The organism is Pseudomonas sp. MPC6 (genome assembly GCF_006094435.1).
Lineage (GTDB): Bacteria > Pseudomonadota > Gammaproteobacteria > Pseudomonadales > Pseudomonadaceae > Aquipseudomonas.
Window position 1 is genome coordinate 3649201 of record NZ_CP034783.1, and the last position, 115343, is coordinate 3764543.

Here is a 115343-nt window from a genome sequence, read left to right on the forward strand (position 1 = left end):
CATGGTGGGCCTCTGTCTGGGTCGATGCCTGTTGGACAAACAGGCGATAGAGCGATAGTAGAGAGCCCCGCGTGCCAGACGAATGCGCCGTTGGCAGGGGGATTCTCGTTATTTGGTCGTAGGAGCCGGCTTGCTGGCGAAGGGAGCGGCTCGGTGGGTCAGATACACCGCCTTCGCTGGCAAGCCAGCTCCTACAGGGTTGTGCGGTGGATTCGGGGTTAGTGTTTGGCCACGACCAGGTCTTTAGGCAACTTGAAGGTCCAGAGCATGCCGCCCTGGTTGAAATCCTTGATCCGCTTGGCCACTTCGCCACCCCACAACGGTACCGCACCGCCCCAGCCCGAGAGCACCGAGACGTACTGTTCGCCGTCCATTTCCCAGGTCACAGGCGAGCCGAGTACACCGGAACCGGTCTGGAACTCCCAGACTTTTTCGCCGGTCTTGGCATTGAACGCCTGCAGGAAACCTTCCGGCGTGCCGGTGAACACCAGGTTGCCCTTGGTGGTCAGTACCCCGCCCCACAGCGGCGCGAAGTTCTTGTGGCGCCAGACTTCCTTGCCGGTTTTCGGGTCAATGGCGCGCAGCACGCCGATGTAGTCTTCATTCAACGGCTTGATGGTGAACCCGGCACCGAGGAACGCCGCGCCTTTCTTGTAGGCGATGCCTTCGTTCCAGATGTCCATGCCCCACTCGTTGGACGGCACATAGAAAAGACCGGTGTCCTTGTTGTACGCCATCGGCATCCAGTTTTTCGCGCCAAGGAACGCCGGGGCGACGAATACCGAACTGCCTTTGGCTTCAGTGCCGGGCGCGCCCGGGCGGCTGGCTTCGTTGTAGATCGGCCGGCCATCCTTATCCAGGCCGGTGGCCCAGGTGATCTTGTCCACGAACGGGAAGCCGCGGATGAATTTGCCGTTGGTGCGGTCCAGCACGTAGAAGAACCCGTTACGGTCGGCAGTGGCGGCGGCCTTGATCTCTTTGCCGCCTTCGGTGTAGTTGAACGACACCAGCTCATTCACGCCGTCATAGTCCCAGCCATCGTGGGGCGTGCTCTGGAAGTGCCACTTGATGGTGCCGTCGTCCGGGTTGAGCGCCAGGCGCGACGAGGAGTAAAGGTTGTCGCCAGGGCGCAGGTGCGAGTTCCACGGCGCCGGGTTGCCGGTGCCGAACAGCAGCAGATTGGTTTCCGGGTCGTAGTAGCCGCCGAGCCAGGGCGCGGCACCGCCGGTTTTCCACAGGTCGCCGGGCCAGGTCTTGCCCGCTTCGCCACCGGAAATACCATTTTCGATGGCCTTGCCGTCCTTGTAGACGTAGCCCATGTGGCCTTCGACAGTCGGACGTGTCCACAGCAGGTCGCCGTTTTTCGGGTCGTAGGCTTCGATCTTGCCGACCACGCCGAACTCGCCACCGGCCACGCCGGTAATCAGTTTGCCGTTGATCACCATGGGGGCGGCGCTGATGGAGTAGCCTTCTTTGTGATCGGCGACCTTCTTGCTCCAGACCACCTTGCCGGTGTCCTTGTTCAGCGCCACCAGCTTGGCGTCGAGGGTGCCGAAGAACACCAGGTCGCCGTACAGCGCGACGCCACGGTTGATCACGTCGCAGCACGGACGGATGTCATCGGGCAGGCGCGCATCGTATTGCCAGAGTTTCTTGCCGGTGCGCGCATCCACCGCGAACACCCGCGAATAGGAGCCGGTCATGTACATCACGCCGTCCTTGATCATCGGCTGTGCTTGCTGACCGCGTTGCTTTTCGCCACCGAAGGAGAACGCCCAGACGGGTCGCAGGTCCTTCACGTTGCTGACGTTGAGGGTGTCGAGCGGACTGTAGCGCTGACCCTGGACGCCCAGACCGTTGGTCACGATCTGCTCAGGGTTCTTGGGGTCCTGAAGGATTTCCTGATCGGTGACGCCGGCCAGGGCACTGCCGGACAACAGCATGGCACTGAGCAACAGGCTCAAGACGAAGGGTTGGCGACGTAAGGGTTGGGTCATGACGGCTGCCTCTGCGGTTTTTGTTATACCCGGGAAATTTTCCCGGTCTGGTGCAGATTCTTGGGCGCCGCCGCCCTGGTAACAATTGCCCGCAGTGTCTAGATTGCTAATCCCTTAGTACCGGGTCGCAGGGCATGAACACCGGATTTTGCGATCAACACCGCCCCCTGTAGGAGCGAGCTTGCTCGCGAAGAACCTGAGAGCGCCGCATTCCTCCAGCCAACCCTCGTCATCGTTGACCTCCTTCGCTGGCAAGCCAGCTCCTACAGGGGGCCGGTGTTGGTCATTTGATTGCGGCGGAATCGACTCGGGTCATCTGCGTGCGTTCATAGCGTGAATACAGATGACTGACACTGCGGATCAGTTCATAGCGGCTCAGGCTGATCCCGGCAAACCGTTCGGGAATCGGGCTGCGGATCATCTCCGCCATGTCGCTGCCATTGGCCGCGCCATCGCGCATCAGTTGATCGAGCCAGGTGAGGTAGTCGCGCATTTGCTCGAACGGCTTTGCATCCGTGGCCACCGGGCCATGCCCCGGCACGATCAGCGTCCAGGGCAAGCCTTGCAGGGTCGCAATGTCCGCCAGCCATACCGCCAGCCCCGGACTGTTGGGCGTGGTCAGCGCCCGTTGGTAAAACACCAGATCCCCGGCAAACAGCACGCCGGTTTTCCGGTCGAGAATAGCCAGATCCGCGCCGGTGTGCCCACCCAGGCTCAGCAGGCGCAAATCGTGATTCCCAAAACTCGATAGGCCAGGCGTCAGCGCCTGAGTGGGCAACACCACCTCGGTGCCGCGCATCCAGTCGCCCACCAGTCGATACATATTCTCGGCCATCGCATCGCCCTGCTGCCGCAACAGCTCGGTGGTGCCGGCCAACGCGCCGATCGGCACGTCGCCGAAGGCCTGGTTGCCCAGCACATGGTCGGGATGATGATGGGTCAGCAGCACCTGGATCACCGGTTTATCGGTGATCGCGGCAATGGCCTTGCGCATCGCTTCGCCATAACGCTTCGATGGCCCGGTATCGATCACCACCACCCCGGTTTCGGTGACGATGAACGCGGTGTTGACGATGTTGCCGCCGTTGGCCTTGGCGAAATTGTCGGTGCTGCCTTCGAGCAGCCAGGTGTCTTCGGCAATCTGCCGGGGCTTGAGTGAGTAGTCGAGGTCGGCCAGGGCCGGCAGGCTCAGGCTCATGAACAACAGCAACATCCAGCGCATGACGCGCTCCTTGGGTCAGGGTATGGCCGCATCGAATTGATTGCCGCTGTTGTCGCGCAGCAACAGGCGCGTCTGCCCTGCCCCTTCGATATCAAAGGCCAGGTTGGGGTTTTCGCTGACGGCGGGAAACAGCTCAAGACGGGCCAGCAACTGGTCGTTGCGGTCGCGCAGTTCGGCATGGTTGATGAAGAACTCCGGGATGCCGCTGACCATGCCATTGTCCATCGGGTGCGCCACTTGCAAGCGCAAACGACTGAATTCGCCGCGGGGATAACGCCCGCCGAGCACTTCGCCGATGTGCTCCTCCCAGCCCGGCTGGGTGCGCACCACGCTTGGCGCCGTGCACCCGCCGCCCGCGGCATCGATCAGGGTCGAGCCGACATGCCACAGTCCATCACGGGTCAGCACCGCCGCGCGCAGGGGTGTGGCTTGCTCGATACGGATGCGCAGCGACAGCCACGGCAGCACCCGGTCCAGCGGTTGGAAATCGACGATTTTCGGCAACGGATTAAGCTCGGCCCAGGCGAGGATTTTCACCACCTCGCCCTTGAAGGCCCTGGCGTCGATCTCCAGCGGCACTTGCCGGGCGTCTTCAGCGAACGGCGGCGCGAGCAGCTTGACCCGCTCATCGAACACGAACGGCGCATCACCGAGCATCTGCTTGTGATAGAAGGCCCACATCACCGAGGGCACCGGGTCCTTGCCCGGGTCGATGGCCACCGCGTGCGCGGCCATCGGCAGCCAGCAGGCCAGCAGACAACTCGCTCGCCAGTTCACTGCTGATACATCTCGGGTACGTCATAGCGCAGGCCGTAATGGCCATAAATGGCGTTGACCGAGCCGTCGCGAATCAACGCCTCCAGCGCCTCTTCCACGGCATAGGCCAACTGCCGGTTGCTTTCATGCACCGCCATGCCGATCTCCCAGAGTTGCTTGCCCATGTTCGGGTAGGCGTTTTCCGCCAGTGCCACTTGCGGGTCCGCCGCCAGGTGAACCTGCCAGTCGATCTCGCCGCGCATGGCCATCACCGCGTCGACTTCACCGGCCTTCATGGCCGCGAACGCCTGGGACACGCCAGGGTAATGATGAGTCTTGCCGGCGAGCATGCCGCTGAACACTGAAGTCAGGTAGAACGACGGCACGCTGTCGACCTCGACGCCGATCGGGTGGTGCTCGAACACCGCGACGCTGCCGACCTTGTCCAGGCGGCGGCGGTCGAAGGCGACTTGCCAATGTTCGTTCTGGTACGGCCCGAACATCACCACATGGCCGTTTTCCAGCTCGCCCAATTCGTTGCGTTTACGCGCGTAGTCCTGGTCATAAGGCACCCGCATCATCAGGTCGGCCAGTTGCAGGTCGTGCAACTGGCTGGCCCGCCAGATGTAATCGCGCAGGTCGTCGTCGAGCTTCTCGCCGGCCGGCGCCCAGATCAGTGCCAGGCGCACGCCAAGCGCCTTGGCCAAGGCCTGGGCAAGTTCGACGTCGACACCCCGTGGCTGGCCGGCGTCTTCGAAACTGTAGGGGGCGAAGTCCTTGTAGACCGCCACTTTCAGCTCCCCGGCGGAGATCATTTCGTCATAGGTGCGGACCTGCGCCTGCGCCACCTGGCAGCACAGCAACACAGCGCTGATCAACACAGCGAGCAGGCGCATGGGTCATTCCTCGACGTGGACGCTATCCAGGTACGTGCGCACCGCCCACAAGGCTTCCTGGCTCAGGTAGTCGGCCATCTTCGGCATGTACACCCGGCCATCGCGCACGGCGCCGTGGCGGACCCGCTCGACGAACCATTCATCACCGGCCTCAGCGACATCGAGCATGCGCAAATCGGGGGCAATGCCACCGGACTTGGCTTCCAGGCCATGACACGCCGCGCAGTTCTGGTTGTAGGCGGACGAACCGATTTCCACGGCTTTATCATGTTCCGGTGAGGTGCGGTAAGGGTTCACCGACGCCCATCCATCGGCATCGACCGGCACCCCGGCGTCCTTGATCGGGGTCAGGCCCGGCGTGGCGATGGCCTGCGGTACCACGTTGCCGTGGGCCCAGACGGAACCTGCGCTGATAAAACCGGCCAGCAGTCCGGCAACAAGCAAGGCGTTGCGTTTTGTTGTCATTGTTATGCCCTCGAGATTGCACGCAAAACCTCTTTGAAGAGGCTATGGCACCCATCTTAAGAACGGCTTCGCGCCAGCCCCATGCTGCTTTGGTGTCCGCCACCCGGTACCTTGGTAGTAGGGCTTGTGGCGCACGCCCAAATCAGGTGCCCCATGGGAAGTTTTCCCGGCACCAGCGGGACTTTTTCCGTATCCGGCGACCCGCCCGGCGCACCACCCTGTGCAGGCCAAAACCTCCACTGGGAACTGCAACCATGACAATAAGATCGCTACCCGCCCTTTCCCCGCTGACCCTTGCCTTGCAGGCATTTTTGCTGGTGGGCACTTTGTCCCTGGGCGCTGCCAGCTACGCCGCAACCGCCCCTGCGACCCCCACTCGCAACGTGACCTGGGAAGACATCGCCAACGATCACCTGACTACCAAGGACGTGCTGCAATATGGCATGGGCACCAATGCCCAGCGCTGGAGCCCGCTGGCCCAGGTCAACGACAAGAACGTGTTCAAGCTGACCCCGGCCTGGTCCTACTCGTTCGGCGATGAGAAGCAGCGCGGCCAGGAATCCCAGGCCATCGTCAGCGACGGCGTGGTGTACGTCACCGGTTCCTATTCCCGGGTTTTTGCCCTGGACGCCAAGACCGGCAAGCGCCTGTGGACCTACAACCATCGCCTGCCGGACAACATTCGCCCGTGCTGCGACGTGGTCAATCGCGGTGCCGCCATTTATGGCGACAAGATCTATTTCGGCACCCTCGACGCGCGGCTGGTCGCCCTCGACAAGAACACCGGCAAAGTGGTGTGGAACAAGAAGTTCGGCGACCACGCCGCCGGCTACACCATGACCGGCGCCCCGGTGCTGATCAAGGACAAGACCAGCGGCAAGGTGCTGCTGATCCATGGCAGCTCCGGCGACGAGTTCGGGGTGGTCGGGCAGCTCTTTGCGCGCGATCCGGACACCGGTGAAGAAGTCTGGATGCGGCCCTTTGTCGAAGGGCACATGGGCCGCTTGAACGGCAAGGACAGCACCACCACCGGTGACGTCAAGGCGCCGTCCTGGCCGGATGACCCGACCACCGAAACCGGCAAGGTCGAAGCCTGGAGCCATGGCGGCGGTGCCCCTTGGCAGAGCGCCAGTTTCGATCCGGAAAGCAACACCATCATCGTCGGCGCCGGCAACCCCGGCCCTTGGAATACCTGGGCCCGTACTTCCAAGGACGGCAATCCGCACGACTACGACAGCCTCTACACCTCCGGCCAGGTCGGCGTCGACCCGAGCAGTGGCGAGGTGAAGTGGTTCTACCAGCACACGCCGAACGACGCCTGGGATTTCTCCGGCAACAACGAACTGGTGCTGTTCGACTACAAGGACAAGGACGGCAAGACGGTCAAGGCCACCGGCCATGCCGACCGCAACGGCTTCTTCTACGTGGTCGATCGCAACAACGGCAAATTGCAGAACGCCTTCCCCTTCGTCGACAACATCACCTGGGCCAGCCACATCGACCTCAAGACCGGCAAACCGGTGGAGAATCCGGGCCAGCGTCCGGCCAAACCGTTGCCGGGCGAAACCAAGGGCAAATCCGTGGAAGTGTCGCCGCCGTTCCTCGGCGGCAAGAACTGGAACCCGATGGCGTACAGCCAGGACACCGGGCTGTTCTACATTCCCGGCAATCATTGGAAAGAGGAGTACTGGACCGAGGAAGTCAACTACAAGAAAGGATCGGCCTACCTGGGCATGGGTTTTCGCATCAAGCGCATGTACGACGATCACGTCGGCAGCCTGCGGGCGATGAACCCGACCACGGGCAAAGTGGTCTGGGAGCACAAGGAAGCGCTGCCACTGTGGGCCGGGGTACTCGCGACCAAGGGCAACCTGGTGTTCACCGGCACCGGCGACGGTTTCCTCAAGGCCTTCGACGCGAAAACCGGTGCTGAGCTGTGGAAGTTCCAGACCGGCAGCGGCATCGTCTCGCCGCCGATCACTTGGGAACAGGATGGCGAACAGTACGTCGGCGTGACCGTCGGTTACGGCGGCGCGGTGCCGTTGTGGGGTGGTGACATGGCCGAACTGACCAAGCCGGTGGCTCAGGGCGGGTCGTTCTGGGTGTTCAAGATTCCGAGTTGGGATAACCAGACCGCGAAACGTTGAACCCCCCTTCGCTGTAGGAGCCAGGCTTGCCGGCGAACGGGACGCCGCGGTGTATCTGTTGCACCGCGTTACCGTTCTTCGCCGGCAAGCCTGGCTCCTACAGCGAAAGCGCCCACCCACACGACGAGAACCCACCATGAAATACTTGCCTCTTGTGCTTTTGCTGACCACCCTCCCGGCATTCGCCGACGACGCCGGCGAAGACACCCCGCTGGTCATCAACGGCTGCACCATCGCCGACCACAGCCAATGCCCCGGCGCCAATCTCAAAGGCGCCAACCTGAGCAATCAGGACCTGCGCAACATGAACCTCAGTGGCGCCGACCTGCGCGGTGCCGACCTGCGTCACGCCCGCCTCGACCTTGCCAACCTTGAAAAAGCCCAACTGCAGGGCGCCAACCTGACCCGCGCCAGCCTGCAACAAAGCAACCTGCGCCTGGCCGATTTCAGCGGTGCGACGCTGATGGCGATTCAAGGCTGGGGGATGTTTGCCCAGGGTGCGCAATTCCAGGACGCCAACCTCAGTGGCGCCTACCTGCAATTCGCCCGCCTCTCCGGGGCTAAATTGCACAACGCCGATTTGCGGGCGGCGGATCTGGAAATGACCTGGTTGAGCAAGGCCGATCTCAAGGGCGCCAACCTCGGCGATGCCAACCTGCAGGAAGCCAAGTTCGGTGAGAGCAATCTGCAGCAGGCCAACCTCAGCGGCTCGCGCCAGCATTATGCGAATTTCCAGGATGCGAATATGGAGGGGTGTACGGGGTGCCCGACGACCTGGAACAAGTGAGCCAGGGCAAAATGCATTCATGTAGGAGCTGGCTTGCCAGCGATGAACCTGAGAACGCCACGGGTTGTCAGGTTACCCGCGTTATCGTTGGCGACCATCGCGAGCAAGCTCGCTCCTACAGGGTCTTGCGGTGGATTGATTGAATAAATTCGCCACCCGCACCACCCCCATATCAATCCCCAGATGCACCAGCTCGGCATGGGAGGTCACCTGCAATTTGCTCTTGAGCAACGTCAGGTGGTTTGAAACCGTCTTGCTGCTGATGCTCAACTGCTCGGCAATCACCCGCGCTGGCGTCCCCTTGGCGAGCATCACGAAAATCTCCAGTTCGCGCTGGGTCATGCTCTGCAACCGCGGATCACTGGCGTCCTGTTGCGGATGACAGGCCAGTTGGGTGGCCAGGGGCTGTTCGATATAGGCATGGCCCGCGAGGATGCGGCGCACGGCCTCGATCAGCACTTCGGGCGCCGAATTTTTCGTCAGGTAACCCGAAGCCCCCGCATCCAGCGCCTGACGCACCAGCGGCAACTCATCGTGCATGCTGAAAAACAGCACCCGCAATTGCGGCAGGCGCTGACGCAATCGGCGGGTGGTCTCCAGGCCACTGATCCCCGGCAAGCCGAAATCCATGATCACCAGGTTCGGCACGGCCTCTTGAACCCGCGTCAGCGCTTCTTCACCGGTGGCCGCCTCACGCACCTCCATCGCTGGCAGCAGCGCCCGCAACAGACTGGCATAGCCCTGACGGACCACCGCATGGTCATCGACCAGCAAAATATTCATGACGCCTCCAAAGGCATGCTCAAGGCCAGTGCCCAACCGGCACCGGGATGGCTGATGATCCGCAGCTCGCCGCCCAGGCTGCGGGCGCGCTCGAACATCGAATACAGACCGACGCCCGGCCGCTGGGGCTGTTGTGCGCCGCAACCGTTGTCGCGAATCAGCAAGCGCAAATGCCCGCCGCGATGTTGCAGGCGCACCCGCACCTGGCTGGCGCCGGCATGACGGGCGATGTTGGTCAGCGCCTCCTGCAACAGGCGGTAGAGATGGGTCTTGTCCGGCCCGGACAACGGCGGCAAGTGTGGGCTGACACGCAACTGGCAATCGATCCCCTGCCGCCCTTTCCATTGCTCCACCAGCAAGCCGAACGCTTCGGCCAGGGGCAGGTGCTGCAACACCACCGGATAGAGGTCGTGCACCAGCGCCCGAAAGCCCTGTTGCAGGTGTTCGCAATTGTGCTCAAGCTCGCGCACCGTGCGCTCCACCACCACCGGTTGATCCGCCACCAGTCGCAACAGACAGGCCTGGGCGCGAATGCCTGCCAGGTATTGACCGAGGTCATCGTGCAGGGTTTGCGCCAGATGAGTGCGTTCCTGCTCCTGTACCGCCAGCAAGGTCCGGGTCAGTCGGGTGTTGTCGACACGCGCCTGCTCCAGCGCCTGGGTCATGCGGTTGAAATGCCGCGCCAGTTGCCGCGCCTCGGGCATGCCTTCGGCGCGTAAACGCACGTTCAGTCGGCCTGCGGACACCTGTTGCAACGCCCGCAGCAAGTCGTCGAGCAGCCCCATGCCCCGGCGCACGGCCCAGCGAATGGTCAACAGACTCAACACCAATGCCAGCCCGCACAGGCTCAGCAGTTGTTGCAGCGAGTCCCAGACTTCATCGATTTCATCCCGTGGATCGACGCCGATCTGCACCCGCCGCCCATCCTGCAAATCCAGCACCCGCGGACTGTGGCGAGCCTCGGCAAACAACAGGCGTCCAAGCCAGGCATCAAGTCCATCCTGCACCGGCAATCGTGCCTGTTCGCCGGCTTCCAGCCAACGCACCCGCACATGACGCAAGCTGCCGGTCAGCCTTGGCTGCAGGCTGGCGGGATCGCGCTCGGCGGTTTCGCTCAAGTATTCCACCACCGCTTCGGCCGATTGCAACTCACGCTCCACGTCCGCCAGCGCCTGGTGCACCAGCAAGCCCATGCACGCCAGGGTCACCAGGGCGAAAAATCCGCACACCCACAGGTTGATCCGCCACAGGGCCGACACGCCTAGCGCCCCGGCGCCGCGGGCGTCACCAGCAACGGTGCCGGGCGCGGGCCGTGAAGCTTGTCGACACCGATCAGGGTGAGAATCAGCAGCAACGGCAAAAGCAGCGCTTTGAGAATTCGCATGATCGATCGCCTCCCAGGTGATGGCCGTTGTTGCCATGCTAAAACCGCGCCGCCCGGGGCGAGTTACTACCTTGGTACTGGCTGACTGGTACTTTCTGCATATTTCATCCCCGTCCCAGGGTTCCTATGCTGGCGCTACCTGTAAAGGAGTGCCCTATGCGCCAGCTTGCCCCGTACGCCCTGATCTACCTGCTGGCGATTGCCTGCGCAGCCGGGCTGGCCACGCAAAGCCAGGCCGCGGACGCGCCGTTGCAGGTGCAGATCGGCTACCTGGGCTATCGCCCCGACCCGGGCCCGCTGCTGTCGAACATCATTCCCGAGCCGGTCGATGCCGGGTTGCGTGGCGCCGAGCTGGCGATCACCGACAGCAACAGCACCGGGCGTTTTCTCAACCACGGCTACACCTTGGTCAGTATCAACGCCGACAGCCCCGCGGCCTTGCTCGATGCCGCAAAAGCCCAACATGAGCAAGGCCTGCGGTTGTTCGTGGTGAACGCGCCGGCCACCAGCCTGCGCGAACTCAGCGCCGCCCTGCCCGATAGCCTGCTGTTCAACGCCGGCAGTCCTGACGACAGTTTGCGCAGCACCGACTGCTTGCCCAACGTACTGCACAGCCTGCCGAGCCGGGCGATGCTCGCCGACGCCCTGGCGCAATTTCTGGTGGTGCGCAAATGGCAACGGGCGCTGCTGATCGTCGGCCCGACCGCGGACGATCAGGCCTATGCCGCGGCCCTGCGCCGCGCCGCCAAGCGCTTCGGCCTGCAACTGGTGGCGGAGAAAGCCTGGAGCTTCGATAACGATCAGCGCCGCAGCGCCCAGGCCGACATGCCGCTGTTCACCCAGACCGCCGAGTACGACGTGGTGCTGGTGGCCGATGAGCGTGGCGATTTCGGCGAATACGTGCCGTACCAGACCTGGTACCCGCGACCGGTTGCCGGTACCCAGGGCCTGACCCCGGTGGGTTGGCACAAGACCGTGGAAACCTACGGTGCCGCTCAGTTGCAGAAACGCTTCGAAGCCCTGGCCGGACGCTGGATGAACGACCGCGATTTCGCCGCGTGGATCGCCGTGCGCAGCATCGCCAGCGCGGTGAGCAAACTGCGCCAGGTCGATCCGCTGGCGATCCGAACGCTTGAGACCGGCGATCAGTTGCCGCTGGACGGCTTCAAGGGGCGCAAGCTCAGTTATCGCCCATGGAACGGTCAGTTGCGCCAGCCGATCCCCATCGTGCAACCCCGGGCGCTGGTCAGCACGTCGCCGCAAGACGGTTTCCTGCACCCCTTCAACGAAATGGACAGCCTTGGGTATGACAAGCCCGAGGTCAGTTGCCGCTTTCCCTGATTCGACTTTCCACAAAAACCACAACAATAAGGAATCCGCCATGCGCCGCACCCTGCTCTGCCGCTCTCTGCTTTACCGTTCCCTGCTTTCTTGCGCCTTGCTGCTCGCCGCCGGGCATGCCGCTGCCAGCACCGCCTGGGTGTCCAACGAAAAGGACAACAGCCTGAGCCTGATTGACCTGCAGACCCTGCAAGTCACCGACACCCTGCCCGTCGGCCAACGCCCGCGCGGCCTGCTGCTGTCCCACGACAACAAGCTGCTGTACATCTGCGCCAGTGATTCTGACCGGGTCCAGGTGATGGATGTCGCCACGCGCAAGATCATCAAGGAACTGCCCTCCGGCAAGGACCCCGAGCAGTTCGCCCTGCACCCGAACAATCGCTGGCTGTATGTCTCCAATGAAGACGACGCGCTGGTGACAGTGATCGACACCGAAACCTCCAAGGTGCTGAGCCAGATCAGCGTCGGCGTCGAACCCGAAGGCATGGCCGTCAGCCCCGACGGCAAGTGGGCGGTGAACACCAGCGAAACCACTAACATGCTGCACTGGATCGACACCGCGACCCAGACGCTGGCCGACAGCACCCTGGTGGATCAGCGTCCGCGGTTCGTCGAGTTCACGCCGGATGGCTCCAGGCTCTGGGCCTCGGCGGAGATCGGCGGCACGGTGACGATTCTCGATGTTGCGAGCCGCCAGGTTCTCAAGACCCTGACCTTCAAGATCAAGGGCGTGCACCCGGATAAAGTGCAACCGGTGGGGATCAAGCTCAGCGCTGACGGCAAGTACGGTTTCGTCGCGCTCGGCCCGGCCAATCATGTCGCGGTGATCGATGCCAAGACCTTTGAAATTCTCGATTATCTGTTGGTCGGACGACGGGTCTGGCAGATGGCGTTTACCCCGGATCAAAAGCAACTGCTGGCCACCAATGGCGTCAGCGGCGATGTGTCGGTGATCGATGTCGACAGCCTCAAGGTGGTCAAATCGGTCAAGGTCGGCCGTTATCCGTGGGGCGTGGTGGTGACCCCATGAGCGCCCTGGAAGTCAGCGACCTGAGTTTCGCCTATGGGGTGCGGGAAGCATTGCGCCAGGTGAGCTTCAATCTGGCACCGGGGCGTTTCGCGGCGTTGCTGGGGCCGAACGGCGCGGGCAAATCGACGCTGATCGCCCTGCTGACCCGGCTCTATGATTTGCAGCGCGGTGATATTCGGGTTGGCGGTTGTTCGTTGCGCAACGCGCCGCGGCCGGCACTCAAGCAAGTGGGCGTGGTGTTCCAGCAAAGCACGCTGGATCTTGATCTCAGCGTCGAACAGAACCTGCGTTATCACGCCGCGTTGCATGGAATGTCGCGGCGCCAGACCGGCCTGCGAGTCGAGGCCGAACTGGCCCGGCAGACCCTAACCGAACGCCGTCGCGAGCGGGTGCGCGAACTCAATGGCGGCCATCGGCGCCGGGTGGAAATCGCCCGGGCCTTGCTGCATGAGCCACGCCTGTTATTGCTCGACGAGGCCAGTGTCGGCCTCGACCCGGCCAGCCGCCTGGCCCTTAACCAACACATCCGCAGCCTGTGCCGCGAGCGCAACATCAGCGTACTCTGGACCACCCATTTGCTCGATGAAGTGCAAGCCAGCGACGACTTGCTGATTCTCCATCAAGGCCGCCTGGTGGCCAGCGGACAAGCCCACGCCCTGAGCCTGGAACACGGCGGCGACCTCGGTTCGGCCTTCGCCCGCCTGACTACCGCTGCCCCTGCAGGAGCCGTCCGATGAATGCTTACTGGCAGTGTTTCAGCGGCATCGTGTTGCGCGAATGGCTGCGATTTGTGTTGCAGCGCACGCGGTTTCTCAGCGCCCTGGTGCGGCCGCTACTGTGGCTGCTGGTGTTCGCTGCAGGCTTTCGCGCGGCACTTGGCATTGCGATCATCGAGCCCTACGACACCTACATTCCCTATGAGGTCTACATCATCCCCGGCCTCGCCTGCATGATCCTGCTGTTCAACGGTATGCAGGGATCACTGTCAATGGTCTACGACCGGGAAATGGGCAGTATGCGCGTGCTGCTTACCAGCCCCCTGCCCCGGACCTTCCTGTTGTGCAGCAAATTGTTGGCGACTTCGTTGATTTCGTTGATGCAGGTGTACGCCTTTCTGGCGATCGCCTGGGTGTACGGCGTGCAGCCGCCGGCCATGGGGCTGTTGATCGCCTTGCCGGCGCTGTTGCTGGTGGCGTTGATGCTCAGCGCGCTGGGTTTGCTGCTGTCCAATGCGATCCGCCAGCTGGAGAACTTTGCCGGGGTGATGAACTTCGTGATCTTCCCGCTGTTTTTCCTGTCGTCGGCACTGTATCCGCTGTGGAAGATGCGCGAGTCCAGCGAGTGGTTGTACTGGTTGTGTGCGTTGAACCCGTTTACCCATGCGGTGGAACTGGTGCGGTTTGCGTTGTATGAGCGCTTCAATCCGTTGGCGCTGGCGGTGTGCGTGGGGCTGACGCTGGTGTTCGCCCTGCTCGCCGTGCTCACCTTCAACCCGCAACACGCCGCCCTGCGCAAAGCCACCTGACCCCACAAATCCCCTGTGTAGGAGCTGGCTTGCCAGCGAAGGCGGTGTGTCAGCCAACAAAGATGTTGAATGTTAAGCCGCCTTCGCTGGCAAGCCAGCTCCTACAGGGGTACGTTGAGCACAGCAGTGAAAATTACTACTTTAGTACTGCTTTACCTGTCTATCGTCGCATTCCAATCGCACCGCGACTGGCATGTAATGGGTTCATAATTATAAGGATTGAACCCCATGCCGCGTGCCCGACGTGTTCTGCTGCGCCCTTCTCTCGCCGTGCTGTCCCTGAGCCTGTTGCTGGGCGTCGCCCAGGCCGACACCCCGCTGTTCTCCGCCGACGGCTATCGCATCGGTCTCTACCGCAGCCCGACCCCGAATCAACTGCCGGGCGCGTCCATCATCGATACGCCGGCCCTGCAAACCCTGCTCAGCCAAACGCCGCGTCCGCTACTGATCGACGTCTACCGCCGCCAATGGCTGCAAGGCCGTTTCATCGAAGACCAGCCGCACGAGAACCTGCCCGGCAGCCATTGGCTGGCCAATACCGGTGACGGTGATCTGCCACCCGCCTGGCAGGACTATTTTGCGCGTAACCTGAATACATTGACCGCAGGCGATTCTGCGCGACCGCTGGTCTTCTACTGCCGCTCCGATTGCTGGCTGAGCTGGAACGCGGTCAGGCGCGCCGCCGCCATGGGCTATAAGACACTGTATTGGTACCGCGATGGCCTGGACGCCTGGCAAGCGGCGAACCTGCCCGTGACACCGGCCCAACCCGAGCCTTTTCCCTGATCTTTACGCTTGCGTGTTGTTGCCCCACCCTAATCAAAATAACGAGGTGAAAGGCTATGTACAAAATTCTGATTGCCGACGATCACCCGCTGTTTCGCGAAGCCATTCATAACGTCATCAGCGATGGTTTCCCGGGCACCGAGGTGATGGAAACCGCCGACCTCGACAGCGCCCTGGCGCTGACCCAGGACCACGACGACCTGGACCTGATCCTGCTCGACCTGAACATGCCCGGCATGCACGGGCTCAACGGCCTGATCAACCTGCGCAACGAGGCGCCGACCATTCCGGTGGTGATCGTCTCCGCCGAGCAGGACAAACAGATCGTGCTGCAGGCCATCACCTATGGCGCGGTGGGGTTCATCACCAAGTCCTCGCCACGGGTGCAGATGACCGAGGCCATCCAGCAGATCCTCAACGGCAACGTGTACCTGCCGCCGGACATCATCCGCACGCAAAAAAGCGCTACCCATCGCCGGATGAACGATACCCCGAGCTTTCCTCCGGAACTGCTCCAGGCCCTGACCCGCAAGCAACTGCTGGTGCTGGAGCGCATGACCAAGGGTGAGTCGAACAAGCAGATCGCCTACACCCTGGAAATCGCCGAAACCACGGTCAAGGCGCATGTCTCGGCGATTCTGCGCAAACTCAATGTGCATAATCGGGTGCAGGCGATTTTGAGTGCCGGGGATATTGATTTCGGGTCGTATCTGCGGCGCTGATTCCGGGGACAACTGTTAGACCGGGTCGCCCCCATCGCTGGCAAGCCCGCTCCCACAGGGTGATCTTTTGCCACAGATTCTGTGTCCACTGAAGATCCCCTGTAGGAGCTGGCTTGCCAGCGAAAGCGGTCTGTCAGTCAACACCTCTGCTGAATGTGCCGCCGTCTTCGCCGGCAAGCCGGCTCCTACACGGGATCGCTGCCGCTCTCCGACTTGGCGTTCACTGAAGATCCCCTGTAGGAGCTGGCTTGCCAGCGAAAGCGGTCTGTCAGTCGACACCTCTACTGAATGTGCCGCCGTCTTCGCCGGCAAGCCGGCTCCTACACGGGATCGCTGCCGCTCTCCGACTTGGCGTTCACTGAAGATCCCCTGTAGGAGCTGGCTTGCCAGCGAAGAGGCCGGCAAACACGCCGCAACACTCAAGGCCTGCCGAGCAAATGACTCATCGCCGTCTTGAGCTTCATCGGCCGCACCGGCTTGTGCATCAGGGTATGCCCCAGTTCACGGATCTGCTGCTTGAGTTCGTTGCTGTAGTTGGCGGTGATCATCATCGCCGGAATCGCTGAAGCACGCCGGGCGTTGATCCGGGCCACGGCATCGACACCGTTCTTGTCGTCATCCAGGTGATAGTCGGCAATCAGCAGATCCGCTTCGGCATGATAGTTGTCCACCTGCCGCGCCAGATCCTGTTCCGACAGCGCCGTCACCACCAGGCACCCCCAGCCTTCCAGCAAGGTGCGCATGCCGGCGCAAATGGCCGCGTCGTTGTCCAGCACCCACACCCGCGCCCCGCGCAATCGTTCCAGCATCGGCTCGCTCATCAGCAGGCTCGGCAACGCCTTGGGCGCCGTGGCGCTCAACGGCACTTCCACGGAGAACATCGAGCCCTTGCCCGGCCAAGAACGCACGTGAATCCGGTGCCCGAGAATCCCGGCAATCTTCTCGACAATTGCCAGCCCCAGGCCCAGGCCGCGATCCTGGTCCGGACGCTGCACATCGCCGCGCTTGAACTCCTGGAAAATCTCCTCCAGTCGATTCTCCGCAATGCCCATGCCGCTGTCCCAGACCTCGATCGACAACCGTTGATGATGACGCCGGCAACCGAGCACCACCCGACCACTGTAGGTGTAGCGAATCGCATTGCTCAGCAGATTGCGCAGGATCCGCGCCAGCAGTTGGATGTCGCTGCGCACCAGCGCCGAACACCCGATGAAATGCAGCTCCAGGCCTTCACTAAGGGCAACCTGGGTGTACTCGGCCGCGAGGGTGTCCAGCAGCTCGCTCAGGGCGAACGGCGCAATGTCGGCCTTGATGACCCCGGCATCCAGCTTGGAAATGTCCACCAGGGTACACAACAGGTTTTCCACGTCTTCCAGGGAATTGCTGACATTGCGCACCAGCACCGCATTGGCTACCGGATCACGGCGTTCCAGCAGCGCACTGGTAAACAGCCGGGCGGCATTCAACGGTTGCAACAGGTCGTGGCTGACGGCAGCGAGAAACTTGGTCTTCGACAGATTGGCCTGCTCGGCGTCGAGCTTGGCCTCGCGCAGGCGTGATTCCACCCGCCGACGCTCGTCGATTTCCCGCAGCAACTGATCATTGAGGGTGGTCAATTCCGCCGTGCGTTCGCGCACCCGCAACTCAAGGTTCTGATAAGCCTGGTGCAAGGCCTCGGCCGTGCGCCGGCGTTCGGTGATGTCGCGGATCAGCACGAAGATCCCCACCACTTCGCCGCTGGCCAGGCGATTGGGCACGTAGGAGCGCAGCATGTAGCGCTCCTGATTGTTGATGTTGATTTCGGCAAATTCGAAGGTCACGCTCTCGCCGGCCAGCGCCCGGGCCACGTAGGCTTCCAGGCGTTGGTAATGCTGCTCGCTGTGCACTTCGCGCAGGCTCTGGCCGAGCATCACGCCCCGGGGCCAGCAGTACCATTCTTCGTAGACCTTGTTGGTGAACTCGTACACCAGGTCGGCATTGAGGTAAGCGATCAACGCCGGTACATGGTCGGTGATCAGGCGGATCCAGCGCTCGCTTTCACTGAGGGCCTCGGCGTGCTGGTAGCGCTCGGTGATGTCGGTGAAGGTGTTGACGAAGCCACCGGTGGGCAACGGATGGGTGCGGATTTCCAGGACCCGGCCATCATCAAGGCGCTGCTCGCATTCCTGCACCGGCCGCCCGTTGCCATCGCGGCTGGCCGGGGTCAGCAGGTTCAGCTCGCTGTCGGCAATCACTTCGGCGAACGGCCGATGGGCCGCCACCGGGGCCAGGCCGCTCAGTTCGAGGAAGCGCCGGTTCCACAGTTCGAGGATGCCCTCGGCGTTGACCATGGCCACGCCCTGGGACAGGTTGTCGACCGCCCGTTGCAGCAAATGGGATTTCTGCGCCACGGCTTGTTCGCGGCGCACGGTCTCGCTGAGTTTGACGTCGGTAATGTCGGTGAACAGGATCACCCGTCCGCCTTCCTGGGTCGGCCGTTCGCTGACTTGCAGCCAACGGCCGTCCTGCAGGCGATAGAGCAGGTTCTCGTCGGCATGCCCCCGGGGCTCTTCGGTGAACAGCCCGGTGGCGGACATCAGCCGCTTGACCTCGGCCAGGCGCATGCCGGCGTTGATCCGCACCCGGCTGTGGCCCCAGAACGCCTTGAAGCGGCTGTTGAACAGGACGATCCGCTGCTCGGCATCGAACAGCACGAAGGCGTCGGAGATACTCTCGATGGCATCGATCAGATGCCGATGCGCGGTTTCCGCCCGCAGGCGCGCTTCGCTGAGCAAGTGATTGCCCGACTTGAGTTCGGCCATGGCCTGGTTCAGGGCGTCGGTGCGCTCGCGCACCTGTTCGGCCAGCACCACCGAATGCTGGAACGCCGCGTACGGGTCGTTGCCGCGGGTGATGCCGGACTCGATCCGTTCGATCAGCGCACTGTTGATCCGCTGCAGTTTGTGATTGTCGTGGCGCAGGCTGGCGAGTTCGGCCTGCAGCTCAGCGCTGTCCAGGGGACCGGCCTCGGGCAATGGCAACCCCGGTGAAGGTCTGGTTGATGTGCATGCCATTGAACTGTTCTCCGTAGGTGTTGAAACCCATCACCCGCTGGTCACGCAAAAAACCACCGATCTGCTCCAGGTGCCCGCCGTCTTCCAGCTCCAGGCGCCTGAGAAAACAGTCGCAGCCGATGGTCAGCAACAGCTCGCCGAGACGTTCCTGCAAGCCCTCGAACAGGTGTTGCAGATTGGGCAGCATCGGGCCCGGGGTCATGACCGTGAGGACGATGCCGTTTTCCACCGCGCAGTAGAAACTCAGGCTCAGGTCCGGATGCACCTGCTGGATCGCCCGCACGTAATACTGATCGTTGATCCGCACCGCCAGCGGGTGCGCGGCGAAAATCCGGTGATCGAGGTCGGCCACCGGCACGCCAATGTGCCGGGCGTACTCCTCGGCGGCGGGTTCGGCATTGAGTTCGAACACCCGGCGCGAGCCGCTGTCGGCCCCGGTGACCACCAGTTTTTCCGCCCGGGGCAGGATGTGGTGGGTCGTGAAGACCTCGAAATCGAGCCAGGTGTTGACCAGCACCACCACCGCCGCGCCGCTGTGAAACTCGCCATTGAAATAGACGTGGGTGTGGGTCAGGTAGTTGTCATCACCGGCCGAACCACCGAAATGCGGGATGTCGCCCAACGCCGCGCTCAAGGCGGCGAGGACCATTTCTTCGCGGCTGGACAGGCCATCGAGCAGGGTCAGGGCAAAGCTGTTGCCCTTGATCGGCGCCAGGGTATTGCTGCGACAGCCACTGACCAGGCGCTCGACCATCTGCTGGGCGTCGATCAGGCTGAAGCGTTCCATCTCGCAGATCAGTTCGGCGTCGATGGAAAAATGCCGATGATCGAAGCCCACCGCGGTCACGCAATTGCGACCATAACCCAGGGGGGTGATTTCCCCGGCGCTGGTGCAGCCCACCAGGCGGATGCCGCCGAAGCTTTGCTGCAAGGCCTGGCCCAGCGCCTGCAAGTCGTACTCGGCGGAGCAGAAGAACAACACGAAGCCCAGGTGCGGATGCAACAACTGCCGCGCCAACTCTTGCGCCACCTGCCCCGCATCGGTGGCCTGGGACATGGCACTGACCACACCTTCACTCTGGACCTGCTGCATCGTCGCCTCCCGCAGGTGCGTGTGTATGAGGGATGAGTGTACGAAGGCTATGGGGGGCGACCTATGCTACTTGGGTAGCGGTCTGGGGGTTCGATGGGATGAGAGAAGTGTTCGGGATATCCAAGGCAACGCAAATCCCCTGTAGGAGCTGGCTTGCCAGCGAAGGCGGCTTAACATTCAACATCTTCGTTGACTGACACACCGTCTTCGCTGGCAAGCCAGCTCCTACAGGGGACCTGCGTGATGCCGGTTCCGGCGTTACCAGGTCAACACCGCCCCCACCGCAAAGGTGTCGGTGTCTTCATTCTGCGCACTGGTGTCATGCCCGTTGATCTCGAACTGGTTGTACTCGGCCACCAATTTCAGGTTGTCATTGACGTCATGGAACAGCGCAACCCCGCGGGTCTCGTAATCCGCGCCGCTGCCGACCACGCCATTGCCGTCATCGTTGGTCTTGCCATACGACAAGGCCAGGCGATTCTTGCCCAGTTTGTACGAACCCTGCAGCAGGTAGCCGTCGCTGTCGACATTGCGCAGGGTCGGTTCGCCGGCGTTGTTGGTGAAGAACGGGTTGATGCCCTTGGCCTGGAAACCGGACCCGGTCAGCGACAAGCCGCCCATTTTCGCCTGTACGCCGTAGCCGACGCCTTTGGAAGTGATCGATTCGACGCTGGAATCGGTGTTGTCCGAAGTCTGGTAGCTGCCGTTGACCCAGCTGTAGATCTTCGCCCCCGCGAGGTCGAACTGATAAGTGATCTCGCTCTCGGTGCGCGGGTTCTCCTGGTACGCCTTGCCCGTCGGGCTGCTGTCGTTGGTGTCCACCGGGTCCATGATCCCGACCGCCACCCGCAGGCCGTCCATCACCGGCGTGCGGTAGGTGATCTGCGAAGTGGGGAACGGATACGGGTAACCGGTGCCGATGTTGCCGAACGACACGCCGCCACCGTCCACCAATCCCAGGGTATCGCTGACCTGGCCATAACCGGCGAGCAATTCATCGAGCAGGATGTTGGAACGGGCAAACAGGCCGAAGTCCTTGCCGATCAGCACTTCGCCCCATTGCGGGTTGGCCACCGTGCCGTAGAACTGCCGCACATCGATGGCGGTGTCGGTGCCGTTGGTTTCGCTGTCGTTGATGGTGACCCAGAACGAGGCGCGGGCGCCGAGCTTGAGGTCATCGACCTGCTTGCCCATGTTGAAGCCCAGGTAGTTGGGCAGAAACCCCATCTTGACCCGCGACTGCCGACGGTCGTACTGCTCGCCGGCACGGTCGACATCGCTGTTGACGTAGAAGGCGTTGACGTAGCCATCGGTGGAAAACGTGGTCTGGTCCTTGTCGTACAGCATGATCTCGGCCTCGGCCATGCCACTCAAACCGAGGGTCGACAGGCTGGCGAAAAAGGCAGGCAAATAACGATGCTTGAAGTTCTTATTGTTGTGCATGGCGCGCTCCGCAACGGGGGACTTGATGTCGGAGGCGATTATCGAAAGCGGACCGGCGGCGGCATACGCTGCCTTGGCGCTGGTTTTCAGCTGCTTTGGAGTGGCGGGTAGCGCGCGGCGAATACGATGTAAGACCACCCGCGGGCAAGGCTCGCCACTTAGGGTGTACGCCTGTGGATGCGACTGGCATCCACAGGCACCGGTACCCGCTAGGCGCCCGCTCTGTAGAGCATGTAGGCGGCGACCACCACGCAGATGCTGGCGAAGCCGATCTGCAAGACCCGGGCCGGTACGCGCGCGCACAGCTTGCGGCCGATGACCATGCCGACGATGCTCGCGACAATGAACACCACGCCCACACCGTCGATGCGCACCCCGGCGTGAAACGCGCCGATGACGCCGATCGCCGAGATCAGGCTGATCACCATCAGGGAGGTGGCGACGATCCCGCGCATCTGCACGTCGGTCAGTTGCTTGAAGGCCGGGACGATCAGGAAACCGCCGCCCACCCCGAGCAGCCCGGAGACTACCCCGGTCACCGCACCGAGTGCCGCCAGGGTCGCGGTGCATTTGGCGGTCCATGAAAAGCGCCCGGTCTGCTGATCGAGCATGCAGTTCTTCTGGCCCCAGTTGGCGTGGCCATGGTCGCTCGGTCCTGGCTCCCGGCGCTCACGGCGCAGCATGCGCCAGGCGACCATCACCATCAGCAGGCTGAACAGGATCATCAGGATCTTTTCCGGCAACTGATGGGCGAAGAAGATGCCCACCGGCGAAAAAATCGCCCCCAACAAGGCGATCAACAGCGCCGCGCGGTAGCGCACCAGACCGTGACGCAAACCATCGATGGCCCCGACCGCCGCCGCGCTGCCCACCGCAAACAGAGCGATCGGTGCCGCCTGGGTCATGGTCAGCCCCAACCCCAGCACCAGGGCCGGCACCGCAAGAATCCCGCCACCGGCACCGGTCAATCCAAGGACCAGGCCCATCACCACGCCAAAAAAACCTGCCAGCAACATAAAACACTCATGATCCGCGAAAAAAAGCCGGGAACGCCCGGTATCGATTGAGTGACAGGATAGAGCCCGTACAGGTTTTTTCATTAACAGAATTGATAGGGGGGTGGTCAACCCGGGGAAAATGAAACTACCCTCATGGTCTGTCCCCCCGAAAATAAGCCACCATGTCCGCCTTGATTGAAGCTTTCCTCGACCCCGCTTCGTCCACTTACAGCTACGTCATCTACGAAGCCGATGGCAGTCAATGCGCGATCGTCGATCCAGTGCTCGACTACGACCCCGCCGCCGGGCGCACCGCGACCACTCAGGCTGACCGGCTCATCGCTTTTGTCCGCCAGCATCGCTTGCAGGTGCAATGGTTGCTGGAAACCCACGCCCACGCCGATCATCTGTCCGCCGCGCCCTATCTGCGCCGGCAACTGGGCGGCAAGATCGCGATCGGTCAGTCCATCGGCAAGGTTCAGGACGTGTTCAAGACCCTGTTCAACCTTGAGCCCGAATTTGCCGTCGACGGTTCGCAGTTCGATCACCTGTTCGCGCCGGACGAGTCGTTCATGATCGGCAACCTCAAGGCCACGGCCCTGCATGTGCCCGGCCACACCCCGGCGGACATGGCCTATCTGGTCGATGGCGAGCAGATCCTGGTGGGCGATACGCTGTTCATGCCGGACGTCGGTACCGCCCGTTGCGACTTCCCCGGTGGCAATGCCAGCCAGATGTTCACATCGATCCACAAACTGCTGGCCTTCCCCGCTGGCGTCAGTCTTTACGTTTGCCACGATTACCCTACCGGGGGGCGTGAACCGCGGTGCATGACGACGGTGGGCGAGCAACGTAAAAGCAATATCCACGTCCACGACGGCGTCGACGAACCCGCGTTCGTCGCCATGCGCAACCGGCGCGACGCCGGGTTGGGCATGCCGACGCTGTTGCTGCCGGCGATCCAGGTGAATGTGCGTGCGGGGAATTTGCCGCCGGCAGAAGACAACGGCATCACCTACCTGAAAATCCCCCTGAACACACTCTGACCCTGTGTAGGAGCCGGCTTGCTGGCGAAGGCGTCGTCATGGGCGCTGCAAGACTTGAGGGCGCGTTCGCTGGCAAGCCAGCCCCTACAGGGTTGCGGTGTTGCATAAACCGGCGGTTTACAGGTCAATTGCCGAGGGTCAGGCCGTTGGCCGGCAACGGCAGCGCCGTCTTGTACCTCACCTGCTTGAGCGCGAAGCTCGACCGGATATTCGCCACCCCCGGCACCTTGGTCAAAAAGTCCATCATGAAGCGCTCCAGCGACTGAATGGTTGGCACCAGCACCCGGATCAGGTAGTCCGGGTCGCCGGCCATCAGGTAGCACTCCATGACTTCCGGGCGATCCGAGATCGCCTCTTCGAAATGCTGCAGCGCCTCCTCCACCTGTTTCTCCAGGCTGACATGAATGAACACATTCACGTGCAGCCCCAACAGATCGGCATCCAGCAGGGTGACCTGTTCGCGAATCAGCCCCAGTTCCTCCATGGCCTTGACCCGGTTGAAACAGGGGGTCGGCGACAGGTTGACCGAGCGTGCGAGGTCGGCGTTGGTGATCCGCGCATTCTCCTGAAGGCTGTTCAAAATGCCGATATCGGTACGGTCCAGTTTGCGCATGAGACAAAAACACCTGTGATTTTATGTTTATGCAGATTTTTTATCCTCAAATGGCTTCCAGCGCAATGAAACACAGAGAAATATTCTCCTGGGTCCGGCCTATGATTGTTGTAGGACAAGAATTCTCCGACAGAAGAATGACTGTCAGCTCACTACAAGAAAATCCACAAGATCGAGCGTAGAAGCCATGAACCAAGCGTACGAACCGCTGCGCCTGCACGTTCCGGAACCTTCGGGCCGTCCAGGGTGCAAAACCGACTTCTCCTACCTGCGTCTGACCGACGCCGGTCTGGCGCGCAAACCCCCAATCGATGTTGAACCCGCCGAAACCGCGGACCTGGCCAAGGGCCTGATCCGGGTGCTCGACGACCAGGGCAATGCCCTTGGCGAGTGGGCCGAAGGCGTGCCGGTGGAGATCCTGCGTAAAGGCATGCGCGCCATGCTCAAGACGCGGATCTATGACAACCGCATGGTCGTCGCCCAGCGCCAGAAAAAAATGTCGTTCTACATGCAGAGCCTCGGCGAAGAAGCCATCGGCAGCGGCCAGGCCCTGGCCTTGAACATCGACGACATGTGCTTTCCGACCTACCGCCAGCAAAGCATCCTGATGGCGCGGGATGTGCCGCTGGTGGACCTGATCTGCCAACTGTTGTCCAACGAGCGCGATCCGCTCAAGGGCCGTCAGTTACCGATCATGTACTCGGTCAAGGACGCGGGGTTCTTCACCATTTCCGGCAACCTCGCCACCCAGTTCATCCAAGGCGTGGGTTGGGGCATGGCCTCGGCGATCAAGGGCGACACCAAAATCGCCTCGGCCTGGATCGGCGACGGCGCCACCGCCGAATCGGACTTCCACACCGCCCTCACCTTTGCCCACGTCTACCGGGCGCCGGTGATCCTCAACGTGGTCAACAACCAGTGGGCGATTTCCACGTTCCAGGCGATTGCCGGTGGTGAAGCCACCACCTTCGCCGGTCGTGGCGTCGGCTGCGGCATCGCCTCCCTGCGAGTCGACGGCAACGACTTCTACGCCGTGTACGCCGCCTCCGCGTGGGCCGCCGAACGTGCGCGCCGCAACCTCGGCCCGACCATGATCGAATGGGTCACCTACCGCGCCGGCCCGCACTCGACCTCCGATGATCCGTCCAAATACCGGCCTGCCGACGACTGGAGCTATTTCCCGTTGGGCGACCCGATTGCGCGCCTCAAGCAGCACCTGGTGAAAATCGGCCAGTGGTCCGAAGAGGAACACCTCGCCGTCAGCGCCGAACTGGAAGCCGAAGTGATCGCCGCGCAGAAACAGGCCGAGCAGTACGGCACCCTCGCCGGCGGCCAGATCCCGAGCGCCGCGACCATGTTCGAAGACGTCTATAAAGAGATGCCGGAGCACTTGAAGCGCCAGCGTCAAGAGTTGGGGATCTGACATGAACGATCACAACAGCAATATTCAGTTGGATACCGCCATGACCACGACCACCATGACCATGATCCAGGCCCTGCGCTCGGCCATGGATGTGATGCTTGAGCGTGATGACAACGTCGTCGTATTCGGCCAGGACGTGGGCTACTTCGGCGGCGTGTTCCGTTGCACCGAAGGCCTGCAGACCAAGTACGGCACCTCCCGGGTGTTCGACGCGCCGATCTCTGAAAGCGGCATCGTCGGCGTCGCCGTGGGCATGGGCGCCTACGGTTTGCGGCCGGTGGCCGAGATCCAGTTCGCCGACTACGTCTACCCGGCCTCGGACCAGATCATTTCCGAAGCCGCCCGCCTGCGTTATCGCTCGGCCGGCGAGTTCACCGCGCCGATGACCCTGCGCATGCCTTGCGGCGGCGGCATCTATGGCGGCCAGACCCACAGCCAGAGCATCGAGGCGATGTTCACCCAGGTCTGCGGCCTGCGCACGGTCATGCCGTCAAACCCTTACGACGCCAAGGGCCTGCTGATCGCCTCCATCGAAAACGATGACCCGGTGATCTTTCTCGAGCCAAAGCGCCTGTACAACGGCCCGTTCGACGGTCACCACGATCGCCCTGTGACCCCGTGGTCGAAACACCCGGCCGCCCAAGTGCCGGACGGTTACTACACCGTGCCGCTGGACGTCGCCGCCATCACCCGTCCGGGCAAGGAAGTGACCATCCTGACCTACGGCACCACCGTCTACGTCTCGCAAGTCGCCGCCGAAGAAACCGGCATCGACGCGGAAGTCATCGACCTGCGCAGCCTGTGGCCGCTGGACCTGGACACCATCGTCAAGTCGGTGAAGAAAACCGGACGTTGCGTCATCGTTCACGAAGCGACCCGCACCTGCGGTTTCGGTGCCGAACTGGTGGCCCTGGTGCAGGAGCACTGCTTCCACTACCTGGAAGCGCCGATCGAGCGCGTCACCGGCTGGGACACCCCCTACCCGCACGCGCAAGAGTGGGCGTATTTCCCAGGTCCGTCCCGAGTGGGCGCGGCGTTGAAACGGGTCATGGAGGTCTGAATGGGCACGCACGTTATTAAAATGCCGGACATTGGCGAAGGCATTGCAGAAGTTGAATTGTCGGTGTGGCACGTCAAGGTCGGCGACATGGTCGTCGAAGATCAGGTGTTGGCCGATGTCATGACCGACAAGGCGATGGTCGACATCCCGTCCCCGGTGCATGGCAAGGTGATTGCGCTGGGCGGACAGCCTGGCGAAGTCATGGCGGTGGGCAGCATCTTGATCAGCATTGAAGTCGAAGGCGCGGGCAACGTTAAAGAGTCGGCCCAGCCTGCACCAGTTAAAGAAGCTACGGTTGCGGCTCCGAAAGCTGAAGCCGTGGTGGCCAGCAAACCAGTCGAGGCTGCAGCGCCACGAGCCGCCGTTTGCCAAGGCCCGATGGTGGCCCGCGAAGCCGGCGAACGCCCGCTGGCCTCCCCGGCCGTGCGCAAACATGCACTGGACCTGGGCATCCAGCTGCGTCTGGTGCGGGGCACCGGCCCAGCCGGTCGCGTGTTGCACGAAGACCTCGAGACCTATCTGGCCCAAGGTCAGCAAGCCCAGTCATCGGCGACTGCCGCTTACGCCCAGCGTAACGACGAAGAACAGATCCCGGTGATCGGCATGCGCCGCAAGATCGCCCAGCGCATGCAGGACGCCACCCAGCGCGCCGCCCATTTCAGCTATGTGGAAGAAATCGACGTTACCGCCGTGGAAGAGTTGCGCGCGCACCTCAATGAAAAGCACGGTGCGACCCGTGGCAAGCTGACGCTGTTGCCATTTCTGGTCCGCGCCCTGGTTGTCGCCCTGCGCGATTTCCCGCAGATCAACGCCCGTTACGACGACGAAGCCCAGGTCATCACTCGCCTCGGCGCGGTGCACGTAGGCATCGCCACCCAGGCCGACATCGGTTTGATGGTGCCAGTGGTGCGTCACGCCGAAGCGCGCAGCCTGTGGGACAGCGCCACGGAAATCTCCCGTCTGGCCACCGCCGCACGCATTGGCAAGGCCAGCCGCGACGAGCTGTCCGGCTCCAGCATCACCCTGACCAGCCTCGGCGCGTTGGGCGGCATCGTCAGTACCCCGGTGTTGAACCTGCCGGAAGTGGCGATCGTCGGCGTGAACAAAATCGTCGAACGGCCGATGGTGGTCAAAGGCCAGATCGTGATTCGCAAGATGATGAACCTCTCCAGCTCTTTCGATCACCGCGTGGTCGACGGCATGGACGCGGCGCAATTCATCCAGGCGGTTCGTGGCTTGCTCGAACAACCCGCCACCTTGTTCGTGGAGTAAGACATGCAGAATTTGAACACCACGCTGCTGATCATCGGCGGCGGCCCTGGCGGTTATGTGACGGCGATTCGTGCCGGCCAGCTGGGCATTCCGACCATTCTGGTGGAAGGCGCTTCGTTGGGCGGCACCTGCCTGAACATCGGCTGCATTCCTTCAAAGGCGCTGATCCATGTCGCCGAACAGTTTCATCAGACGCAGCACCACAGCCAGCATTCGGCGTTGGGCATCAGCGTTTCGGCGCCGACCCTCGACATCGGCAAGAGCGTCGAGTGGAAGGACGGCATCGTCGATCGCCTGACCACCGGCGTCTCGGCGCTGATGAAGAAGCACAAGATCCAGGTCATTCAGGGCTGGGCCAAGGTCATCGACGGCAAGACGGTCGACGTCGGCGACACGCGCATTCAGTGCGAGCACCTGGTGCTGGCCACCGGCTCAAACAGTGTGAACCTGCCGATGCTGCCGATTGGCGGGCCGATCATCTCTTCCACCGAAGCCCTGGCGCCGACGTCCGTGCCGAAACGGCTGGTCGTGGTCGGTGGCGGTTACATCGGTCTGGAGCTGGGAATCGCCTATCGCAAGCTCGGCGCCGAAGTCAGCGTGGTCGAAGCGCAAGACCGCATCCTGCCAGCCTACGATGCCGAGCTGACGCAGCCAGTGCATGATGAACTGAAAAAACTCGGAGTCAGGCTTTACTTGAAGCATAGCGTTCAAGGCTTTGATTCTATTAATAATACACTGCAAGTACTTGCGCCGGGCGGCGACACCCTGAACCTGGAAACCGATCAGGTATTGGTGGCTGTCGGGCGCAAACCCAATACCCAGGGCTGGAACCTCGAAGCGCTGAACCTGGACATGAACGGGTCGGCGATCAAGATCGACAACCGCTGCCAGACCAGCATGCGCAACGTGTACGCCATCGGCGACCTGAGCGGCGAACCGATGCTCGCGCACCGGGCCATGGCCCAGGGCGATATGGTGGCCGAGCTGATCAGCGGTAAATCCCGCGAGTTCAACCCCACCGCCATCGCTGCCGTGTGCTTTACCGACCCGGAACTGGTGGTGGTCGGCAAGACGCCGGACGAGGCCAAGGCTGCAGGGCTGGACTGCATCGTGTCGAGCTTCCCGTTTGCGGCCAATGGCCGGGCGATGACCCTGGAGTCGAAAAGCGGCTTCGTGCGGGTCGTGGCGCGGCGTGACAATCATGTGATTGTCGGCTGGCAGGCGGTGGGTGTGGGTGTTTCGGAATTGTCGACGGCGTTTGGCCAGAGCCTGGAAATGGGCGCACGGCTGGAAGACATCGCCGGGACGATCCATGCGCATCCGACACTCGGCGAAGCGGTGCAGGAAGCGGCGTTGCGGGCCCTCGGCCACGCGTTGCATCTCTAGCCGAACCCCTGTAGGAGCGAGCTTGCTCGCGATGGTCGTCAACGATAACGCGGCAGGCCTGATACCCCGCAGTGTTCTCGAGTTCATCGCGAGCAAGCTCGCGCCTACAAAGGATCGCATTCCGGGCTGCGAAAAGGGCCCGGAATGAAGTATTGTTGTCCCCATCCAGAAAAAACGTCAGAAGCCTTGAACCGTTTCGGCGGTTGTTAAGCGATAGAGGGTGTCATGGGTAACGAAAGCATCAATTGGGACAAGTTGGGTTTTGACTACATCAAGACAGACAAGCGCTATTTGTCGCACTGGCGTAATGGCGAGTGGGACGCAGGCACCCTGACCGAAGACAATGTGCTGCACATCAGCGAAGGCTCCACTGCCCTTCACTATGGCCAGCAATGCTTCGAAGGCCTGAAGGCCTATCGGTGCAAGGACGGCTCGATCAACCTGTTCCGCCCGGACCAGAACGCCGCCCGCATGCAACGCAGCTGCGCGCGCCTGCTGATGCCGCAGGTGTCCACCGAGCAGTTCATCGAAGCCTGCAAGGACGTGGTCCGCGCCAACGAGCGTTTCATCCCGCCTTACGGCACCGGCGGCGCGCTGTACCTGCGTCCGTTCGTGATCGGCGTGGGTGACAACATCGGCGTGCGTACCGCCCCCGAGTTCATCTTCTCGATCTTCTGCATCCCGGTCGGCGCCTACTTCAAGGGCGGCCTGACCCCGCACAATTTCCTGATCTCCAGCTACGACCGCGCAGCTCCACAAGGCACCGGTGCGGCCAAGGTCGGTGGCAACTACGCCGCCAGCCTGATGCCGAACTCCCTGGCCAAAAAGGCGCACTTTGCCGACTGCATCTACCTGGACCCGATGACCCACACCAAAATCGAGGAAGTCGGTTCGGCCAACTTCTTCGGGATCACCCACGACGACAAGTTCGTCACCCCGAACTCGCCGTCGGTGCTGCCGGGCATCACCCGCCTGTCGTTGATCGAACTGGCCAAGTCCCGTCTGGGCCTGGAAGTGATCGAAGGCGACGTGTTCATCGACAAGCTGTCCGACTTCAAGGAAGCCGGCGCCTGCGGCACTGCCGCGGTGATCACGCCGATCGGCGGCATCAGCTATAACGACAAGCTGCACGTGTTCCACAGCGAAACCGACGTCGGCCCGATCACCCAGAAGCTCTACAAAGAGCTGACGGGCGTGCAGACCGGTGACGTCGAAGCTCCAGCAGGCTGGATCGTCAAGGTTTGATCTGACGACACAGTTCCTTTTGCGCAAAAAAAGCCCGGCCATCGTTTTGATGGCCGGGCTTTTTTATGGTTGCCGAGCGCAGATCAAAAGATCGCAGCGAGTACTAGCCAAATTCTATGCTTCGGGGTTCCCCCCAAAAAATAGAATTTCCCACATTGGATCGACTGTGTTCATGAAATTCATGACACACAGGAAGTCCAATGTGGGAGCGGGCTTGCTCCGGGCGGCGATCCGACGAAGGCGGTGTGTCAGGCGACATCAATATTGACTGGGCCGCCGTCTTCGCGAGCAAGCCCGCTCCCACAGGGTCCAGGGATCAGCCAGGCATCGGCAACCACAACCTGAACCGCGCTCCGCCCAGCGGCGATGCCTCGACGGTCAGCGTGCCACCCTGAGCCTCCAGCGCCCGACGACTGATCGCCAACCCCAGGCCAAACCCGCCCGTGGCTCGATCCCGGCTGCGATCCAGGCGATAGAACGGCTCGAATATCCGCTCACGCTCATCATCGGGAATGCCGATGCCATCGTCGTCGACCCAGATCTCACAACCCTTCGGGCCAACCTGTACGCCGATCTGAATCCTTTTTTCGCAGTAGCGCATGGCGTTGCGCAGCAGGTTCTGAATGGCGCGGGCGGTCAGGCGCGGGTCGAGGCTGAAGCGTTCGAGCTGGCCGTGGAGCAACACGTCGATGACGATGTCGGGGGATTCAAGTTCTTCGTCGACGCTGCCGAGGATGCTGTCGATGAATTCATCCAGCGAGACTTCGACCTGTTCGGGCAGCTGCGCCGGGTTTTGCAGGCGGCTGTAGGACAGTAACTCCAGCACCAGTTCATCGAGTTCGCGGATGTGTGCCACCAGACCTTGCAGGCGCTCGCGGCTGGCGGCCGGCAGGTCATCCGACAGCGCCAGGGCCAGGCCGAAATCCAGGCGCGTCAGGGGCGTGCGCAATTCGTGGGAGACGGCATTGAGCAGGTCCCGCTGCTGGTTGAGCAGGTTCTCGATGTCGCCGGCCATGGTGTCGAACACGTTGGCCAGGCTGCCGATGTTGGAGCTGGCGGAGATTCGCGTGCGCTCGCCCAACTGGCCCTTGCCGAAGCGCTCCGCCGTGCCCTTGAGGCGCTCCAGATCACGCCAGTGCGGGCGCAGCCACAGCAACAGGCAGGCGAGCATGGTCGCGCCGATCAGCACGTTGATGCTCCAGTACAGCAAACTGACGTCCGTCGGGTCCGGCGGCACCACCATTTGCACCACCGTGCGTTCGTTCAGCGGCGACGCCGCCAGGGTGCGCCAGCCCCAGTCGCCAATGCGCACGATGTTCTCGCCGCGCTGCAGACGTTGCCGTTCATCGAGGGTGAAGTCGGCATCGTCGTTGCCGCTCAGCACGATGTGCAGCGGCTGGAACTCTTTATCCATCTCAGCCGCCAGGGCCGGCCATTGCGCCGGGGGCACAGAATGGAACTGTTTGACGATGAGGGTCTGCAGGCCGCGGGAATAGTCGAGGTTATAGGTGAGAAAACGCTCGTGAAAGACCTTGATCACCAGGTCCGGCACCAGGTAGATCGCCGCGCTGAACGAGACGATGGTCACCAGGTACAGGCGAAACAGGATTCTGAACATCGGCTCAGCATTCCCACTCGGAACGGCTGAACAGGTAGCCCTTGCCCCAGACCGTCTTGATCTTGCGCGCCTCGCCGGCGCAATCGCCGAACTTGCGCCGCAACTTGGAAATCGCCACGTCCACCGAGCGGTCGGTGCCGTTGAACTCGATGCCGCGCAAGCGCTGCAGGATCTGGTCGCGGCTGAGCACTTCGCCGGCATGCCGGGCCAGCACCACCAGCAGGTTGTATTCGCCGCTGGACAGTTCGACAGGTTGTCCGCGCCAGGTCACGGTGCGTTCGGACAGGTCGATGCACAGGTTGCCCATGAGGATGCGGTCGTTGGCGGTCTGCGGCTCGCCGAGGCTGCTGCGCCGCAGCAAGGTCCGCACCCGGGCCAGCAGCACCCGCGGCTCGCAGGGTTTGGTGACGTAGTCGTCGGCCCCCATCTCCAGGCCCAGCACCTGGTCGTGGCTGTCGTCGCGGGCGGTGAGCATCAGGATCGGCAACGTGGCCGAATCGGCGCGCAGCAACCGACAGACTTGCAGGCCGTCCAGCCCCGGCAGCATCAGGTCGAGGATCACCAGGTCCGGCGGATCGACCCGCGCCCGTTCGCGCACGTGGTCGCCGCGGCCGATCACGCTGACGCAATAGCCGTTGCGTTCCAGGTAGCTGGCGATCAGTTCGGCGAGGGCGGTGTCGTCTTCGACCAGGAGGATGTTGGGCATGGGGTGTTTCCAGAAGTTGCTGTGGCGTCTGTTCCGGCCTCTTCGCGGGCAAGCCCGCTCCCACAGGGATCTGATGGGAACACAGATTTTGTGAACTCCGCCGACGACTGTGGGAGCGGGCTTGCCCGCGAAGAGGCCGGAACAGGCGCAAAAAGAATCAAGCTGCAAAGGATATACGCCCTCACCCACCCCCGTGCAAAACCCTTACACAATTTCACACAGCACCTACAAAGCTTAACCGATACCTTCCCCGCCTCCCCGTAGGATGCCGGGGTCATTATTGGGGTTATTACATGTCAAACAACCTGCTTGCCAAGCTCAGCCTGATCGCACTGGCGTTGACGCTGAGCGCTTGCGACAAGGCCCCGACTGCCGAAGAGCAGGCGCCGCTGGCCACGGTTCGCATCGAGACCCTGTCAGCCCGGCCGCTGTCGATCAGCAGCGAACTGAGCGGTCGCATCGCCGCGCCGCGCATCGCCGAAGTCCGCGCCCGGGTGGCCGGCGTGGTGCTGCAACGGACCTTCCGTGAAGGCAGCGACGTGAAACAGGGCGATGTGCTGTTTCGCATCGACCCGGCACCGTTCAAGGCCGACCTGGACAGCGCCGAGGCTGCGTTACGCAAAGCCGAGGCCAATGCCTTCCAGGCGCGCTTGCAGGAGCACCGTTACGCCCAGTTGATCGAAGGCAATGCGATCAGCGGCCAGGACTACGACAACGCCCGGGCGGCCGTACGCCAGACCGCGGCCGACGTCGCCGCCAACCAGGCCGCGGTGCAGCGGGCGAAACTGAACCTGGGCTACGCCACCGTCACCGCGCCGATTTCCGGGCGCATCGGCCGCGCGCTAGTGACCGAAGGCGCCCTGGTCGGGCAGAACGAAACCACGCCACTGGCCTTGATCCAACAGCTCAACCCGATTCACGCCGACCTCACCCAGTCGACCCGCGAACTCAACGACCTGCGCCGCGCCTTTCGCTCCGGGCAGTTGCAGCAGGTCGGCCAGGACCAGGCCAAGGCCACGTTGATCCAGGACGACGGCAGCCTCTACCCGTTGCCGGGCAAGCTGCTGTTCACCGACATCACTGTCGACCCGGGCACCGGCCAGATCATCCTGCGCAGCGAGTTCCCCAACCCGGACCTCGACCTGTTGCCCGGCAGTTTCGTGCGCGTGCGCCTGGAACAAGCGGTCAACCAACAGGGCATCAGCGTGCCGCAACGGGCCATCCAGCGCGACAGCGCCGGCATCGCCCAGGTGCTGTTGCTCGACGCCGAACAACGGGTCGGCCAACAGCCGGTGGAGCTGGGCCCGGTGCAGAACGATCGCTGGATCGTCACCGGCGGCCTCAAGGCCGGCGACCGCATCGTCATCGAAGGCCTGCAACACGCCAAGCCCGGCGAGAAAGTGCAGATCGACGACACCCCTCTTCCCCTTGCCCAGGCTTCTGGTCAGTAAGCAGGACGCTTTTTTATGCCGCAGTTCTTTATCGATCGCCCGGTGTTCGCCTGGGTGGTCGCCCTGTTTATCCTGCTGGCCGGGGCCCTGGCCATTCCGCAGCTGCCGGTGGCGCAGTACCCCGACGTCGCCCCGCCGCAGATCGAGATCTACGCCGTGTACCCCGGCGCTTCGGCGCAGACCGTGGACGAAAGCGTGGTCAGCCTGATCGAGGAAGAGCTCAACGGCGCCGATCATCTGCTGTATTTCGAATCGCAAAGCAGCCTCGGCAGTGCGACGATCAAAGCCACCTTCCAGCCGGGCACCAACCCGGAAATGGCCCAGGTCGATGTGCAGAACCGCCTGAAAGTCATCGAGTCGCGCCTGCCGCAAGCGGTCAACCAGCAGGGTTTGCAAGTGGAGAAAGTCTCCGCCGGTTTCCTGCTGCTGATCACCCTGACCTCCAGCGACGGCAAGCTCGACGACGTGGCGCTCAGCGATTACCTGGCGCGCAATGTGATGAACGAGATCAAGCGCCTGGACGGGGTTGGCAAGGCCCAGCTGTACGGCGCGGAACGGGCGATGCGCATCTGGATCGACCCGCGCAAGCTCATCGGATTCAACCTGACCCCGGCCGACGTCAACGCCGCCATCGTCGCGCAGAACGCCCAGATTTCAGCTGGCAGCATCGGCGACTTGCCGACCCGCGGCACCCAGGAAATCACCGCGACCATTCTGGTCAAGGGTCAGTTGTCGACCCCGGAAGAATTCGCCGACATCGTGCTCAAGGCCAACCCCGACGGCTCCACTGTGCGCATCGGCGATGTGGCGCGGGTCGAGATCGGCAGTCAGGAATACCAGTTCGGCACCCGCCTGAACGGCAAGCCATCGACCGCGGTCGGCGTGCAATTGTCCCCCGGCGCCAATGCCCTGAGCACCGCGACCCTGGTGCGGGCGAAGATGGACGAACTGGCGCGCTACTTCCCCGCCAATGTCGAATACAAGATCCCGTACGACACCTCGCCTTTCGTCAAGGTCTCGATCACCAAGGTGGTCTACACCCTCGTCGAGGCGATGGTGCTGGTGTTCGCGGTGATGTTTCTGTTCCTGCAAAACATCCGCTACACGCTGATTCCGACCCTGGTGGTGCCGGTGGCGCTGATGGGCACCTTCGCGACCATGTTGGCCCTGGGCTTTTCAATCAACGTGCTGACCATGTTCGGCATGGTCCTGGCCATCGGCATCCTGGTCGACGACGCGATTGTGGTGGTGGAAAACGTCGAACGGATCATGGTCAGCGAAGGCCTGTCGCCCAAGGAGGCGACGCGCAAGGCGATGCAGCAGATCACCGGTGCGATCATCGGCATCACCCTGGTGCTGGTGGCGGTGTTCATTCCCATGGCATTCATGCAGGGCTCGGTCGGGGTGATCTACCGACAGTTCTCCTTGTCGATGGCGACCTCGATCCTGTTCTCGGCGTTGCTCGCCCTGACCTTGACCCCGGCACTCTGCGCGACGTTGCTCAAGCCGATCGCCAAAGGCGAGCATCATGAGAAACGCGGGTTCTTTGGCTGGTTCAACCGCCGCTTCGAGCAACTGACCGTAAGTTATCAGGGCTGGGTCGCCTACGCGTTGAAGCGCACCGGTCGCTACCTGTTGATCTACGGCGTGCTGTTGATCGGCCTGGGGATTTGCTTCAGTCGCCTGCCCTCCTCGTTCCTGCCGGTGGAAGACCAGGGCTATACCATCACCGACGTGCAACTGCCGCCGGGTGCGAGCAAGCACCGCACAGTGCAGGTGGTCGAACAGATCGAAGCGCACAACGCCACTGAACCCGGGGTGGGCGACAGCACAGTGATTCTCGGTTTCAGCTTTTCCGGCAGCGGCCAGAACGCGGCATTGGCATTCACCACGCTCAAGGACTGGTCCGATCGCGGCAGCGAGGACTCCGCCAGTTCAATTGCCGACCGCGCCAATATCGCATTGAGCCAGATCAAGGACGCGGTGGCCTTCGCCATCCTGCCGCCGCCCGTGGACGGCCTCGGCACCTCCAGCGGTTTCGAGTTCCGCCTGCAGGATCGTGGTGGCCTCGGCCATGCCACGCTGATGCAGGCGCGCACCGAACTGCTCGAGGCCGCCGAAAAAAGCCCGATCCTGATGAACGTCCGCGAAAGCGCCCTGGCTGAAGCGCCGCAGGTGCAGCTGGAAGTCGACCGCAAACAGGCCAACGCGCTGGGGGTGTCCTTTGCCGACATCGGCAGCGTGCTGTCCACCGCGGTCGGTTCGGCCTACATCAACGACTTCCCCAACCAGGGGCGGATGCAGCGGGTGGTGGTGCAGGCCGAAGGCGATCAGCGCAGCCAGGTCGCCGATCTGTTGCACATGCATGTGCGCAACAGCGCTGGAAACATGGTGCCGCTGTCGGCCTTCGTCCAGGCCAAATGGACCCAGGGCCCGGCGCAGCTGACCCGTTACAACGGTTACCCGGCGATCAGTATTTCCGGCGAACCGAAACCGGGTTACAGCACCGGTGAAGCCATGGCGGAAATCGAGCGGCTGGTGGCGCTTGGTCCGGCGGGACTGGGCCAGGAATGGACCGGCTTGTCGCTGCAGGAACGCCTGTCGGGCAGCCAGGCGCCGATCCTGCTCGGGTTGTCGTTGCTGATCGTGTTCCTGTGCCTGGCGGCGTTGTATGAAAGCTGGTCGATCCCGACTTCGGTGTTGCTGGTGGTGCCGCTCGGCGTACTCGGCGCGGTGTTGGCCGTGACCCTGCGCGGGATGCCCAACGACGTGTTCTTCAAGGTCGGGCTGATCACCATCATCGGCCTGTCGGCGAAGAATGCGATCCTGATCATCGAATTCGCCAAGAGCCTGGTCGACGAAGGTCACGACCTGATCGACGCCACCCTGCAAGCCGCACGCCTGCGATTGCGGCCGATTGTCATGACCTCACTGGCGTTCATCCTCGGCGTGGTGCCGCTGGCGATTGCCACGGGCGCCAGTTCGGCGAGCCAGCAAGCCATCGGCACCGGGGTGATCGGCGGGATGATCACCGCGACCCTGGCGGTGCTGTTCGTGCCGGTGTTTTTCGTGGTGGTGATGAAGCTGGTGCGCACGCGCCCTGACGATATCTAGCCAACAACACATCCCCCTGTAGGCGCTGGCAAGCCAGTTCCTACAGGGTGCTATGGTGTTTGCACACCCTGGCCCTTCGAGTACACATGCCCCTCCTCGCCCGCACCCACCCGCGCCTGTCCGCCGCCGCCACGCTCGGCATTGCCGTGGGCATCCTGGCTCCGGCCGATTCGATCATCAGCAAAATCCTCTTCGGCTGGAATGCCGGTGTCTGGACTTACCTGGTACTGATGTTCTGGCTCACCGTGCGCGCCAAGGCGCCGGACGTGAAACGCATCGCCGAGATCGAGGATGAAAACGCCGGGCTGGTGCTGTTCGTCGTGTGCATCGCCGCGATCGCCAGCCTGGCGACCATCGCTTTCGAGCTGGCCGGCAGCCGGGACCTGGAAACCACCCGCAAGCTGCTGCACTACGGCTTCACTGCCCTGACCGTGATTGGCTCCTGGCTGCTGATCGGGGTAATCTTCAGCGTGCACTACGCACGACTGTTCTACACCTGGCACGGCAAGGACCCGGCACTGCGTTTTGCCGAAGGTTTGACGAACCCCGATTACTGGGACTTCCTGTACTTCTCGTTCACCATCGGCGTGGCGGTGCAGACCTCGGATGTCGGGGTGGCGACCCGGGAGTTGCGCAAGATCGTGCTGGCACAGTCGCTGATCGGCTTTGTGTTCAATACGGCCATTCTCGGCTTCTCGATCAACATCGCGGCAGGCCTGTTCAACTGATCCGTGCACAAACGTTCTAGTCGCCACCCTCGACACCGGCGTTCAATAGCTCGGCAACCCGTTTCGCAGGTGCAGCATGACCACTCACAACTGGATCGACCTGGCCCAGGATGCCGACACCGGCATCGAGACGCTGCGCGCGCATTTCAGGGGCCACGCCTACGACCCGCATTGGCATGACAGCTATCTGGTGGGCGTTACCGAGCAAGGGGTTCAGCAGTTCCACTGTCGGCGGGCGAAACATCAAAGCACGCCGGGCAAGGTGTTCCTGCTCGAACCCGGTGATATCCATGACGGCGAAGCACCGACCGAGGATGGCTTCACCTATCGCATGCTGTACCTCGATCCGCAGTGGTTGCAGCGTGAACTCAGTGCGGTGTTCGACAACGCTGCGCAAAACAGTCAATTGAGTTTCGCCAATACCCTGGCCACTGACGTGCGGCTGGCCCACGCCACAAGCCTGGCATTTCAGGCCCTGCATCAGGGCGAGCTGAAGATCGTGCGCCAGACCGCACTCGACGGCTTGCTCGAGCGCCTTACCGGCCATCTGCACTGGCGGGCGCGTTATGGCGAGGATCCACGTCTGCCGCTGGTGGCGAAGCAGGCGCGGGAGTATCTGCACGCCAACGCTCGATACGACATCGGCCTCGATCAACTGGCCAGCGCAACGGGCGTCGATCGCTTCCGCCTGACCCGCGCGTTCAAGGCGGCTTTTGGTATCGCACCCCACGCCTATCTGGTGCAACTGCGCCTGGCGACAGCTCGTCGAATGCTGGCCCGCGGTGAGCAACCGGCGACGGTGGCCATGGAGCTGGGGTTTGCCGATCAGAGCCATCTGGGCCGTTGGTTCGTGCGCGCCTACGGCCTGACGCCCGCACTGTATCGCAAGCGCTGCTCAAATCTTCCAGACAGGTAACCCGGCAATTGTGAAGATCGTATTCAACGATTTTCAACGGAGTTGCCTGCCATGTTGTCTTCTTTCCCGACGTTCTTGCCCTTCCTGTTATTTGCGTTCGTGGCCTCGATCACCCCCGGCCCGACCAATATCCTGGTGTTGAGCAACAGTGCCCGATATGGCTTGGCGGCTGCGGTCCCGATCATCTTCGGCGCCTGTGCCAGCGCCGCGACCATTGTGCTGCTGGTCGGCACCGGGGCCGGTTCGTCGTTGACCGCGCTGCCCATGGTGCAATCCACCATGCAGTGGGTAGGCGTGACCTGGTTGAGTTACCTGGCGTGGCAGATATTCAGCGCACCCGCTGCAGGCCTCAAACCCAATGACAGCGACGCTCGCCTCGGATGGGTGGGGGCCGCCAGCCTGCAATTGATCAACCCGAAAACCTGGATGATGGCGCTGGCCGTTGTCAGCGTGTTTGCTGGCGGTGGCGAGCAACGCCTGGGCCAGGTGGTGTATTTGTCGCTGGCCTTTTTCCTGATATCCCTGCCGTGCCTCGGCGTCTGGGCCTTGCTCGGCGCGGGCTCAACGGGCTGGTTGCGCTCGCCGCGGGCGATACAAGGTTTCAATCGCTGCATGGCCCTGTTACTGCTGGGATCGACCTGGTTGGGCGTGTTGACCTGAGCACCACCCGTCGACTTTTTTCGTTGTTCGATCAATCCGGCACTTGACGGCGGATTCGTTTCTGGTGTCTTCTGAAACCGGTTTCAGTGCCAGGCACGCAAACCTAATAAATCCAATAAAAGGTTTCAGACCGTGAACGATTTTTCCGCCGCCCAACGCAGCCGCGTGACCATGCTCGACGTGGCTGAACATGCCAAGGTTTCCAAGGCCAGCGTCTCGCGGTTCATCGGCGAAGACCGCGCCCTGCTCTCCGATGCGATCGCATTGCGCATCGAGCAGGCAATTGCCGAACTGGGCTACCGCCCGAACCAGATGGCCCGCGGCCTGAAGCGCGGCCGCACGCGCCTGATCGGCATGCTGGTGGCCGATATCCGCAACCCTTATTCGATTGCCGTGATGCACGGGGTGGAAACCGCCTGCCGTCAGCATGGCTACAGCCTGGTGGTGTGCAACACCGACCGCGATGACGAGCAGGAACGCCAGCACCTGGCCCTGCTGCGCTCCTACAACATCGAAGGCCTGATCGTGAATACCCTCGGCCACCACCGCGATGAATTGCGCGAGCTGCATCGGGAAATGCCGCTGGTGCTGGTAGACCGTAAAGTCGAGCAACTCGAGAGCGATCTGGTCGGGCTGGACAACCCGGCGGCGGTCGAAATGGCCGTCGCCCACCTTGAAGACCGCGGCTATCGCGACGTGCTGCTGGTCACCGAACCGTTCGACGGCACCAGTTCGCGAATCGAGCGGGTCAGCAGCTTCAGGGCGCAGATTGCCCAGCGTCCGGCCCTTCGCGGCACCCTGATCGAAACCGGCAGCGGACTGACGGCGCAGCTGAAAACTTTCCTCGATAACCCTGGCCCCGGGCCGAAAGCACTGTTCTGCGCGAACGGTATTGCGGCGCTGGCCAGCACCCATTCACTGCGCGAATTGCAGTGCAACCTGTTCGAGGATGTCGGCCTGATCGCCCTTGATGACCTGGATTGGTACCCGCTGGTGGGCAGCGGCATCACCGCCCTCGCCCAGCCGACGGCAGAGATCGGCGCCAGTGCGTTCGAGTGTTTGCTCAAGCGGTTGCGCGGGGATGACGGGCCGGTGCGGACTGTGGATTTTTCGGCGCGGTTGATTGTAAGGGGGTCGACCAGTGTTCCAACGTGACGACGCCTTCGCTGGCAAGCCAGCTCCTACACAGGCACCGCGGTCTCCTGTAGGAGCTGGTTGCCAGCGAAGTCACCCGAACAATCACCACCGAATTCAATTGAACACCCTTTTTTCGAACAAAAATGAAACCGGTTTCAGAGGTCAATAACAATGAATAAACCACCCGTCTCCATCAGCCTCTCCAGCTACGGCGCCGACCTGGTGCGCCAACGTGGCCAAGGCAGCTTCATCGACATCCTGGCCGCCGCCGGCGCCACCCGCATCGAGTGGCGCGAAGAACTGTTGACCGTCGAAGACCCGTTACAGCTGGCCGACGCCACCCGCGCCCAAGGCCTCGAAAGCGTGTATTCCTCGCCGATGGAGCTGTGGCTGGCCGGCCAGTCGAAACCCAATCCCGAACTGGCCGAGGCCCTGCAACGCGCCCAGGCCTTCGGCGCCAAATGGCTGAAGGTTTCCCTGGGCTATTTCACCGACACCTGCGACCTTCAAACCCTGAATCAACTGCTGGGCAAGAGTACCGTGCAGTTGCTGGTGGAAAACGACCAGACCCTGCACGGCGGGCGCATCGAACCCTTCCAGCGCTTTTTCGCCGCCGTCGAGCAACACCACCTGCCGATCAAAATGACCTTCGACATCGGCAACTGGCACTGGCAGGACCAGCCGGCCGCCAACGCCGCGCGGCTGCTCGGTCGCCACGTCGGTTATGTGCACTGCAAGGCCGTGTCGCGCCGCGCCGACGGCAAACTGGTCGCTATCCCACCGACCGCCAGCGACCTGCAACTGTGGGAACAACTGCTGCGGCACATGGCCCAAGGTGTGATGCGGGCGGCGGAATATCCGCTGCAAGGCGAGGATTTGCTGCAACTCACCACCGACCACGTCGCGACGCTTGCCCGCCTCGGCCAACACCGCCTGGAGCGCGCTCATGTCTGAATTCGATATCCTGTCGTTTGGCGAAACCATGGCGATGTTCGTTGCCGAGCAGAGCGGTGAACTGGCCGAGGTCGGTCATTTCCACAAACGCATTGCCGGCGCCGACAGCAACGTCGCCATCGGGTTGTCGCGTCTGGGGTTCAAGGTGGCGTGGCTGAGCCGCGTCGGTGCCGATTCCCTGGGTCGCTTCGTCGTCGACACCCTGGAGAAAGAAGGCCTGGACTGCAGCAACGTCGCCATCGATAGCGCGCACCCGACCGGTTTTCAGCTCAAGTCTCGCACCGATGATGGCGGCGATCCGGTGGTCGAGTACTTCCGGCGCGGATCGGCGGCGAGTCATTTGTCGCCGCAGTCCATCATGCCCGAGTTGCTCAAGGCCCGGCACCTGCACGCCACCGGCATTCCCCCGGCGCTGTCTGCCAGTGCCCGGGAAATGTCCTTTGAATTGATGACCCGCATGCGCGACGCCGGGCGCAGTGTGTCCTTCGACCCGAACCTGCGCCCGAGCCTGTGGGCCAGCACGCAACAGATGATCGGCGAAATCAATCGCCTCGCCGCCCTCGCCCATTGGGTGCTGCCGGGCTTGAGCGAAGGTCGCCTGCTGACCGGTTTCGAAGACCCGGCCGACATCGCGGCGTTTTACCTCGACCAGGGCGCCGAAGCCGTGGCGATCAAGCTGGGGCCGCATGGAGCGTATTACCGCACCCGTCTGGATCAGGGTTTTGTCGCTGGCGTGCCCGTAGCAACGGTGGTCGATACGGTCGGTGCCGGCGACGGGTTTGCCGTCGGCATGATCAGCGCCCTCCTGGAAAACCACAGCTTTGCCGACGCCGTAAAGCGCGCCAACTGGATTGGCAGCCGGGCGGTGCAGAGTCGGGGGGATATGGAGGGGTTGCCTACTCGGTCCGAAATGTCCGTCGAATTCGAGGCCGCCTTCGCGAGCAGGCTCGCTCCCACCGGGGATCTGCAGTGTTCACACAACCCCTGCGGGAGCGGGCTTGCCCGCGAAGAGGCCCGCACAGTCACTGAAAATTTTTAACCCGTTACCTGCTGCGACAAAAACAACAAGCTCAGGAGCACCACCATGAAAACCGCAACCCTCGCCGCCCGCCGCTGGTGGTACATCATGCCCATCGTGTTCATCACCTACAGCCTGGCGTATCTGGACCGCGCCAACTACGGATTCGCCGCCGCCTCCGGCATGGCGGCGGACCTGATGATCACCCCCGGCCTGTCATCCATGCTCGGCGCGCTGTTCTTCCTCGGCTACTTTTTCTTCCAGGTGCCCGGTGCGATCTACGCACAGAAACACAGCGTGAAAAAACTGATTTTCGTCAGCCTGATCCTCTGGGGCAGCCTGGCCACCTTGACCGGGATCGTCTCCAACGCCTACTGGCTGATCGTCATCCGCTTCATGCTCGGCGTGGTCGAAGCCGCGGTCATGCCGGCGATGCTGGTGTACCTGTGCCACTGGTTCACCCGTGCCGAACGCTCGCGCGCCAATACCTTCCTGATCCTCGGCAACCCGGTGACCATGCTCTGGATGTCGGTGGTGTCGGGCTATCTGGTGCAGCATTACAGCTGGCGCTGGATGTTCATCATCGAAGGCTTGCCGGCAGTGCTCTGGGCGTTTATCTGGTGGCGCCTGGCCGATGACCGTCCGGCCCAAGCCAAGTGGCTGACCGATCAGGAAAAACAGGATCTGGAAAGCGCCCTGGCCGCCGAACAGGTGGGCATCAAGGCCGTGAAGAACTACGCTGAAGCCTTCCGCTCGCCCAAAGTGATCATCCTCGCCCTGCAGTTTTTCTGCTGGAGCATCGGCGTCTACGGCTTCGTGCTCTGGTTGCCGTCGATCCTCAAGGCCGGTGCGCAAATGGACATGATCGAGGCCGGCTGGCTCTCGGCGCTGCCATACCTGGCCGCCGTGATCGGCATGCTGCTGGTGTCCTGGGGCTCGGACAAACTGCAAAAACGTAAACGCTTCGTCTGGCCGCCGCTGCTGATCGCCTCGATTGCGTTCTACGGCTCATACGCCCTGGGCGCTGAACATTTCTGGTGGTCCTACACCCTGCTGGTGATTGCCGGCGCGTGCATGTACGCGCCTTACGGGCCGTTTTTTGCCATCGTCCCGGAAATCCTTCCCGCCAACGTCGCCGGTGGCGCCATGGCACTGATCAACAGCATGGGAGCGCTCGGTTCGTTCGGCGGCTCCTATCTGGTCGGTTACCTGAACAGCTCCACCGGTTCGCCCGGCGCGTCCTACCTGTTGATGAGCGGTGCGCTAATGCTGTCGGTGGTGCTGACGCTTTTCCTCAAGCCCGGCGCCAGTGACCGGGAGCGGCCCGGAGTCGCGCTGACACGCCGTACCGCGGCCCACTCCTGAATCTAGATTGAGATGACCACCATGAAAAAGCAGGTTGTTCTATACAAGAAGCTGTCACCGCTGCTGATGGCGCGCCTGCAGGCACAGGCTGAAGTGACCCTGATCGAAAGCCTCGACGCCACCGGCCTGGCGCAATTGCGCGAAGCCCTGCCCCGGGCTCACGGCTTGCTCGGTGCCAGCCTGAAACTGGATGCCGCGCTGTTGGACCTGGCGCCTCACCTTGAAGCGATCGCCAGCGTTTCCGTGGGCGTCGACAACTACGACATCGATTACCTGACCGAGCGGCGAATCCTGCTCAGCAACACCCCGGACGTGCTCACCGAAACCACCGCCGACACCGGTTTCGCACTGATCCTGGCGACGGCCCGGCGTGTCGTGGAACTGGCCAACGTGGTTCGCGCCGGCGAGTGGACGCGCAATGTCGGCCCTGCGCAGTTCGGCACCGACGTGCACGGCAAGGTCCTGGGTATCATCGGCATGGGGCGCATCGGCGAGGCGCTGGCGCAGCGTGGACACTTTGGTTTTGGCATGCCGGTCATCTACCACAGCCATTCGCCGAAACCGGCGGTGGAACAGCGTTTCGATGCGCAATACCGCAGCTTGCCGGCGCTGTTGCAGCAGGCGGATTTCGTCTGCCTGACGCTGCCGCTGACGGCTGAAACCGAGGGGCTGATTGGCGCCGAACAGTTTGCGCTGATGGGGCCCGAGACGATCTTCATCAACATTTCCCGGGGCAAGGTGGTGGATGAAGCGGCGTTGATCGAGGCATTGCGTGAGGGGCAGATTCGCGCGGCGGGGCTTGATGTGTTCGAGCGCGAGCCGTTGAATCCCGACTCGCCGTTGTTGCAATTGAACAATGTGGTGGCGACGCCGCATATTGGTTCGGCGACCCATGAGACGCGCGAGGCCATGGCTCGTTGTGCGGTGGATAATCTGCTGGCGGCGCTGGCTGGGGAGCGGCCGGCTAATTTGGTGAATGTGCAAGCGTGGAAGGCCTGATGGATCTAGCGTTTATGAGATAGTCTTCGCTGGCAAGCCAGCTCCTACAGGGATCTGCACCGAACACAGATATTGTGTACGCCGTGGATCCCTGTGGGAGCGGGCTTGCCAGCGAAGGGGCCGACAAACCCGACACACATCTATCAGGCCCGCCGAGCCTCCAGCAGATCCGCCGCACACAGCGCGATCCGCCGACAAGCATCCGCCAGCTTCAGCCGATCCACCACCAACCCGATCCGGATATGCCCCGCCGCACTCGGCCCGAACGCCTCCCCGGCCAGCACCGACACGCCGTATCCCTCCAGCAGCCGCTCGGCGAAGCCCTGGGCGCATAACCCGGTCTGGCGCACATCGACCATCACGAACATCCCGCCATCGGGGCGGATCGGCCGCAGCCCCGGACACTCGCCCAGGCTCGCGCACACCAGGTCGCGACGCCGGCGATACTCGTCGCGCATCAACGCCACCTCTGGCAAGTCCTTATCCAGCGCCAATTGCGCCGCGTTCTGAATGAAATCCGGAATGCCGAACAGCATGCACAGCGACAGGTGCTCCAGGTGATCGGCCAGGCGTTTCGGCCCGATCACCCAACCCACTCGCCAGCCGCTCATGGCATGGGATTTGGACAGGCTGTTGATCGTCGCCGTGCGCTCGGCCATCCCCGGCAGGCTAGCCGGGCTAATGTGCTCGCCCTCGTACAACAGGTCGCTGTAGACCTCGTCGCTGATCAACCACAGGTCATGACGAACGCAGAGCGCTGCCAGTTTCTGCCAGATCGGCAGCGATAAACTGGCGCCAGAGGGATTGTTCGGGCTGTTGAGCAAAATCGCCCGGGTTTTAGCCGTAATCCGCGCTGCGACATCCGCCGGGTCGACCCTGAAGCCATTCTCGGGACGCACCGCCACCGGCACCACGGTGGCCCCGATGGCACCAAACACGCCTTCATAGGTGACGTACATCGGTTCGGCGACGATCACTTCATCGCCCGGATCAAGCAGGCACTGCGCCACCGAATATACCGCGCACTGGGCGCCGGGCAACACGATCACATGATCGGCCTCCACCGCCTGACCACTGCGCTGGCGATGACGACGGGCGATGCTGTCACGCAAGCCTCGACTGCCGCGCACCTGGGAATAATGGGTATCGCCGGCCAACAGGCTGTCGATGGCCGCATGAACGATGGGTAAAGGTGTATCGAAGTCCGGATCGCCGACTGACAACAGCAGTACATCGACGCCCTGTTCGCGCAATTCCAGCGCGCGGTTATGAATGTGCCAGGCCGCGGCGCCTTCACCGGCGATGCGTTGGGTCAAGCCTGAATAGCGCATGTAGTTCTCCAGTCGCGCGAAATCCTGATTCAACCCTATATCAAATCACCAAACGCGCCACCCTGGCAGCTAATTCGCCAGCGCAGCCAGCAGTTGAGCGAGTACCCAGGATTTTTATCCTTGGCTGGGGGATGGCCGAACCGGTCTTTTTCCAGCGGCATCGCTTGCACTGTGCCTCCTGCTGCCCTCGTTCAAAAAGCCCCGCAAATCAAGAAGTTGATTTCCAAAGCTGCGGGCGATGGAATGAAAGGAAAATTCCTACATGCGGAATAGCATCGGCTGACAGCTCTTTCCTCAAAGCCTCTTTAAAGTCCGCACCTGTAATTTGTGACAGGTTCCAAGACGCGCCAATCGCGCTATAACGAAACCGTGCCTACAGCCCCGCCACCGAGGTCTGAAGGACGGCCGCGCGAACCATGCCTTTTATGAAATAGGAAGATTCTGCCGCGCCCACGCCGTCAATGATGATGAATGGGAGATTCAATTATGTACCGTTCCACTACCGACTCAGTCCGGTCATCACCTGCCCGGGCAAGCTTCCAGCCACCGGAGTGCAACCAACCCCAGGCCATCAAGCTCACCGCCAGGGAAAAGGAAGTCTTGCAATGGAGCGCCATTGGAAAATCGTCCTGGGAAATCGCCCAGATAATCGACTGCACCGAGGCCGGTGTGAATTACCACTTTTGTAACATCCGCCGAAAATTCGGCGTGAGATCGCGCTGGATCGCCATGGTCATGGCGCTGGAACAAGGCTTGATCCAATCGTCTTGAACCAGCCCCTCTGCAGCGGTCAGCGTTACATGCCCCTGTAGAGACAATTCATGAATATGGAACACGCCACACGGTTGACCCCGCTGCGCGAAACAGCCTGTGACGATATGCCGGTATCGCACAGGCAACAGCCGGACAAAACACTGCGCATCATCCTCGCCGACGACCACCCCGTGGTACTGCTGGGGGTTGAAATGGCCCTCGGCAACACATTTTCCATTGTCGCCCGAGCCCACGACGCCGATGAGTTGATCGCTCATCTGCATTGCACGCCCTGCGATCTGTTGATCAGCGATTACTCGATGCCCTACGGGCGCTTGCCGGATGGTTTGGCATTAACGGGTTACCTGAAACGCCATTTCGGACAGATACCCTTGATTGTGATGACCATGCTGCGCAACCCTTCCCTGCTGCAGGCGTTGCTTAATTCAGGGGTTCGCGGTCTGTTCGACAAACGCAGCCCCTTGAGCGAGTTGAAGCAGGCGGTATACACGGTGGCAAGAGGGCGTCGATATCTGTGCCCTGCCTTCAGTAGAATCCTCGATGCCCAGGCGTTGCCCTCGTCAGGCATCGCCGAGCCTTTGGTCAGCCTTTCCCAGCGCGAGCTGGAAGTGGTGCGGTTGTTCGTGCAGGGGCTGTCCGGACGACAGATTGCCGCGCAACTGAACCGCAGCGAGAAAACCATCAGCCGACAAAAACGTACCGCCATGGACAAGTTGGGACTTGGCCATGACGGTGGGTTGGTGGAGTTTGCGCGGGTGAGCGGGTTGAGATAATGAAAGCCCCAATAAGGAGTACCGAAGTCAGCGCGAAGCGCACCGCACTACACCACGGGGATACTTCAAAATGATTGGGTCTACGAATTTTTCATCGTCTTCGTCACCGGTCCCCTTCAAATCTAGGGTTAGGTCTACGCACATCAAGCACGGTCCGTTTCGGTGCGCGATGAATCCGCGTACCTGATGGATCAATACCTCCTCGACTTAGGTAGTCGTACCGCTTGACATGCCCCAGGTTATCAAATTCCTTTTGTGTGAGCGGCTTAGGCGTTTTTGCCGCTCCAGGCAGCTTTGGAGCCGTTTTAGGCACCGCTGCCGGTGGTACCTCAGGATGCACATCCGGCGCAAAACTCACTGAGCGCGGTTCACGTGGTGCAGAAGAACCTACGCCTCCACCGTGTCCAACGGAGATCCCGGATGGTGCTGCAGCCGTGTACTTCACTGTCTGATTTCCCCCGGTCATCGTGTAACCGGCAAGAACATCATCGACTTTCGTGACAATACGAGATGCGCCTTCCATACCAGCACCACCAGACCCTATTGCTCCGCCAGCGTTGCGCCCCAAGTCGACAACAGTGTCCCCTACCCTCGAAACACCCCTGGCAAGTTGGTTGAACGGAACCATATGCCCCGTCTTATCCGTATGTTGAATCGGATCCCCCATTACATACATATACGCATTCAACCCCCCCGCCCCAAACGGACTCCAGCTATCCGGACTGTTAAACCTCATCAACAACGGACTAAACGCCCGATACCCATTCCCCAGTAAATAACCGCCGGTGTGCGCCTCCCGCAATTCACCGTTGTACCCCAGATGAGTACTTGCCGGGTGTTCGCCACTGCGATGACCGTAGGCCGAATAAGCGAAGTCATTGTCCGTGCCGGACCCTGCTTCACGCAGCACGCTGTTCTTGTCATCGCCGGCCAGCATCAGGACTTTGGGCCAGCACCTTCCTGATGCTCGGCGAGCACCCTGCCGTCGGCTTGCATGAATGTGCTGCTGTTGGAGCCCTGCTGCAGTGTGTGAATCTCACCGTCCCGGTAAAAACGGCGCTGTTGATCGGTACCGCTGCTCTGGCTGGCAAGCACATCCAGAGGGTCGTAGGTGTAACCACTCGGCGTTTCACCAGGCAGCCCGCTGACACTGATCAAACGGCCCAGGTCGTCATACCCGAGTGTGCGCCCTGCTTCATCGCTCACCATATCGCCGTCGTCGTTGTAAACCAGCTTGATTTCCTTGGGTAGGTAATCCTCATGATCATTGAGCACAGTACTCAACTGCGTGGGATCCAGCGGGTTGTCATAGGAATATTCGGCAAAGTTGGTGCCATCAGGAGAAGTGGTTTGCACCTGTATCAGGTTATCCAGTTCGTCGAAGATGAAAATCTGCATATCGATAGGTTTGTTGTAAGGGTCCAGAGGTTGTTGCGTGCCCGTGCAGATGTACAATTGAAGACGCCCGCGAGCGTCGTAGTCATAGGTTTCGTCGCGCAAGACTGTCTCGCCTTCGGTCAAGGCGCGGTGGATCAATTGATCGACGACGTTGTAAGCCTGGCTCAGTTGTTGCGTTCTACCCTCGCCAAAATCGAACTCGCGTAATATTTCGCGCCCCTGATCGTCGTACGTCAACTTGATCTTCAGGCTCAGTGGGCCGTCCGTGGTTTCGATACGCTCGGTCTGGCCTTGGGCGTTGTAGGCGAACGTGGCAGCGGTAGTGCCCAATGTCGTGCCCATCAACTGGCCGCTGGATTTTTTGTAGTCATAGACTTGATCCTGTTCAAGTACGTCAACGTACTTCAACAGTCGGGCTTGCCTGCTGTAGTGATATTCCATCGTGGCTGGCTCGTGGCCTGGCTGTTCCCGGGTTTCGCTCCTTATCTCCCCGGTGGAGTAGTACGTGCGAGAAAGTTTCAACCCGCTTTCTTCACTCCAGTCCAGGCGGGCGTTTTGCAGATCGTAGTTGTAGGTTGCAGCAATGCCCGCCGCACTGCCTGCGATACTGGCGGTGCTACGTTTAGTCGGCTCCTCACCCAAGGCCGGCACATATTCGTAGTCGACTTCCACGAGCGATGGGCGCTTGACTTTACAGGGTTGAGTCTCGCCCGGTTTGAAACCATAGACAGTGACACGGCCCCCGGTGATCGATTTGATCATACGATCGAGACCGTCGAACGCTTGCTGGCCCAACTCTTTCGCGTTGACGCCTATCCAGATGGGCAGGTCCTCGCTGCTATGAGGTGCATAACGACGTTCAACCACGGCCCCATCTGGCAAGGTGCTCTCGACCATGCGGTCAAAAACGTCATACACATAGGCTGTCTTGTAGCCCAGGGCATCGAACTCATGGGCCGTACGCCCCAGGCCATCATAGTGATAGCGGTGCTCGCTGTACGGCTCGGCTAGCGGGTCGCTCGGTTCGTCGCCTTGTTTGTAACGCTTGACGTTGTCGGGCTTGTCAAACAGGTTGTTGTGGGTGACGGTCTTGCCCATGCCCTCGATCCAGGTCGTGGTGGTCTGTGTGATCGGGTCGCTGACCTCGTGCTCCTCGACCCCGTCCGGACGCACCACGCTGCGCTGCTCGCCCCAGTCGTCATAACGGTACTGGCTGCGCAGTTGCAGATCGTCCTCTTCGTCGGCGCTGCGCCAGTCCAGCTCGATGTCCTCCACCCGTTGGCCCAGGGCGTCATAGGTGGCGTAATAGGTGTCGCGAAACGCCTGCGCCAGGGCGCCGGTACGGTGGTCGGGGTCCTGGCGCTGTTCCTTGATCACCCGGTTCAAGCCATCGAACAGGGTTAGGGTTCGCACGCCCTTGACGTCGGTGGCCTCCTGGCAGGCCTGTTGGCCATCAGCGTTGGTCAGGACGTAGCGGTAAGTGCGCGACGCCACGTAGTCGGTGTCCGGGGCCACGGTTTCGCAGGTGACCCGCAGCAACGCGTCATAGGTGTAGCGAATTTCCACGTCGCTGTCGTCGCGGGTGAGCAAGGGTTCGCCGTGCAGCAGCGAGTGTTCCAGGGTCACTGTCTTTTTCGTGTCCGTGCCGTCGACTCCGTGGTCGAAACCCTTCAGGATTTCGGTGGTTTGCAGCACGGTTTCGCCGGCAAAGGCACTGGGCAGCTTTCGGTAGGCGTAGTCGGTGGTGGTGGTCCGGCCGTTGAGGGTGATGGCCTGCTGTTCGCGCCGGCCATGCTGCAAGGGGTCGCGCGGTTGGTTGAAGGTGAGGTAGGCGCTGTGTTGCAACGCGTGCTCCTGGTCGCCCTCGACCTGCAACAGGGTCTCTTCGGTCAGCACCAGCCAGGCGTCCTCGGCAGTGCCCTGGACGGGAGGCATCAGGTCGTAGCGGTTGCGCGTGCGCAGCACCGGGGCACCCTTTTCCCGATCGGAGGCAGGGGTCACGGTTTGCTCGTGCAGGTGGCGGACAAAACCGTGCGGGTCAGGCGGGCACTCCCCGGGGATGCCTGCGGCCGGGAAGTAGCTGTAGCGCTCCTTGACGCCATTGGCCTGGGTCTGTTCCGTCAGGTTGCCGTGGGTGTCGTAGGCCGTGAGCACGTTCTCGGGGCGCCACGTCCCCCCTTCGAGGCCCCAGCGGCTTTCGACACGTCTGGGCAGTTGGCACTGCGGAGCCTGGTTGCTGAACGGCTCCTCGAGTTTGTCATCGGCGTAATAGGTGGTGAGGACCTGATGAATGTTTTGGCCCTGGGTGGTTTTTTCTTCGCTGATCAGGTGAAAGCGGTTGAAGGTGCGCTCGATGCGGCGCACCGGCACCTCGTCGGCATAGTGGGTTTCGGTGGTGCCGTACTGATAGCGCCCGGCGGCTTTGTAGAGGTTGTCCAGCCCATTGTCATCCCAGCCGATCGGGGCGTTGTTACCCAGGAAGTTGTTGCTGCTGCCGGGCAGTTCGCTGTTGTCATAGGCGTAATGCACCTCGAGCATCGGCTGCTTGAAACCGGGGCGAATCTGGTGTTTCCAGACCCTGGGCAGGGGGGCGCGCGCATTGCCCGGAAAACTGTGGCCGACGCCGGCGTATACAATGGTTTCATGGCCGCCTACCGGGGTCTTGACCTCGGTGATGCACAGCAGGCCATTGACCTTCTGGTAGGTGAACCGCCAGGACGCGTCTGCGGTGGGCAGGACCACTTCATACACCTCATTGCCCGAGCCGCTGTTGCGCAGTTTCATCTCAAACCGCGCCAGGCCCCCGCCCGGCGTCCCGTCAGGGCGCAACAGGATTTCCACGGCGCTGGTGGGCAGGTTGATCTCCAGCAGGGTGCTGCCCTGGGCATCGGTCACCGTGTGCAGCCGGCTGATGCCGTTGTTGAACGGCAAGTACCGCAGGCTGACCTCGTGGCCTTCGACGCTGTAAATGCTTTGCGGCAGGAAGAGGTCGCCTTCGCGCCCCAGTATTTCAACGACCCCGGATTTGTGCACGATCCGATAGCGGTTCGGCGTATCTCGATGGAAGTGGAAGCTCTCGATTTTCTGCTCGGCCATGAGCAGGCGGGTGGGATCGGTGCTGCTGGAACCGGTGACTTTGAAGGTTTCCCCGGAGGACAGGGCGATCACCTGTTTATCGGCGTCGTATTGCGACAATCGCAGTTCCCAGCCCACGCCAAACCCGCTGTCGCGGGTATTGTACGGGTTGAAACTCAGACTGGCGGGCACGACCGGGCCGCTGAGGTCATTGGCTTTGATTTCCGGCAAGGCGAGGTTGACGGTGTACTGGCCGGTGCGGGGGTCGACACCGGACTGCACGAAACTGAGGAAGTTGAAGGCGTTGGAGTGGACCGCGGTCTTGGCGCTCATGAGGTGTACCTCAACTGGACAACAATAGTTGTTGAAAAATGGCAGTCAGGAAAGTGCGCCGCAATAAAATTGCCACGCACCCTGTTAATGCGTTAATCAGGTCAAAACGTTCAATTCCAACTTGTTTCGATTTCCACGAATCAAATGTATGTTAAGACGATGACGGTTCCCCTCAAGATCCACCAAATCCACGATCATCGCCGTGTTGTCTAACTTTTCGAGATCAGTTGCAGTTGAACGACGCAGATCATCGACACGACTTAATGTGATGAGTAATTCACCCGATACCGGATTCTGGTCGGATTCATACTCCCGCTTCAGCACTGGCGCATTTCGTTTATCAAGAGCATCGTCGAATTTTATAACTCTGTTCTCCGGCTTTCCTTCATCGCCGGCGTTGAACTCGTTAAAAGAATAGCCGGTATAGCTGAACATCGTCTCGTTGCCATAGGTACTCTCCCACTGCACAAGAGAGCGAGGGCCCTCGAAAATGCACCGGGTAAACAAAAGGGGAATACGTCCCTCACGCTGATATCCCACACGCCAGTAATCGGTAGTACGCAGGAAATAATCGAAGTCATTGTCCCCCGGTGGCAGCGGATCCCAGCCAGGCCCCGTCGGCCGACCGACGCCGCCTGCTCCACCGCCTGCCACACGCACATCCTTGAAACTGTAATGATCAGCTATCTTGGTCGGGATTGGCATCGGCGTCAGCGTGACATGGCCCTCGTCCTCTGTTTCGTTCGGGCTCGGATACAAATCCGAGCGAAAATCACCCTTGTCATTGTCAGCGACAAACATGGCGACATATCGTTCGCTACCAGGGGTGTCCGTTGGACCCTGGCCCCGAACATGCACATAGAGGCTTTTATCTACGTGGTTGAACAGGTCGTCGCGGGAAACAGGTTCCTTCTCTTGCTGATGGAATCGATTCGGTTCCAACCTGCACGCCCAACGTAGCGGACTACCGTACTCGATCCCTGCCTCTTCGATAAAGGGCATGTGACTGGGGGTTGCCTTCGAAACCAACCTCAAGCTGGCTTCTTCATCGCCGCTCAATGGGTAAGTCGTACCACCCACGGGCTCGGTCACTACCTCGATTCTGACCTGCATTTGTTGCATACCATTGGCATACGCACGACCGACTACCTTACTGATGTTGAACTTGCTCAAGTTTCTCCAGGTCGGTTCCGTAACGGCATTTGTCAGCTGCACGATGCTGTAGCCGTAATACTGGACTTCTTCCATGTCATCGAGCAGTTCACATACAACAACCGAAACAGGATTGGAAAATATCGCCGGTGCCTTATAAAGTCCACTTTGCAAAACGTCGCCCTCACCCAGAACCGTCCAGCGGCGCTTGAGCTGCGTATTTCTGTGGTTCTCTTTCAACTGCAGATCTGCCCCGCGGTTGACACTTCGAGTAAACCCGGGCGAGACATCAAAATCAGGGACAAACCTGAGCAGCAAGACCGAGGCCTGGACGCTCTCTCCGGTCACGGTGTCCCTGGCTTCAATACATTGCACCACCACATCTTCCGCCAAGGGGTCGGTTGGCGGCGTATAAATGGCCGTATTGCCAGCAGCCACCAGTGAACCGTGCTGCGGGACACTCCAGGACAACGCGGCGCCATTCAACGCCGATGCCACGAAGGTCACAGGTTGCGGTTCACCGCGCACAAAACGCCGCACGGCCGAAGGGGAAATGGCCATTGCCTCGGACGTTACCAGCAGTAAGGCGCAGACCTGATGACCCTGAGCGGTGGCCGGATCGGTATATGAGGCCGTCACCACGATACGAACCGTTTCCCGGCCTGCCTGATCGAACGCCACAGGCGTGTATAAACCACTGGTCAGCCCGATTTCGCCGGCAGACTTATGCGTATTCAGGCTGCGCACACTCCAGCGCACACCCGTCAGAGGCTTGCCGTCTCGCAAGGCCTGGTATTGGAATGGTTTGCTGCCAGCCTGCAGACTATGCAACTGTGGATTGATGGTAATGGCCGTACGCGAAGGATCAATATTGCCAAACACCGCCAGGTCATAAGGTACTTCCCGATCCCGTTCGATAAAAACGTTATCTTCGCCCGGGAACAACAGGCTGTGTATCAGTACCAGTTTGTCCTCATCCGCGTAGGGCACGAATTCCTTTGAAAGGATCAAGGTCGCCGAATACATGTCACCCTGGGCGTCCTGGTCATCCGGAATCAGATAGGGAAAATCCCGGGGGGGGATTCCACCACCATGCTCACTGGCCTTGAGCTGGATAAACACCACCACCGCTCCATCGCGATACGTCGAGGACTTGACGTCATTGCCACCTGGAGCCGGCTGGGTCCGCATCTCGAATCGCTTCGGCGTCAGCGGGTTGTAGCCTCGCAAATCGAGCATGCCCAATTCAAAGACTCGCCGGTGAGGAGGCAGTTCGTCGAAACGTTGCTGGAAGTACTCGCCGAGACATTTGCGAGCCGCCGGGGTACTGGCCAGGTTACATTCGATTTTCTGCACCCGGGACAGATCCAGAATAACCCGTCCAAGATCGTCGATTTCACCGGTTACAATTGCCAGATCGACGTCGATCGTCACGGTAAAACCATGGGCTTCACTGATGGTATAACTGTACAGCACTGAGTCGAACCCATCACCGACACTATACGCGGTATAACTGCCTGACAGGATGTTCAACGTGAGTGTGGCAATGGAATTGGTGAAATCTGCAGTTTCAAACGACAATCGCGGCGAGGCTAAAACAATGTCGCGCAGCTCAGCATATTCGGTGTTTAGATCATTAGTGAATGCTTTACCGGAGAACGGCGGCATGTAGCCAGAGCCATCGTACTTGTCGATCCATTGTTGTAGCAATATCCGATTGAGACGAGTGCGGTTGAACACGGTAATAGCGCCCCACCCTTGCGTAATCGAACCTTGTTTCATCTGCCGCACAATATCGGCACGCGAGTTACCAGCCATGATAATGCTCCCAAGTAGTATAATCAGCGTATATTGAAGACTGTAGCTTGATGTTCAATTCAACTTACAGATTGTCGATTGGTTCCGGTTTATTGGGGAGTTCAAAGAGTGGCCACGGCAAAATAATCCAGCCCTCTTTGCTGGCATCATTGGCCTTGCGTGCGGTGATGAGTACAAATCGTTGCTGCCCGTCCGGATCGCCCGTGTATAAACCGTCGCTGTCGATGCCCTCGTTCCCCGCTGAAACTTCCCAGATGGCAGTCACGGGGTTCTCACGATTATCCCGGGCTATCAATTTCGCCTTACCCTGCGGGAAAGATGAGTTGTCCAAATCGACAGTAATAGTCAAATCCGCTTGATAATGAGTAACAACGACATAGGCCGTTTGGGTTTTACGGGTCGCGAGGTTCATGACCTCGATTTCATCGATGAGGAAAGAACCTTCCAATGTCGGGTCTTTCAGGCCTGCGGTATAAGTGTTTTTACCGTCGCTCCCGCCCCTGGCCGGGATGGTGCCAGTGCCTCGTTTGACCTTCCATTCCAGGATACCCTCGCCCAGAGTATGGGCCGACAATACTCGAGTCACGGACGCTTCGGAGGTGGAGGCGCTGCAAATCTGCACGACCGGGTTGACGGTGATGTCCCGGGCGACCACGGTCACCAGGGCCGAACTGCTGTGATTGGACGCAGTGGCCGTGACCCTGACTCGGGTGAAAGTGCCAGAAATGTCAGCGAGGGCGGGCGACGAGTACAGTCCAGTGTCCTCGTCAATGCTCCCGATCTCGCCAGTGCTGCCGGGAATGGCTGCCACACTCCATTTGACTTTGCCGGCGAAGTCTCCTGAGACGGTGAATGGATGCGTGGCACCGTGGCCCATCAAATGTTCCAGGGGGGCAACAGTAAAAGGGTTGACGACCTTGCCAAAAACAACCATATCGCCGGGAAATTCCGCACTCTTTTGTTTTATAGTTTCATGACCGGCGAACAGAATACTGTTGAGCACAAACGTATTAAACTCAATAGTTTTACCGAAAAGCAGTCCAGTGGTATCGTCAAGTGCTCTTTTTATCGTCGTTGCATACTCTCCTCGAGCGGATTCAAGATAGATTGCCACCTCCGGAATCGGCACATATCGCGCACTGAGTTTCATATCCACCAGTAGATTTTTTACTTTCGCCACTACACCTCCAGCATCCGCATCAACAACAAACTCGATGTCCGCGTTCACCTGCAATGCGATATTCATCGTATACTCGTCTGAATCCTCTTCCCCACCCCTCCTTTTAACCAAACACTTCTGCTGACGATAAACGCTGCTGTCCCCCCAGCCAAATCGAATTGTACGATCATCCTGCACTGTTATAGAGAGTCCATCGCTGTCGTTATTCGCAGCAGGAAAAGCAAATTTCAAAACCTCAACGATATAAGAATCCGTATGCCCCACAAACCCGGGTAAAAAGAATACGCCAATGCTCGGCTGAGCTTTGAGCACATTTAGAAAATTTCTATCATCATAGGTTTCAGAAAACTTTACGCCATGAGAGAACATGCCATTCATGCCTTCAGCAATAATTCTACGCATCAGCAGATAATTACTCAGCAACATGGCCGAGTCATACTCCCCGCCCCCATTATTCGGAATCAAGCTCCTCCAGTCGTCAGTAGGCGGTGTCCCGCCTTCCTGATCACCCTCCATGCAGATAAACAGCTCCACCGCACCGTCACCAAAATTATCTGCCGTATTGAGCTCTGCGCCTTGCGCCGTGATGGTCCGCAGCCTGAAGGATGCCGGCTTCAGGTATTGCTGATCGGTATAGGCAATCTTTCCAAGGTGATAGAGCCTTTTTTCCTTGTCTGCGCCCTTGAAGTATTGCTTGAAGAATTCACCGCCGATACGGCGTTCATATGAAGAGTTGGCAAACGTCAACTGCCACTCCCCTTTTGCTGCCTCGGCGGCGCCGAGATCGAGAACCACTTGTCCGGTGTCCTTACCGACCTGGCCACTGATTTTCGACAACACTACGTTTTCGGCAATGAGGTCGGGATGATCGAGCGCATCGATAGAGTGCACCGCAATCGCGCGCTTGTGACCGACTGTATTGTCGATAGAAACCTGTGTCCCGCCGATGACCGCCATTTTCATATTGGCCTCGCCGCCCGCCGCCTTCGAACTGTCTTCAAAAGACAGTCGTGGCACATCGGTAACCCAGTCGCTGAGGTGCTGCCAGTTGGCATCGCCAACGGCAACTGGCTCATTGATCGGCTCCAGATAACTATTGACGGTGAATTTGTTAATGTAGTCCTGCAGCAACAAGGTATTGCACTTGCTGCGATCATAAGCGACCACTGCGCCCCAACCGGCTGTCCTCGGTTTAAGTGCCAGCCATTCCAGCAGTTCTTTTTTTGAGTTGGCCATGATGCATCCCTTTCAATGAGTTTATTATTTCGATCGCCCGAACGATTCAATACAGAACCGCAGAATTTACAATGCAAGGTTCAACATCAGGTGTCAGGCACGCAATGTCAGCTCGGAAGAGTCCCTGAAGGCAGTATGTGTTCGCCCTTCATCAAAGCTGACTGTGACCGCCACCTTGAACTTGTTACCGATCCCGATTTCAGTCCGAAGAAACGATTCGGGCAGCCACGAAGAAATGTGCGGCGCTAGTGCCTCGGTTTCGGTAAGGGGATGATTCTTGATTAAATAATAATCCGTCCCTACGACCTTGATATTGAGGATTTGGTCTTGCGCCATATACGCCCAACGTCCTAGCTTGAACTCGGCCCCCTTGGGATCGGTGATCCGTTCAAGAGAAAGCTCAGAGGTGCCTGCTGCCGGTACACACTGAATGGTCGGGAAACGATCCAGGGGGAATGGCACGATCTTCAACCAGAAGGGGTCGGAGTCCTGCCAGTTTTCCGGCGGTTCGCCATTGGGAACAACCCGCCAGAACACTTTCAACCGCTCACGCGAATTGACACCCGCCCCCATGTTCATTGCAATGGCATTCTTTGGAATATCGAATGCTCGCCAGTTGCCTGCAACCGGCGTCGTCACCACGCTATGGCCCGCCGTACCAGGTTCACCCCAATACAAATGGATGGTGTCGGCTTCATCGACAATCGCCTCGGGGCGCACATTCGCCCGACTGCCGCTTGTGGTATCTGCCGCGTTCATTCGGCCTTCATTCGGCTCGTCACCTGGCTCCGGTCCAGCGTCCTCGAGGCTCGGCATTGGAATATCCAGCGGCTGGCTTATCAGCAAACGCAGGGGTTCACCGGACAAGACGCTACCTGGGCGCGCATATTGGTAGGTGAGCTCCGCATTCTTGCGATTGTTGGCCACCAGCCAAGAATGCTCCAGCTGCAATGTCAGGGTACCGCTGTCGAATGTCGAGGGGTCGAGGCGCACCGAGACAGCCGCATTGGTGCCGGTGCTCACAGTCGCATTCACCAGTACAGTGTCACCCACCCGAGCCTGGGGGTGTAACGCAACCCGCAACGTCACGCCCTCTGGAAAACGCACGGGATCGATAGGGCCTGCGCCGTGGCCATCGATCGCCAGTTCAGGTAGACGCGGCAGAGCCGGCGCCAAAATCTGCAGGGTTTGCAGCGCAGAAACGCTAGGTTCGCCTCCCCCCGCGTAGTCGATGCGATAACTCAACTCCAACCGGCCGCCTGAAATCAGCAGGACTTGAGTTCTGTCCACCAGTCGCGTCAATGGCCGACCGACCTGCGCGTCTGTCACCTCCCAGACGGGATTCAAGGGCGGCCTTGCGTTACCGTTCCTGTCGAAGCCGCGCCATTGCAGTGTGACTTTATCGCCCTTCGCTATAGCCGCATACGGCGGTACGGCTACCGTGACGCCAATGGCGGGTAATACTCTTATGTCAGGATCCAATGCCAGATCATGGGATTCGCGAACCAGTGGAACAGGCAAGTGCGACGTGAGCGAAGGACGTATTCCGACGTAAAAAAACAATCGTTTTGATTCGGGTCCCGGTGTGGGCGCCATGGGGTCCTTGACTGAGTATGAATAAAACACCCAGCCCTGATCCAATCTTTGTAGCGAGTCATTGGGGAAGCTAATCGGTAGCCCTTCAGGCGTCAGGGTGTCATCAATGGGATAGGCAACACCTGCCACGCTATCAATAGCGTCACCTTGTGCCGTACAACCTCGCCAGTTCACAAGAATGAAATGTCCCACGTATGTTTCTATGTCCGGAAACCAGACATGGGTAACCAGGCTTCCCGTGTCCAACTGTGCAAGGTCTAGCGCATTATCGGCATCCAGAAAAGGGACTTTCGGTGCGGGATACGTAACCGCTGTCATGTTCGGAACTCCATCGTTGATCAGTGGGCAGTCACCCGACCCGTAAAAATAATTGCTTCGACGGAGGTGTTTTTACGCTTTAATTTTCGACTTGCCTACCTAACAGAACTGCTAGGTTTACAGACCTGAAAAATACTCTATGGTTAACTCCAACCGGGCTTCTATTTTATGAGCCAAGTGCATTACTACTTAGGGAGATCAATATATGAACATCATTCGAGTTTGGCATCGCGCATTAATATTTGCGGGGAGCTTATTGATGGCAGGACAAATTTTCGCCGCGCCCGTTGATCCTACGCCAGTTGCATCTGCGACCAGTACTGGATTTTTGGTATTCGAAAATTGTCGCTTGCTAATACAAGAAACCATATATTCGATAGGCAGAGGAGACGCTAGCGGTTGCCGAGGCGTTACCATCGATGACACATTTTCGCTTGAAGGGGTTCGCTCAGCCGTCTCGATTAGAATTACGACAGAGGTTGATTCTCAAAAGTACGGCGCCATCAACCTCAGGACCATCAAAGATAATGTCAACACGCCAAGCATGACGTTTAGATATTTAATGAATGCCCCTGCCGGAAAAGTCTATGTGCCTGGGCTTATTTTCCAGGGCGTAGAAAATCCTCTTTTCGTTAGCCGCCGCCTTAGTCAAATTGGAATACAATTAAACAAATAGCCACGAACGCTCACATTTTTCAACGGCTAGAAATACCAACTTTCGACATCCAAAATTCATGTTGTAATTTACTCGCCGAGCAAACATACCTCACGTTCTTCGGCTTTACGTCTGACTTCACTTCAGCGGGCATTTTATTGCCCGACCTATAAATTTTATGATCGAGGCCTTCCATGAACAATTTAAACTCAGCTGTACTCAATACATTCCTGGCTATTTTTTTCTTGCACGCGACGCCATCGCTGGCAGGTACGGAAAGCACAACCGATACGAACCCTGGAAGAATAACATTCATCTACGAAAACGGCATTGAGCAATGTGGCGTCGACGCATCACCCCAAGTGTTCGAGATTAGTTATTATGCTGGCGGACCTGGAATTCGTCCTTGCGATCATAGCCGGGTTCGCTTTATTAAATTAGATGGCGTGCGCTCAGCCGTCACTATCCGCCTCTGGAGTTACTTACGCGGTGGTAAACCCGGCGGCTGCCAATCCAGCGAGACCCATAATTTTACGCTATATCTAAGAACTATTAAAAATCCAACCAACACCCAGATTATAGATCTGAGAAACCTTGCAGACTACCCATTAAACACCCCTATCCAGCCTGGCGTTACGCTAACAAATAAATATATAAAAGACGCCAACAAGATCGACAAAAACTTAAGTTGCGTCCAAGTGATTTATGACTAACTCAGTCTCGGCTTATTTATACACGACTTCACTGACATCCCAGTGAGCAGCTTTTCGAAACAGACCAGAGACCTATCCATGAGCGCCAAGACCGCGGTCCACTCCAACGCCTTCAACTTCCTCAGTTTCGTGCAGTCCGGTGTCGACCCCCGCACCGGCCAGTACACCGTCAACCTCGCCTTGCCGGAAATCAAAGCCAATGACCTCAGCGGCCCGGTCGTGCCCGCCAGTCTGAGTTTCAACCCGTACAATACCCGCGACAGCGGGTTTGGCGTGGGCTGGGAACTGCGATTGTCGCAATACGACGCCGATAAACAGGTGATCGCCCTGTCCTCCGGGGAAACCTTCAAAGTCACCGGTTCCAGCAGCACCGATCCCACCCGCCTGCTCATGGCCGAGCAGAAAATCGAGAGCTTCCACTTCCATCGAGATACGCCGAACCGCTATCGGATCGTGCACAAATCCGGGGTCGTTGAAATACTGGGGCGCGAAGGCGACCTCTTCCTGCCGCAAAGCATTTACAGCGTCGAAGGCCACGAGGTCAGCCTGCGGTACTTGCCGTTCAACAACGGCATCAGCCGGCTGCACACGGTGACCGATGCCCAGGGCAGCACCCTGCTGGAGATCAACCTGCCCACCAGCGCCGTGGAAATCCTGTTGCGCCCTGACGGGACGCCGGGCGGGGGCCTGGCGCGGTTTGAGATGAAACTGCGCAACAGCGGCTCGGGCAATGAGGTGTATGAAGTGGTCCTGCCCACCGCAGACGCGTCCTGGCGGTTCACCTACCAGAAGGTCAATGGCCTGCTGTGCATCACCGAGGTCAAGACCCCGGTAGGCGGCCATGAAACCATTGTATACGCCGGCGTCGGCCACAGTTTTCCGGGCAATGCGCGCGCCCCCCTGCCCAGGGTCTGGAAACACCAGATTCGCCCCGGTTTCAAGCAGCCGATGCTCGAGGTGCATTACGCCTATGACAACAGCGAACTGCCCGGCAGCAGCAACAACTTCCTGGGTAACAACGCCCCGATCGGCTGGGATGACAATGGGCTGGACAACCTCTACAAAGCCGCCGGGCGCTATCAGTACGGCACCACCGAAACCCACTATGCCGACGAGGTGCCGGTGCGCCGCATCGAGCGCACCTTCAACCGCTTTCACCTGATCAGCGAAGAAAAAACCACCCAGGGCCAAAACATTCATCAGGTCCTCACCACCTATTACGCCGATGACAAACTCGAGGAGCCGTTCAGCAACCAGGCTCCGCAGTGCCAACTGCCCAGACGTGTCGAAAGCCGCTGGGGCCTCGAAGGGGGGACGTGGCGCCCCGAGAACGTGCTCACGGCCTACGACACCCACGGCAACCTGACGGAACAGACCCAGGCCAATGGCGTCAAGGAGCGCTACAGCTACTTCCCGGCCGCAGGCATCCCCGGGGAGTGCCCGCCTGACCCGCACGGTTTTGTCCGCCACCTGCACGAGCAAACCGTGACCCCTGCCTCCGATCGGGAAAAGGGTGCCCCGGTGCTGCGCACGCGCAACCGCTACGACCTGATGCCTCCCGTCCAGGGCACTGCCGAGGACGCCTGGCTGGTGCTGACCGAAGAGACCCTGTTGCAGGTCGAGGGCGACCAGGAGCACGCGTTGCAACACAGCGCCTACCTCACCTTCAACCAACCGCGCGACCCCTTGCAGCATGGCCGGCGCGAACAGCAGGCCATCACCCTCAACGGCCGGACCACCACCACCGACTACGCCTACCGAAAGCTGCCCAGTGCCTTTGCCGGCGAAACCGTGCTGCAAACCACCGAAATCCTGAAGGGTTTCGACCACGGAGTCGACGGCACGGACACGAAAAAGACAGTGACCCTGGAACACTCGCTGCTGCACGGCGAACCCTTGCTCACCCGCGACGACAGCGACGTGGAAATTCGCTACACCTATGACGCGTTGCTGCGGGTCACCTGCGAAACCGTGGCCCCGGACACCGACTACGTGGCGTCGCGCACTTACCGCTACGTCCTGACCAACGCTGATGGCCAACAGGCCTGCCAGGAGGCCACCGACGTCAAGGGCGTGCGAACCCTAACCCTGTTCGATGGCTTGAACCGGGTGATCAAGGAACAGCGCCAGGACCCCGACCACCGTACCGGCGCCCTGGCGCAGGCGTTTCGCGACACCTATTACGCCACCTATGACGCCCTGGGCCAACGGGTGGAGGACATCGAGCTGGACTGGCGCAGCGCCGACGAAGAGGACGATCTGCAACTGCGCAGCCAGTACCGTTATGACGACTGGGGCGAGCAGCGCAGCGTGGTGCGTCCGGACGGGGTCGAGGAGCACGAGGTCAGCGACCCGATCACACAGACCACCACGACCTGGATCGAGGGCATGGGCAAGACCGTCACCCACAACAACCTGTTTGACAAGCCCGACAACGTCAAGCGTTACAAACAAGGCGACGAACCGAGCGACCCGCTAGCCGAGCCGTACAGCGAGCACCGCTATCACTATGATGGCCTGGGGCGTACGGCCCATGAGTTCGATGCCCTGGGCTACAAGACAGCCTATGTGTATGACATGTTTAACCGCATGATCAAGACAACGTTACCCAATGACGATGTGATCGAGCGGACCTATGCGCCGCATAGCAGCGGGGAACTCCCCATCACGTTGAAGGTGACACCCGTCGACTCGCAGCAACTTCCCGTGCTCGCTGGCGTCCAGGCGTTCGATGGCCTCGAACGGCTGACCCGACTCATCGTCGGCCCGCGTATCGAGGAATATGAATACAACGCCAGTCAGCGGCGGGTCAGTAGACGCATTACTCCCGCGAAACAGGCTATCGAGTACGTCTATACACCAGGGCTGCCAGATCAACCCATCGCAGTCAACTCCCATGAGGGTGAACAATCGCTATTTGACTATGACGTCAAGACCGCCCGCCTGGATGCTTCGCAAAACAGCGAGGGTAGCCATGGGTTCGATTACGACAGTGCGGCCAATTTAACTGAACATCGCTGGAAGCTGGATGGCAAAACCTGGACTACCGGGTACAGCCACTCATTGAAGGGGCGACAATTGGCACGCTCGGATGTCAACAATATCCAGTGTCAATATACCTATGGGAAGTTTACGGCGCGACTTGAAAATATCTGTCAGGAGAGCTTGCTGGCCGAATTCGAGTACGACCCTTGCGGCCGTCTGTGCCGCACCCTCTGCACCGATACCCTAGCCAACACAACACTGACCACAGAACTTGAATTCGACGATCAAGGTCGCGAAATCCTGCGTACCTTGAAGGTGAGCGACAAGCCGACCCGAACCATCAGCCAGACTTGGCAAACCGACGATCGACTGTCCACTCGCCATCTGAAAACAGACAGTCAAAGCCTGCTCCTCGAAGAGTTCTTCTATGACGCGCGGGGCCGCCTGAATATTCATATTTATTCAGGAGATGAATTGCCCCAGGACCGTTACGGTCATGAGATCACCCAACAAATATTCATCTTTGATGCCTTGGACAATATCCTGGAATGCCAGACCGTTTTTAAAGACGGCACCCTTGACCACGCCGAATTCACTTATGGGCCTGACGATTCCTGCCAGTTGAAAAGCGTAAGCCACAGCCACCCCTCCTACGTCCCACAGTGTATTGAATTCAAATACGATCTGAACGGCAACATGCTCAACGACGAACAAGGCCGTCACCTGCACTATGACAGCCAGGGGCGCTTACTTGACGTCAGCCCTGCGCTGGGAGTTGCCGAGACGACCTATCGCTACGACAGCCACAACCACCTCTTCGGCGTTACGCGTTCGGGTGAAGAAACCCTGCGCTTTTATCAGAACGATCGCCTGAGCAATACCGTAACAGGTGATATCCACCGGCAATATCTCTACAACCAGGATCATCCGCTGGCTCAACAACAATCAGGTGATGCCGGGCAGACCTTGCTGTTAATGACCGACGGTAAACACAGTGTAGTGGGTGAAAGCCAGGGAACCGAACTGCGCACCGCTACCTATAATGCCTATGGCGAACGCAGCGGCGACAGTTCGCTGCAGAGCCTGCTGGCTTTCAATGGTGAAGTCTGCGAAGAAACCGGCGGCTGGTACATGCTCGGCCGTGGCTATAGAGCCTATAACCCGGTCCTGATGCGTTTTCACAGCCCGGACAACGAAAGCCCATTTGGTGCTGGCGGGATCAATCCGTATCAGTACTGCCTGGGCGATCCGATTAATTTCAGTGATCCGACCGGACATAGTGTCGCTTGGGATATTGCTGGAATTGGCTTTTCCGCGATGTCCCTGTTCAGCGGTAACCCACTGCTGGTGTTTTTTGGCGTTATTGGCATGTTAGCAGGGCAAACGGCGTTGACCGCAGGCATCATAGGCGATCAAAAAACTGCGAATGACGCGAGAACCGTAGCGTTGATTGCCGGGTTTGCCGAGATGGGGGTCGGAATGTTGACCAGGGGGGTGGGACAGAAGGCTTCCCGGCATCTGTTGCAAAGAGCCGAAGACGCCACTAATCCTTTGGCTGGCAGTCCTTTTTCACAAAGGACGATGGACGCGCTTAAAAATGCCGACATTAGTTTGCCGCGATTCAAGGCTAAGCCTTATTCGAAAAACACAATGAGCGCGCTTCAAAATTCCGACATTAGTTTGCCGCGAGCCACGGTTGCGCCTTTTTCGCCAAACACGATGAACGCGCTTCCACAAACCGATTTTAATTTGCCGAGAGCTACGGCGAGGCCGTTTTCTGAAAATACGATAAATGCACTTGAACGCAACATTCCAGACCTGCGCGTTCCAAAAGAACTTTTAACCAGCCAACCCAACGACAACTGGACAATGAGTTCTAAACGGTTCTGGCCTGACGGAATGTACCTTCCAGAGTACAATAAAGCGGCATTAACGATTCGCACAGTCTAACTTTGACGAACACACGCAATTTAACTTTGACGCCAAGTGCTATTCATTTGAATAGCACTTGGCGCTCGCATTTGCGCCTTCCATTCATGTGCAAATAATATTGAGAGTTCTCTCATATACCGCCCCCGCCCTGCCCCCTAACATCCCTCCCGCCGAGACACCTGACACTTTACCCCTACCCTCTACACACTACCCGGTCATGTCTCGCGCTTCAAACTACGACCGCTGTCATAACAGGATTTATTGACATGAAAAAAGCGCTTCTCGCTATCTCCATCGGCCTGGCCGCCGGCCTCGCCGGCACTTCGGCACTCGCCAACACTGGCACGATCAACTTCGAAGGCATGATTACCAGCAGCACCTGCTCGATCGAGGTGATCAACCCTGGTGACGGTAGCCCCGGCAACCTGGTCAAAATGGTCGGGGTCGATGCCAGCCGCTTCACTGCCATCGGTCAAGAATACGGTGGGAAAATCTTCGACTTGCGTGTCCATGGGGGCTCCGGTTGTGCTCTGGATCCAGATAACCCTAACGTCGCCACGGTGACTTTCTCCGGCCTTCCGGATGATAGCGACACTTATTTTGCAGTCTCGGAAGCCCAAGGCGTTGCAATCGCACTGAGGGATGCTAACAACAAGCTGCTGGCTCCCGGCTCGGAAAGCGACGAATACTCGATAAACGCTGACCGTCCGACCGACCTGCGATTCTACGCCACCTATCGCTCCATTGCGACTGCAGTGACTCCAGGCGCAGCCTCCGCAGACATCCAGTTCAGCGTCGCCGTGAACTGATACACCCCTGGCCCCCGTCGACATACAGCCTGTAACCGCTGGCGGGGGCACTCTGACAATCGCTCGGATACGTGCTCCACGTCCAGGCAAAAGGTATTTCCCATGTTCGGCTTGATCAAACAGGTTGCCGCTTGCCGGCCAGCCATGGGCGCCTGCATGACCTTGTTCATGTTGGCGGCCCATATTCCCGCCAGCCAGGCGGCTCTGACCATCAGCAGTACCCGAGTGGTATTCGAGAGCGACAAGCGCAGCGTTTCATTAATCGTCGCCAACCCAAGCGACAGGCCTTTCGCCGTGCAAACCTGGGTCAATACCGCGGCCGACGATACGACTACCGCTGTGCCGTTCATACCCTCGCCACCCTTGTTCCGGCTCAATCCCGGCAAACAGCAACAGGTGCAAATCAACGGGCTGCCCAACAGCTTGCCGTCGGATCGGGAGTCGGTCTTCTACTTCAATGTCCAGGAAATTCCGCAGGTCACAGCCAACGAAGGCAACGTACTCAATATCGCCCTGCGCACCCGGATCAAACTGTTTTATCGACCCGCTCAACTAAAAGGCCATTCCATCATCCACCTCAAAGACCTGCAATGGTCTATCCGCCAGGTTGATGGTCAAGCGCAACTACAGGTCCACAACCCTTCCCCGTTCCATGTTTCCTTCAGCCGTATCGATGTAAGCGGCGCCGGTCAGAGCCAAAAGCTTACGAGCGCCGAGATGGTCGGGCCATTCGCCAGCCAGCGTTATGCCCTGGACGGAATCAAGGCGGCTTCAGGCCTGCAAGTGGAGTTTGCGGCGATCAACGACTACGGCGGCTACAGCACACCGCTGCTGCAGCCAATCCAGTTGAGCCCTTGAGGGCTGCCCACGGCCTTTTTCCGTCAGGATAACGTTTATGACCCTATTCCCCGGACATCGACTGGCGCTCACTCGCCTGCGGTTTATCCAGCTATTTGTTCTCGGCAGCAGCACCGCCTTATTGGAAATCAAGCCCGCGCACGCCGTTCCGGGCACCGGGTTTCAAGCCGGGTTCATGCACCAGAGCCCAAGCCACGCCAGCGATGCGGGTGCGCTGGCCTTGGATGCACTGGCTAACGGCGCAGACCTTGGACCGGGGCAGTATGCGGTCGACATCCAGGTCAATTTTCGCTATTTCGGCCGCCGCGATATAGATTTCGAACTCAGCCCCGAAGGCGATCGACTCCTGCCCTGCCTGTCGGCGGAACTGTTGGAGGCGTTCGGCGTGCGGCTGGAGAGCCTGGCCGATCCGGCGCTGATGCAAAACGCCTGCGTCGATTTGAAGACGCTTATCCCGAGTGCCACCACCGAATTCCATGGCAACGACTTGCGCCTCGATGTTTCAATCCCGCAAATCGCCATGCGGCGAGACATGATCGGCCAGGTTGACCCCGAACTGTGGGACTACGGCATCAATGCCGCCTTCGTCAATTACCAGACCTCGGCCCAACAAGGCAGGAGCAGCTACGCAGGCAATTCCAGCAGCCAGGACCTGTACCTCAACAGCGGCGTGAACCTGGGACCCTGGCGCTTGCGCACCAACCAGAGCCTGCGCCAGGATGACCAAGGGCAGCGCAGCTGGAGTAGAGCCTACGCCTACGCACAACGGGATCTGCCGGGGATGAACGCCAACCTGACCCTGGGCGAAACATCCACCCCGGGTGACGCATTCAAGTCTTTGCCGCTCAAGGGCGTGATTATCCGCTCGGACCAAAGCATGCTGCCCGATGTGCTGCAAAGCTATGCGCCGATCATCCGTGGCGTCGCGCTAAGCCGGGCCAAAGTCGAGGTGCTGCAGAACGGCTATCCGATCTACTCCACCTATGTCAGCGCCGGCCCTTACGAAATCGATGACCTGAGTACGGCCGGCGGCAGCGGCGAACTCGAGATCGTCGTGACGGAGGCCGACGGGCAGGTCCGCCGTTTCACCCAACCCTACGCCACCCTCGGCAACCTCCTGCGCGAAGGGACCTGGCGATACAGCGCCAGTGTCGGACGCTACAACGCGTCAACCAAGCTCGAAGACCCTCTGCTTTGGCAGGGAACCTTGGCCATGGGGACCGGTTGGGGCTCGACCCTGTACGGTGGCCTGATGGCCAGCGAGTTTTACCGGGCCGGCAACGCCGGCGTCGCCAAGGATATCGGCGCCTTGGGGGCTCTGTCCTTCGACGTCACTCACTCCAGTGCAGAGGTTGATACTTCGGACACCGATTCGACGCAGGGCATGAGCTACGCGATCAAGTACGGAAAGTCGTTTCAGAGCCGGACCAACCTGCGTTTCGCCGGGTATCGCTACTCGACGGAAGGTTACCGCGACTTCGACGAAGCCGTGCGCCAGCGCAGTCGCGATTCCGCTTTTCACGGCAGCCGACGCAGTCGCCTGGAGGCAACGGTTTACCAGAATATCGGCAAGCAGAGCTCTCTCGGCCTGACACTGTCTCAGGAAGATTACTGGCGCAGCGATTATGAGCGCAGGCAATTTCAGTTCAACTTCAACACCCTTCATCGGGGCGTCAGCTATAACCTGTTTGCCAGCCAATCGCTCACAGACCGCGACAATGTCAGTGATCGACAATTAGGTCTGAGCGTTTCGATGCCTCTGGACTTCGGCAGTGCGAGTACCGCAACCTTTGATTTGCTCAAAAGCGGCGATACATACAGTCAGCGAGCCAGTCTCAGTGGCAACACCGATGACAGCCGCCTCAGCTATCAGGCCTCCGTGGCCCGCGATAATCTGCAACAGCAATCCGCCACGCTCGCCGCTGGTTACCAGACACCCCACGGGAATCTGGGTGCAGGCCTGACCCAGGGCCGCGACCATCGCAGCCTCTCACTCAATGCCAGTGGTGCGATTCTGCTCCACGCCGACGGCCTCGAACTGGGTCCGTACCTGGGCGAAACGGCCGGACTGATCGAAGTTCCGGATATCGCCGGAGTCGGCGTCGCCAATGCCGCCGGAGTGCGCACCAATGCCCGCGGTTATGCGCTTGTGCCTTACCTGCGGCCCTATCGGGCGAATCAGATTGCACTGGAGACTGACCAAATGGGTCCCGAAGTGGAAATCGACAATGGCGCGACCCAGGTTGTGCCCCGGCGCGGCGCGATAGTGAAAGCCAGTTTTACCGCGCGCAAGATCAGTCGACTGATCATCACCGGACGCACGGCGACCGGTCTTCCACTGCCGTTCGGCGCACAAATCAGCAACGTTCAGGGCGAGACCATCGGCGTCGTCGGTCAGGCAGGACAAGTCATGCTGGCGACCAGCGCCGAACCGCAACGACTTGAGGTGCGTTGGGGCGAAGAAGGCGAGCAGCGCTGCCAAATGAGCATCGACCCTCAAACGATGGAGCAGGCTCAGGGTTATCGCCTGCAAGAAGTGTCGTGCCTCTAGATCAGAGCAATATTCTCCTCATACCCAGGAAAAAAAACATGAACGCGACGATACGACATCTGACCGTCCTGACGGCCCTTGCTGTCGGCCCCATGGCGCAGTCGGCTGTAGCGGCGTCGGACGAAGCCAATGGTTGCCACTGGGGAACCGCACCCGGCCCCATGACATTCAACGTTGATGTGGGCACAGTCTATGTGCCACGTGATGCGCGGTCCGGGAGTCTGATCGGTACATTCGACAGATATGCCTTTACCAGAAATGCGGAAGGCTTGAGCCTAGAGTGCTTCAACGACGGCAACCACCGGCTGAGATTCGAGGCAAGCTCCATCGCGCCGGTTTTTTCGGGTACCTTGCCGCCGATAAATGGCGAAGATGTTAATGGAAAGGTCCTGGAAACGGGCATCAACAATGGCATCGGCGCCCGCATCCGGTTAGGGTTCCCTTACTCGGGCGATTACGAAAACGAATTCAGGCCAATTGGGCCGCCTGTCGTGCCTTTTGCGGCTGAAGTCAACCACAGCGTTCCTAGCTCGATCCCCCTGAATTCATTGACCAGCCACGTGACGCTGATCAAAATCGGGCCTATTGCCCCGGGGACGCAGGTGTTCAACAGCAGATTATTCAGCGGCAGTGTGACGGGCCTCAACACCATCTTCAATTACCAGATCCGGGGTACCGTCATACAGTCGCAATGTACCGTGCTGGGCAATCCGGTGAGTGCAAACCCTGTAGATCTGGGCACCTGGCCCGCATCGGACTTCACTCACAAAAACTACGGCACCACCCCAATACCCTTTGACATCACCCTCAGCGACTGCGAGTCGGACCCCAACGGCGGTAACGTCGCCACCGCACACATTCGTCTGGACGGGGCAAAAGGTTCGGTGCACGTGGACGACGGCAGTAACGGGGTGTTCACATTGGGCAATGGCTCCACGGCAAGCGGCATGGGCATTCAAATAATGCTCGAGGACGGCATAACCCCGGTTCCACTGGGCACCCAAGTATCGTTAAAGAGAATCGAACCTACTGGGGCCACAAAACTGCCATTTACCGCGCGGTTCTTTCAAACCGAAAACAGTGTCGATATTCGGGGGGGTGTAGCCAAGGGTGCCCTGAGCTTTACTGTCACCTATCAATAACCCTGCGCAAGCCCTGCCAAGGGCTTGCGTCAACGGGATTTCAGGCAACCAGCGTCACTTTGAGCCAAGGCAAATGCGCTGATGCCGGATTGGGCGCGGCTTGCCCATTCCAGGTCTGGCCGTTGTCGAAACTGATATAGGCTTTTACCGTCAGTTGCGATCCAAGCCTGATGCGGGACAGGAAGTCTGCTTTCGCCATCAGTGCCTCACCCCGGGCGATACCCGCAATCGCCTGGGCTGGCGTGACCTCATGCTTATCCAGCGCAGCATACCGGATAGTCTTCCCGCTTGAGTCTTCGATGCCCTCGACAAAAATCGAGATACGCTGCTGGCCCGCACTGAATGGCCAACGCCTGAGAACGATACTGGCACCTTCCGGTGGGACCTTGTCCAGACTCAAAGGCAAACCATCCGCGCTTTCAGGCGCCGGCAGCCTGTTAGCCGGATAGTTAAGAACGGTCAAGGTGTAGGGGACTGATTCATGGGGTTTGCCGAACTTATCCTTAAAGTGATAAACAACCGGTATAGCCTTGCCAAAATGCGGTGCCATGTACTCTTTCGGGATTTTGTACTTCCATTCGTCGACACTGATCGGGTCTGCAAGGTAAGCACCCAGTTGACGTGCCACCCCCCATTGCACCTGGGGTATTTCGCCCGGGTAGAGCTCCGACGCCGGATTCAAGATGACGTTAACGCCGCCTGTTGCATCGGTGGGTTCGAGCGTGCCCCTCACTGGCCAGCCAGTGCCCGAGGCTTCAACGACTTTCGCGGGAGGTAGACTGCGCGGGTGAGGTTGAGCCTTGACGATCAGCATTTGCACCTGTGACAGGCCACTGGGGGGATTGCCTGCACGATCGGTAATCGTGTACCAGACGTATCGTTCACCGTCATCCTGACTGCGAATCCAGTCACCACCGATATCAATGAACAGTGGCTGATCATAGTCCTGGGCATTCAACTCTTTGGTGCCGCCGAGAGTTGTTCCGGACAGGCTCCGGTCCCAGTACCAGGCAATGACGTCGCCCACCTTGGGTGTCGTGTAAGCAGGGAGATGAGCCCTTACCTTGTCTTCATCTTCAAGGTAGTAAGCGGTGAGTTGCTGGGGAGGGAGAATGTCAGGGGGAAATTGCAACTTGCTGGTCGCCGCCAAAATCGGTGGGCGGGTGTCGATGGTAATGGTCACAGGGTACGATTGCGTCGGATTATCCGGATCGCCGGACCAGTTCTTTGCGTCGTAACGCAAGACCAGCGGGCCTTGTCTGTTCGCCCACTTATCGCTGGGAATATTGACGAACAGATCCTCAGGCTGGATGGGGTGTACCGTCCAATGTTTGGCGGCAACCTCGTCATCGTCCAGAAAGATACGGACACGCTCTGGAAACGCTACAGAGGGCAGCGAGTTCTGCCAGAGGGGAAAGGTGACCTTCAACGGTTGAACCAGAGCGCTGGCGGGTATGAGGTTGATGTCGCCACCGGGGACATCGGGTAGTGCAGCCGGCACATGGGGCGCGACGAGTTCTCTGGCGTTTTCAGGGGATGTTTCGGGTGCGGATCCAGGCATCGGTGTTCTCCCTCACGTGGCAGCGAAGAGGCAGAATGAACCAGCAACGCTGGCCTCTTCACGCAGTTGGCATGAATGGCCATTAAACGCTTGGGTGTCGATTTTCGATACTGACAGAACTGACAGTTGGACGATAAAAACCGGGGTTTTCCCGGGGTTCGATTGCAACGTGAAGTCGCAATTGAGCCCCCGGTGTGATCGTCCCGTTACCAGCTGTAGCGAACGCCGACGTTGGCCCCCCACGGCTGCTCGATCTTGTCGCCGTTGCTGTAATCGAGGTCGACATGGATCGATACCTTGTCGGTGACTGTCATCGCCACACCCGCACCCAACTCGCCACGGCTACCGGACAGGTCATTGTTGAACGAGTTCTGGTTGACTTTGACCTGGTTGTTTTTTGCAAACTCATGAGCATAGGCGGCACGGATATACGGCTGCACCACGGTGTCGGCGCTGAGATTGAAATTGCGCCCGACCGTCGCACCGACCTTGCCCAATAATGAGCGAGTGCGGTCGCCTTCGGCAGACAGGCCATTATCCAGGTCGTAGTCCTTACCCTCGACGATCAGGCCCGACAGTTGAGTGTAAGGCTCGACAAAGTAGCCGTCGTCCAGCGTGATGTGCCGACCGAACTCCAGGGACGCGCCAATGCCATTGTTGTCGTAGTTGCCCTTGGTTTTCTTGCCATCGCTGAGCTGAACGTCCGACTTGTTCTGGAAGCGGTTGAACTTGAGCACGCCGTCGAGGTAGTAACCGTTTTCGCGATCCAGCCATGTGGTGTAAGCGCCAACGTAGTAGCTGTCGACCGTACCGTCAGTGCCGCGGCCCAAGTCCAGGTCGGATTTGCTGTAACCGCCCAACAGACCGACCAGCCACTGTCCGTCACCGATCGGCAACGGCGCGTCGGCACCGAACGACAGGCCTTGCTGGGCTTGCCGGTAGCTGACGCCTGCGCTGGCACTCACATCGAATCTGTTGCCATAAGCGCGAACCCAGCCACCGGCCTTGCCTTCATCCATTCGTACTTCGCCCATGCGGCTGCGCAGGGTACTGAGTTCGCCGTACCAGACGGTCGGTGCCGTGTTGAACAGTGCCAACACCGAACGCGTGCCGGGGCTGACGACGCGAGTGGTGGTATCCAGGTACCAGTTGTTGCTGTCGCGTTGAATCAGATCGTAAGAGAACGCTCCCAGATCCACCGCCCCGCCCAGCAGCGAAAAGCGGGCGTCACCGCTGCCGGCATGCACCACATGCAAGCTGCTGGTGGCGGTCGGGTCGGTGCCGCTGCTGCCGATCAACAGGCGGTGATCACCGGTCGCAGTACCGGTCACGTCAAGGAAGTCGACATTGCCGGTGCCGAAGTCGGCATCCATGATGAAGGTGCCGTTTCCGGACAAGGAGCCTACCGACAAGGTGTAAAACTCACTCGGATCACCGAGCTTGATTGCACCGCCGTCCATCGACAGCCTGGCGATATCGCCATCGCCCACCATCACCCAGGTGGCATCGCTGTTGATCGTCAGCTGTTCGAGATTATCCAGGCGCCCGGTGAGTGTCGCAGCGTTTTCCAGCTGTACGGTGCCGACGCTGCCGGCCTCGACAATGACATTGCCAACGAGTGAGCTGTTGCTGACGAGCAGATTGGCCGAGCCCCCGCCATTGACTTCAAGCAGCGTGCCGTTGCTGCCCTCCAGCGTGGATTTGTTGCGCACTTCAATGTTGGCCGATGGCGTACTGACGTTGAATCCATCGACGAGGATGGCCGACCCGTTTTGCCCGATAACGCTCGATTGGTTGTCCAGTATCAATGTGCTGGGCGCCGATATCCCGGGATTGACCGCTATCCATACGCCGTTCTTGCCGCCGGTAATGGAACTGGAACTGGCGGTGGCGTTACCGCTGGACATGAGTAGCCCGGCACCCTCGGGGTTCGTACCGGCGAGGGAGGATCGCTCCAGATTCAACTGGCTACGACCATTGACCAACCCGCCATTGCGCCCACCGGTGATGGTGCTGTCGAGCACTGTTACCTTCGAGCTCGTGGTGCCGTCCGGGCCGTCGCCCACGGACAATCCCGTTGCGTTGGTGCCGCCATTGATCTGGCTGGCGGTAATATTCGCGGTGCCGCCGCTGACCCCGACTCCATCGTCAAAACCATCGCCCGTTACGTGGCTGCGGTCGAGAGTCAGGGTAGAACCGCTCCTGACCCTGATATCGAACGTGCGTGCGTCGATGGCGGTCAGAGTCGCCCCGTTCTGCAGCTGGTAGCGATCTTCAGAATTTCCCGAACCTATGGTTTCACTCGTATTGTCAATGACCCGCGCCGTCACGTGTGGGCTGACCAGCAGCAATGCGGCCATGGACATAAGGTTCATGGCACAAAACAGCCGGCAACAAGCAAAGGGTTTTATCGAAATCATGAAAAGCCACCTCTATATAATGTTTCACCAGAATGAGTCCGTCATTTCCCACAACGAACTCGGCTCGAACCTACAAAGGCGGCGAATAATATTGAGATAAAGTTCCAGCGGATGTAGGAAAAATCCTAAGCAGTGGCGGGTGTTATCCCGGAATGGAAATCCCACTCACCACCGGTGCAAAAAAAAGGGGTGCCGCTGCCGCTGCCCCCCTTTCCGTTCCGTCAAAAAAAGCGGCGCCCTCAGCTCAAGGGCGTGTTATCGGGCAAACGCCTGTCCCTGTCCCCAACGCGACATTGAGCGTTGCGTCCGGCGACGGCGATGTCACGCCGCTGACGGTGTAACTGACGATACCCCGGCCAACCTGATCCGACTCACCGCCATACAACGGCAGAATTTTTGTATCGTAAGGCCGCACGATCCAGTCAAGGCCAGTACGCTCCTGGTCCTTGGTCAGAGGGTCAAATATGTGTTCCAGATCGGTGCCGCCAATAGGGTCGGCAGGAAGAGGGCCGCTCGGATCATAGCCTTTATGACCTTGCCACTTGACCGTGACCACTACGTCCTTTTTCAGGTAGCGAGGGTTGGCCGGGATATGCACTTTGATTCCGAGGCCTTCGACCGGATCCCAATCCAACAAGTGGCAAAACATGAAATCGCCGGGGGCCTTGTCCGGGAACTGTACGGCGTCGGGGACGACGGTATGGACATTCACGTCGACTGGCGTAGGTTTTGAACGCTCTGCGTTGATAACACCGGGGCGACGAAGCCAGTAGAACACTGGCAACGCGGGATCATTACTGCGTTCATCGATGACGTCCCACGGGATTGGAATTTCCATAGGGGTGCCCGCTGTCTCGGTGGTGATGGTGGTCACGGGTAACACCGGCAACCCACCCCACATCACGTGAATTTCATCCCCCGGCACCGGTGGGTCGTAAAGCGTAAACAAGACTTTGGCGTCTTCTTCCGCATCGCTCAGTATCAGTTGGTTTTCAAGGTCCGACCTGCCCCGCACCTCCACCTCATCCAGGTTGGGGTTGGTAATGTCCGGCCAATCGGGGTTGACCGGCCCTACCCTGGAAAAATCCACCTGAACCGTAATGCCAGGTGCTGTGAAAGGCCGCGATCCACGACGGACCTCGTATTTCACCGGCGTTGTCTGTTCACCGGTGGCTTGGGTGTATTGGGCCTTTAAAACTTCCAGCGGGACCTTGATCCGGGTTTCAGACCGAGGCACTAACGGATGCGGCTGCAGCTCCTTTGTTCCCCAAGTGACATAAATATCATCGGTCGACTTGCCATTAGTCACCTCGGGGATCACCACTGTCACCTCCCGGCTGGCAGCATCGAGCTGATCGATCAGGCCGTTATCGTCTGCCAGCGGTACATGGGGTATAGGCAAAGGTTCGATGGGGAGCTTCCCGAGCGCAACGTTGCGCAGCCGCATGAGGGACAAACGGCTGGGATTGCCGGCCTTGTCAAACAAACGGTAAGCACAAAAGGCCGGACCATCCTCCAGCAACGACAGTGGGATTTCGAGTTTTCGATCTACCGGAATGTCTATCGGTACCGGGGTAATCGGCACGATGTCTTCCGGATTGATCGGTTCGACTTTTTGCCAGCCGTAAGAGATCGTGTCCCCCAGCTCGTAATCAGCGTAAGCGGGGATCTCGACCATTACTTTATTGCCGTTGGCCGTCAGGTAAGCGTCGTTTATTTCATCCGCAGCCAGAATGAATTCCGCAGGATTGAGCAGATCGTACGGCGGCGTTCGGTCGATACGCAGCGGCGAGGTCGTTGATTGACTGACGAAATCCGGGTCGCTGTAGAGCTTCAACGTCCATCTGAGATTGAATCGACCCTGAATGTCTTTATCGAAAGGGTCAAGTGTGACCGGCTTGGGGAAATCGTCTCTATCTTGCGGGTAAGGAAAGGGTTCGTCCTTGAGTTTCTTATAGGTACTCTCGCCCACCCGCGCCCATTCAATCCGGACGGTGGCGTCCGCGTTGGGAAAAGGTGGAAGATTTTTCCATGCGGGAATGTTGACGACTAATGGCAAGTCATTGCTCGAGGCCGGGCGCAACCCTTCGGTATCTCCAGGGATCAGGCCATCCATGGTAAGGGGATCGAGCGCTTCGGAATCTGCCGTTGCGTGGTCACGCTGGGCCATGCGCTCGCGTTCCGCCCAACGTACCCGCTCCGCGTTTTTCTGTTTGTCTGAACTTGCCATGTTCACTTCTCCCGTACCGTTCAAATTCAGCCATGACCCTCGCCATGGCTGTGGAACCCGTCTGGCAGTTCGATCCATTTGCGCACTGCATACGACGCTTCATCGTTCTGCCAGGCTTGCGAAGCCTGACCGAATTAGGCACGAGATTTTATTGCTCCGATACTGTCAGAGTTGACAGGTGGCGATGCATACAGAGGGTTGGCGGGCGCGGGAGTCGCGCGATCTCTGTGGTGAAGGAAGTGTCAGACCCTGCGCGCGGCTATCCGCCAGACCCGCGCTATATCGCTCGCCCGTTCACGCAACAATCGCGGAGCCTCGGCACAGGCCTGGGCCAATGTCATCGGCCCGCTCGCCAGGGCAAACGCGGCATCGATGCCATGGGCATACAGTTGCTGGTACCCCTCGCCCAGCGTGCCGGCGATGACGATCACCGGCACACCTTGTTGCCTGGCGATCCGCGCGACGCCAAACGGCGTCTTTCCACGCAGAGTCTGCGCATCGAAACGCCCCTCGCCAGTGATCACCAGATCGGCGTTTTTGACCGCTTCGGCCAGGCCAACCAGTTCGGCGACCACTTCAACGCCGGCTTGGAATTGCGCTCCCAGAAACGCCTTGGCGGCAAACCCCAGGCCGCCTGCCGCACCGCTGCCGGGCTCGTCGCGCACCTCTGTTTTCAGGGTTTGGGCGCACAGTTCGGCGAAGTGCCCGAGGGCGCGATCCAGCTGTTCGACCTGTTCGGGCGAGGCACCTTTTTGCGGGCCGAAAATCGCGGAGGCGCCGTGGGGACCGCACAGTGGATTGTTGACGTCGGCGGCGATGTCGAAGCGCGCGTCGGCCAGACGAGGATCGATGTCAGTCATGTCAATGCGGGCCAGTTGCGCGAGCGCCAAACCGCCTGGTTCCAACACCTTGTCGTGTGCGTCGAGCAATTTCACGCCCAACGCCTGCATCGCTCCCGCGCCGCCATCGTTGGTGGCGCTGCCGCCAATCGCCAGGATCACCCGTTGCGCTCCGGCATCCAGTGCCGCGCGGATCAATTGCCCCGTGCCAAAGGTGCTGCTCAGGCAGGCATCGCGCTGATCGACCGGCACCAACTGCAGCCCGCTGGCTTCGGCCATTTCGATGATTGCGGTGTGGCTGTGGGGCAACCAGCCCCAGGCGGCATTGACCGTTGCACCCAGCGGGCCGCGGACCTCGATCCGGCGAAGCTCGCCCTTGCAAGCAGCCAGAACCGATTCAATCGTCCCCTCCCCGCCGTCGGCCATCGGGCATTTGACCAGTTGAGCATCAGGCCAGACATCTGCCAGGCCCAGAGCAATGGCGTCGGCTACGCCTTGGGCGCTGAGGCTGTCTTTGAACGAATCGGGGGCGATCACGATTTTCATGGGTGTTCTCCAGTTCCAATGACTTCATGCTGCCAGTTGGCATCGACAATGACGCCAGGCCGCGGCACAAATTACGACCGGGTTTGTTGTTCATTGTCACAAAACCCGTGCCGCCCTGTAGGAGCGAGCTTGCTCGCGATGGACTTGAAGCTGACGCGATCCAACGGGAGGAACGGGTTATCGTTCACGTCCATCGCGAGCAAGCTCGCTCCTACAGGGGGGTTGTGTCGTTTAGGGTTTTGCGTCGGTGTCGGGCAATAGCTGAACGCCCAGATAAAGTGCCAGCATGCCGTCCAGGCGCAAGGGATCGACGCCGCTGAGTTCGGCGATGCGTTCCATTCGGTAGCGCAGGCTGTTGCGGTGGATGCCCAGTGCATCGGCACAGGCCTGGCTCTGGCCGTCGTGGTCGCACCAGCTGCGCAAGGTTGCCAGCAGTTGGCCGTTACCGTCCTTGGCGATGACTTGGCGCAACGGTTTGAGCAACTCGTCCAGTGCGTCGTCGTTGCGATGGCGCCAGAGCATCACCGGCAGTCGATAGCGGTTCAACGTCAGCACACGGGTGCGGGGCACTACATCGCGCCCGTAGGCCAGCAAGTCTGAGACCTGCCGATTGCAACGACGTAAACCCGACAACCCATCGCCCTGCCCGCCCACGGCAATGCGCAGGATGCTCCAGCCGAGGCCGTCGAGCTTTTCCAGCAGCCGCTGGTTCTCGACTGTCTGGCTGGCCGGTCGGCACCACAGCAACGAAGACTTGGCCGAGCTTATGCACCAACTGTCCGGGTAGCGCGAGGTGAGCCAGGCGCCGAGCGCTTCGACGGTTTGCCCCGGCCCCTGTTCCACACCCAACTCGAACAGATAGGGTACCCGGTTCATCTGTGGCTTGAGCCCCAGTTGCTGTGCTTCGTCGATCAGTCGCGGCGAATCCCCGGCCTCGCTGAGCAGCAACGCCAGCAGGTCATCGCAACGCTGGCGTCGCCATTGCTGGTCGGCTTGTTGATTGCGCTGGGCCACCAGCATCTCGGCGGTCATGCGCACCAGTTCGGCATAGGTCCGCAGTTGCTCGGGGTCGCCGGTGATACCGAGCACGCCAATCAGGCGCTGGTCGAGCAACAGCGGCAGGTTGATGCCCGGCTGCACGCCCTTGAGGTGCATCGCTGTCTGGGCGTCGATCTCCACTACTCGAGCATTGGCCAGTACCAATTGCGCGCCTTCATGGCGAGTGTTGACCCGCTCCGCTTCGCCGCTGCCGAGAATCAGTCCCTGGCTGTCCATGACGTTGACGTTGTACGGGAGGATGGCCATCGCCCGGTCGACGATGTCCTGGGCCAGATCGTGATCGAGTTCAAACATAGCGGTGATCCTTGCAAGCGGGATGGGGCTGGCCGAGCTTCATTCGGCGATCAACGTTAACCTCGCTTTGCGAAAAAACATAATAAAGAGAGTGCCCCGCCTTCTGCGGTCCGGGGTATTCGATATTTCAGTTTGATCCCTGCGGTCGTTCTGGTATTTGATTGAGCCTTTCCCACTGGCAAAAGGATTTCTTCATGAGCTACCGCACGCTGGGTCATTCGGGCCTGCAGGTGTCGACCCTGACCCTGGGCACCATGATGTTCGGCGAACAGACCAGCACCGAGGATTCCCTGCGGATCATCGACAAGGCCTGGGACCAGGGCATCAACTTCATCGACACCGCCGACGTCTACACCAACGGCCGCTCCGAAGAAATCGTCGGCGAAGCCATCGCCAGTCGCCGTCAGGAATGGGTGCTCGCGACCAAGGTCGGGTTCGGCCCGGTGGACGGCGTGCCGAACCGCAGCGGCCTGAACCGCAAACATATTTTCAACGGCATCGACGCCAGCCTGACGCGCCTGGGCACCGACTATCTGGACATTTATTACCTGCACCGCGAGGACCACAACACGCCGCTGGAGGTCACGGTGTCGGCCATCGGCGACCTGATTCGCCAGGGCAAGATCCGCTATTGGGGTGTGTCGAACTACCGTGGCTGGCGCATTGCCGAGGTGATTCGCGTGGCGGATAAACTGGGGGTCGACCGACCGGTGATCAGTCAGCCGCTGTACAACATCGTCAATCGCCAGGCCGAAACCGAGCAGATCACTGCCGCACACACCTATGGTCTGGGGGTGGTGCCTTACAGCCCGTTGGCGCGCGGGGTGCTCAGCGGCAAGTACGCGCCGGATGTGCAGCCCGACGCCAACAGCCGTGCCGGGCGTGCCGACAAACGCATTCTGGAAACCGAGTGGCGGGTGGAATCCCTGCGTATCGCCCAGCAGATCCAGGCGTACACCCAGAGCCGCGAGGTGGGGATCGTCGAGTTTGCGATTGCCTGGGTGTTGAACAACAGCGCGGTGACGTCGGCGATTGTCGGCCCGCGGACCGAGGAACAGTGGGACGCCTACACCAAGGCACAGGCGGTGAAGATCACGGCTGAGGATGAAGCCTTTATCGACTCGCTGGTGACGCCGGGGCATGCGTCGACGCCGGGGTTCAATGATGTGAGCCATTTTGTGTCCGGGCGCAAACTCTTGCCCCTGTAGGAGCGAGCTTGCTCGCGATGAACCAGAGAGCGCCGCGGGGTGTCAGGTTTCCAGCGTTATCGTTGACGACCATCACGAGCAAGCTTGCTCCTACAATGATTGGGCCGGTGTTGATTGATCGGTCAATATTCGGCTCGAAAACCACGTATCCTCTGCGCCCCGTTTCACGTTCAACCTCGCGAGGGCAGTTTGTCTAAAGGTATCGTTTTATCGGTCTCGGCCTCGGTGCTGTTTGCCGTCATGTATTACTTCACCTCGTTGCTCTCCCCCCTGAGCGGCGTGGAAATCTTCGGCTGGCGCATGCTGCTGACCCTGCCCTGCATGACCGTGTTCATGGTGGTCTCCGGCGAATGGAAACGGGTGATCGCGCTGTTTCGGCGGCTGGTCGGCCAACCCAGACTGCTTGCCGGCATGGCCCTCTCCGCAACGCTGCTCGGCCTGCAACTCTGGCTGTTCATGTGGGCTCCGCTCAACGGCTATAGCCTCGACGTGTCCCTGGGCTACTTCCTGTTGCCGCTGTCCATGGTCCTGACCGGGCGGTTCGCCTATGGCGAGCGCTTGTCCTACCTGCAGAAGGTCGCGGTGTTTTTTGCTTCCCTCGGCGTGCTCAACGAGCTGTATCAGATCGGCGGTTTTTCCTGGGCGACCTTGTTGGTCGTCATCGGTTATCCGCTGTACTTCATTCTGCGCAAGCGCCTGGCGACCGACAACCTCGGCGGTTTGTGGATGGACATGGCCATTATGCTGCCCGTGGCGCTGTGGTTCGTTCAAAGCGGCGAACAAGGCTTCGGCGTGTTCGATCAACATCCATGGCTGTCGCTGCTGATCCCGTTGCTCGGGGTGATCAGTGCTTCGGCGCTGGTGGTCTACATCATCGCCAGCCGGTTGCTGCCGTTCAGCCTGTTCGGGTTGTTGAGCTATGTCGAACCGGTGCTGCTGCTCGGGGTGGCGTTGTTGCTGGGGGAAAGCATCAAGCCCGGGGAATGGCTGACCTATATTCCGATCTGGCTGGCGGTGGTGGTGTTGGTGTTTGAAGGGTTCAAGCACATGGTCCGTAACCGCAGACCTTAAGGTCGCGCAAAACCAATTGTGGGAGCGGGCTTGCTCGCGAAGGCGTCGAATCAGTCAACAAAAACGTTGTCTGACACACCGCTTTCGCGAGCAAGCCCGCTCCCACAGTTTTTACAGCAGTAGCGGTTTATTCGGTGGCGAGCACACCACGACGAACCTGATCACGCTCGATCGATTCAAACAACGCCTTGAAATTGCCTTCACCGAAGCCATCGTCGCCTTTACGCTGGATGAACTCGAAGAACACCGGGCCCATCAGGGTTTCCGAGAAGATCTGCAGCAGCAGGCGCTTGTCGCCCGACTCGGACGAACCGTCCAGCAAGATGCCCCGCGCCTGCAGTTCGTTGACCGGTTCGCCGTGGTTCGGCAAACGGCCTTCGAGCATCTCGTAGTAGGTTTCCGGCGGCGCGGTCATAAAGCGCATGCCAATGCTTTTCAAGTGATCCCAGGTCTTGAGCAGGTCCTCGCTGAGGAAAGCCACGTGCTGGATGCCCTCGCCGTTGAACTGCATCAGGAACTCTTCGATCTGCCCGGCGCCCTTGGACGACTCTTCGTTCAACGGGATGCGGATCATGCCGTCCGGCGCGGTCATCGCCTTGGACGTCAGGCCGGTGTATTCACCCTTGATGTCGAAGTAGCGGATCTCGCGGAAGTTGAACAGCTTCTCGTAGAAGTTGGCCCAGTAGGCCATGCGCCCGCGGTACACGTTGTGGGTCAGGTGGTCGATGATCTTCAGGCCGGCCCCGACCGGGTTGCGGTCAACGCCTTCGATGAACACGAAGTCGATGTCGTAGATCGAGCTGCCTTCGCCGAAACGGTCGATCAGGTACAGCGGCGCACCGCCGATGCCTTTGATCGCCGGCAGGTGCAGCTCCATCGGGCCGGTCTCGATGTGGATCGGCTGGGCGCCGAGTTCCAGGGCGCGCTTGTAGGCCTTCTGCGAATCCTTGACCCGGAAGGCCATGCCGCACACCGACGGGCCGTGTTCCGCCGCGAAGTACGACGCAACGCTGTTGGGTTCGTTGTTGAGGATCAGGTTGATCGCGCCCTGGCGATACAGATGCACGTCTTTGGAGCGATGGGTCGCGACCTTGGTGAAGCCCATGATCTGGAAGATCGGCTCCAGGGTGTTGGGGGTTGGCGATGCGAATTCGATGAATTCAAAGCCCATCAGGCCCATTGGGTTTTCGTATAAATCTGCCATTTTGGCGCCTCATCATGCTTTTAGAATCAACAGCTGAAAGTAACGGATCGTTAGTTGCTGGCAATGCTGAGACCGGCGGGTGGCGCGCAGGAGATGCCCCGCACGCTGCGGGCGAGGAAGTCACCGTAGATCAATTGAAACCCAAATATCTTCATGGTCGACCCAAGGCTATGACGGGCGAGGCTTCTGCTGCCAGAAGACGATTATTCTTATATGCGTAACCCGATTCTACACAGCGTAAATCGTTTTGTCCGCCTTCTGTATCAAATCGCCTTTTTCCCTGCGCGCGCAAGGGGTTTGTCAAAAGGCCCTGTACTACCGTTGATCGGCAAGAAACCCCAAGTCGTTCTATCATGCCCGTTAGCTGAACTCTTTTTGGGAGGCCCGCTGTCGTCCTGCCTGCATTTGAGAGCCCTCTTTTTCACCGCAACAGGTCCCATGAATGCCACTGAACGTCAAAAACCGCCGCAAACGCGGGATCAGGATTGCTGTGACCGTCTTGAGCGGTTTACTCCCGGTATCGTTGGGGTTCGCCATTCTGTATATGCAGGCTGAACGCACACTGCAACAAAGTTCCCGGTTAACGGCGGAACAAGCCGTGAGCCAGTTCGAATTGATGTTCGACAACACTGCCGAGGCCGCGCGCGAGTTGCTGCCGCTGGCGGGCCAACGCTGCAACGATGTCAAACTGGCCTTGCGTGAACAGGTCACCCGCCGCCCCTTCGTGCGCTCGGCCAATCTGGTCTGGGACGACAGTATTTACTGCAGTTCCCTGTTCGGTGACTATCAGGAAAGGATCAATGCTGGCGACTACGCCCATGGCCAGTTGTTGTTGATGAAGAGCAATCCGGTCACGCCCGATAGCGCGCTGCTGGTGTATCGACTCAGTGAAGGACAACGGAGCGCCCTGAGCGCTCTGGACGGTTATCACCTGAGCAATGTATTGCGTCTGATCGGCCGCAACACCTTATTGGCGCTGCAAGTCGGCCCACATTGGCTGGCCGCCGACGGTCAGTTCCACGATGGAGCCCTGCCGCTCTTTCCGGTAGCGCAAAACGAACTGGCCTCCTCGCGATACGCTTTTACCGTGGCAGCCGGTTTCCCCGAGGGCGAAACCTGGCGCTATATGAAAAGCGAATATCCGCCTCTGTTCAGCTTGCTGATATTTTTCGGCGTGGTATCCGGCTCGATCGGGCATGTTCTGCAAAAACGCGCCATGTCCCCCAGCCATGAAATGCAACGCGCGATGGAAGCCGCGGAGTTCATTCCCTACTTCCAGCCGGTGGTCCATGGCGACAGCAAGCGGTGGTCCGGTTGCGAGGTGCTGATGCGCTGGAATCATCCAAAGGAAGGTCTGGTGCGCCCGGATCTGTTCATCCCGTTTGCCGAATATTCCGGGCTGATCGTGCCGATGACCCGCTCATTGATGCAACAGACCGCCGCGTTGCTGGCGCCCCTGTCCCCGTCGTTCACAGAACCCTTTCATATAGGCATCAACATAACCGCCAGCCACTGCAAGAACCTGGATCTGGTCGAGGATTGTCGCGAGTTCATCAAGGCCTTCGACCCGGGCTCGATCAACCTGGTGCTGGAGTTGACCGAGCGCGAGCTCATTGAGCCCACGGCCATGACCCATCAATTGTTCGAACAGCTGCACGGTTTGGGCGTGATGATCGCGATCGACGATTTTGGCACCGGCCACTCGAGCCTGGGCTATCTGCGTCAATTCAATGTGGACTTCCTGAAAATCGACCAGAGCTTCGTCGCCATGATCGGAGTCGACGCCCTCTCAAGGCACATTCTTGACACCATCATCGAGCTCTCGGCCAAGCTCGATCTGGGCATTGTCGCCGAGGGCGTGGAAACCCTGGAGCAAAGTGATTACCTGACCGCCCACGGGGTGAACTTCCTGCAAGGTTATCTGTTTGGCCGACCAATGCCCGGCGCGGAATTCATTAATGCATTAAGTCACCATTAACTAATCGCTAAAAGTGACGAGACAGAGCGGCGCGCAGCCATTTGAATCAAAATATTAGTCTAGTTACATGACGAAAAAGACAGGATTTACTCTTGGCTCATTAACTACTACAATTTTTCATGCCTGCACTACAATTTTTCATGCATGCGCAAAAATTGGCAGGTGAGCCACTATCACCGAGTCGCTACAAGGCGCCTGGCTTTTAGCCTTGTTTGCGGTTGGTATCAGCCAAATACACTATTGGAGTAAAGATATTGTCCAGACTCGCTGAATTTCGTGCAGCTGAAAAGGCCCTTCAGGAACAGCTCAAGCAGCTCGAAGCGCTGAAGAACGATGCCGGGCTCAAGAAAGAAATCGAATTCGAAGAAAAGCTTCAGGGACTGATGAAAACCTATGGCAAGAGCCTGCGCGACGTCATCGCCATTCTCGATCCGAACCCGGGCAAATCCGGTCTGCAACAGGCCGCAGCGCCTAAAACCCGCCGTGCTCGCGTGGTCAAGGTCTATCAGAATCCGCACACCGGTGAACTGATTGAAACCAAAGGCGGCAACCACCGCGGCCTGAAAGCCTGGAAGGAACAATACGGTGTCGACACCGTGGATTCCTGGCTGCGTGGTTAAGTACCCGCGGTAATAAAAACCCTGCCAATGCAGGCAATGTTGTTGTAGGAGCGAGCTTGCTCGCGATGGTCGCCAACGATAACGCGTATTTTCTGGATAGTACGCGGTGTTCTGGAATCCATCGCGAGCAAGCTCGCTCCTACAGTGTGCTTAGTCCCTTCGGCTATCTAAAAATGTCCGTAAGTACTTACGCCTGCAGCACATTGAAATCTTCAACTAAAGTTTCAAGCTGTTACGGGCAGCGTCTATCTCAGCCTGGCTTGCCTTATAAACCTCAGCCTGCCCCGCGCAAGAAAAAACATAGGCCTTATCGGCATCCACGGCCGCTACCAATAGTTGAGACAGCACATGACGACCGTTCTGGGTAATGGTGCAGGTAGTTTCCAGCGCTTCCAGGCGGCTCAAGCGAGCGGGGTGAATCTTGTTGCAGACACTTTGATAGCCGCCTTGAAAGAAGTCTTTCTGCACCGACTTGCGCATCTCCAGCAACACACCCTGCAGATTCACCTGATGGTCACCTTGTATCTCCGTCATGGTCACCTCCATCACCATCACCGGCGTTCCGCCCTGATCGTGTTTCACTGCGCGCTGGCGGGACACCTGGGCATTGGCGGCTTCCTGGGGAACAGCTTCGACCTCCCAACCGGCAGGCCAGGTCATGACGGGTGCATCGGCGTGAGCAGTATTTGCAGCCAGGAGCACACCCAGCAGGACGAAAATCGATGGAAAGAACCGAATCATTGCAATGAATACTCAGGGTTTGATCCGCAAAGTCTGAGCCTCGCCCGTCGGCCAGGCAATAGCTGAAATTTGGTGATGCCCGCGCCCTTGCGTATCATGGTCGCCATCGCTAGCCCCACTTATTGTCCGGAGGGCCCATGAGCCTGCACGAATTGAATACCTTCCCCGGCGTGACCGCCCAGCCTGATACCGCGACCCACAAGTTCGTGTTCAACCACACCATGCTGCGGGTCAAGGACATCACCAGATCCCTGGATTTCTACACCCGGATCCTGGGTTTCTCGCTGGTGGAAAAACGCGACTTCCCGGAAGCCGAATTCAGCCTGTACTTCCTGGCGCTGGTCGATAAAGACCAGATCCCGGCCGACGCCGCGGCGCGCACCGAATGGATGAAATCGATCCCCGGCATCCTCGAACTGACCCATAACCACGGCACCGAAAACGACGCGGATTTCGCCTACCACAACGGCAACACCGACCCGCGCGGTTTCGGCCACATCTGCATCTCGGTGCCGGACATCGTCGCCGCCTGCGAGCGCTTCGAGGCACTGGGCTGCGATTTCCAGAAACGCCTGAACGACGGCCGCATGAAGAGCCTGGCGTTCATCAAGGATCCGGATGCCTACTGGGTCGAAATCATCCAGCCCGCGCCACTCTGACGTACACCCCTGTAGGAGCTGGCTTGCCAGCGAAGGCGGCCTCAAGCCTTGCGGCGCCCATGCAAACGCCTTCGCCAGCAAGTTGGCTCCTACAAAAAGCTTGCAACGGCGCGCACAAAAAAACCCATGATCGCGCATGGGTTTTGTGTTTTCAGCGTCCGGGCTTACGCCGGGGCCGAAGTCCGGATCAGGTGATCGAATGCGCTCAGGGAAGCCTTGGCCCCCTCGCCCACCGCAATCACGATCTGCTTGTATGGCACAGTCGTCACATCACCGGCCGCAAACACGCCCGGCACCGACGTCTCACCACGGGCATCGACAATGATCTCGCCGCGCGGCGACAACTCGATAGTTCCTTTAAGCCAATCGGTGTTGGGCAGCAGACCGATCTGCACGAAGATCCCTTCCAGCTCCACCGTCCGCAATTCATCCGACTGACGATCCTTGTAGCGCAGGCCATTGACCTTCTGACCATCGCCAGTCACTTCAGTGGTTTGCGCATGGGTGATCACGGTGACGTTCGGCAGGCTGTGCAATTTGCGCTGCAGGACCGCATCGGCGCGCAGTTGCACGTCGAACTCGAGCAGCGTCACATGGGATACGATGCCGGCCAGGTCAATGGCTGCTTCGACGCCGGAGTTGCCGCCGCCAATCACCGCCACCCGCTTGCCTTTGAACAGCGGACCGTCACAGTGCGGGCAGTACGCCACGCCCTTGTTGCGGTATTGCTGCTCACCGGGGACGTTCATTTCACGCCACCGCGCACCGGTCGCGAGGATCACGGTCTTGGCTTTCAATGTCGCGCCGCTGGCGAAGTGGACTTCGTTCAATTCACCGTTCTTGCCCGGCACCAGTTTGTCGGCGCGTTGCAGGTTCATGATGTCGACGTCGTACTGCTTGACGTGCTCTTCCAGGGCCACGGCCAGTTTCGGCCCTTCGGTTTCCTGCACGGAGATGAAGTTTTCGATGGCCATGGTGTCCAGCACCTGCCCACCAAAACGCTCGGCCGCGACACCGGTGCGAATGCCTTTACGGGCGGCGTAGATCGCTGCCGCAGCACCGGCCGGGCCACCGCCGACAACCAGTACGTCAAAGGCTGCTTTGGCACTGATTTTCTCGGCCTGACGCTCGATACCGCTGGTGTCGATCTTCGCGAGGATTTCTTCCAGGCCCATGCGGCCCTGGCCGAAGTTCACGCCGTTGAGGTAGAGACTGGGCACGGCCATGATCTGGCGCTCGTCGACTTCGGCCTGGAACAGCGCGCCGTCGATGGCGACGTGGCGGATGTTCGGGTTCAACACGGCCATCAGGTTCAGCGCCTGGACCACGTCCGGGCAGTTCTGGCACGACAGCGAGAAGTAGGTCTCGAAATTGAATTCGCCCTTGAGCGAGCGGATCTGTTCGATCACCTCGACACTGGCTTTCGAGGGGTGGCCGCCGACTTGCAGCAAGGCCAGCACCAGGGACGTGAATTCGTGGCCCATGGGGATGCCGGCGAAACGCAGGCTGATATCGGCACCCGGGCGATTGATCGAGAACGATGGTTTGCGTGCATCATCACCGTTGTCGAGCAAGGTAATCTGGCTGGATAGACTGGCAACGTCTTTCAGCAATTCGAGCATTTCCCTGGATTTCGCACCGTCGTCGAGGGAGGCAACGATCTCGATCGGCTGGGTGACCCGTTCCAGGTATGACTTCAACTGGGTTTTAAGATTGGCGTCCAACATACGGGCGATTTCCTTTTTGAATGTGTAAAAAAAAACGCCCGAGCGAATCTCGCCCGGGCGTTTTTATTGGGCGGTGCAGCGTACTCAGGAGGTGCGGAGTTCCGCCCTGATCAAGCGTGTCACAGACTTAGATCTTGCCGACCAGGTCCAGGGACGGAGCCAGTGTGGCCTCGCCTTCTTTCCACTTGGCTGGGCAAACCTGGCCCGGGTGAGCGGCGACGTACTGGGCTGCCTTGATTTTGCGCAGCAGTTCGGAAGCGTCACGACCCACACCACCGTCGTTCAGTTCGACGATTTTGATCTGGCCTTCAGGGTTGATCACGAAGGTGCCACGGTCAGCCAGACCGGCGTCTTCGATCAGCACGTCGAAGTTGCGGGAGATGGCGTGGGTCGGGTCACCGATCATGGTGTACTGGATTTTGCCGATGGCTGGCGACGTGTTGTGCCAGGCAGCGTGGGCAAAATGGGTATCGGTGGAAACGCTGTAGATCTCGACGCCCAGTTTCTGGAACGCGTCGTAGTTGTCAGCCAGGTCTTCGAGTTCAGTCGGGCAAACGAAGGTGAAGTCGGCTGGGTAGAAGAACACGACAGACCACTTGCCTTTCAGGTCAGCGTCCGACACTTTTACGAAGTCGCCATTTTTGAAGGCGTCAGCTTTGAACGGTTTAACTTGGCTGTTGATGATAGGCATCGATGACTCTCCGTCAGGGTTGAAAAGTTGATGGAATGAATCCTACCTATTCAATCCCCCGATAGCTCATTGGCAAACCTCATGCAGCTGATTGGTTTTCGCTATTAGCGGACAGTATTAATAGAAGAAAACGCTCCTAGGAGCCTTTCTCAATGGATTCCTCTGCGAGACGGGGAAATAGCTTGAGACGTTCCTAGGGGCTCACGGGCTTTTCAACGATCCGGGGCATCACCGGAAACGGATTGGCGTCGACGTAGCGCATGGCCGACTTCATGTCCTTCCAGCCGACGTAACTCATCAACGATTTCAAATCCCACCCGCTCTGATGCGCCCAAGTGGCGAAGCCGCGCCGCAAGGAGTGGCTGGTGTACTGTTCGGCGGCAATTCCCGCGCGCTCCAGCGCCTGGCGCAATAACGGGATCACGCTATTGGCGTGCAACCCCTCCTCGCTCAAGTTGCCCCAGCGATCGATTGCGCGGAACACCGGACCACGGACCAACGCCGCCGCGCTGATCCAGTCGATGTACGCCTGCACCGGACACAACCGCTGCAAGGCCGGCGTCTGATAGGTCTTGCCGAGGTTCTCACGATCGCTTTTGCTGCGCGGCAGGTACAGCGTGATGCCGGCACCGGCGCTCGCTTGCACGTGCTCAATCTGCAGGCGACACAACTCATCGCTGCGAAAGCCACGCCAGAAACCCAGGAGGATCAGCGCGGTGTCACGCCTTGCCCGCAAGAGCACCGGTTGATCGCCTGCAGATTTTGCCGATTGCGCCTCCTGCTCCAGCCAGGTCACCGCCTGTTCGAGATGTTGCAGCTGCAACGGCTCGGCCTGTTTCTCCTGCGCCGGATGCAGCGCGCGAATGCCCTTGAACACCTTGCGCACCACCGGCGCCTTGGTCGGATCGGAAAAACCCTGGCTGTTGTGCCATTGCGCCAGTGCCGACAAGCGCAGCTTCAAGGTGTTGATCGACAGCTCACCGGCATACGCCACCAGGTAGCGCGCGATGCTGTCCGCCGTTGCTGGCAGAAACCCGCCCCAACTGACCTCGAAGTGCTCGATGGCCGCCCGATAGCTGCGGCGAGTGTTGTCGCGGGTGGCAGCTTGCAGGTAACGATCCAGCTCGCTCATGAAAATAACCTGTACCTGTAGGAGCGAGCTTGCTCGCGATGGACGTGAACGATAACGCTGCCTGCCTGAATGCCCGCGCGGCACCCTCGGGTTTTGTGCGCCAATCCCGAAATTGACACCGCCCCCTGTAGGAGCTGGCTTGCCAGCGAAGGCGTCCGTTCAGTTAAAAATAGGTCGACTGACACACCGCTTTCGCTGGCAAGCCAGCTCCTACAGGGGGTTTGCGTACCGAACACTAGCGACGAACGCTTCAGAAACGCTCTCACACGGGGTAATACCAGTATATCCCGTGTCATTAAACACGGCATATATAACTTTCAAGATGGCGTGGTACAATGTGTATTTAGTGGTACGTACCACATTACGAAATCGTAGGAGAGCACATGGCCCGTGGCGGCATCAACAAAGCAGTGGTTCAAACGGCCCGATTGGCAATCCTCGCCCGCGGCGAAAACCCAAGCATCGACGCGGTACGGATCGAAATGGGCAATACCGGCTCGAAAACCACCATTCACCGGTATCTGAAAGAACTGGATGACGGCGCTGAACCGGCCGAGTCTTCTTCCGAGCCCCTCGACGACGAGCTGGCAGGGCTGGTCTCGCACCTGGCGCAGCGCCTCAGGGAGCAGGCGCAGGAACCGATCGATCAGGCGCGCGCGCAGTACGAGCAACAGCGCACAGCGCTTGAAACTCAGCTAACTGAAGCCCGGCAAGCCAACACGCTGCTGCAGCAGCAATACGAAATCCAAAGCCTGGCCTACGCCCAGGAATCCGACGCGCTGGAAAACACCCGCGCCCTGTTGCAGACCGAGCAAACCCGCAACGCCGGGCTGAACCAGGCATTGACCGATTTCGAATTACGCTTGCAAGACAAGGACGAGCAGATCCGCTCCCTCGAAGAGAAACACCTGCACACCCGCGACGCCCTGGAGCACTACCGCACCGCCGTCAAAGAGCAGCGCGAGCAGGAACAAAGTCGCCATGAAGGCCAGGTGCAGCAGATTCAGATGGAATTGCGCCAGGCCCAGCAAAGCGCACTGGTACGCCAGGATGAAATCACCCAGTTGCACCGCGACAATGAGCGCCTGCTGACCGAGAACCGCGGAACGCTGCGCGAGCTGAGCCTGCTGCAGGAACAGCTCAAGCAAACCCACCATCGCCAGGACCAGTTGCTGGAACAGGTCAATCGCATCGACAGCGAGCGCACCCTCCTCCAGGAACGCTTGCGCACGGCCCTGCTGGAAAGTCAGTCACTCAAGCAGAGTGTCGAGGAACACGCCCAGGCCCATAAATCCCTGGAAGCGGAATTGACCCAGACCCAGTCGCACCTGGAGCAACTGCGCCTGGCGGCCGTCGTTGCGACAGCCCCAGACGCAGCAGATCAGCAGAAGGACGATTAACCGGCGACCGGCGACCGCATGGTGACGAACTCTTCGGCGGCAGTGGGGTGCACGCCGATGGTTTCGTCGAAGTCACGCTTGGTGGCGCCGGCCTTCAAGGCAATCGCCAGGCCCTGGACGATTTCACCGGCATCGGGGCCGACCATGTGGCAACCCAGCACCTTGTCGGTCTTGCCGTCCACCACCAGCTTCATCAGCGTGCGCTCCTGGCATTCGGTCAGGGTCAGCTTCATCGGCCGGAAACGGCTTTCAAAAATCAGCACCTCGTGCCCGGCTTCCCGGGCCTCCTCCTCGGTCAAACCGACGGTACCGATGTTCGGCAGGCTGAACACCGCCGTCGGGATCATCTTGTAATCCACCGGGCGATACTGCTCAGGCTTGAACAAACGCCGCGCCACCGCCATGCCTTCGGCCAGCGCGACCGGCGTCAGCTGCACCCGACCGATGACATCGCCCAGCGCCAGGATCGACGGCTCGGCAGTCTGATACTGCTCGTCGACCTCGACGAAGCCCTTCTTGTCGAGCTTGACCCCGGTGTTTTCCAGCCCCAGGTTGTCCAGCATCGGACGCCGCCCGGTGGCGTAGAACACGCAATCGGCTGCCAGCTCGCGACCGTCCTTGAGGGTGACTTTCAGGCTGCCATCAGCCTGCTTGTCGATGCGCTCGACGTCGGCATTGAATTGCAGATTCATGCCACGCTTGGTCAGCTCTTCCTGCAGGTGTTTGCGCACCGCACCGTCGAAGCCACGCAGGAACAACTCACCGCGATAGAGCAAGGTAGTGTCGGCGCCCAGGCCGTGGAAGATCCCGGCGAACTCGACGGCAATATAACCGCCACCCACCACCAGCACCCGCTTGGGCAGCTCTTTGAGGAAGAACGCCTGGTTGGAACTGATCGCGTGTTCGTGCCCCGGAATCTCTGGAATCTGCGGCCAGCCGCCGGTAGCAATCAGAATGTTCTTGGCGGTGAAGCGCTCGCCGTTGAACTCGACCGTATTCGGGCCGACGATCTTGGCGTGACCTTCATGCAAGGTCACACCGCTATTGACCAGCAAGTTGCGATAGATGCCATTCAGGCGATTGATCTCGCGATCCTTGTTGGCGATCAGCGTTGCCCAATCGAACTTCGCCTCGCCCAGCGTCCAGCCAAAACCGGAAGACTGCTCGAAGTCTTCGGCAAAATGCGCGCCGTAGACCAGCAACTTCTTCGGCACGCAGCCGACGTTCACGCACGTACCACCCAGGTAGCGGCTCTCGGCCACGGCCACCTTCGCACCAAAACCCGCCGCAAACCGCGCAGCCCGCACACCGCCGGAACCGGCGCCAATCACATAAAGGTCAAAATCGTAGGCCATTTCTTTCTCCTCGGCAGGCTACCAGCATACCTGCGGGTGCCCATTGAGCAAGCATCACGCCGAAATGGCCGGGCCGAATGCTGGCGCACCAGGCTGCGGCTCGAAATGCCAAGGGGCGTTTTCAACTTGGGGAATCGTTCATCAAGTTACTTAAACTTCAACAGCATGACTCCAATCGCAATCCAAATTATTGCAACAGCCACCATCACCACGTAGATGATAAGTAGACGCTTCAGGCGCGGAGGAAAGTTTTTTATTTCGACAGGATCCACTTCGCCGTGGCGTATATACATTCCTGGCATTACCACAATTCCGGCGATTTTTGTGACCAGTACAACGCCCCCAAACCAGCCTTGCCCCCGCAACCCAGAGCCCCAAACATACAGGTAACGACTGGTTTTCAAGGCTTCCATCATGGCATCCAGATGACGGCGGCTCAGGTACAGGCTGAATGCAAAACTCACATAGCTCAGCAGGATTGGGCCGGCCAATAACCAGAAAGCTAGCCAAGATTTCCAAAACCCTCCCGTCACCACGGTCGAATTCTCTCGTAAAGTACTTCTCCCGCACCCTCACCAGCCATCCCGCCAACAGTTGTCCCACCCCATGAGCCCACTCCTATCACCGTCGCAACACAGATAACACCTCCGATCCCCGTGGAAACCCCAAGCGCCAGACAAATAGAACCAGCAGTCAACGAAGCTCCCCCGCCCCCCGCAAGCCCAACAGCAGTAGACCCAAAAAATTTACCCCCTTCAGTAAACTTGATTTTCTCGCAAGCTTCCGCCGAGCCAGTATTACAAACCTCCTTAATACTCAGCAACGAAGACACCCCGCCGATACCAATGCCGATGTAACCACCACTCTGCATGTATTTGGCAGCACGACTGGTTGCCTCCACATGAGTGGCATAACCCGGTATCTGGCCCGGAGCACCAGCCTTGTCCCAGTGATGGACCAGGCTGCGACTGGAGATACCGAGAGCTGTTTTCAACTTGGGATGATCACCCAAGGTCGTCTGCCCACGCAGGCGAGTGGAATTCAGCAAGTGTGCATCCAGCTGGGCGAGCAGGCGCTGGCGCTCGGCGAAGAACTGCGGCGATCTGAGGTGGCCGTGCTGGCGATAGTTGTCCTGATGCAGGCGCTCCATGGCTTGAAGGGTATCGCGCAGCCGGGTCAGGTGCTTTTCCATCACCACCGCGCTGACGCCAAGCCAGGTCGAGGTCTGGCCGGTAAAGCTGGCGATTTCAGCAGCGTGGCGAAACATGAAATCGGCGGCCTCCGCCGTCAGGGGATCGAGGTCCGCCTTGATCTGTTCAGCGGCCTGCATCAGCAGCGCTTCCTGGTAGGTGCAGGAGGCGTTGCCCGGATCGCTCAGCACGATCATCGAACCCGCTTTGAAATCGCCTGACGGAGGGTTGAGCGCCTGAAACTTGCTCATCACGGCCGGGTCGCGCGTAGGGAAAAGCGTCGCTTCCAATGCTTCGCGAGTCATGCTCTTGGGCACGACATAGAAGCCAGGCTCCTGGGGCTTTGCTCCATTAAAAATCGCTGGCGCTGGCGGGTTCGAAGGAGCGAAACCGGATTGACGCGGCGCTACCGAATGACGGGTAGCCGCAGGAGAAGTCGGTTGAGCAGCGCTACGGGTGGCATGCCGCGCAGGGCGTGCTTCATTCTGATAGGTGGCTGTGAACACCGAAGGGATCAGTTGCGCTTTACAGGGGCAATTGCTGAAGCTGTCCAGCGTGCCAGCCACGTGTTTGCCATGACTGATAAAGTGCGAAACGCCACCGACGATCTGATAGATCTTCCCGTCCTTTCCACAAGTGACTCGATCACCTTCGCGAGCATGGGCAAGGCCATACAGCATGAGCCTGGTATCACCATCCAGGACTTTGCCACCACAGGTGGTCTTGTCATCCAAGCCAATGTAATAGCCTTCATTCATCGATTGACTTCTCCATTTTATGCGACTGAGTCCAGAATGTTTTCGACCGTAGGTTGCGACCGTCAGAGTTGCGAATATTTGTGAGAGCGCGACACATAAAAGGAGCAGCGTCACGCCTCATAACTCAGCCCTTGATAGATGGCAGAAAGTCCTCTGCCATCGGCACCCTCTCCCGCGCAATGACCAAGCCACTGCCTTGCGGCGTATTGATGATTTCGTCGTCGTTGCTGAGACGGCTGCCAACCAGCGCTAGATGGCCAAATCCTTCCCCTGAGGCCGTTAGCCTTCGGCATACATGACGTAGTCGCCTTTCTGCGCTAAGCGCACTTGCTGACCGTTATCCAACGTGAACTCCATCGGCGCTGTCGCTTGTTGGACCACCCGCCGTTACGGGTTTGACTGCCCTCGGTTGCCCACCGGTAAACAGCGATGGGGGGATGAGCGATAACGTAATCCTGCTGCTGACGAATAAGCGCCTGGGCCTTTTCGTCGAATTTCGCAACTTGCTCCTCCGTAAAAGGCGAATCGTTCAGACTGTCGAGAAATTCAGGAGAGACATCGTTCGTATACAAGGGATGCAAGGGTGTATTCATTCGCAGGATCCTTATCCTTGGGGCTCTGGGTTACCTGCCCCTCTTCCCGCGGCAAGAGCGCTGAGCCGGACAAATATGGGGGTGGTCATAAATGATAAGGCGAACGCTAACAGCGTCGCGGCCCCCAAGGCAGGCTCAAAAAGACGATTAGGAAATTTCGCCAAAACAAAAACTCTTTTTCCTACAACAGTGCTGTTATGGAGTTGTTATTCGGGCAGGAGAATCTGTTTTATGGCCGGTTGAACAGCCACATCTCTTTAATGTTGCGCTGATACCCAGCGTCGAGGCGACGTCAATCCACGAGATGTTCCTCGACGATCAACTCTTTCAGAGGAGGATGGAGATAATTTGGCCCAGCGCCGCAACGCTCTTTGCAAACAGGCCATAACGAAAAATGCCCCGTATCTTTCGATACGGAGCATTTTCGTGGATCGCCAAGCAGAGGTTTTCACCCTGCCTGCGGGCGGTCTTCCATTACAAGCAGCTCAAGCTATCAGTAAGCCTTGCCAGTCTTGTAGAAGTTCTCGAAGCAGAAGTTGGTCGCGTCGATGTAGCCTTCGGCGCCACCGCAGTCGAAACGCTTGCCCTTGAACTTGTAGGCCATCACGCAGCCGTTTTGCGCCTGCTTCATCAGGGCGTCGGTGATCTGGATTTCGCCGCCCTTGCCTGGTTCCGTATCTTCGAGCAGGTCGAAGATGTCCGGGGTCAGGATGTAGCGACCGATGATCGCCAGGTTCGACGGCGCGTCTTCCGGCTTTGGCTTCTCGACCATGCTGTGCACGCGGTAGATGTCGTCGCGGATCATTTCGCCGGCGATCACGCCGTACTTGTGGGTTTCCTGCGGATCGACTTCCTGGATGGCGACGATCGAGCAGCGGAACTGCTTGTACAGCTTGACCATCTGGGTCAGTACGCCGTCGCCTTCGAGGTTAACGCACAAGTCATCGGCCAGGACCACGGCAAAAGCTTCGTCGCCGATCAGTGGGCGGCCGGTCAGGATCGCGTGGCCCAGGCCTTTCATTTCGGTCTGGCGCGTGTAGGAGAACGAGCAGTTGTCGAGCAGCTTGCGGATGCCGACCAGGTATTTTTCCTTGTCGGTGCCCTTGATCTGGTTTTCCAGCTCGTAGCTGATGTCGAAGTGGTCTTCCAGGGCGCGCTTGCCGCGACCGGTGACGATGGAGATTTCGGTCAACCCGGCGTCCAGTGCTTCTTCGACGCCGTACTGGATCAGTGGCTTGTTCACCACCGGCAGCATTTCTTTGGGCATGGCCTTGGTCGCTGGGAGGAAGCGAGTGCCGTAACCGGCTGCTGGGAACAAGCATTTCTTGATCATATAAGTCCTTGAAAGGGCTGTGTGTTCGAGTTTCGGCGCAGTCTAAGTCAGGCGACGCGCACCTTACAATGCCCCGCACTGGCTAACCAATGCCATCATAGAGAAATATTCTCGCGGATAGTTCCGCATAACGCTCTGCAGATCTTCCGCCGCCCTCTATAAATAGCCAAGGTTGGCAGACTTGCACGGTCATCGACCGGACAGGCAACCGCACCACCATACGCCCATCAGCACCTGTTGGCTGCATTTGGCGCTATCATTGCGCGATTGAACCAGCCAACGAGGCAGATAGATGTCGGAAGCAAAGAGCGTCAACGGGTACCTGATCAACCAGGCGAAAGACGGCCAGTGGTGGGTCGACAGCGTCGGCGGCGAGAATATCGCCGGGCCGTTCCCCAGCGAAGCGTTGGCGATCGAAGTGGCATCGGTGTTGCAAGACCAGCCTGCAGCCCCTAAACGCCGTGGCAAGGACAAGAGCTGATCCGCCCTGTCCACACAGCCCTGCTTCACGCAGGGCTTTTTTGTGATTACCCGCGGCGAAGTGGCCAATCGCTATAACCTTTTGCAACCAGCGCTGTCACAGGCTTAGCCCCATCATCCCGACGACGACCCCACTACATGAATAGATTTTTGCCACTGATTGCGCTTCTGGCCCTGACCGGTTGCGCCACGTCGGAAACGACTTACCTGCACAATGGCCAACAGGGCCTGACGATCGACTGCTCCGGGGAAGCCAATTCCTGGGGTACCTGCTACGAAAAGGCTGACGCCTCCTGCGCGGGCACCGGTTACAACATCGTCGGGACGGATGGCACACCTTCGACCAAGGAAAGCGACAAGACCCTGGGCGTGGATGTCGGCAATTACAAGAACCGCAGCGTGGTGGTGGTCTGCAAGTAAGGCACCCTGCCCTACATGTGGATCTCGGCGAACTTGATCCCCAGGCCGCGCACGGTCTCGATCAAGTCGTCGAGAGGCGCGAAGGATTCGACTTCATCGTTGTCATCCACCAGGAAATAACTGCGCCCGGCGCTTTTCTTGAAAAACACGATCCATTCTCCCGGGTTCGCCGGGTTCTGAATCACGTGGGTGGCAGAGATATGACCCTCTGCATGGCACTTGCGTACCTGCTCTCGCTTCATGCTCGACTCCAGAAATGACAATGCGGCCCTGCCCCTGCAGGAGCAAGCTTGCTCGCGATGGTCGTTAACGATAACGCGTGTTTACCGGTTAAACGCGGCGCTCTTGAGCCCATCGCGAGCAAGCTCGCTCCTACATAAACGTGGCGTTCTTGAGTCCATCAGCCGGAAATGCACGCGGTGGCGGCATCGCGAACATCCTGGGGGCGCAACGGCACATTGGAAATGCGTTCGTGCAACTTGATGCTACTGCCGCTGGAGCGCTCTTCGATGTCGAATACCGCCGCCGGGCCCGAGGATAGCTTCTGCGGCACGATCACCCGCACACCGTCCTTCTGCGGTTCGACCTGCAGGGCGCCACGGCTGTCGGCCAGTTTTTCGCTCAGGCACTGCGCATACTCATGGGGTTTCTTGCCTGAAATCACACTCATGGTAGGCAGCGTCTGACTGATATCCGAGACACTCGCACAACCACTCATCGCCACTACCAACGGCAGGATCCATATACCCCATTTCATGTTAAATCTCCGATAAAGAGCCTCCGACCGCATAAACGCGGTTTTTCTCCGAGGCTCGTTGCGTTTATCGCGCATGGAATCGCGAATAACTGTTTTTAATTGCCAAAGCACGCCTCGACGACCGGATAATAACCTGTTCGGGCTGATAAACTGCGCCAATCGCCCATGCTATCGTTTTGATTTTGTAGAAAAAGCCCTTCTGGAGGCGCCCATGAAATTTATCCACCAGCGCGAGCACCTCAACGAAGACGACATCGTCGTCATTCAATGCTCGCAAACCTGCAACATCCGCTTGATGAACGACGCCAATTTCCGCAGCTTCAAGAATGGCGGTCGTCACACTTACCACGGCGGTGCGTTCGACACCTTCCCGGCGCGTATTACTGCACCGAGCACCGGCTTCTGGAACATCACCATCGACACGGTCAACCGCCGGCCGATCAGCGTGACCCGCAAACCGACCCTGACCCATTCGATCAAGATCATCCGCCGCTCCAGCTCGAAACTGAGCTGAGTGACGCGACCTCCCACAGACCAGCAGGTATGACCGTGGCTCAAACGACCAAGTACGTCATCAAATACAAACTCAACGGCGAGCGCCGCTTCGAATTTGCCCAGCTTGAAAACGGCACCGAAGCAGAAGCCAAAGTCGCGCTGGACGCCATTCATGGCCAGGGTGACGATGTCATCAGTGAAATCAGCGTCAGCAAAGCGCTGTAACGCAATCCGCAGCGAGGAATTCGACCGCAAGCGCCGGAGTGTTCGCGCCGGCAGCGCTCCCTAGACTGGCGACCTCAACCCAGGTCAAGGCGTCAGAACATGTCCACTTCCTCGATTCGCCCTATCAGCGACATTGCCGATCGCGAGGCACGGCGATGAGCGAGCCACTTCTCGAAGGACTGGACTGGCCAGCCCTGGAGCAGCAACTGGATCAGGATGGCTGCGCGATCATCCGATCGCTCTTGAGTGGCCAGACGTGCGATGCAGTCAGCGCCCTGTACCCCCGGTCAGCACCGTTCCGCTCGCAAGTGATCATGGCTCGTCACGGTTTTGGCCGTGGCGAGTACAAATACTTCAGATATCCTTTGCCCGATGTCGTCGCTCGCTTGCGCAGTGCGCTCTACCCTCGCCTGGTGCCGATCGCCAATCGCTGGTACGAACGCATGGCCCTGCCGACCCGTTTCCCCGAGACGCACGAAGCTTTTCTCGAACGCTGCCATGCCGCCGGTCAGGAGCGCCCGACCCCGTTGTTGCTGCAATATGGGCCGCAGGATTACAACTGCTTGCATCAGGATTTGTACGGTGAACAGGTGTTCCCGCTGCAAGTGGCGATTCTGCTGTCAGCGCCGGACGAAGATTTCACCGGCGGCGAGTTCGTGCTGACCGAACAGCGGCCACGAATGCAGTCACGGCCACAGGTCATCGGCCTGAAGAAAGGCGACGGCGTGATCTTTGCGGTCAATCAACGACCGGTCAAAGGCATTCGCGGCGATTACCGCGTGACCCTGCGCCACGGCGTAAGTCGCCTGCACAGCGGAAAACGGCATACCCTTGGAATCATTTTTCACGATGCCTCATGAGCCCATGTCCCCGATCACTTTCGACCTGTTTGCCGATGCCGAACCCGAGCAGCAGCCCCGGCGCGAACAGATTGGCGAACAGTCTTTCGTCCTGAGGGGCTTTGCCCTGCCCTGGCTGGACCGGTTGCTGCCCGCGCTGGACACAGTGCTGGCCGCGGCGCCGTTGCGCCAGATGGTCACGCCGGGCGGCTTCACCATGTCGGCGGCCATGAGCAGTTGCGGCACCTGGGGCTGGACCACCGACCGCAGCGGCTACCGCTACACCCGCCATGACCCGCAAACCGGACAACCCTGGCCAGCGATGCCCGCGGTGTTTTTCGAACTGGCCCAGGCGGCGGCGCGTGAAGCAGGGTTTGCCGGTTTCGTGCCCGATGCCTGCCTGGTCAACCGTTATGTCCCCGGCGCGAAGATGTCGTTGCACCAGGACAAGGACGAAGCCTGCCTGGCGGCGCCGATTGTCTCGGTGTCGCTGGGGTTGCCGGCGATGTTCCTGTTCGGCGGCTTCGAGCGCAGTGACAAAAGCCAGCGAATACCGTTGTTGCATGGCGATATCGTGGTCTGGGGCGGCGTCGATCGCCTGCGTTATCACGGGGTGTTGCCGATCAAGGCCGGCCAACATTCGCGCCTGGGTGAGCAACGCATCAATTTCACCTTCCGCACCGCCGGATGACGCCCTCGAATTCGACCGCAAGACCCGGAGTGCAGCCGCCCCGGCGCCTGGTTAATCTGGGTTGAACGGACCAACGGATATGACGCCATGACCAGTCACTCGCCAATTATCGCCACCGAGCTAGACCCGCGCTGGGCCGCTGTCGTCGCGCGTGATCCTCGCGCCGACGGGCAGTTTGTCTATGCCGTGAAAACCACCGGTATCTACTGTCGCCCCAGCAGCCTGGCGCGCTTGCCGAAACCGCAGAATGTCGAATTCTTCGACACCGCCGCCCAAGCCGAGGCGGCGGGTTATCGTCCGAGCAAACGGGCGGTCAAGGACCAGAGCGAGGTCGCCGCACGACATGCCCTGACCGTGGCCGCCGCTTGCCGCCAGATCGAAACCGCCGAACACCTGCCCGCGCTGGGTGAACTGGCGCTGGCTGCGGGCCTGAGCAGTTTTCACTTCCATCGGGTGTTCAAGACCGTGACCGGGCTGACACCCAAGGGTTATGCCACGGCCCATCGTTCCCGCAAGGTCCGCGAGCGCTTGACCGATGGCGGTTCGGTGACCGACGCGCTGTATGACGCCGGCTTCAACTCCAACAGTCGATTTTACGAGGCGGCGGATCAGTTGCTGGGCATGAAACCCGGCGATTACCGCGCAGCCGGCCAGAACACCGACATTCGTTTTGCCGTCGGCCAGTGTTCCCTGGGCGCGATTCTGGTGGCGCAAAGTACCCGCGGGGTGTGCGCGATCCTGCTCGGCGATGATCCGCACCAACTGGTCTGTGACCTGCAGGACAAGTTTCGGCGGGCCAACCTGATCGGTGCCGATCACGAGTTCGAACAGCTGATTGCCAAGGTCGTCGGTTTTATCGAAGCCCCGGCCATCGGCCTGGACTTGCCGCTGGATGTTCGCGGTACGGTGTTTCAGGAGCGGGTCTGGCAAGCGCTGCGGGAGATTCCGGTCGGCAGCACCGCCAGCTACGCCGAGATCGCCCAGCGCATCGGCGCACCGAAAGCCGTGCGCGCCGTAGCGCAGGCGTGTGGCGCGAACAGCCTGGCGGTGGCGATTCCGTGCCACCGCGTGGTGCGCAGCGATGGTAATTTGTCGGGGTACCGATGGGGGGTGGAGCGCAAGCGGCAGTTGCTGGAGCGGGAGGGGCTGTAGATCATAAGATCAAAGGTTCTAGAGCAAAGATCAGGATCAAAAGATCGCAGCCTCGCTTCGCTCGACAGCTTCTACACACCCCTTTTACACACAGCGGTTTTGTCGTTCCTGTCCTGTATTCACGTTGGAGAATTGTGCAATGAGCCAATGGCCAGATACCCGCATTCTTGATCTGCTCGGAATCGAACTGCCGATCATCCAGGCGCCCATGGCCGGCGCCACGACCTCGGCCATGGTGATCGCGGCGAGCAACGCCGGCGGACTGGGCTCGATGCCCGCCGCCATGCTGAGCGTCGAGCAGTTGCGCGAAGAACTGCAGACGATTCGTCAGCACAGCCAGCGACCGATCAACGTCAATTTCTTCTGTCATCAATCTCCGGCGGTCGATGAGCAACGCGCCCGGGACTGGAAACATCTGCTGGCGCCTTATTACCGCGAACTGGGCGTCGACTTTGACGCGCCGACACCGGTGTCCAACCGCGCGCCGTTCGATAACGCGGCCTGCGAAGTGATCGAAGCGCTACGTCCCGAAGTCGTGAGTTTTCACTTCGGCCTGCCGGAAAAATCCTTGCTGGATCGGGTGAAAGCGACCGGGGCCAAAGTCCTGTCTTCGGCCACCACCGTCGAAGAAGCCATTTGGCTTGAGCAGCAGGGTTGTGATGCGATCATCGCCATGGGTTATGAAGCGGGTGGTCACCGCGGGATGTTCCTCAGCGACGATCTGAGCAGCCAGATCGGCCTCTTCGCCCTGGTGCCGCAGATCGTCGACGCCGTGAAAGTGCCGGTCATCGCCGCGGGTGGCATAACCGATGCGCGAGGCGTCGCGGCGGCGTTTGTGCTCGGGGCATCGGCGGTGCAAGTGGGCACCGCGTATCTGTTCACGCCAGAGGCCAAGGTCAGCGCCTCTCACCACAAGTCCCTGCGCACGGCCAGGGCCAGCGAGACCGCCGTGACCAACATTTTTACCGGTCGCCCGGCACGGGGCATTCTCAACCGGGTCATGCGCGAACTCGGTCCGATGAGCGATAAAGCACCGGCCTTCCCGCTGGCTGGGGGGGCGCTGATGCCGTTGCGGGCCAAGGGGGAAGCGGACTTCAGCAACCTGTGGGCCGGGCAAGCGTTTACCCTGGGGGTTGAAATGAGCACGGCGCAGCTGACCCGCAAGCTGGCGGATGAAGGGTTGGCTAGATTGATTAACCGGGTTCAAAACTTGCAGCGTTTATGAGGCCGCCTTCGCTGGCAAGCCAGCTCCTACGGGGATCACCGGTGTACGGTTGAATTGTGGAAAACGCCATACCCTGTAGGAGCCGGCTTGCTGGCGAGGGCGTTTCCATTGGCGCTGCAAGACTCAAGGCCGCCTTCGCTGGCAAGCCAGCTCCTACGGGGATCACCGGTGTACGGTTGAATTGTGGAAAACGCCATACCCTGTAGGAGCCGGCTTGCTGGCGAAGGCGTTTCCATTGGCGCTGCAAGACTCAAGGTCGCCTTCGCTGGCAAGCCAGCTCCTGCGGGGATCACCGGTGTACGATTGAATTGTGGAAAACGCCATACCCTGTAGGAGCCGGCTTGCTGGCGAAGGCGTTTCCATTGGCGCTGCAAGACTCAAGGCCGCCTTCGCTGGCAAGCCAGCTCCTACACAGCCATATCTACAGCGTTCCGTTTGCAGGCGTTTCGCTATATATTCAGCTATATAGCGTTTCACCCCTCTGTACTTGCCTATAACGGAGCCGTTTCATGACCATTCGTGCCTCACGCTTTGCCCCCACCTGCCTTGCAAGCCTGATCGCTGTGTTCGCCTTGGGTTCTGCCCAGGCGGAGGAAGTCCAGGTCGCCGTCGCGGCCAACTTCACCGCGCCGATCCAGGCCATCGCGGCTGGTTTCGAGAAAGACACCGGGCACAAACTGGTCACCTCCTTTGGTGCAACCGGCCAGTTCTACACCCAGATCAAGAACGGCGCACCTTTCGAAGTGTTCCTCTCCGCCGACGACACCACCCCGCAAAAACTTGAAACCGAAGGCGACACCGTCAAGGGCTCGCGCTTCACCTACGCCATCGGCACCCTGGCGCTGTGGTCAGCCAAGGAAGGCTACGTCGACGCCAAAGGCAACGTGCTCAGCGACACCCGGTATCAGCATCTGTCCATCGCCAACCCAAAAACCGCGCCTTATGGCCTGGCCGCGACCCAGGTGCTGGCCAAGCTGGGCCTGACCGACAAGGTCAAAGCCAAGATCGTCGAAGGCCAGAACATCACCCAGGCCTATCAGTTCGTCTCCACCGGCAACGCCGAACTGGGCTTCGTGGCCTTGTCGCAGATCTATAAAGACGGCAAAGTCACCGGCGGTTCGGCCTGGATCGTTCCGGCCGAGATGCACGACCCGATCAAACAGGATGCGGTGATCCTCAACAAAGGCAAGGACAACCCGGCCGCCAAGGCGCTGGTTGACTACCTCAAGGGTCCGAAAGCCGCCGCCGTCATCAAGTCCTACGGTTACCAACTCTAAATGACCCTATCGAGTGCCGACTTTTCCGCCATCTGGCTGACCCTGAAACTGGCGTCGCTGACCACGGTCATCCTGCTGATCATCGGCACGCCGATTGCGTTATGGCTGTCGCGCACCCAATCCTGGCTGCGCGGTCCGGTCGGGGCGATCGTCGCCCTGCCCCTGGTGCTGCCGCCTACGGTCATTGGCTTTTATTTGTTGCTTGCCCTCGGCCCCCACGGGTTTGTCGGCCAGTTCACCCAATCCCTGGGGCTCGGCACCCTTACCTTCAGTTTTGCGGGGCTGGTGATCGGCTCGGCGCTGTACTCGATGCCATTCGTGGTCCAGCCGCTGCAAAACGCTTTTTCCGCCATCGGCACCCGCCCCCTGGAAGTGGCCGCGACCTTGCGCGCCAATCCCTGGGACACTTTTTTCAGCGTGATCCTGCCCCTGGCCCGGCCGGGTTTCATCACTGCGGCCATCCTCGGTTTCGCCCACACCGTCGGCGAGTTCGGCGTGGTGTTGATGATCGGCGGCAACATTCCCGACAAGACCCGGGTGGTCTCGGTACAGATCTACGACCACGTCGAGGCCATGGAATACGCCCAGGCCCATTGGCTGGCCGGGGCGATGCTGGTGTTCTCGTTTGCCGTGTTGCTGGCGCTCTACTCCAGCCGCAAAACCAAAGCGGGCTGGAGCTGATCGATGATTCATATGCGCTTGAAACTGAAATATTCGGGGTTCGCCCTGAATGTGGACTTGCAATTGCCCGGTCGTGGCGTCACCGCGCTGTACGGTCACTCCGGCTCGGGCAAGACCACTTGCCTGCGCTGCATTGCCGGCCTGGAACGGGCCGAACAGGGCTTTGTCCAGGTCAACGATGAGGTCTGGCAGGACAGCGACCAGCAGATTTTCGTCCCGCCGCACAAACGCGCACTGGGTTATGTGTTTCAGGAGGCCAGCCTGTTTCCCCATCTGTCGGTGCTGGCCAACCTGGAATTCGGCCTGAAGCGAATCCCGAAACCACAACGCCGGGTCGACATGACTCACGCCACCGAACTGCTCGGGATCGGCCATCTGCTGGACCGCCATCCGCAGCACCTTTCGGGCGGCGAACGGCAACGGGTCGGCATCGCCCGCGCCCTCCTCACCAGCCCGAAACTGCTGCTGATGGACGAACCGCTGGCGGCGCTGGACAGCCAACGCAAAAGCGAAATCCTGCCCTACCTGCAACGGCTGCACGATGAACTGGACATCCCGGTGCTGTACGTCAGTCACTCCCAGGACGAAGTCGCACGGCTGGCCGACCACATCGTCCTGCTCAGCGATGGCAAGGCGCTGGCCAGCGGTCCGATCGGCGAAACCCTGGCCCGGCTCGATCTGCCCCTGGCATTGGGCGATGACGCGGGCGTGGTGATCGAGGGGCATGTCAGTACCTATGACCCCGAGTATCAACTGCTGACTCTGCAGCTGCCAGGCACCGCCCTGAACATTCGCGTGGCGCACACGCCGATGGACGCGGGCCAGGCACTGCGCTGCAAGGTTCAGGCCCGGGATGTCAGCCTGAGCCTGCACAACGTCGAGCACAGCAGCATCCTCAATCGCCTGCCGGTCACCGTGATCAGTGAGATGGGCGCCGACAATGCCGCTCACGTGCTGATCCGGCTGGACGCCGCCGGCACGCCGCTGCTGGCGCGAATCACCCGCTACTCCCGGGACCAGTTGCGCGTGCAGCCCGGCCAGCAACTCTGGGCCCAGATCAAGGCGGTCGCCGTGCTGGCATAATCTGGCTGGCATGGCCTGGCTGGAATAACTTTGCCGGCACCACTGCAACGGCCTGCGGTCAATGGCAATAACGGCCCCTGATTCGTTGCAAGGACTACCGCCATGTCCGATACCGTACCGCCCGACGTACTGCCGCCTGATCTGCATTACGTCGATGACACCCTGCCCGGCATCACCCGCAGGACACTGCGCGGCAAGTTCTGCTACTTCGATCCCGCGGGCCAGCGCATCACCGACCCGGACGAAATCAAGCGCATCAACGCCCTCGCCGTGCCCCCGGCCTACACCGCCGTGTGGATCTGCGCCGACCCGCGCGGCCACCTGCAGGCCACCGGACGCGATGCCCGGGGGCGCAAGCAATACCGTTATCACGCACGCTGGCGGGAAGTGCGCGATGCCGATAAGTACTCGCGCCTGCGGGACTTCGCACGCGCCTTGCCCAAACTGCGCCGACAGCTGGAAACGCTGTTGGCGGCACCGGGTTTCAGTCGGGACAAAGTCATGGCCACGGTCATCACCTTGCTCGACGCGACACTGATCCGGGTCGGCAATACGCAGTACGCGCGGGATAACCGCTCATACGGCCTGACCACCCTGCGCAGCCGTCACGTCGAGATCAATGGCAGTGCGATCCTGTTCCAGTTCCGCGGCAAAAGCGGCGTTGAACATCAGATCACCGTGAAAGACCGACGCCTGGCGCGGATCATCAAGCGCTGCCAGGAAATCCCCGGGCAAAACCTGTTTCAGTATCTGGATGAAAACGGCGAACGGCATAACATCAGCTCCTCCGACGTCAACGCCTACCTGCAAACCCTGACCGGCGCCGACTTCACCGCCAAGGATTACCGCACCTGGGCTGGCAGCGTCCTGGCGTTGTCGGTATTGCGTCAATTGCAATGGGAGCCGGAGTCGGACGCCAAGCGCCATGTGGTGGAGATGGTCAAGAACGTCGCCCGGCAACTGGGCAACACCCCGGCGGTCTGCCGCAAGTGCTACATCCACCCGGCAGTGCTCGACGGATTTCTCCTGGGGGCCCTGGCCGAGTTGCCGCGCCCCAGAACACGCAAAGGACTCAGGGCCGAGGAAGTCGGACTGGCGACTTTTCTCGAGAAGATGATCGCCGCCGCGGACAATCCCTGACTGGCGGCACACCGCCGATTCAACCGACGAACTGCCCGTTGATTTTTTGCATGATCGCAAATGGCTTCTATGCTTGTTCTGGACACTGCAATGACGCAGTTGAGCGCCAGGTCTCAGATCACCGCCCGACAAGGCTGTAGTCCGGGTCTATACTGAAAAATGCTGAAGGATCAGCGACCCATCGGTCGAAAGCTCGCTCCCAGCGGGCTTTTTGCTACCACTGACAAGGTTTCTTCAACGGAGGTGTTTGCCATGTCCGAAAAAGAGTCCATCACCACCCTGCTCACCCTGCTTGACTCGCGCCAGGCTCGCTTGGCTGCGGCGTGCAAGGAAATCGCCGACTGGGTCGACCATCAAGGAGGGCACCCGACTGCACTCAGAATTCGTGATCGACTGAATGACATCGAGAAGGACACGCCACTGATCCGCAACACGCTGTCTTCGCTCAAACCTGTCGACCCGCCCCTGCCGCGGTTCAGATGATTGGATCTGGTCAACGGATTCGAGAGCACGGCCTGATTCAGGACGCATGAACGGCAACGATCAGTTACCGGGTGCGTCCTTGCCTGAGTGCTTGCCACTACACCCGTCAACCCGACCTGGCGTCGGGATTTTTTTACCTGAAGTTTCCTTTCACATTGCTTTCACAATTCACCCCCTACAGTGGCCTCACTCCTTTTGAAGCATCCCTTGGCCCGCCCGCATGCGAGCCTTTTTTTTTGCCCGTGACCCGGCCGACGAACATTATCACCTGCGCAAGGTCAAACGATCACACGTCACCAAGGAGACGTCTGATGGTCACCCACTTCAAGATCGGCGGGCATCTGGCCTGCGGTCATAAAGGCTCCAATCTCACCTCGACCCGCGAACTGAACCGCGTGAAATGCAGAAGCTGTCGCAACACCGACGCCTTCAAGCAAGCCCGCAAAGACCAGCGCAACGCTGCACGCCGCGCCTCCCGTACAACCAGAGTCACCCGCACTGCCAACGACTGGCGCGCGGCCTGGACCGAGCGGCTCACCGCCATGGCCGGACGGCAACGCTTGCCTCGGGGTTTTACCGGCCAACCATTCGTTTAGCCAAGCCATCAGGCGGCCGGGTTGCGTTGATTCGGCCCGGCCGCCTCTTGCACAGCACTCAGTAGAAAATCGGATGGAACAAGGCTGTTCGTTATGTTTCCAAAGGTATATGCCCTGACCTTGCAGGCGGGGCGTTACTGGAGAGGAAATCCCGATGAACAGTAGACTTGTGCTTCTGCTTGCCTGCCTGAGCCCTACCCTGACGATGGCCCAGGGGTGCGATGTCCTGACCCGATCCCAGAGCCCTTCCGTGCCCGTCATCGAGACCCACACCTGCTATGAGTACAAAGGCATGCCGGTGGACGCCACCGACTGGTCCTGCAGCAACGAGAGCAAGGAGATGCTGACCAGCACCAAGAAAAAAGTCGAACAGTGCGACGACCTTTACCAGGCCACATGCCTGGGCACCGTGACGCCCGAATCCCTGGCCAACCCTCAGTCCGTCAGCAAGGACAAGAACAGCAAGGCACTGAACATCCCGAAAGATGCCCAGATCATTACCTATTACTACGGGGCTGAAAATCTCGGGCAATCGAAGGTCGATTGCGAAACCGGCGGTGGCACCTGGAAACAGAAATAGTGACTGACGCATACTGAACTTAACTGACCCGCCTGGTTGGGCACCACAGCGCTTAAGGTTAGAAAAATCAAAACTACGCACTATATTATTTGATTATTAGTGCTATAGCGTCGCTGCCAGCAAGGGGCGGCGTTGTCGTGTCAATTTGTTGGCAACAATGAATTTCCTCAACTAGGATTCCTAGCGCATCCAGCGTCGTTTTTTATAACTGCGTCCAATCAGGGAGAGATAGATGTCATCCATCCGTGCCGCCGAAAAAACCTATCGTGGCTGGTCCAGCCCGATCCTGCTCGAACTCAAGGAGCGAGAGCATCAACTGGATCCTGATGCCCGGCAGGCCTTGCAAAACGTGCTGGTGGAGAGAAGGCTGCTGGATGTCGGCAATCCTGCAGGGAGCGATCGCCGCAAGCCTGATCCGACGCCTGGCGGAGGTCGACCATAAATTTGTAAAACACCGGTATCGATACTCGTCCTGTCACAGACCAGAACCCAAGATTCTGTGTCGATTGGGTCTGGTGACGCTCCTGGCCTGGCGATCAAAAAAGAGGTTGCGCGTTGTGAAAGGCAAATTATTGGGCGCCGCCGCCACCTTGGCGATTATTGGTGCCGTGACTTATGGGTTGAGCACTTGGGAAGCCAGCGAGAATCCGCAACGGGATGAGCAGTGCAAGATTGCCCGACAGCGTGTGAAAGTGTTGGAAATCCAGGCACGCGCACTGGCCGCGGGGCTCTCGGTCGATGGCTACGCCGAGGCCGAGAAGGCCGAAGTCGGCAAGCTGGTTCTCGCGCTCGATACGGCCAGGAATGAACAAGAAGTCGAGGCGGTCATCGCGGCGCACGCTGCCACGGTTCAAGCGCAGGTTGCCGCGTCCGATGCCGAGGTAAACTCCCGGGGCGATCAGCTGTTTCTCGAGCAACGGCTCAAAGAGCAGCGAATCCCCGCCGACGTCAAACAGCAACTCAAGCGCGCCGAAAAGGCCGTCGCCATCGCCTGTAACTGACCGTTGGCATTTCACTCCAGCTCGATCTGGCGATATCCAAGCCCACCCAGTAACGTGACCAGTTCCGTCCAAGTGAATCCTGCTTGCTTGTTCAGCAGCTTCTAGATCGAGTGGGGCATACGATCGTCGTCATGCTTGACCAGTACATCGGAAAGGAAGGGGAAAAGTCTTGTCAACGATGTGAATTGCGGAACATATCAAAAATTGCGCAACAAAAACACGAAGGGCCTGCATGAGAAATCTCACGCAAGCCCTTGATATGTATGGTGCCCGAAGCCGGAATCGAACCGGCACGCCCTTACGAGCGGGGGATTTTAAGTCCCATGCGTCTACCAGTTTCGCCATTCGGGCGGTAGCGCGGTGAAGCGGTCTGAACAGTGCCAATTAAACAAGCTGGCCATTCTGACGCTTGTGCAGCAGAGGTGGAAATATATACATCCCATCCCGGTGAAGCAAGTTCGCAAATGCCCATTTCAAGACTAAATCTTGCCGGACAATGCAAATAAAAAAGCTCCGTAAATCATAGATCTACGGAGCTTGTTTAAAGTGGAGGCCGAGGTCGGAATCGAACCGGCGTAGGTGGATTTGCAATCCACTGCATAACCATTTTGCTACTCGGCCTCAAACATCTGATGTCATGTAGCACAACACCAAACGCGTACAAACTTGGAGTAAGATCTTGATCTAACTCCTTGAAAACATTGAGCTTTTTGAGCGGTCAGTGCTTTCGATGGCGTGAATTATGTACTGATTTCCCGAGGCTGGCAACCCCTTGATTTCAAAAAAAATTCTGCCGGGTGGATTGGCTGTTTTTCGAGCGCCCGTTCAGCCCTGCGGGTCGGGATCTTCGGCTATTTGTACCACGGCAATCAACGGGTCTATACCCCAGTCCCCGTGCAGATACCAGTCGTCCCCGATCATTTCGGCAGGATGCATCGTCCGGTCGGAGCCATTGCCACAGGCTAATGAACTGGCTGGGCAATACCGGTCGCAGCCCCAGCAAATGCGCTCGGGGTGTTTGGGGCTGATGGGAAAAGGCTTGGCCATGTCGATCCCTCGGTTTATATCCAGGGTGTACCGCCAACGTACATCGTTCGCGCAACGGTGACCTTGATAGGGATCAAGCGCCGACATTGAGCGCGCGTACCTGATGGCAGTCTTGAGGCTAGACTTTCGACAGCCACATGAATTGACCTGGAGATGCTGCTGATGCCTGATAAAACCCCTCCCTCGACCGAACAATCCCCGGTCCAATTGTCGACCTGGGAAGATATAGGCGCGGAACAATCACTCGAAGCAGAGGCCTTTACCACGCCACCGGATTTGACCAATGCCGAGCTGGTACATCTGCGTGTCCGGGTGATCGCCCTGGAAAACCTGGTCATTGCCTTGCTGACCCAGGGGTCGGCTCAGCAGTTGGCTATCGCCCGGGAAATGGCGGCCTACATTTCCCCCCGCCCCGGCTTCACCCAGCATCCGCTGACGATTCATGCGGCGGCGCAGATGAATGACAGCGTCGATCGTGCCGAGCGATTTCGCAAGCGTTATGCGCCTTGATCCGCGTGATGTACGGATGTTGCAACCTGGATCAACCTCGCAACACAAAGGCGGGAAACAGCTCGCGCATCTCGGCCCAAAGCTCAGGCAACAAGGCTTGCGCCGAAACGCTCGACAACAGCGGATCGAACATCCGCTCGGTACGCACCAGTTGCACGGCGAAGCGCTTGACCCCGAGCTGGCTCAAACGCTGCGCCAGGATCAATAGACGCGCCGGCTCGAACAAATGCCAGTGGACAGTGGTGCGACATTCATAGGCGACCCCACTGGCCAGCAGATGCTCGAGGCTGCGCCAGTTGGCGGTGCCGCTGCCCTCGACCCGGGTGATGGCCTGGCAGTCCTCGGGCAACGCCTTGACATCGAAACCGACCCAATCGGCCCCGGCCAGGGCCCTTGAAAAGGCCGCGGGCTTGATCCCTGCGCTGTGCAAACCGATGCGAAAACCCAGCGTCCGCACTTCATCCATGGCGTTGGGCAAGGCATCCTGCAGGGTCGGTTCTCCGCCGCTGAACACTACGGCATCGAGCAGGTCCTGGCGCCGTTGCAGAAACGCCAGCACCCGCCGCCAGTCCACCTCCTCGGTGCCACGGGGAGGGATCAACTGAGGGTTATGACAGTAGCGACAGCGCCAGGCGCACCCCTGGCAGAACAGCACGCACGCGAGCTGTCCCGGGTAGTCGATAGTGGTCAGGGGCACCATGCCCCCGACCCGCAGCATTCGACTCATTGGCGCCCGGCCAGTGCCGCGCTTTCAGTGAAATGCACCCGCTCGCGGTGCTCTGACTGTTTGCCTGGATTGAACGCCGACACGGGACGGTGGTAACCCATCACCCGGGTCCAGACTTCGCAGCGTTGACGTTGAGCCTGGGGCAGTGGTTGCGATGCAGTCATGGTGAAGCTCCTTGCGGTTGAGTGGATTGAAATGAACGAACGGTACGGAGGTCCCCTGTAGGAGCTGGCTTGCCAGCGAAAGCGGCCTCGAGTCTTGCAGCGCTCATGAAGACGCCTTCGCCGGCAAGCCGGCTCCTACAGAGGAGCGTGATCGGCTTCAATGAACGGTGCCGATACCAAACCCTGTAGGAGCTGGCTTGCCAGCGAAAGCGGCCTCGAGTCTTGCAGCGCTCATGAAGCCGGCTCCTACAGAGGAGCGTGATCGGCTTCAATGAACGGTGCCGATACCAAACCCTGTAGGAGCTGGCTTGCCAGCGAAAGCGGCCTCGAGTCTTGCAGCGCTCATGAAGACGCCTTCGCCGGCAAGCCGGCTCCTACAGAGGAGCGTGATCGGCTTCAATGAACGGTGCCGATACCAAACCCTGTAGGAGCTGGCTTGCCAGCGAAAGCGGCCTCGAGTCTTGCAGCGCTCATGAAGCCGGCTCCTACAGAGGAGCGTGATCGGCTTCAATGAACGGTGCCGATACCAAACCCTGTAGGAGCTGGCTTGCCAGCGAAAGCGGCCTCGAGTCTTGCAGCGCTCATGAAGACGCCTTCGCCGGCAAGCCGGCTCCTACAGGGGGGTGATCAGCATCAGTGAAGGGAGCCGGTCTGCTGTTCTTTGAGCAGCAGGACCTCGTCGCATTTGGGGCAGAACTCGTGTTCGCCATCCAGGTAGCCGTGCACCGGGCAGATGGAGAACGTCGGGGTCACGGTCAGGTACGGCAGGCGGAAGCGGCCAAGGGCCTTGCGCACCAGTTGCTTGCAGGCTTCGGTAGAGGAAATCCGCTCGGCCATGTACAGGTGCAGGACCGTGCCGCCGGTGTATTTGCATTGCAGTTCGTCCTGCAGCTCCAGGGCTTCGAAGGGGTCGTCGGTGTAGCCCACCGGCAGTTGCGACGAGTTGGTGTAGTACGGCGCCTGGGTGCTGCCGGCCTGGAGGATGTCGGGGTAGCGCTTGATGTCCTCCTTGGCGAAGCGATAGGTGGTGCCTTCCGCCGGAGTCGCTTCGAGGTTGTACATATGCCCGGTTTCCTCCTGGAAACGCAGCAAGGTGGCCCGCACATGGTCCAGCATGTTCAGGGCAAACTGGCGGCCGTACTCGGTGTGCATGCCCTCCTCGTCACCGGTGAAATTGCGCAGCATTTCATGCATTCCGTTGAGACCGATGGTGGAGAAATGGTTGCGCAGGGTCCCCAGGTAACGCTTGGTGTAGGGGTACAGACCGGCATCCATGTGGTGCTGGATCACTTTGCGCTTGACCTCCAGGCTCTCCATCGCCAGTTCCATCAGGGTGTCCAGGCGCTGCAACAAACCACTGACATTGCCCTTGAACACATGACCCAGGCGCGCA

At 59.8% G+C, this 115343-nt stretch carries 99 protein-coding genes, 2 tRNA genes and 4 pseudogenes (2 of these 105 only partly in view); 59 read left to right on the forward strand and 46 right to left on the reverse strand.

Annotated elements, in window-relative coordinates; all coding sequences use genetic code 11:
- The 6 genes from ELQ88_RS18840 to pedF all read right to left on the reverse strand — a co-directional run.
- A protein-coding gene (locus ELQ88_RS18840; RefSeq protein ID WP_138966937.1) for an aldehyde dehydrogenase family protein crosses the window boundary here: on the reverse strand, window positions 1-3 show its 5' end (the start). It extends 1518 nt beyond the left edge of the window; only the first 3 of its 1521 coding nucleotides appear in the window; its start codon is at window positions 1-3; the stop codon falls past the left edge of the window.
- A gap of 215 nt (window positions 4-218) precedes the next feature.
- Entirely contained in the window at window positions 219-1997 is a 1779-nt protein-coding gene (locus tag ELQ88_RS18845) for a PQQ-dependent methanol/ethanol family dehydrogenase (RefSeq protein WP_138966939.1), read from the reverse strand.
- 283 nt (window positions 1998-2280) lie between these two features.
- On the reverse strand, window positions 2281-3219 hold the full coding sequence (locus tag ELQ88_RS18855; protein WP_138966940.1) for a quinoprotein relay system zinc metallohydrolase 1: 939 nt from the start codon (window positions 3217-3219) through the stop codon (window positions 2281-2283).
- 15 nt (window positions 3220-3234) lie between these two features.
- Window positions 3235-3996, reverse strand: a complete 762-nt coding sequence (locus tag ELQ88_RS18860; RefSeq protein ID WP_128869892.1) for a quinoprotein dehydrogenase-associated SoxYZ-like carrier — start codon at window positions 3994-3996, stop codon at window positions 3235-3237.
- Window positions 3993-4871 (reverse strand): transporter substrate-binding domain-containing protein, encoded by an 879-nt coding sequence (locus ELQ88_RS18865; RefSeq protein ID WP_138966942.1) that lies wholly within the window; start codon window positions 4869-4871, stop codon window positions 3993-3995. Before ELQ88_RS18865 ends, ELQ88_RS18860 begins: the two co-directional genes overlap by 4 nt.
- Before the next feature lie 3 nt (window positions 4872-4874).
- On the reverse strand, window positions 4875-5336 hold the full coding sequence (gene pedF, locus ELQ88_RS18870) for a cytochrome c-550 PedF (protein ID WP_128869890.1): 462 nt from the start codon (window positions 5334-5336) through the stop codon (window positions 4875-4877).
- Window positions 5337-5590: 254 nt separating this feature from the next.
- On the opposite strand from pedF, the gene exaA reads away from it, so the two are divergent.
- Window positions 5591-7483, forward strand: coding sequence for a quinoprotein ethanol dehydrogenase (gene exaA, locus ELQ88_RS18875; protein ID WP_138966944.1), 1893 nt, complete (start codon window positions 5591-5593; stop codon window positions 7481-7483).
- Between the two features lie 136 nt (window positions 7484-7619).
- Window positions 7620-8270, forward strand: a complete 651-nt coding sequence (locus ELQ88_RS18880) for a pentapeptide repeat-containing protein (RefSeq protein WP_138966946.1) — start codon at window positions 7620-7622, stop codon at window positions 8268-8270.
- Window positions 8271-8290: 20 nt separating this feature from the next.
- Here ELQ88_RS18880 and ELQ88_RS34730 read toward each other — a convergent pair.
- The 4 genes and pseudogenes from ELQ88_RS34730 to ELQ88_RS34960 all read right to left on the reverse strand — a co-directional run.
- A pseudogene (locus tag ELQ88_RS34730) lies at window positions 8291-8368 on the reverse strand (outer membrane lipoprotein carrier protein LolA); the annotation flags it as partial.
- 52 nt (window positions 8369-8420) lie between these two features.
- Window positions 8421-9053: pseudogene (locus tag ELQ88_RS18885) on the reverse strand (response regulator transcription factor); the annotation flags it as partial.
- Window positions 9050-10312, reverse strand: coding sequence for a sensor histidine kinase (locus ELQ88_RS18890; protein WP_138966948.1), 1263 nt, complete (start codon window positions 10310-10312; stop codon window positions 9050-9052). The gene ELQ88_RS18890 and the pseudogene ELQ88_RS18885, both read right to left, overlap by 4 nt.
- A gap of 2 nt (window positions 10313-10314) precedes the next feature.
- Complete coding sequence (locus ELQ88_RS34960; RefSeq protein ID WP_256578926.1) at window positions 10315-10437, reverse strand: hypothetical protein; 123 nt, start codon at window positions 10435-10437, stop codon at window positions 10315-10317.
- A gap of 156 nt (window positions 10438-10593) precedes the next feature.
- Here ELQ88_RS34960 and ELQ88_RS18895 point away from each other — a divergent pair, with 156 nt between their 5' ends.
- From ELQ88_RS18895 to ELQ88_RS18925, 6 genes are all read left to right on the forward strand, one after another.
- Window positions 10594-11778, forward strand: coding sequence for an ABC transporter substrate-binding protein (locus ELQ88_RS18895; RefSeq protein WP_138966950.1), 1185 nt, complete (start codon window positions 10594-10596; stop codon window positions 11776-11778).
- 40 nt (window positions 11779-11818) lie between these two features.
- A complete protein-coding gene (locus tag ELQ88_RS18900; RefSeq protein WP_138966952.1) occupies window positions 11819-12808 on the forward strand; it encodes a YVTN family beta-propeller repeat protein in 990 nt (329 codons plus the stop codon).
- Complete coding sequence (locus tag ELQ88_RS18905; protein ID WP_138966954.1) at window positions 12805-13545, forward strand: ABC transporter ATP-binding protein; 741 nt, start codon at window positions 12805-12807, stop codon at window positions 13543-13545. The genes ELQ88_RS18900 and ELQ88_RS18905 overlap by 4 nt, the downstream gene beginning before the upstream one ends.
- Window positions 13542-14333 carry an ABC transporter permease gene (locus tag ELQ88_RS18910; RefSeq protein ID WP_128869883.1) on the forward strand — a complete coding sequence of 264 codons (792 nt, stop codon included), beginning with the start codon at window positions 13542-13544 and terminating at the stop codon, window positions 14331-14333. Before ELQ88_RS18905 ends, ELQ88_RS18910 begins: the two co-directional genes overlap by 4 nt.
- Window positions 14334-14561: 228 nt before the next feature.
- The gene (locus tag ELQ88_RS18920; protein ID WP_138966956.1) at window positions 14562-15119 is read left to right on the forward strand and encodes a PQQ-dependent catabolism-associated CXXCW motif protein; all 558 of its coding nucleotides are present in this window, start codon (window positions 14562-14564) and stop codon (window positions 15117-15119) included.
- A 56-nt stretch (window positions 15120-15175) separates the two neighbouring features.
- The gene (locus ELQ88_RS18925; protein WP_128869815.1) at window positions 15176-15841 is read left to right on the forward strand and encodes a response regulator transcription factor; all 666 of its coding nucleotides are present in this window, start codon (window positions 15176-15178) and stop codon (window positions 15839-15841) included.
- 419 nt (window positions 15842-16260) lie between these two features.
- On the opposite strand, the gene nahK is transcribed toward ELQ88_RS18925, so the two are convergent.
- The 4 genes from nahK to ELQ88_RS18960 form a co-directional block, all read right to left on the reverse strand.
- Entirely contained in the window at window positions 16261-18855 is a 2595-nt protein-coding gene (nahK, locus tag ELQ88_RS18940) for a hybrid sensor histidine kinase/response regulator NahK/ErcS' (RefSeq protein ID WP_138969545.1), read from the reverse strand.
- Entirely contained in the window at window positions 18824-19987 is a 1164-nt protein-coding gene (gene nosP, locus ELQ88_RS18945) for a nitric oxide-sensing protein NosP (RefSeq protein ID WP_128869816.1), read from the reverse strand. Before nosP ends, nahK begins: the two co-directional genes overlap by 32 nt.
- Before the next feature lie 258 nt (window positions 19988-20245).
- Window positions 20246-21430 carry a porin gene (locus ELQ88_RS18955; protein ID WP_128869817.1) on the reverse strand — a complete coding sequence of 395 codons (1185 nt, stop codon included), beginning with the start codon at window positions 21428-21430 and terminating at the stop codon, window positions 20246-20248.
- Window positions 21431-21639: 209 nt separating this feature from the next.
- A complete protein-coding gene (locus ELQ88_RS18960; protein WP_138966958.1) occupies window positions 21640-22446 on the reverse strand; it encodes a sulfite exporter TauE/SafE family protein in 807 nt (268 codons plus the stop codon).
- Window positions 22447-22610: 164 nt separating this feature from the next.
- On the opposite strand from ELQ88_RS18960, the gene ELQ88_RS18965 reads away from it, so the two are divergent.
- Window positions 22611-23474 (forward strand): MBL fold metallo-hydrolase, encoded by an 864-nt coding sequence (locus ELQ88_RS18965; RefSeq protein ID WP_138966960.1) that lies wholly within the window; start codon window positions 22611-22613, stop codon window positions 23472-23474.
- A gap of 124 nt (window positions 23475-23598) precedes the next feature.
- On the opposite strand, the gene bkdR is transcribed toward ELQ88_RS18965, so the two are convergent.
- Window positions 23599-24087 (reverse strand): Bkd operon transcriptional regulator BkdR, encoded by a 489-nt coding sequence (gene bkdR, locus ELQ88_RS18970; protein ID WP_007915088.1) that lies wholly within the window; start codon window positions 24085-24087, stop codon window positions 23599-23601.
- A gap of 187 nt (window positions 24088-24274) precedes the next feature.
- Here bkdR and ELQ88_RS18975 point away from each other — a divergent pair, with 187 nt between their 5' ends.
- The 6 genes and pseudogenes from ELQ88_RS18975 (at window position 24275) to ELQ88_RS18995 (ending at window position 30473) form a co-directional block, all read left to right on the forward strand.
- Entirely contained in the window at window positions 24275-25510 is a 1236-nt protein-coding gene (locus ELQ88_RS18975) for a 3-methyl-2-oxobutanoate dehydrogenase (2-methylpropanoyl-transferring) subunit alpha (RefSeq protein ID WP_138966962.1), read from the forward strand.
- 1 nt (window position 25511) lies between these two features.
- Window positions 25512-26570, forward strand: coding sequence for an alpha-ketoacid dehydrogenase subunit beta (locus ELQ88_RS18980; RefSeq protein WP_138966963.1), 1059 nt, complete (start codon window positions 25512-25514; stop codon window positions 26568-26570).
- On the forward strand, window positions 26571-27842 hold the full coding sequence (locus ELQ88_RS18985; protein WP_138966965.1) for a dihydrolipoamide acetyltransferase family protein: 1272 nt from the start codon (window positions 26571-26573) through the stop codon (window positions 27840-27842).
- Window positions 27843-27845: 3 nt separating this feature from the next.
- Entirely contained in the window at window positions 27846-29228 is a 1383-nt protein-coding gene (gene lpdA / locus ELQ88_RS18990) for a dihydrolipoyl dehydrogenase (protein WP_138966967.1), read from the forward strand.
- Window positions 29229-29259: 31 nt separating this feature from the next.
- Window positions 29260-29337, forward strand: a pseudogene (locus ELQ88_RS35055) (YqgE/AlgH family protein); the annotation flags it as partial.
- 116 nt (window positions 29338-29453) lie between these two features.
- Window positions 29454-30473 (forward strand): branched-chain amino acid aminotransferase, encoded by a 1020-nt coding sequence (locus ELQ88_RS18995; protein ID WP_128869821.1) that lies wholly within the window; start codon window positions 29454-29456, stop codon window positions 30471-30473.
- Between the two features lie 316 nt (window positions 30474-30789).
- Here the strand turns inward: ELQ88_RS18995 and ELQ88_RS19005 are convergent, their stop codons facing one another.
- Window positions 30790-32091: an ATP-binding protein gene (locus tag ELQ88_RS19005; protein ID WP_138966969.1), complete on the reverse strand. Its 1302-nt coding sequence runs from the start codon at window positions 32089-32091 to the stop codon at window positions 30790-30792.
- Window positions 32092-32095: 4 nt separating this feature from the next.
- Window positions 32096-32797 (reverse strand): response regulator transcription factor, encoded by a 702-nt coding sequence (locus tag ELQ88_RS19010; protein WP_128869824.1) that lies wholly within the window; start codon window positions 32795-32797, stop codon window positions 32096-32098.
- A gap of 293 nt (window positions 32798-33090) precedes the next feature.
- Here ELQ88_RS19010 and ELQ88_RS19015 point away from each other — a divergent pair, with 293 nt between their 5' ends.
- The 10 genes from ELQ88_RS19015 to ELQ88_RS19060 all read left to right on the forward strand — a co-directional run bounded on the left by ELQ88_RS19015 (window position 33091) and on the right by ELQ88_RS19060 (window position 45139).
- Window positions 33091-34248: an efflux RND transporter periplasmic adaptor subunit gene (locus tag ELQ88_RS19015; protein ID WP_138966971.1), complete on the forward strand. Its 1158-nt coding sequence runs from the start codon at window positions 33091-33093 to the stop codon at window positions 34246-34248.
- Window positions 34249-34263: 15 nt separating this feature from the next.
- Window positions 34264-37362 carry an efflux RND transporter permease subunit gene (locus ELQ88_RS19020; protein WP_138966973.1) on the forward strand — a complete coding sequence of 1033 codons (3099 nt, stop codon included), beginning with the start codon at window positions 34264-34266 and terminating at the stop codon, window positions 37360-37362.
- 86 nt (window positions 37363-37448) lie between these two features.
- Window positions 37449-38090, forward strand: a complete 642-nt coding sequence (locus ELQ88_RS19025; protein WP_138966975.1) for a DUF1345 domain-containing protein — start codon at window positions 37449-37451, stop codon at window positions 38088-38090.
- Window positions 38091-38166: 76 nt separating this feature from the next.
- Complete coding sequence (locus ELQ88_RS19030; RefSeq protein WP_138966977.1) at window positions 38167-39006, forward strand: AraC family transcriptional regulator; 840 nt, start codon at window positions 38167-38169, stop codon at window positions 39004-39006.
- 51 nt (window positions 39007-39057) lie between these two features.
- The gene (locus ELQ88_RS19035; protein WP_138966979.1) at window positions 39058-39666 is read left to right on the forward strand and encodes a LysE family translocator; all 609 of its coding nucleotides are present in this window, start codon (window positions 39058-39060) and stop codon (window positions 39664-39666) included.
- Window positions 39667-39798: 132 nt separating this feature from the next.
- Window positions 39799-40821, forward strand: a complete 1023-nt coding sequence (locus ELQ88_RS19040) for a LacI family DNA-binding transcriptional regulator (protein ID WP_138966981.1) — start codon at window positions 39799-39801, stop codon at window positions 40819-40821.
- A gap of 153 nt (window positions 40822-40974) precedes the next feature.
- Window positions 40975-41757 carry a TIM barrel protein gene (locus tag ELQ88_RS19045; protein WP_138966983.1) on the forward strand — a complete coding sequence of 261 codons (783 nt, stop codon included), beginning with the start codon at window positions 40975-40977 and terminating at the stop codon, window positions 41755-41757.
- On the forward strand, window positions 41750-42796 hold the full coding sequence (locus ELQ88_RS19050; RefSeq protein ID WP_138966985.1) for a sugar kinase: 1047 nt from the start codon (window positions 41750-41752) through the stop codon (window positions 42794-42796). Before ELQ88_RS19045 ends, ELQ88_RS19050 begins: the two co-directional genes overlap by 8 nt.
- Window positions 42797-42841: 45 nt before the next feature.
- The gene (locus ELQ88_RS19055) at window positions 42842-44140 is read left to right on the forward strand and encodes an MFS transporter (RefSeq protein ID WP_138966987.1); all 1299 of its coding nucleotides are present in this window, start codon (window positions 42842-42844) and stop codon (window positions 44138-44140) included.
- Window positions 44141-44161: 21 nt separating this feature from the next.
- Window positions 44162-45139 carry an NAD(P)-dependent oxidoreductase gene (locus tag ELQ88_RS19060; protein WP_138966989.1) on the forward strand — a complete coding sequence of 326 codons (978 nt, stop codon included), beginning with the start codon at window positions 44162-44164 and terminating at the stop codon, window positions 45137-45139.
- Between the two features lie 143 nt (window positions 45140-45282).
- On the opposite strand, the gene ELQ88_RS19065 is transcribed toward ELQ88_RS19060, so the two are convergent.
- On the reverse strand, window positions 45283-46470 hold the full coding sequence (locus tag ELQ88_RS19065) for an aminotransferase class I/II-fold pyridoxal phosphate-dependent enzyme (protein ID WP_138966991.1): 1188 nt from the start codon (window positions 46468-46470) through the stop codon (window positions 45283-45285).
- A gap of 486 nt (window positions 46471-46956) precedes the next feature.
- On the opposite strand from ELQ88_RS19065, the gene ELQ88_RS19070 reads away from it, so the two are divergent.
- Together ELQ88_RS19070 and ELQ88_RS19075 are read left to right on the forward strand one after the other, a co-directional pair.
- Complete coding sequence (locus ELQ88_RS19070) at window positions 46957-47241, forward strand: LuxR family transcriptional regulator (RefSeq protein ID WP_128869494.1); 285 nt, start codon at window positions 46957-46959, stop codon at window positions 47239-47241.
- A gap of 50 nt (window positions 47242-47291) precedes the next feature.
- Window positions 47292-48017, forward strand: coding sequence for a response regulator transcription factor (locus ELQ88_RS19075; protein WP_138966993.1), 726 nt, complete (start codon window positions 47292-47294; stop codon window positions 48015-48017).
- A gap of 103 nt (window positions 48018-48120) precedes the next feature.
- On the opposite strand, the gene ELQ88_RS19080 is transcribed toward ELQ88_RS19075, so the two are convergent.
- From ELQ88_RS19080 to ELQ88_RS19100, 5 genes are all read right to left on the reverse strand, one after another.
- A complete protein-coding gene (locus ELQ88_RS19080; RefSeq protein ID WP_138966995.1) occupies window positions 48121-48954 on the reverse strand; it encodes an RHS repeat-associated core domain-containing protein in 834 nt (277 codons plus the stop codon).
- Window positions 48954-52823 (reverse strand): RHS repeat domain-containing protein, encoded by a 3870-nt coding sequence (locus ELQ88_RS19085; RefSeq protein WP_138966997.1) that lies wholly within the window; start codon window positions 52821-52823, stop codon window positions 48954-48956. The genes ELQ88_RS19080 and ELQ88_RS19085 overlap by 1 nt, the downstream gene beginning before the upstream one ends.
- Window positions 52824-52919: 96 nt before the next feature.
- On the reverse strand, window positions 52920-55793 hold the full coding sequence (locus ELQ88_RS19090; RefSeq protein ID WP_138966998.1) for a hypothetical protein: 2874 nt from the start codon (window positions 55791-55793) through the stop codon (window positions 52920-52922).
- 64 nt (window positions 55794-55857) lie between these two features.
- Window positions 55858-58209 (reverse strand): hypothetical protein, encoded by a 2352-nt coding sequence (locus tag ELQ88_RS19095; protein ID WP_138967000.1) that lies wholly within the window; start codon window positions 58207-58209, stop codon window positions 55858-55860.
- 93 nt (window positions 58210-58302) lie between these two features.
- Window positions 58303-60123, reverse strand: a complete 1821-nt coding sequence (locus tag ELQ88_RS19100; protein WP_138967002.1) for a hypothetical protein — start codon at window positions 60121-60123, stop codon at window positions 58303-58305.
- 205 nt (window positions 60124-60328) lie between these two features.
- On the opposite strand from ELQ88_RS19100, the gene ELQ88_RS19105 reads away from it, so the two are divergent.
- From ELQ88_RS19105 to ELQ88_RS19135, 7 genes are all read left to right on the forward strand, one after another.
- Complete coding sequence (locus ELQ88_RS19105; protein WP_138967004.1) at window positions 60329-60799, forward strand: hypothetical protein; 471 nt, start codon at window positions 60329-60331, stop codon at window positions 60797-60799.
- A gap of 173 nt (window positions 60800-60972) precedes the next feature.
- Window positions 60973-61491: a hypothetical protein gene (locus ELQ88_RS19110; RefSeq protein ID WP_138967006.1), complete on the forward strand. Its 519-nt coding sequence runs from the start codon at window positions 60973-60975 to the stop codon at window positions 61489-61491.
- A gap of 78 nt (window positions 61492-61569) precedes the next feature.
- On the forward strand, window positions 61570-66426 hold the full coding sequence (locus ELQ88_RS19115; protein ID WP_138967008.1) for an RHS repeat-associated core domain-containing protein: 4857 nt from the start codon (window positions 61570-61572) through the stop codon (window positions 66424-66426).
- 248 nt (window positions 66427-66674) lie between these two features.
- Window positions 66675-67217 carry a fimbrial protein gene (locus ELQ88_RS19120; RefSeq protein WP_138967010.1) on the forward strand — a complete coding sequence of 181 codons (543 nt, stop codon included), beginning with the start codon at window positions 66675-66677 and terminating at the stop codon, window positions 67215-67217.
- 102 nt (window positions 67218-67319) lie between these two features.
- Entirely contained in the window at window positions 67320-68075 is a 756-nt protein-coding gene (locus ELQ88_RS19125) for a molecular chaperone (RefSeq protein WP_138967012.1), read from the forward strand.
- A 37-nt stretch (window positions 68076-68112) separates the two neighbouring features.
- Entirely contained in the window at window positions 68113-70626 is a 2514-nt protein-coding gene (locus ELQ88_RS19130) for a fimbria/pilus outer membrane usher protein (RefSeq protein ID WP_138967014.1), read from the forward strand.
- Window positions 70627-70664: 38 nt separating this feature from the next.
- Window positions 70665-71768: a fimbrial protein gene (locus ELQ88_RS19135; protein ID WP_138967016.1), complete on the forward strand. Its 1104-nt coding sequence runs from the start codon at window positions 70665-70667 to the stop codon at window positions 71766-71768.
- 40 nt (window positions 71769-71808) lie between these two features.
- On the opposite strand, the gene ELQ88_RS19140 is transcribed toward ELQ88_RS19135, so the two are convergent.
- The 5 genes from ELQ88_RS19140 to ELQ88_RS19160 form a co-directional block, all read right to left on the reverse strand.
- Window positions 71809-73329, reverse strand: a complete 1521-nt coding sequence (locus tag ELQ88_RS19140) for a hypothetical protein (protein WP_138967018.1) — start codon at window positions 73327-73329, stop codon at window positions 71809-71811.
- Window positions 73330-73535: 206 nt separating this feature from the next.
- A complete protein-coding gene (locus ELQ88_RS19145; RefSeq protein ID WP_228761535.1) occupies window positions 73536-75704 on the reverse strand; it encodes an autotransporter outer membrane beta-barrel domain-containing protein in 2169 nt (722 codons plus the stop codon).
- 289 nt (window positions 75705-75993) lie between these two features.
- Window positions 75994-77979: a hypothetical protein gene (locus ELQ88_RS19150; protein ID WP_138967021.1), complete on the reverse strand. Its 1986-nt coding sequence runs from the start codon at window positions 77977-77979 to the stop codon at window positions 75994-75996.
- A 242-nt stretch (window positions 77980-78221) separates the two neighbouring features.
- Window positions 78222-79364: a glycerate kinase gene (locus ELQ88_RS19155; protein WP_138967023.1), complete on the reverse strand. Its 1143-nt coding sequence runs from the start codon at window positions 79362-79364 to the stop codon at window positions 78222-78224.
- A gap of 231 nt (window positions 79365-79595) precedes the next feature.
- Window positions 79596-80717, reverse strand: coding sequence for a sugar diacid recognition domain-containing protein (locus ELQ88_RS19160; protein ID WP_138967025.1), 1122 nt, complete (start codon window positions 80715-80717; stop codon window positions 79596-79598).
- Window positions 80718-80911: 194 nt separating this feature from the next.
- On the opposite strand from ELQ88_RS19160, the gene ELQ88_RS19165 reads away from it, so the two are divergent.
- The 3 genes and pseudogenes from ELQ88_RS19165 to ELQ88_RS34735 all read left to right on the forward strand — a co-directional run.
- Window positions 80912-81925, forward strand: coding sequence for an aldo/keto reductase (locus tag ELQ88_RS19165; protein ID WP_138967027.1), 1014 nt, complete (start codon window positions 80912-80914; stop codon window positions 81923-81925).
- A gap of 189 nt (window positions 81926-82114) precedes the next feature.
- The gene (rarD, locus tag ELQ88_RS19175) at window positions 82115-82996 is read left to right on the forward strand and encodes an EamA family transporter RarD (RefSeq protein WP_138967031.1); all 882 of its coding nucleotides are present in this window, start codon (window positions 82115-82117) and stop codon (window positions 82994-82996) included.
- Between the two features lie 15 nt (window positions 82997-83011).
- A pseudogene (locus tag ELQ88_RS34735) lies at window positions 83012-83104 on the forward strand (metal ABC transporter ATP-binding protein); the annotation flags it as partial.
- Window positions 83105-83123: 19 nt separating this feature from the next.
- On the opposite strand, the gene hppD reads toward ELQ88_RS34735, so the two are convergent.
- Window positions 83124-84200 carry a 4-hydroxyphenylpyruvate dioxygenase gene (gene hppD / locus ELQ88_RS19185; protein WP_138967033.1) on the reverse strand — a complete coding sequence of 359 codons (1077 nt, stop codon included), beginning with the start codon at window positions 84198-84200 and terminating at the stop codon, window positions 83124-83126.
- Window positions 84201-84642: 442 nt separating this feature from the next.
- Here hppD and ELQ88_RS19190 point away from each other — a divergent pair, with 442 nt between their 5' ends.
- Together ELQ88_RS19190 and ELQ88_RS19195 are read left to right on the forward strand one after the other, a co-directional pair.
- Window positions 84643-86178, forward strand: a complete 1536-nt coding sequence (locus ELQ88_RS19190; protein WP_138967035.1) for an EAL domain-containing protein — start codon at window positions 84643-84645, stop codon at window positions 86176-86178.
- A gap of 254 nt (window positions 86179-86432) precedes the next feature.
- Window positions 86433-86798, forward strand: a complete 366-nt coding sequence (locus ELQ88_RS19195; RefSeq protein WP_128870135.1) for a histone-like nucleoid-structuring protein, MvaT/MvaU family — start codon at window positions 86433-86435, stop codon at window positions 86796-86798.
- Window positions 86799-87014: 216 nt separating this feature from the next.
- Here ELQ88_RS19195 and ELQ88_RS19200 read toward each other — a convergent pair whose 3' ends face one another.
- The gene (locus tag ELQ88_RS19200; protein ID WP_128870134.1) at window positions 87015-87539 is read right to left on the reverse strand and encodes a DUF4946 domain-containing protein; all 525 of its coding nucleotides are present in this window, start codon (window positions 87537-87539) and stop codon (window positions 87015-87017) included.
- 137 nt (window positions 87540-87676) lie between these two features.
- Between ELQ88_RS19200 and gloA the strand changes: the two genes are divergently transcribed.
- On the forward strand, window positions 87677-88198 hold the full coding sequence (gloA, locus tag ELQ88_RS19205) for a lactoylglutathione lyase (RefSeq protein WP_138967037.1): 522 nt from the start codon (window positions 87677-87679) through the stop codon (window positions 88196-88198).
- A gap of 164 nt (window positions 88199-88362) precedes the next feature.
- Here the strand turns inward: gloA and ahpF are convergent, their stop codons facing one another.
- The 3 genes from ahpF to ELQ88_RS19220 form a co-directional block, all read right to left on the reverse strand.
- Window positions 88363-89925: an alkyl hydroperoxide reductase subunit F gene (gene ahpF / locus ELQ88_RS19210; RefSeq protein ID WP_138967039.1), complete on the reverse strand. Its 1563-nt coding sequence runs from the start codon at window positions 89923-89925 to the stop codon at window positions 88363-88365.
- A 127-nt stretch (window positions 89926-90052) separates the two neighbouring features.
- Window positions 90053-90616 carry an alkyl hydroperoxide reductase subunit C gene (ahpC, locus tag ELQ88_RS19215; protein WP_010460707.1) on the reverse strand — a complete coding sequence of 188 codons (564 nt, stop codon included), beginning with the start codon at window positions 90614-90616 and terminating at the stop codon, window positions 90053-90055.
- A 193-nt stretch (window positions 90617-90809) separates the two neighbouring features.
- Window positions 90810-91748 carry a site-specific integrase gene (locus ELQ88_RS19220; protein WP_138967041.1) on the reverse strand — a complete coding sequence of 313 codons (939 nt, stop codon included), beginning with the start codon at window positions 91746-91748 and terminating at the stop codon, window positions 90810-90812.
- Between the two features lie 383 nt (window positions 91749-92131).
- On the opposite strand from ELQ88_RS19220, the gene ELQ88_RS19225 reads away from it, so the two are divergent.
- Window positions 92132-93148, forward strand: a complete 1017-nt coding sequence (locus ELQ88_RS19225; RefSeq protein WP_138967043.1) for a DNA-binding protein — start codon at window positions 92132-92134, stop codon at window positions 93146-93148.
- Here the strand turns inward: ELQ88_RS19225 and gorA are convergent.
- The 5 genes from gorA to galU all read right to left on the reverse strand — a co-directional run bounded on the left by gorA (window position 93145) and on the right by galU (window position 98377).
- Window positions 93145-94503: a glutathione-disulfide reductase gene (gene gorA / locus ELQ88_RS19230; RefSeq protein WP_138967045.1), complete on the reverse strand. Its 1359-nt coding sequence runs from the start codon at window positions 94501-94503 to the stop codon at window positions 93145-93147. The two genes, ELQ88_RS19225 and gorA, sit on opposite strands and share 4 nt — an antisense overlap.
- Window positions 94504-94649: 146 nt before the next feature.
- The gene (locus tag ELQ88_RS19235; protein WP_228761536.1) at window positions 94650-94967 is read right to left on the reverse strand and encodes a hypothetical protein; all 318 of its coding nucleotides are present in this window, start codon (window positions 94965-94967) and stop codon (window positions 94650-94652) included.
- 65 nt (window positions 94968-95032) lie between these two features.
- Window positions 95033-96451, reverse strand: a complete 1419-nt coding sequence (locus ELQ88_RS19240; protein WP_138967049.1) for a PAAR domain-containing protein — start codon at window positions 96449-96451, stop codon at window positions 95033-95035.
- A gap of 317 nt (window positions 96452-96768) precedes the next feature.
- Window positions 96769-97044 (reverse strand): hypothetical protein, encoded by a 276-nt coding sequence (locus ELQ88_RS34740; RefSeq protein ID WP_228761537.1) that lies wholly within the window; start codon window positions 97042-97044, stop codon window positions 96769-96771.
- A gap of 493 nt (window positions 97045-97537) precedes the next feature.
- Entirely contained in the window at window positions 97538-98377 is an 840-nt protein-coding gene (gene galU, locus ELQ88_RS19250; protein WP_138965082.1) for a UTP--glucose-1-phosphate uridylyltransferase GalU, read from the reverse strand.
- Between the two features lie 292 nt (window positions 98378-98669).
- Here galU and ELQ88_RS19255 point away from each other — a divergent pair, with 292 nt between their 5' ends.
- Together ELQ88_RS19255 and ELQ88_RS19260 are read left to right on the forward strand one after the other, a co-directional pair.
- A complete protein-coding gene (locus tag ELQ88_RS19255; RefSeq protein WP_128869366.1) occupies window positions 98670-98858 on the forward strand; it encodes a hypothetical protein in 189 nt (62 codons plus the stop codon).
- A 137-nt stretch (window positions 98859-98995) separates the two neighbouring features.
- Entirely contained in the window at window positions 98996-99277 is a 282-nt protein-coding gene (locus tag ELQ88_RS19260) for a hypothetical protein (RefSeq protein ID WP_128869367.1), read from the forward strand.
- 11 nt (window positions 99278-99288) lie between these two features.
- On the opposite strand, the gene ELQ88_RS19265 is transcribed toward ELQ88_RS19260, so the two are convergent.
- Window positions 99289-99519: a hypothetical protein gene (locus ELQ88_RS19265; RefSeq protein WP_138967051.1), complete on the reverse strand. Its 231-nt coding sequence runs from the start codon at window positions 99517-99519 to the stop codon at window positions 99289-99291.
- 158 nt (window positions 99520-99677) lie between these two features.
- Window positions 99678-100034 carry a hypothetical protein gene (locus ELQ88_RS19270; RefSeq protein WP_128871514.1) on the reverse strand — a complete coding sequence of 119 codons (357 nt, stop codon included), beginning with the start codon at window positions 100032-100034 and terminating at the stop codon, window positions 99678-99680.
- Between the two features lie 211 nt (window positions 100035-100245).
- Here ELQ88_RS19270 and ELQ88_RS19275 point away from each other — a divergent pair, with 211 nt between their 5' ends.
- The 15 genes from ELQ88_RS19275 to ELQ88_RS19355 all read left to right on the forward strand — a co-directional run bounded on the left by ELQ88_RS19275 (window position 100246) and on the right by ELQ88_RS19355 (window position 111502).
- Entirely contained in the window at window positions 100246-100548 is a 303-nt protein-coding gene (locus tag ELQ88_RS19275) for a DUF1883 domain-containing protein (RefSeq protein ID WP_008065357.1), read from the forward strand.
- A 29-nt stretch (window positions 100549-100577) separates the two neighbouring features.
- Complete coding sequence (locus ELQ88_RS34350; RefSeq protein ID WP_168187367.1) at window positions 100578-100754, forward strand: hypothetical protein; 177 nt, start codon at window positions 100578-100580, stop codon at window positions 100752-100754.
- Window positions 100755-100909: 155 nt separating this feature from the next.
- Window positions 100910-101614, forward strand: a complete 705-nt coding sequence (locus ELQ88_RS19280; RefSeq protein ID WP_138967053.1) for a 2OG-Fe(II) oxygenase — start codon at window positions 100910-100912, stop codon at window positions 101612-101614.
- Entirely contained in the window at window positions 101604-102284 is a 681-nt protein-coding gene (gene alkB, locus ELQ88_RS19285) for a DNA oxidative demethylase AlkB (RefSeq protein WP_138967055.1), read from the forward strand. Before ELQ88_RS19280 ends, alkB begins: the two co-directional genes overlap by 11 nt.
- 87 nt (window positions 102285-102371) lie before the next feature.
- Complete coding sequence (gene ada / locus ELQ88_RS19290; protein ID WP_138967057.1) at window positions 102372-103436, forward strand: bifunctional DNA-binding transcriptional regulator/O6-methylguanine-DNA methyltransferase Ada; 1065 nt, start codon at window positions 102372-102374, stop codon at window positions 103434-103436.
- Window positions 103437-103575: 139 nt separating this feature from the next.
- Window positions 103576-104661 carry a nitronate monooxygenase gene (locus ELQ88_RS19295; protein ID WP_138967059.1) on the forward strand — a complete coding sequence of 362 codons (1086 nt, stop codon included), beginning with the start codon at window positions 103576-103578 and terminating at the stop codon, window positions 104659-104661.
- Between the two features lie 509 nt (window positions 104662-105170).
- Window positions 105171-105938 carry a molybdate ABC transporter substrate-binding protein gene (gene modA, locus ELQ88_RS19315; RefSeq protein WP_138967061.1) on the forward strand — a complete coding sequence of 256 codons (768 nt, stop codon included), beginning with the start codon at window positions 105171-105173 and terminating at the stop codon, window positions 105936-105938.
- The gene (gene modB / locus ELQ88_RS19320; protein WP_138967063.1) at window positions 105939-106619 is read left to right on the forward strand and encodes a molybdate ABC transporter permease subunit; all 681 of its coding nucleotides are present in this window, start codon (window positions 105939-105941) and stop codon (window positions 106617-106619) included.
- A gap of 3 nt (window positions 106620-106622) precedes the next feature.
- Window positions 106623-107702: a molybdenum ABC transporter ATP-binding protein gene (gene modC, locus ELQ88_RS19325; RefSeq protein ID WP_138967064.1), complete on the forward strand. Its 1080-nt coding sequence runs from the start codon at window positions 106623-106625 to the stop codon at window positions 107700-107702.
- Window positions 107703-107804: 102 nt separating this feature from the next.
- The gene (locus ELQ88_RS19330) at window positions 107805-108842 is read left to right on the forward strand and encodes a DNA topoisomerase IB (protein ID WP_138967066.1); all 1038 of its coding nucleotides are present in this window, start codon (window positions 107805-107807) and stop codon (window positions 108840-108842) included.
- Between the two features lie 252 nt (window positions 108843-109094).
- Window positions 109095-109325 carry a hypothetical protein gene (locus ELQ88_RS19335; protein ID WP_007946177.1) on the forward strand — a complete coding sequence of 77 codons (231 nt, stop codon included), beginning with the start codon at window positions 109095-109097 and terminating at the stop codon, window positions 109323-109325.
- Window positions 109326-109636: 311 nt separating this feature from the next.
- Window positions 109637-109921, forward strand: coding sequence for a hypothetical protein (locus ELQ88_RS19340; protein WP_128871522.1), 285 nt, complete (start codon window positions 109637-109639; stop codon window positions 109919-109921).
- Between the two features lie 154 nt (window positions 109922-110075).
- The gene (locus tag ELQ88_RS19345) at window positions 110076-110501 is read left to right on the forward strand and encodes a hypothetical protein (RefSeq protein WP_128871523.1); all 426 of its coding nucleotides are present in this window, start codon (window positions 110076-110078) and stop codon (window positions 110499-110501) included.
- A 232-nt stretch (window positions 110502-110733) separates the two neighbouring features.
- The gene (locus ELQ88_RS19350; protein ID WP_128871524.1) at window positions 110734-110943 is read left to right on the forward strand and encodes a hypothetical protein; all 210 of its coding nucleotides are present in this window, start codon (window positions 110734-110736) and stop codon (window positions 110941-110943) included.
- A gap of 115 nt (window positions 110944-111058) precedes the next feature.
- Window positions 111059-111502 (forward strand): hypothetical protein, encoded by a 444-nt coding sequence (locus ELQ88_RS19355; RefSeq protein WP_228761538.1) that lies wholly within the window; start codon window positions 111059-111061, stop codon window positions 111500-111502.
- A 264-nt stretch (window positions 111503-111766) separates the two neighbouring features.
- On the opposite strand, the gene ELQ88_RS19360 is transcribed toward ELQ88_RS19355, so the two are convergent.
- From ELQ88_RS19360 to ELQ88_RS19370, 3 genes are all read right to left on the reverse strand, one after another.
- A tRNA-Leu gene (locus tag ELQ88_RS19360) sits at window positions 111767-111853 on the reverse strand.
- Between the two features lie 196 nt (window positions 111854-112049).
- A tRNA-Cys gene (locus tag ELQ88_RS19365) sits at window positions 112050-112123 on the reverse strand.
- A 204-nt stretch (window positions 112124-112327) separates the two neighbouring features.
- Complete coding sequence (locus tag ELQ88_RS19370; RefSeq protein ID WP_138967068.1) at window positions 112328-112549, reverse strand: DUF3079 domain-containing protein; 222 nt, start codon at window positions 112547-112549, stop codon at window positions 112328-112330.
- A 162-nt stretch (window positions 112550-112711) separates the two neighbouring features.
- Between ELQ88_RS19370 and ELQ88_RS19375 the strand changes: the two genes are divergently transcribed.
- Window positions 112712-113059 carry a hypothetical protein gene (locus tag ELQ88_RS19375; RefSeq protein WP_138967070.1) on the forward strand — a complete coding sequence of 116 codons (348 nt, stop codon included), beginning with the start codon at window positions 112712-112714 and terminating at the stop codon, window positions 113057-113059.
- 31 nt (window positions 113060-113090) lie between these two features.
- Here the strand turns inward: ELQ88_RS19375 and ELQ88_RS19380 are convergent, their stop codons facing one another.
- The 3 genes from ELQ88_RS19380 to ELQ88_RS19390 form a co-directional block, all read right to left on the reverse strand.
- Complete coding sequence (locus ELQ88_RS19380) at window positions 113091-113786, reverse strand: anaerobic ribonucleoside-triphosphate reductase activating protein (protein ID WP_178084702.1); 696 nt, start codon at window positions 113784-113786, stop codon at window positions 113091-113093.
- A complete protein-coding gene (gene nrdD / locus ELQ88_RS19385) occupies window positions 113783-113950 on the reverse strand; it encodes an anaerobic ribonucleoside-triphosphate reductase (RefSeq protein ID WP_128871527.1) in 168 nt (55 codons plus the stop codon). The genes ELQ88_RS19380 and nrdD overlap by 4 nt, the downstream gene beginning before the upstream one ends.
- A 633-nt stretch (window positions 113951-114583) precedes the next feature.
- On the reverse strand, window positions 114584-115343 hold the 3' end of the coding sequence (locus ELQ88_RS19390) for a ribonucleoside triphosphate reductase (RefSeq protein WP_138967072.1). 1256 nt of this gene lie beyond the right edge of the window; the window shows 760 of its 2016 coding nt (coding positions 1257-2016); its start codon lies beyond the right edge, outside the window; it ends in the stop codon at window positions 114584-114586.

Bases quoted from the DNA above. Each gene is read 5' to 3' on its own strand.
- ELQ88_RS19255 (WP_128869366.1), top strand. From the start codon at position 98,670: ATGTCGGAAGCAAAGAGCGTCAACGGGTACCTGATCAACCAGGCGAAA.
- ELQ88_RS19335 (WP_007946177.1), top strand. From the start codon at position 109,095: ATGTCCGAAAAAGAGTCCATCACCACCCTGCTCACCCTGCTTGACTCG.
- lpdA (WP_138966967.1), top strand. From the start codon at position 27,846: ATGCAGAATTTGAACACCACGCTGCTGATCATCGGCGGCGGCCCTGGC.
- ELQ88_RS19150 (WP_138967021.1), bottom strand. From the start codon at position 77,979: ATGGCAAGTTCAGACAAACAGAAAAACGCGGAGCGGGTACGTTGGGCG.
- ELQ88_RS19260 (WP_128869367.1), top strand. From the start codon at position 98,996: ATGAATAGATTTTTGCCACTGATTGCGCTTCTGGCCCTGACCGGTTGC.
- ELQ88_RS19010 (WP_128869824.1), bottom strand. From the start codon at position 32,797: ATGCCCAACATCCTCCTGGTCGAAGACGACACCGCCCTCGCCGAACTG.
- modB (WP_138967063.1), top strand. From the start codon at position 105,939: ATGACCCTATCGAGTGCCGACTTTTCCGCCATCTGGCTGACCCTGAAA.
- ELQ88_RS19155 (WP_138967023.1), bottom strand. From the start codon at position 79,364: ATGAAAATCGTGATCGCCCCCGATTCGTTCAAAGACAGCCTCAGCGCC.
- ELQ88_RS18960 (WP_138966958.1), bottom strand. From the start codon at position 22,446: ATGTTGCTGGCAGGTTTTTTTGGCGTGGTGATGGGCCTGGTCCTTGGA.
- pedF (WP_128869890.1), bottom strand. From the start codon at position 5,336: ATGACAACAAAACGCAACGCCTTGCTTGTTGCCGGACTGCTGGCCGGT.
- ELQ88_RS18880 (WP_138966946.1), top strand. From the start codon at position 7,620: ATGAAATACTTGCCTCTTGTGCTTTTGCTGACCACCCTCCCGGCATTC.
- ELQ88_RS19140 (WP_138967018.1), bottom strand. From the start codon at position 73,329: ATGCCTGGATCCGCACCCGAAACATCCCCTGAAAACGCCAGAGAACTC.
- ELQ88_RS19035 (WP_138966979.1), top strand. From the start codon at position 39,058: ATGTTGTCTTCTTTCCCGACGTTCTTGCCCTTCCTGTTATTTGCGTTC.
- ELQ88_RS19165 (WP_138967027.1), top strand. From the start codon at position 80,912: ATGAGCTACCGCACGCTGGGTCATTCGGGCCTGCAGGTGTCGACCCTG.
- ELQ88_RS19090 (WP_138966998.1), bottom strand. From the start codon at position 55,793: ATGGCTGGTAACTCGCGTGCCGATATTGTGCGGCAGATGAAACAAGGT.
- ELQ88_RS34350 (WP_168187367.1), top strand. From the start codon at position 100,578: ATGACCGTGGCTCAAACGACCAAGTACGTCATCAAATACAAACTCAAC.
- ada (WP_138967057.1), top strand. From the start codon at position 102,372: ATGACCAGTCACTCGCCAATTATCGCCACCGAGCTAGACCCGCGCTGG.
- ELQ88_RS19375 (WP_138967070.1), top strand. From the start codon at position 112,712: ATGCCTGATAAAACCCCTCCCTCGACCGAACAATCCCCGGTCCAATTG.
- ELQ88_RS19055 (WP_138966987.1), top strand. From the start codon at position 42,842: ATGAAAACCGCAACCCTCGCCGCCCGCCGCTGGTGGTACATCATGCCC.
- gloA (WP_138967037.1), top strand. From the start codon at position 87,677: ATGAGCCTGCACGAATTGAATACCTTCCCCGGCGTGACCGCCCAGCCT.
- ELQ88_RS19295 (WP_138967059.1), top strand. From the start codon at position 103,576: ATGAGCCAATGGCCAGATACCCGCATTCTTGATCTGCTCGGAATCGAA.
- ELQ88_RS19020 (WP_138966973.1), top strand. From the start codon at position 34,264: ATGCCGCAGTTCTTTATCGATCGCCCGGTGTTCGCCTGGGTGGTCGCC.
- ELQ88_RS19065 (WP_138966991.1), bottom strand. From the start codon at position 46,470: ATGCGCTATTCAGGCTTGACCCAACGCATCGCCGGTGAAGGCGCCGCG.
- ELQ88_RS19060 (WP_138966989.1), top strand. From the start codon at position 44,162: ATGAAAAAGCAGGTTGTTCTATACAAGAAGCTGTCACCGCTGCTGATG.
- galU (WP_138965082.1), bottom strand. From the start codon at position 98,377: ATGATCAAGAAATGCTTGTTCCCAGCAGCCGGTTACGGCACTCGCTTC.
- ELQ88_RS18920 (WP_138966956.1), top strand. From the start codon at position 14,562: ATGCCGCGTGCCCGACGTGTTCTGCTGCGCCCTTCTCTCGCCGTGCTG.
- ELQ88_RS19030 (WP_138966977.1), top strand. From the start codon at position 38,167: ATGACCACTCACAACTGGATCGACCTGGCCCAGGATGCCGACACCGGC.
- ELQ88_RS19080 (WP_138966995.1), bottom strand. From the start codon at position 48,954: ATGCTGGCCGGCGATGACAAGAACAGCGTGCTGCGTGAAGCAGGGTCC.
- ELQ88_RS18980 (WP_138966963.1), top strand. From the start codon at position 25,512: ATGAACGATCACAACAGCAATATTCAGTTGGATACCGCCATGACCACG.
- ELQ88_RS19200 (WP_128870134.1), bottom strand. From the start codon at position 87,539: ATGATTCGGTTCTTTCCATCGATTTTCGTCCTGCTGGGTGTGCTCCTG.
- ELQ88_RS34960 (WP_256578926.1), bottom strand. From the start codon at position 10,437: ATGCGAATTCTCAAAGCGCTGCTTTTGCCGTTGCTGCTGATTCTCACC.
- ELQ88_RS18985 (WP_138966965.1), top strand. From the start codon at position 26,571: ATGGGCACGCACGTTATTAAAATGCCGGACATTGGCGAAGGCATTGCA.
- hppD (WP_138967033.1), bottom strand. From the start codon at position 84,200: ATGGCAGATTTATACGAAAACCCAATGGGCCTGATGGGCTTTGAATTC.
- ELQ88_RS19120 (WP_138967010.1), top strand. From the start codon at position 66,675: ATGAAAAAAGCGCTTCTCGCTATCTCCATCGGCCTGGCCGCCGGCCTC.
- modA (WP_138967061.1), top strand. From the start codon at position 105,171: ATGACCATTCGTGCCTCACGCTTTGCCCCCACCTGCCTTGCAAGCCTG.
- ELQ88_RS19275 (WP_008065357.1), top strand. From the start codon at position 100,246: ATGAAATTTATCCACCAGCGCGAGCACCTCAACGAAGACGACATCGTC.
- ELQ88_RS19100 (WP_138967002.1), bottom strand. From the start codon at position 60,123: ATGACAGCGGTTACGTATCCCGCACCGAAAGTCCCTTTTCTGGATGCC.
- ELQ88_RS19015 (WP_138966971.1), top strand. From the start codon at position 33,091: ATGTCAAACAACCTGCTTGCCAAGCTCAGCCTGATCGCACTGGCGTTG.
- ELQ88_RS19280 (WP_138967053.1), top strand. From the start codon at position 100,910: ATGAGCGAGCCACTTCTCGAAGGACTGGACTGGCCAGCCCTGGAGCAG.
- ELQ88_RS19135 (WP_138967016.1), top strand. From the start codon at position 70,665: ATGAACGCGACGATACGACATCTGACCGTCCTGACGGCCCTTGCTGTC.
- ELQ88_RS19160 (WP_138967025.1), bottom strand. From the start codon at position 80,717: ATGTTTGAACTCGATCACGATCTGGCCCAGGACATCGTCGACCGGGCG.
- ahpF (WP_138967039.1), bottom strand. From the start codon at position 89,925: ATGTTGGACGCCAATCTTAAAACCCAGTTGAAGTCATACCTGGAACGG.
- ELQ88_RS19125 (WP_138967012.1), top strand. From the start codon at position 67,320: ATGTTCGGCTTGATCAAACAGGTTGCCGCTTGCCGGCCAGCCATGGGC.
- ELQ88_RS18925 (WP_128869815.1), top strand. From the start codon at position 15,176: ATGTACAAAATTCTGATTGCCGACGATCACCCGCTGTTTCGCGAAGCC.
- ELQ88_RS19330 (WP_138967066.1), top strand. From the start codon at position 107,805: ATGTCCGATACCGTACCGCCCGACGTACTGCCGCCTGATCTGCATTAC.
- bkdR (WP_007915088.1), bottom strand. From the start codon at position 24,087: ATGCGCAAACTGGACCGTACCGATATCGGCATTTTGAACAGCCTTCAG.
- ELQ88_RS18895 (WP_138966950.1), top strand. From the start codon at position 10,594: ATGCGCCAGCTTGCCCCGTACGCCCTGATCTACCTGCTGGCGATTGCC.
- ELQ88_RS18855 (WP_138966940.1), bottom strand. From the start codon at position 3,219: ATGCGCTGGATGTTGCTGTTGTTCATGAGCCTGAGCCTGCCGGCCCTG.
- ELQ88_RS19025 (WP_138966975.1), top strand. From the start codon at position 37,449: ATGCCCCTCCTCGCCCGCACCCACCCGCGCCTGTCCGCCGCCGCCACG.
- ELQ88_RS18995 (WP_128869821.1), top strand. From the start codon at position 29,454: ATGGGTAACGAAAGCATCAATTGGGACAAGTTGGGTTTTGACTACATC.
- ELQ88_RS19110 (WP_138967006.1), top strand. From the start codon at position 60,973: ATGAACAATTTAAACTCAGCTGTACTCAATACATTCCTGGCTATTTTT.
- ELQ88_RS18975 (WP_138966962.1), top strand. From the start codon at position 24,275: ATGAACCAAGCGTACGAACCGCTGCGCCTGCACGTTCCGGAACCTTCG.
- ELQ88_RS19240 (WP_138967049.1), bottom strand. From the start codon at position 96,451: ATGAATGAAGGCTATTACATTGGCTTGGATGACAAGACCACCTGTGGT.
- ELQ88_RS19350 (WP_128871524.1), top strand. From the start codon at position 110,734: ATGTCATCCATCCGTGCCGCCGAAAAAACCTATCGTGGCTGGTCCAGC.
- ELQ88_RS18905 (WP_138966954.1), top strand. From the start codon at position 12,805: ATGAGCGCCCTGGAAGTCAGCGACCTGAGTTTCGCCTATGGGGTGCGG.
- ELQ88_RS19190 (WP_138967035.1), top strand. From the start codon at position 84,643: ATGCCACTGAACGTCAAAAACCGCCGCAAACGCGGGATCAGGATTGCT.
- ELQ88_RS18900 (WP_138966952.1), top strand. From the start codon at position 11,819: ATGCGCCGCACCCTGCTCTGCCGCTCTCTGCTTTACCGTTCCCTGCTT.
- ELQ88_RS19145 (WP_228761535.1), bottom strand. From the start codon at position 75,704: ATGAACCTTATGTCCATGGCCGCATTGCTGCTGGTCAGCCCACACGTG.
- ELQ88_RS18845 (WP_138966939.1), bottom strand. From the start codon at position 1,997: ATGACCCAACCCTTACGTCGCCAACCCTTCGTCTTGAGCCTGTTGCTC.
- ELQ88_RS18865 (WP_138966942.1), bottom strand. From the start codon at position 4,871: ATGCGCCTGCTCGCTGTGTTGATCAGCGCTGTGTTGCTGTGCTGCCAG.
- ELQ88_RS19115 (WP_138967008.1), top strand. From the start codon at position 61,570: ATGAGCGCCAAGACCGCGGTCCACTCCAACGCCTTCAACTTCCTCAGT.
- ELQ88_RS19370 (WP_138967068.1), bottom strand. From the start codon at position 112,549: ATGGCCAAGCCTTTTCCCATCAGCCCCAAACACCCCGAGCGCATTTGC.
- ELQ88_RS19045 (WP_138966983.1), top strand. From the start codon at position 40,975: ATGAATAAACCACCCGTCTCCATCAGCCTCTCCAGCTACGGCGCCGAC.
- ELQ88_RS18910 (WP_128869883.1), top strand. From the start codon at position 13,542: ATGAATGCTTACTGGCAGTGTTTCAGCGGCATCGTGTTGCGCGAATGG.
- ELQ88_RS19105 (WP_138967004.1), top strand. From the start codon at position 60,329: ATGAACATCATTCGAGTTTGGCATCGCGCATTAATATTTGCGGGGAGC.
- ELQ88_RS19345 (WP_128871523.1), top strand. From the start codon at position 110,076: ATGAACAGTAGACTTGTGCTTCTGCTTGCCTGCCTGAGCCCTACCCTG.
- ELQ88_RS19005 (WP_138966969.1), bottom strand. From the start codon at position 32,091: ATGTTCAGAATCCTGTTTCGCCTGTACCTGGTGACCATCGTCTCGTTC.
- ELQ88_RS19050 (WP_138966985.1), top strand. From the start codon at position 41,750: ATGTCTGAATTCGATATCCTGTCGTTTGGCGAAACCATGGCGATGTTC.
- modC (WP_138967064.1), top strand. From the start codon at position 106,623: ATGATTCATATGCGCTTGAAACTGAAATATTCGGGGTTCGCCCTGAAT.
- alkB (WP_138967055.1), top strand. From the start codon at position 101,604: ATGCCTCATGAGCCCATGTCCCCGATCACTTTCGACCTGTTTGCCGAT.
- nosP (WP_128869816.1), bottom strand. From the start codon at position 19,987: ATGCAGCAGGTCCAGAGTGAAGGTGTGGTCAGTGCCATGTCCCAGGCC.
- ELQ88_RS19270 (WP_128871514.1), bottom strand. From the start codon at position 100,034: ATGAAATGGGGTATATGGATCCTGCCGTTGGTAGTGGCGATGAGTGGT.
- ELQ88_RS34740 (WP_228761537.1), bottom strand. From the start codon at position 97,044: ATGAATACACCCTTGCATCCCTTGTATACGAACGATGTCTCTCCTGAA.
- exaA (WP_138966944.1), top strand. From the start codon at position 5,591: ATGACAATAAGATCGCTACCCGCCCTTTCCCCGCTGACCCTTGCCTTG.
- ahpC (WP_010460707.1), bottom strand. From the start codon at position 90,616: ATGCCTATCATCAACAGCCAAGTTAAACCGTTCAAAGCTGACGCCTTC.
- ELQ88_RS19130 (WP_138967014.1), top strand. From the start codon at position 68,113: ATGACCCTATTCCCCGGACATCGACTGGCGCTCACTCGCCTGCGGTTT.
- ELQ88_RS19085 (WP_138966997.1), bottom strand. From the start codon at position 52,823: ATGAGCGCCAAGACCGCGGTCCACTCCAACGCCTTCAACTTCCTCAGT.
- ELQ88_RS18965 (WP_138966960.1), top strand. From the start codon at position 22,611: ATGTCCGCCTTGATTGAAGCTTTCCTCGACCCCGCTTCGTCCACTTAC.
- ELQ88_RS19070 (WP_128869494.1), top strand. From the start codon at position 46,957: ATGTACCGTTCCACTACCGACTCAGTCCGGTCATCACCTGCCCGGGCA.
- nrdD (WP_128871527.1), bottom strand. From the start codon at position 113,950: ATGACTGCATCGCAACCACTGCCCCAGGCTCAACGTCAACGCTGCGAA.
- ELQ88_RS19095 (WP_138967000.1), bottom strand. From the start codon at position 58,209: ATGGCCAACTCAAAAAAAGAACTGCTGGAATGGCTGGCACTTAAACCG.
- gorA (WP_138967045.1), bottom strand. From the start codon at position 94,503: ATGGCCTACGATTTTGACCTTTATGTGATTGGCGCCGGTTCCGGCGGT.
- ELQ88_RS19380 (WP_178084702.1), bottom strand. From the start codon at position 113,786: ATGAGTCGAATGCTGCGGGTCGGGGGCATGGTGCCCCTGACCACTATC.
- ELQ88_RS18955 (WP_128869817.1), bottom strand. From the start codon at position 21,430: ATGCACAACAATAAGAACTTCAAGCATCGTTATTTGCCTGCCTTTTTC.
- ELQ88_RS19075 (WP_138966993.1), top strand. From the start codon at position 47,292: ATGAATATGGAACACGCCACACGGTTGACCCCGCTGCGCGAAACAGCC.
- ELQ88_RS19225 (WP_138967043.1), top strand. From the start codon at position 92,132: ATGGCCCGTGGCGGCATCAACAAAGCAGTGGTTCAAACGGCCCGATTG.
- ELQ88_RS19220 (WP_138967041.1), bottom strand. From the start codon at position 91,748: ATGAGCGAGCTGGATCGTTACCTGCAAGCTGCCACCCGCGACAACACT.
- ELQ88_RS19340 (WP_128871522.1), top strand. From the start codon at position 109,637: ATGGTCACCCACTTCAAGATCGGCGGGCATCTGGCCTGCGGTCATAAA.
- ELQ88_RS19265 (WP_138967051.1), bottom strand. From the start codon at position 99,519: ATGAAGCGAGAGCAGGTACGCAAGTGCCATGCAGAGGGTCATATCTCT.